The sequence below is a fragment of the Chryseobacterium sp. LJ668 genome, assembly GCF_019613955.1.
Classification (GTDB): Bacteria; Bacteroidota; Bacteroidia; order Flavobacteriales; family Weeksellaceae; genus Chryseobacterium.
In genome coordinates, this window is record NZ_CP080443.1 from 115,343 (window position 1) to 230,685 (window position 115,343).

At 35.1% G+C, this 115,343-nt stretch carries 112 protein-coding genes (2 of these 112 running past the window's edge); 40 read left to right on the forward strand and 72 right to left on the reverse strand.

From position 1 onward, the window contains the following. From K0U91_RS00560 to K0U91_RS00575, 4 genes are all read left to right on the forward strand, one after another. On the forward strand, positions 1–481 hold the 3' portion of the coding sequence (locus K0U91_RS00560; RefSeq protein WP_220179986.1) for a cytochrome-c peroxidase. Its footprint begins 686 nt before the window's first position; only the last 481 of its 1,167 coding nucleotides appear in the window; its start codon lies beyond the left edge, outside the window; its stop codon occupies positions 479–481. Positions 482–608: 127 nt separating this feature from the next. Further along, positions 609–3,092, forward strand: a complete 2,484-nt coding sequence (locus tag K0U91_RS00565; RefSeq protein ID WP_220179987.1) for a hypothetical protein — start codon at positions 609–611, stop codon at positions 3,090–3,092. Positions 3,093–3,206: 114 nt separating this feature from the next. Beyond that, positions 3,207–4,211: an aldo/keto reductase gene (locus tag K0U91_RS00570; RefSeq protein WP_219970945.1), complete on the forward strand. Its 1,005-nt coding sequence runs from the start codon at positions 3,207–3,209 to the stop codon at positions 4,209–4,211. A gap of 16 nt (positions 4,212–4,227) precedes the next feature. After that, positions 4,228–5,124 carry a helix-turn-helix domain-containing protein gene (locus K0U91_RS00575; RefSeq protein ID WP_220179988.1) on the forward strand — a complete coding sequence of 299 codons (897 nt, stop codon included), beginning with the start codon at positions 4,228–4,230 and terminating at the stop codon, positions 5,122–5,124. 90 nt (positions 5,125–5,214) lie between these two features. Here K0U91_RS00575 and K0U91_RS00580 read toward each other — a convergent pair whose 3' ends face one another. Beyond that, positions 5,215–8,106, reverse strand: a complete 2,892-nt coding sequence (locus K0U91_RS00580) for an AsmA-like C-terminal region-containing protein (RefSeq protein ID WP_220179989.1) — start codon at positions 8,104–8,106, stop codon at positions 5,215–5,217. 186 nt (positions 8,107–8,292) lie between these two features. Between K0U91_RS00580 and K0U91_RS00585 the strand changes: the two genes are divergently transcribed. Next, positions 8,293–8,622 carry an elongation factor Tu gene (locus K0U91_RS00585; RefSeq protein ID WP_220179990.1) on the forward strand — a complete coding sequence of 110 codons (330 nt, stop codon included), beginning with the start codon at positions 8,293–8,295 and terminating at the stop codon, positions 8,620–8,622. Positions 8,623–8,643: 21 nt separating this feature from the next. On the opposite strand, the gene K0U91_RS00590 is transcribed toward K0U91_RS00585, so the two are convergent. Further along, positions 8,644–9,927: a cryptochrome/photolyase family protein gene (locus K0U91_RS00590; RefSeq protein WP_220179991.1), complete on the reverse strand. Its 1,284-nt coding sequence runs from the start codon at positions 9,925–9,927 to the stop codon at positions 8,644–8,646. A gap of 164 nt (positions 9,928–10,091) precedes the next feature. Between K0U91_RS00590 and K0U91_RS00595 the strand changes: the two genes are divergently transcribed. The 3 genes from K0U91_RS00595 to K0U91_RS00605 all read left to right on the forward strand — a co-directional run bounded on the left by K0U91_RS00595 (position 10,092) and on the right by K0U91_RS00605 (position 12,638). Beyond that, a complete protein-coding gene (locus K0U91_RS00595) occupies positions 10,092–10,553 on the forward strand; it encodes a PA2169 family four-helix-bundle protein (protein ID WP_220179992.1) in 462 nt (153 codons plus the stop codon). A gap of 194 nt (positions 10,554–10,747) precedes the next feature. Beyond that, positions 10,748–11,803, forward strand: a complete 1,056-nt coding sequence (locus K0U91_RS00600) for a 3-oxoacyl-ACP synthase III family protein (protein WP_219970952.1) — start codon at positions 10,748–10,750, stop codon at positions 11,801–11,803. Between the two features lie 328 nt (positions 11,804–12,131). Next, positions 12,132–12,638, forward strand: a complete 507-nt coding sequence (locus tag K0U91_RS00605) for a hypothetical protein (RefSeq protein WP_220179993.1) — start codon at positions 12,132–12,134, stop codon at positions 12,636–12,638. An 84-nt stretch (positions 12,639–12,722) separates the two neighbouring features. Here the strand turns inward: K0U91_RS00605 and K0U91_RS00610 are convergent, their stop codons facing one another. Then, on the reverse strand, positions 12,723–13,439 hold the full coding sequence (locus K0U91_RS00610; RefSeq protein WP_220179994.1) for a DUF3667 domain-containing protein: 717 nt from the start codon (positions 13,437–13,439) through the stop codon (positions 12,723–12,725). Positions 13,440–13,887: 448 nt separating this feature from the next. Here K0U91_RS00610 and K0U91_RS00615 point away from each other — a divergent pair, with 448 nt between their 5' ends. The 3 genes from K0U91_RS00615 to K0U91_RS00625 all read left to right on the forward strand — a co-directional run bounded on the left by K0U91_RS00615 (position 13,888) and on the right by K0U91_RS00625 (position 17,643). Further along, positions 13,888–15,153 (forward strand): NAD(P)/FAD-dependent oxidoreductase, encoded by a 1,266-nt coding sequence (locus K0U91_RS00615; protein ID WP_220179995.1) that lies wholly within the window; start codon positions 13,888–13,890, stop codon positions 15,151–15,153. A 22-nt stretch (positions 15,154–15,175) separates the two neighbouring features. Continuing rightward, positions 15,176–15,802 carry an alpha-ketoglutarate-dependent dioxygenase AlkB family protein gene (locus tag K0U91_RS00620; RefSeq protein ID WP_220179996.1) on the forward strand — a complete coding sequence of 209 codons (627 nt, stop codon included), beginning with the start codon at positions 15,176–15,178 and terminating at the stop codon, positions 15,800–15,802. Between the two features lie 131 nt (positions 15,803–15,933). After that, positions 15,934–17,643 carry an FAD/NAD(P)-binding protein gene (locus tag K0U91_RS00625; protein WP_220179997.1) on the forward strand — a complete coding sequence of 570 codons (1,710 nt, stop codon included), beginning with the start codon at positions 15,934–15,936 and terminating at the stop codon, positions 17,641–17,643. A gap of 67 nt (positions 17,644–17,710) precedes the next feature. On the opposite strand, the gene K0U91_RS00630 is transcribed toward K0U91_RS00625, so the two are convergent. From K0U91_RS00630 to K0U91_RS00640, 3 genes are read right to left on the reverse strand one after another with little or no spacing between them, the layout of a single operon-like run. Beyond that, positions 17,711–18,916: a hypothetical protein gene (locus K0U91_RS00630; RefSeq protein WP_220179998.1), complete on the reverse strand. Its 1,206-nt coding sequence runs from the start codon at positions 18,914–18,916 to the stop codon at positions 17,711–17,713. Then, positions 18,906–20,009, reverse strand: a complete 1,104-nt coding sequence (glf, locus tag K0U91_RS00635; protein WP_220179999.1) for a UDP-galactopyranose mutase — start codon at positions 20,007–20,009, stop codon at positions 18,906–18,908. The genes K0U91_RS00630 and glf overlap by 11 nt, the downstream gene beginning before the upstream one ends. Continuing rightward, positions 20,002–21,030 (reverse strand): glycosyltransferase, encoded by a 1,029-nt coding sequence (locus K0U91_RS00640; protein WP_219970960.1) that lies wholly within the window; start codon positions 21,028–21,030, stop codon positions 20,002–20,004. The genes glf and K0U91_RS00640 overlap by 8 nt, the downstream gene beginning before the upstream one ends. Positions 21,031–21,691: 661 nt before the next feature. Between K0U91_RS00640 and K0U91_RS00645 the strand changes: the two genes are divergently transcribed. Together K0U91_RS00645 and K0U91_RS00650 are read left to right on the forward strand one after the other, a co-directional pair. Continuing rightward, positions 21,692–22,291 (forward strand): YciE/YciF ferroxidase family protein, encoded by a 600-nt coding sequence (locus K0U91_RS00645; RefSeq protein ID WP_219970961.1) that lies wholly within the window; start codon positions 21,692–21,694, stop codon positions 22,289–22,291. Between the two features lie 351 nt (positions 22,292–22,642). Beyond that, positions 22,643–25,357 (forward strand): sensor histidine kinase, encoded by a 2,715-nt coding sequence (locus K0U91_RS00650; RefSeq protein ID WP_220180000.1) that lies wholly within the window; start codon positions 22,643–22,645, stop codon positions 25,355–25,357. 66 nt (positions 25,358–25,423) lie between these two features. On the opposite strand, the gene K0U91_RS00655 is transcribed toward K0U91_RS00650, so the two are convergent. Further along, entirely contained in the window at positions 25,424–25,720 is a 297-nt protein-coding gene (locus K0U91_RS00655; protein ID WP_220180001.1) for a hypothetical protein, read from the reverse strand. Positions 25,721–26,396: 676 nt separating this feature from the next. Here K0U91_RS00655 and ccoG point away from each other — a divergent pair. After that, positions 26,397–27,851 (forward strand): cytochrome c oxidase accessory protein CcoG, encoded by a 1,455-nt coding sequence (ccoG, locus tag K0U91_RS00660; protein WP_220180002.1) that lies wholly within the window; start codon positions 26,397–26,399, stop codon positions 27,849–27,851. Positions 27,852–28,020: 169 nt separating this feature from the next. On the opposite strand, the gene K0U91_RS00665 is transcribed toward ccoG, so the two are convergent. The 10 genes from K0U91_RS00665 to K0U91_RS00710 form a co-directional block, all read right to left on the reverse strand. Continuing rightward, a complete protein-coding gene (locus K0U91_RS00665; RefSeq protein ID WP_220180003.1) occupies positions 28,021–28,215 on the reverse strand; it encodes a CcoQ/FixQ family Cbb3-type cytochrome c oxidase assembly chaperone in 195 nt (64 codons plus the stop codon). 10 nt (positions 28,216–28,225) lie between these two features. Further along, complete coding sequence (ccoN, locus tag K0U91_RS00670; RefSeq protein WP_220180004.1) at positions 28,226–30,487, reverse strand: cytochrome-c oxidase, cbb3-type subunit I; 2,262 nt, start codon at positions 30,485–30,487, stop codon at positions 28,226–28,228. A 430-nt stretch (positions 30,488–30,917) separates the two neighbouring features. Then, a complete protein-coding gene (locus tag K0U91_RS00675; RefSeq protein WP_220180005.1) occupies positions 30,918–31,418 on the reverse strand; it encodes a CinA family protein in 501 nt (166 codons plus the stop codon). A 394-nt stretch (positions 31,419–31,812) separates the two neighbouring features. Then, positions 31,813–32,154, reverse strand: a complete 342-nt coding sequence (locus tag K0U91_RS00680) for a CCC motif membrane protein (RefSeq protein ID WP_220180006.1) — start codon at positions 32,152–32,154, stop codon at positions 31,813–31,815. Between the two features lie 132 nt (positions 32,155–32,286). Continuing rightward, positions 32,287–32,484 carry a hypothetical protein gene (locus tag K0U91_RS00685; RefSeq protein WP_219970973.1) on the reverse strand — a complete coding sequence of 66 codons (198 nt, stop codon included), beginning with the start codon at positions 32,482–32,484 and terminating at the stop codon, positions 32,287–32,289. Between the two features lie 126 nt (positions 32,485–32,610). Continuing rightward, positions 32,611–33,576, reverse strand: coding sequence for a gluconolaconase (locus K0U91_RS00690; protein ID WP_220180007.1), 966 nt, complete (start codon positions 33,574–33,576; stop codon positions 32,611–32,613). A 5-nt stretch (positions 33,577–33,581) separates the two neighbouring features. Next, positions 33,582–34,760 carry a PQQ-dependent sugar dehydrogenase gene (locus K0U91_RS00695; RefSeq protein WP_220180008.1) on the reverse strand — a complete coding sequence of 393 codons (1,179 nt, stop codon included), beginning with the start codon at positions 34,758–34,760 and terminating at the stop codon, positions 33,582–33,584. Positions 34,761–34,819: 59 nt separating this feature from the next. Beyond that, positions 34,820–35,377, reverse strand: a complete 558-nt coding sequence (locus K0U91_RS00700) for a YciE/YciF ferroxidase family protein (protein ID WP_220180009.1) — start codon at positions 35,375–35,377, stop codon at positions 34,820–34,822. Positions 35,378–35,401: 24 nt separating this feature from the next. Next, positions 35,402–37,555 (reverse strand): catalase, encoded by a 2,154-nt coding sequence (locus K0U91_RS00705; RefSeq protein WP_220180010.1) that lies wholly within the window; start codon positions 37,553–37,555, stop codon positions 35,402–35,404. 600 nt (positions 37,556–38,155) lie between these two features. Beyond that, complete coding sequence (locus K0U91_RS00710; protein WP_219970978.1) at positions 38,156–38,752, reverse strand: Crp/Fnr family transcriptional regulator; 597 nt, start codon at positions 38,750–38,752, stop codon at positions 38,156–38,158. A 673-nt stretch (positions 38,753–39,425) separates the two neighbouring features. On the opposite strand from K0U91_RS00710, the gene K0U91_RS00715 reads away from it, so the two are divergent. The 5 genes from K0U91_RS00715 to K0U91_RS00735 all read left to right on the forward strand — a co-directional run bounded on the left by K0U91_RS00715 (position 39,426) and on the right by K0U91_RS00735 (position 42,991). After that, the gene (locus tag K0U91_RS00715; RefSeq protein WP_220180011.1) at positions 39,426–40,022 is read left to right on the forward strand and encodes a Crp/Fnr family transcriptional regulator; all 597 of its coding nucleotides are present in this window, start codon (positions 39,426–39,428) and stop codon (positions 40,020–40,022) included. A 184-nt stretch (positions 40,023–40,206) separates the two neighbouring features. Then, positions 40,207–40,803: a Crp/Fnr family transcriptional regulator gene (locus K0U91_RS00720; RefSeq protein ID WP_219970980.1), complete on the forward strand. Its 597-nt coding sequence runs from the start codon at positions 40,207–40,209 to the stop codon at positions 40,801–40,803. A 117-nt stretch (positions 40,804–40,920) separates the two neighbouring features. Next, positions 40,921–41,829 (forward strand): NAD(P)/FAD-dependent oxidoreductase, encoded by a 909-nt coding sequence (locus K0U91_RS00725; RefSeq protein WP_220180012.1) that lies wholly within the window; start codon positions 40,921–40,923, stop codon positions 41,827–41,829. Positions 41,830–41,942: 113 nt separating this feature from the next. Beyond that, positions 41,943–42,140 (forward strand): hypothetical protein, encoded by a 198-nt coding sequence (locus K0U91_RS00730; protein WP_219970983.1) that lies wholly within the window; start codon positions 41,943–41,945, stop codon positions 42,138–42,140. Between the two features lie 11 nt (positions 42,141–42,151). Then, on the forward strand, positions 42,152–42,991 hold the full coding sequence (locus tag K0U91_RS00735; RefSeq protein WP_219970985.1) for a cyanophycinase: 840 nt from the start codon (positions 42,152–42,154) through the stop codon (positions 42,989–42,991). A gap of 249 nt (positions 42,992–43,240) precedes the next feature. Here the strand turns inward: K0U91_RS00735 and K0U91_RS00740 are convergent, their stop codons facing one another. Together K0U91_RS00740 and K0U91_RS00745 are read right to left on the reverse strand one after the other, a co-directional pair. Beyond that, positions 43,241–44,071, reverse strand: a complete 831-nt coding sequence (locus tag K0U91_RS00740; RefSeq protein WP_220180013.1) for a phosphatase PAP2 family protein — start codon at positions 44,069–44,071, stop codon at positions 43,241–43,243. A 196-nt stretch (positions 44,072–44,267) separates the two neighbouring features. Beyond that, complete coding sequence (locus K0U91_RS00745) at positions 44,268–45,137, reverse strand: glycosyltransferase family 32 protein (protein ID WP_220180014.1); 870 nt, start codon at positions 45,135–45,137, stop codon at positions 44,268–44,270. Between the two features lie 97 nt (positions 45,138–45,234). Between K0U91_RS00745 and K0U91_RS00750 the strand changes: the two genes are divergently transcribed. Both K0U91_RS00750 and K0U91_RS00755 read left to right on the forward strand, forming a co-directional pair. Then, positions 45,235–46,566: an alpha-amylase family glycosyl hydrolase gene (locus tag K0U91_RS00750; RefSeq protein WP_220180015.1), complete on the forward strand. Its 1,332-nt coding sequence runs from the start codon at positions 45,235–45,237 to the stop codon at positions 46,564–46,566. Positions 46,567–46,697: 131 nt separating this feature from the next. Next, positions 46,698–47,567: an NmrA family NAD(P)-binding protein gene (locus K0U91_RS00755; protein ID WP_220180016.1), complete on the forward strand. Its 870-nt coding sequence runs from the start codon at positions 46,698–46,700 to the stop codon at positions 47,565–47,567. 546 nt (positions 47,568–48,113) lie between these two features. Here the strand turns inward: K0U91_RS00755 and K0U91_RS00760 are convergent. The 21 genes from K0U91_RS00760 to K0U91_RS00860 all read right to left on the reverse strand — a co-directional run bounded on the left by K0U91_RS00760 (position 48,114) and on the right by K0U91_RS00860 (position 67,753). After that, positions 48,114–48,602, reverse strand: coding sequence for a YcxB family protein (locus tag K0U91_RS00760; RefSeq protein WP_220180017.1), 489 nt, complete (start codon positions 48,600–48,602; stop codon positions 48,114–48,116). 512 nt (positions 48,603–49,114) lie between these two features. Then, complete coding sequence (locus K0U91_RS00765; RefSeq protein WP_220180018.1) at positions 49,115–50,485, reverse strand: SLC13 family permease; 1,371 nt, start codon at positions 50,483–50,485, stop codon at positions 49,115–49,117. A 7-nt stretch (positions 50,486–50,492) separates the two neighbouring features. Further along, the gene (locus K0U91_RS00770; protein ID WP_220180019.1) at positions 50,493–51,314 is read right to left on the reverse strand and encodes a DUF6544 family protein; all 822 of its coding nucleotides are present in this window, start codon (positions 51,312–51,314) and stop codon (positions 50,493–50,495) included. 1 nt (position 51,315) lies between these two features. Continuing rightward, on the reverse strand, positions 51,316–51,768 hold the full coding sequence (locus K0U91_RS00775; protein WP_220180020.1) for a hypothetical protein: 453 nt from the start codon (positions 51,766–51,768) through the stop codon (positions 51,316–51,318). A gap of 27 nt (positions 51,769–51,795) precedes the next feature. Next, complete coding sequence (locus K0U91_RS00780) at positions 51,796–52,911, reverse strand: Acg family FMN-binding oxidoreductase (RefSeq protein WP_220180021.1); 1,116 nt, start codon at positions 52,909–52,911, stop codon at positions 51,796–51,798. A 53-nt stretch (positions 52,912–52,964) separates the two neighbouring features. Continuing rightward, positions 52,965–55,469: a cation-translocating P-type ATPase gene (locus tag K0U91_RS00785; RefSeq protein ID WP_220180022.1), complete on the reverse strand. Its 2,505-nt coding sequence runs from the start codon at positions 55,467–55,469 to the stop codon at positions 52,965–52,967. A 36-nt stretch (positions 55,470–55,505) separates the two neighbouring features. Then, positions 55,506–56,345 carry a universal stress protein gene (locus tag K0U91_RS00790; RefSeq protein WP_220180023.1) on the reverse strand — a complete coding sequence of 280 codons (840 nt, stop codon included), beginning with the start codon at positions 56,343–56,345 and terminating at the stop codon, positions 55,506–55,508. Positions 56,346–56,476: 131 nt separating this feature from the next. Then, positions 56,477–57,214 (reverse strand): cupin domain-containing protein, encoded by a 738-nt coding sequence (locus K0U91_RS00795; protein WP_220180024.1) that lies wholly within the window; start codon positions 57,212–57,214, stop codon positions 56,477–56,479. Positions 57,215–57,250: 36 nt separating this feature from the next. Beyond that, positions 57,251–57,589 carry a cupin domain-containing protein gene (locus tag K0U91_RS00800; RefSeq protein WP_220180025.1) on the reverse strand — a complete coding sequence of 113 codons (339 nt, stop codon included), beginning with the start codon at positions 57,587–57,589 and terminating at the stop codon, positions 57,251–57,253. Between the two features lie 53 nt (positions 57,590–57,642). After that, complete coding sequence (locus K0U91_RS00805; protein ID WP_220180026.1) at positions 57,643–58,203, reverse strand: helix-turn-helix domain-containing protein; 561 nt, start codon at positions 58,201–58,203, stop codon at positions 57,643–57,645. A 138-nt stretch (positions 58,204–58,341) separates the two neighbouring features. Beyond that, positions 58,342–59,013, reverse strand: a complete 672-nt coding sequence (locus K0U91_RS00810; protein ID WP_220180027.1) for a DUF6629 family protein — start codon at positions 59,011–59,013, stop codon at positions 58,342–58,344. A 24-nt stretch (positions 59,014–59,037) separates the two neighbouring features. Beyond that, positions 59,038–59,250 (reverse strand): SHOCT domain-containing protein, encoded by a 213-nt coding sequence (locus K0U91_RS00815; protein ID WP_220180028.1) that lies wholly within the window; start codon positions 59,248–59,250, stop codon positions 59,038–59,040. Between the two features lie 4 nt (positions 59,251–59,254). Then, complete coding sequence (locus K0U91_RS00820) at positions 59,255–59,620, reverse strand: Dps family protein (protein WP_309491499.1); 366 nt, start codon at positions 59,618–59,620, stop codon at positions 59,255–59,257. Between the two features lie 211 nt (positions 59,621–59,831). Beyond that, positions 59,832–60,407 (reverse strand): hypothetical protein, encoded by a 576-nt coding sequence (locus K0U91_RS00825; protein WP_220180029.1) that lies wholly within the window; start codon positions 60,405–60,407, stop codon positions 59,832–59,834. Positions 60,408–60,486: 79 nt separating this feature from the next. Next, positions 60,487–60,975: a hypothetical protein gene (locus K0U91_RS00830; RefSeq protein ID WP_220180030.1), complete on the reverse strand. Its 489-nt coding sequence runs from the start codon at positions 60,973–60,975 to the stop codon at positions 60,487–60,489. A 325-nt stretch (positions 60,976–61,300) separates the two neighbouring features. Beyond that, entirely contained in the window at positions 61,301–61,963 is a 663-nt protein-coding gene (locus tag K0U91_RS00835; RefSeq protein ID WP_220180031.1) for a BON domain-containing protein, read from the reverse strand. Between the two features lie 681 nt (positions 61,964–62,644). Further along, entirely contained in the window at positions 62,645–63,643 is a 999-nt protein-coding gene (locus tag K0U91_RS00840; protein WP_220180032.1) for an MlaD family protein, read from the reverse strand. A 4-nt stretch (positions 63,644–63,647) separates the two neighbouring features. After that, entirely contained in the window at positions 63,648–64,397 is a 750-nt protein-coding gene (locus K0U91_RS00845) for an ABC transporter ATP-binding protein (protein ID WP_220180033.1), read from the reverse strand. A gap of 3 nt (positions 64,398–64,400) precedes the next feature. Then, positions 64,401–65,183, reverse strand: coding sequence for an MlaE family ABC transporter permease (locus K0U91_RS00850; RefSeq protein ID WP_220180034.1), 783 nt, complete (start codon positions 65,181–65,183; stop codon positions 64,401–64,403). A gap of 311 nt (positions 65,184–65,494) precedes the next feature. Then, positions 65,495–66,877, reverse strand: coding sequence for an NAD-dependent succinate-semialdehyde dehydrogenase (locus tag K0U91_RS00855; protein WP_220180035.1), 1,383 nt, complete (start codon positions 66,875–66,877; stop codon positions 65,495–65,497). Positions 66,878–67,090: 213 nt separating this feature from the next. After that, complete coding sequence (locus tag K0U91_RS00860; protein ID WP_220180036.1) at positions 67,091–67,753, reverse strand: BON domain-containing protein; 663 nt, start codon at positions 67,751–67,753, stop codon at positions 67,091–67,093. 240 nt (positions 67,754–67,993) lie between these two features. On the opposite strand from K0U91_RS00860, the gene K0U91_RS00865 reads away from it, so the two are divergent. The 5 genes from K0U91_RS00865 (at position 67,994) to K0U91_RS00880 (ending at position 72,552) form a co-directional block, all read left to right on the forward strand. Further along, positions 67,994–68,206: a hypothetical protein gene (locus K0U91_RS00865; protein WP_220180037.1), complete on the forward strand. Its 213-nt coding sequence runs from the start codon at positions 67,994–67,996 to the stop codon at positions 68,204–68,206. Between the two features lie 35 nt (positions 68,207–68,241). Beyond that, positions 68,242–68,946: a hypothetical protein gene (locus K0U91_RS00870; protein ID WP_220180038.1), complete on the forward strand. Its 705-nt coding sequence runs from the start codon at positions 68,242–68,244 to the stop codon at positions 68,944–68,946. A gap of 128 nt (positions 68,947–69,074) precedes the next feature. Continuing rightward, complete coding sequence (locus K0U91_RS16185) at positions 69,075–69,206, forward strand: hypothetical protein (protein ID WP_258561884.1); 132 nt, start codon at positions 69,075–69,077, stop codon at positions 69,204–69,206. Further along, positions 69,206–70,264 (forward strand): glycoside hydrolase family 130 protein, encoded by a 1,059-nt coding sequence (locus K0U91_RS00875; protein ID WP_220180039.1) that lies wholly within the window; start codon positions 69,206–69,208, stop codon positions 70,262–70,264. The genes K0U91_RS16185 and K0U91_RS00875 overlap by 1 nt, the downstream gene beginning before the upstream one ends. A gap of 11 nt (positions 70,265–70,275) precedes the next feature. Further along, entirely contained in the window at positions 70,276–72,552 is a 2,277-nt protein-coding gene (locus K0U91_RS00880; protein ID WP_220180040.1) for a glycosyltransferase, read from the forward strand. Positions 72,553–72,750: 198 nt separating this feature from the next. On the opposite strand, the gene K0U91_RS00885 is transcribed toward K0U91_RS00880, so the two are convergent. The 7 genes from K0U91_RS00885 to pckA all read right to left on the reverse strand — a co-directional run bounded on the left by K0U91_RS00885 (position 72,751) and on the right by pckA (position 78,996). Beyond that, the gene (locus K0U91_RS00885; RefSeq protein WP_220180041.1) at positions 72,751–73,476 is read right to left on the reverse strand and encodes a YoaK family protein; all 726 of its coding nucleotides are present in this window, start codon (positions 73,474–73,476) and stop codon (positions 72,751–72,753) included. A gap of 297 nt (positions 73,477–73,773) precedes the next feature. After that, the gene (locus K0U91_RS00890; RefSeq protein WP_220180042.1) at positions 73,774–75,012 is read right to left on the reverse strand and encodes an aminotransferase class I/II-fold pyridoxal phosphate-dependent enzyme; all 1,239 of its coding nucleotides are present in this window, start codon (positions 75,010–75,012) and stop codon (positions 73,774–73,776) included. A 76-nt stretch (positions 75,013–75,088) separates the two neighbouring features. Next, positions 75,089–75,685, reverse strand: a complete 597-nt coding sequence (locus K0U91_RS00895; protein ID WP_220180043.1) for a class I SAM-dependent methyltransferase — start codon at positions 75,683–75,685, stop codon at positions 75,089–75,091. Then, complete coding sequence (locus tag K0U91_RS00900; protein ID WP_220180044.1) at positions 75,682–76,053, reverse strand: glycine cleavage system protein H; 372 nt, start codon at positions 76,051–76,053, stop codon at positions 75,682–75,684. Before K0U91_RS00900 ends, K0U91_RS00895 begins: the two co-directional genes overlap by 4 nt. Before the next feature lie 120 nt (positions 76,054–76,173). Next, the gene (locus K0U91_RS00905; RefSeq protein ID WP_220180045.1) at positions 76,174–76,848 is read right to left on the reverse strand and encodes an aminomethyltransferase family protein; all 675 of its coding nucleotides are present in this window, start codon (positions 76,846–76,848) and stop codon (positions 76,174–76,176) included. A 69-nt stretch (positions 76,849–76,917) separates the two neighbouring features. Next, positions 76,918–77,337, reverse strand: a complete 420-nt coding sequence (gene gcvH / locus K0U91_RS00910; protein WP_258561886.1) for a glycine cleavage system protein GcvH — start codon at positions 77,335–77,337, stop codon at positions 76,918–76,920. Between the two features lie 51 nt (positions 77,338–77,388). After that, positions 77,389–78,996: a phosphoenolpyruvate carboxykinase (ATP) gene (gene pckA / locus K0U91_RS00915; RefSeq protein WP_220180046.1), complete on the reverse strand. Its 1,608-nt coding sequence runs from the start codon at positions 78,994–78,996 to the stop codon at positions 77,389–77,391. Between the two features lie 131 nt (positions 78,997–79,127). On the opposite strand from pckA, the gene K0U91_RS00920 reads away from it, so the two are divergent. After that, positions 79,128–79,814, forward strand: coding sequence for a Crp/Fnr family transcriptional regulator (locus tag K0U91_RS00920; RefSeq protein ID WP_220180047.1), 687 nt, complete (start codon positions 79,128–79,130; stop codon positions 79,812–79,814). Positions 79,815–79,844: 30 nt separating this feature from the next. Here K0U91_RS00920 and K0U91_RS00925 read toward each other — a convergent pair whose 3' ends face one another. The 5 genes from K0U91_RS00925 to K0U91_RS00945 form a co-directional block, all read right to left on the reverse strand. After that, the gene (locus K0U91_RS00925; protein WP_220180048.1) at positions 79,845–80,273 is read right to left on the reverse strand and encodes a DUF6691 family protein; all 429 of its coding nucleotides are present in this window, start codon (positions 80,271–80,273) and stop codon (positions 79,845–79,847) included. 12 nt (positions 80,274–80,285) lie between these two features. After that, positions 80,286–80,849 carry a YeeE/YedE family protein gene (locus tag K0U91_RS00930; protein WP_220180049.1) on the reverse strand — a complete coding sequence of 188 codons (564 nt, stop codon included), beginning with the start codon at positions 80,847–80,849 and terminating at the stop codon, positions 80,286–80,288. Positions 80,850–80,864: 15 nt separating this feature from the next. Continuing rightward, the gene (locus K0U91_RS00935; RefSeq protein WP_220180050.1) at positions 80,865–82,286 is read right to left on the reverse strand and encodes an MBL fold metallo-hydrolase; all 1,422 of its coding nucleotides are present in this window, start codon (positions 82,284–82,286) and stop codon (positions 80,865–80,867) included. A gap of 75 nt (positions 82,287–82,361) precedes the next feature. After that, on the reverse strand, positions 82,362–83,153 hold the full coding sequence (locus K0U91_RS00940; RefSeq protein ID WP_220180051.1) for a sulfite exporter TauE/SafE family protein: 792 nt from the start codon (positions 83,151–83,153) through the stop codon (positions 82,362–82,364). Positions 83,154–83,277: 124 nt separating this feature from the next. Further along, on the reverse strand, positions 83,278–83,910 hold the full coding sequence (locus K0U91_RS00945) for a Crp/Fnr family transcriptional regulator (RefSeq protein WP_220180052.1): 633 nt from the start codon (positions 83,908–83,910) through the stop codon (positions 83,278–83,280). Positions 83,911–84,407: 497 nt separating this feature from the next. Between K0U91_RS00945 and K0U91_RS00950 the strand changes: the two genes are divergently transcribed. The 6 genes from K0U91_RS00950 (at position 84,408) to K0U91_RS00975 (ending at position 88,921) form a co-directional block, all read left to right on the forward strand. Continuing rightward, entirely contained in the window at positions 84,408–84,818 is a 411-nt protein-coding gene (locus K0U91_RS00950; RefSeq protein WP_220180053.1) for a single-stranded DNA-binding protein, read from the forward strand. Positions 84,819–84,857: 39 nt separating this feature from the next. After that, a complete protein-coding gene (locus K0U91_RS00955; RefSeq protein ID WP_220180054.1) occupies positions 84,858–85,931 on the forward strand; it encodes a DUF932 domain-containing protein in 1,074 nt (357 codons plus the stop codon). Positions 85,932–85,998: 67 nt separating this feature from the next. Further along, on the forward strand, positions 85,999–86,442 hold the full coding sequence (locus K0U91_RS00960) for a JAB domain-containing protein (RefSeq protein WP_220180055.1): 444 nt from the start codon (positions 85,999–86,001) through the stop codon (positions 86,440–86,442). Between the two features lie 535 nt (positions 86,443–86,977). Continuing rightward, positions 86,978–87,262 (forward strand): hypothetical protein, encoded by a 285-nt coding sequence (locus tag K0U91_RS00965; protein ID WP_220180056.1) that lies wholly within the window; start codon positions 86,978–86,980, stop codon positions 87,260–87,262. A 73-nt stretch (positions 87,263–87,335) separates the two neighbouring features. Further along, positions 87,336–88,067: a GLPGLI family protein gene (locus K0U91_RS00970; protein ID WP_220180057.1), complete on the forward strand. Its 732-nt coding sequence runs from the start codon at positions 87,336–87,338 to the stop codon at positions 88,065–88,067. A 2-nt stretch (positions 88,068–88,069) separates the two neighbouring features. Further along, the gene (locus K0U91_RS00975) at positions 88,070–88,921 is read left to right on the forward strand and encodes a GLPGLI family protein (protein WP_220180058.1); all 852 of its coding nucleotides are present in this window, start codon (positions 88,070–88,072) and stop codon (positions 88,919–88,921) included. A gap of 145 nt (positions 88,922–89,066) precedes the next feature. On the opposite strand, the gene K0U91_RS00980 is transcribed toward K0U91_RS00975, so the two are convergent. The 14 genes from K0U91_RS00980 to K0U91_RS01045 form a co-directional block, all read right to left on the reverse strand. Continuing rightward, on the reverse strand, positions 89,067–89,513 hold the full coding sequence (locus K0U91_RS00980) for a DUF3872 domain-containing protein (RefSeq protein WP_220180059.1): 447 nt from the start codon (positions 89,511–89,513) through the stop codon (positions 89,067–89,069). A 10-nt stretch (positions 89,514–89,523) separates the two neighbouring features. Next, positions 89,524–90,078, reverse strand: a complete 555-nt coding sequence (locus K0U91_RS00985) for a conjugal transfer protein TraO (RefSeq protein ID WP_220180060.1) — start codon at positions 90,076–90,078, stop codon at positions 89,524–89,526. Position 90,079: 1 nt separating this feature from the next. Next, a complete protein-coding gene (gene traN / locus K0U91_RS00990) occupies positions 90,080–90,979 on the reverse strand; it encodes a conjugative transposon protein TraN (protein ID WP_220180061.1) in 900 nt (299 codons plus the stop codon). A 16-nt stretch (positions 90,980–90,995) separates the two neighbouring features. Further along, positions 90,996–92,318: a conjugative transposon protein TraM gene (gene traM, locus K0U91_RS00995; protein ID WP_220180062.1), complete on the reverse strand. Its 1,323-nt coding sequence runs from the start codon at positions 92,316–92,318 to the stop codon at positions 90,996–90,998. A 5-nt stretch (positions 92,319–92,323) separates the two neighbouring features. Then, complete coding sequence (locus K0U91_RS01000) at positions 92,324–92,593, reverse strand: hypothetical protein (protein WP_220180063.1); 270 nt, start codon at positions 92,591–92,593, stop codon at positions 92,324–92,326. A gap of 11 nt (positions 92,594–92,604) precedes the next feature. Then, a complete protein-coding gene (traK, locus tag K0U91_RS01005) occupies positions 92,605–93,228 on the reverse strand; it encodes a conjugative transposon protein TraK (RefSeq protein ID WP_220180064.1) in 624 nt (207 codons plus the stop codon). A gap of 15 nt (positions 93,229–93,243) precedes the next feature. Then, positions 93,244–94,236 (reverse strand): conjugative transposon protein TraJ, encoded by a 993-nt coding sequence (traJ, locus tag K0U91_RS01010; RefSeq protein ID WP_220180065.1) that lies wholly within the window; start codon positions 94,234–94,236, stop codon positions 93,244–93,246. A 1-nt stretch (position 94,237) separates the two neighbouring features. Further along, positions 94,238–94,870 carry a DUF4141 domain-containing protein gene (locus K0U91_RS01015; protein ID WP_220180066.1) on the reverse strand — a complete coding sequence of 211 codons (633 nt, stop codon included), beginning with the start codon at positions 94,868–94,870 and terminating at the stop codon, positions 94,238–94,240. Positions 94,871–94,893: 23 nt separating this feature from the next. Further along, complete coding sequence (locus K0U91_RS01020; RefSeq protein WP_220180067.1) at positions 94,894–97,401, reverse strand: TraG family conjugative transposon ATPase; 2,508 nt, start codon at positions 97,399–97,401, stop codon at positions 94,894–94,896. Then, on the reverse strand, positions 97,398–97,730 hold the full coding sequence (locus tag K0U91_RS01025) for a DUF4133 domain-containing protein (RefSeq protein WP_220180068.1): 333 nt from the start codon (positions 97,728–97,730) through the stop codon (positions 97,398–97,400). Before K0U91_RS01025 ends, K0U91_RS01020 begins: the two co-directional genes overlap by 4 nt. Positions 97,731–97,741: 11 nt before the next feature. Further along, a complete protein-coding gene (locus K0U91_RS01030; protein WP_220180069.1) occupies positions 97,742–98,047 on the reverse strand; it encodes a DUF4134 domain-containing protein in 306 nt (101 codons plus the stop codon). Positions 98,048–98,410: 363 nt separating this feature from the next. Then, a complete protein-coding gene (locus K0U91_RS01035; RefSeq protein ID WP_220180070.1) occupies positions 98,411–99,046 on the reverse strand; it encodes a conjugal transfer protein TraD in 636 nt (211 codons plus the stop codon). A gap of 3 nt (positions 99,047–99,049) precedes the next feature. Beyond that, positions 99,050–99,448: a DUF3408 domain-containing protein gene (locus K0U91_RS01040; protein WP_220180071.1), complete on the reverse strand. Its 399-nt coding sequence runs from the start codon at positions 99,446–99,448 to the stop codon at positions 99,050–99,052. Positions 99,449–99,459: 11 nt separating this feature from the next. Next, entirely contained in the window at positions 99,460–100,227 is a 768-nt protein-coding gene (locus tag K0U91_RS01045) for a ParA family protein (RefSeq protein WP_220180072.1), read from the reverse strand. A gap of 656 nt (positions 100,228–100,883) precedes the next feature. Between K0U91_RS01045 and mobA the strand changes: the two genes are divergently transcribed. Then, a complete protein-coding gene (gene mobA / locus K0U91_RS01050) occupies positions 100,884–101,315 on the forward strand; it encodes a conjugal transfer protein MobA (protein WP_220180073.1) in 432 nt (143 codons plus the stop codon). Positions 101,316–101,322: 7 nt separating this feature from the next. Then, positions 101,323–102,615, forward strand: a complete 1,293-nt coding sequence (mobB, locus tag K0U91_RS01055) for a conjugal transfer protein MobB (RefSeq protein WP_220180074.1) — start codon at positions 101,323–101,325, stop codon at positions 102,613–102,615. A 20-nt stretch (positions 102,616–102,635) separates the two neighbouring features. Here the strand turns inward: mobB and K0U91_RS01060 are convergent, their stop codons facing one another. Next, entirely contained in the window at positions 102,636–103,643 is a 1,008-nt protein-coding gene (locus K0U91_RS01060; RefSeq protein ID WP_220180075.1) for a PDDEXK nuclease domain-containing protein, read from the reverse strand. Positions 103,644–103,818: 175 nt separating this feature from the next. Here K0U91_RS01060 and mobC point away from each other — a divergent pair, with 175 nt between their 5' ends. Continuing rightward, positions 103,819–105,810, forward strand: coding sequence for a conjugal transfer protein MobC (mobC, locus tag K0U91_RS01065; RefSeq protein WP_220180076.1), 1,992 nt, complete (start codon positions 103,819–103,821; stop codon positions 105,808–105,810). A 114-nt stretch (positions 105,811–105,924) separates the two neighbouring features. Here the strand turns inward: mobC and K0U91_RS01070 are convergent, their stop codons facing one another. Next, positions 105,925–106,773: an RteC domain-containing protein gene (locus K0U91_RS01070; RefSeq protein WP_220180077.1), complete on the reverse strand. Its 849-nt coding sequence runs from the start codon at positions 106,771–106,773 to the stop codon at positions 105,925–105,927. Between the two features lie 42 nt (positions 106,774–106,815). Next, a complete protein-coding gene (locus K0U91_RS01075) occupies positions 106,816–108,531 on the reverse strand; it encodes a helix-turn-helix domain-containing protein (RefSeq protein WP_220180078.1) in 1,716 nt (571 codons plus the stop codon). A 275-nt stretch (positions 108,532–108,806) separates the two neighbouring features. On the opposite strand from K0U91_RS01075, the gene K0U91_RS01080 reads away from it, so the two are divergent. Genes K0U91_RS01080 through K0U91_RS01095 form a run of 4 tightly spaced genes read left to right on the forward strand, consistent with a single transcriptional unit; the run spans position 108,807 to position 111,054 of the window. After that, positions 108,807–109,034: a hypothetical protein gene (locus K0U91_RS01080; protein WP_220180079.1), complete on the forward strand. Its 228-nt coding sequence runs from the start codon at positions 108,807–108,809 to the stop codon at positions 109,032–109,034. Positions 109,035–109,044: 10 nt separating this feature from the next. Further along, positions 109,045–109,218 carry a hypothetical protein gene (locus K0U91_RS01085; RefSeq protein WP_220180080.1) on the forward strand — a complete coding sequence of 58 codons (174 nt, stop codon included), beginning with the start codon at positions 109,045–109,047 and terminating at the stop codon, positions 109,216–109,218. A 17-nt stretch (positions 109,219–109,235) separates the two neighbouring features. Beyond that, on the forward strand, positions 109,236–110,753 hold the full coding sequence (locus K0U91_RS01090) for a MauE/DoxX family redox-associated membrane protein (RefSeq protein WP_220180081.1): 1,518 nt from the start codon (positions 109,236–109,238) through the stop codon (positions 110,751–110,753). 25 nt (positions 110,754–110,778) lie between these two features. Then, positions 110,779–111,054, forward strand: coding sequence for a DUF6520 family protein (locus K0U91_RS01095; RefSeq protein ID WP_220180082.1), 276 nt, complete (start codon positions 110,779–110,781; stop codon positions 111,052–111,054). 16 nt (positions 111,055–111,070) lie between these two features. Here K0U91_RS01095 and K0U91_RS01100 read toward each other — a convergent pair whose 3' ends face one another. The 3 genes in view from K0U91_RS01100 to K0U91_RS01110 are tightly spaced (at most 52 nt apart) and all read right to left on the reverse strand, a layout consistent with a single transcriptional unit that may run on beyond the window. Next, a complete protein-coding gene (locus tag K0U91_RS01100; RefSeq protein WP_220180083.1) occupies positions 111,071–113,611 on the reverse strand; it encodes a S9 family peptidase in 2,541 nt (846 codons plus the stop codon). Continuing rightward, a complete protein-coding gene (locus K0U91_RS01105; protein ID WP_220180084.1) occupies positions 113,577–114,953 on the reverse strand; it encodes a RagB/SusD family nutrient uptake outer membrane protein in 1,377 nt (458 codons plus the stop codon). Before K0U91_RS01105 ends, K0U91_RS01100 begins: the two co-directional genes overlap by 35 nt. Before the next feature lie 52 nt (positions 114,954–115,005). Beyond that, on the reverse strand, positions 115,006–115,343 hold the 3' portion of the coding sequence (locus tag K0U91_RS01110) for a SusC/RagA family TonB-linked outer membrane protein (RefSeq protein WP_220180085.1). 2,656 nt of this gene lie beyond the right edge of the window; only the last 338 of its 2,994 coding nucleotides appear in the window; the start codon falls outside the window, past its right edge; its stop codon occupies positions 115,006–115,008.

Below are 115,343 nucleotides of genomic sequence, written 5' to 3' on the forward strand. Positions count from 1 at the left end.
CGGCCAAAAAAATATTTTAACGGATGATGAGGTTATGGGCCTACATCTTTTTCGCACAAAGGCACAATGTATGAACTGCCATAGCTCAGGATATTTCTCCAATCATCTTTTTGAAAATGATGGTACCTCTTCATTAGAATCGCCGAAAGAAGATCTCGGGAGATATTTATTCACAAAAAAACCTGAAGATGCAGGAAAATTCAAAGTTCCGTCACTCAGAGAAGTCAGCAAAACTGCGCCGTGGATGCATGATGGTTCTTTTAAATCTATAAAAGAGATACTTGAATTTTACAATAAGGGAAATCCTGAAACTTCTAAAAACAAAACTACTGTACACCAGGGAATTGTCTTGAAATCGGAAAAATCTGATATGCTTAAACTGTTGGACCTTACAGATGAAGAATTAGCACAACTTGAAGCCTTCCTCGGAACATTAAGCTCGCAAACAATGCCAGCTTCCGTTCCAACACTTCCTGACTAATATTTTTTTAAAAAAACACTTATAATTCGATATAATTATGTTTAAATTCACAAAAACCAATTATAATTATTATTTTTTTTAATTTGGAATACGTTTTGTTTTGATAATCAGTCTGAACCAACTATTGATGAAAAAAAACAAACTTTCCCAATTTAGCAAGCGAAAAAAATGGTTTTTGGGAATTATTACAGGAATTTTACTGCTTATTTTAGCATTCCCTTTTGCACTCAATTTTTATCTTCAGAAAAAGCTTCCTGATTTAATCAATAAAAAAACTCCATATAAACTTGAATTAAAGAGCTTTGATTTAAGTCTTATTTCAGGGGATTTTTCGGCAACTGATCTCAAGATTTCAACCAAAAATCCTAATGATAAAAAAATTACACAGCTTACGGGAAATATCCGGAGAATAGAACTACATGATTTTAGTGTCTTAAAAGCACTACTTAATAAATCGTATCGTGCAGAGCAGTTTTTGCTGTCTGATGCTACTATAAAAATTCGTCTCGCACCAAAATCCAATAAGGAAAAGAGATCTATTAAAAAAACAGATATTCATATCAATAATATTGCATTGAATAATGTATTCACCGACATTACAAATGCTGATGGAAAGCCTGTTTTTAAAGGCAAAAACGTCAATGTAAGACTTAAAGATATACATCAGAATAGTAATGATGCAAAAATTCCTCTTGCATTTAAAGAATTTAGAATTGATGCAAAAGACGTTCATATTGGTGTTAATGAATATTACCAAATCAACGCCGATCAGATATTTGCTGCTAATAAAACTCTAGATATCAGGAAATTTCACCTTCAGCCCATTCTGAAACCGGCAATGTATAACGCAAAAAATATTTTTGATTTTGCAACGCAAAGACTTTTAGCTAAAGATTTTAATATCAGTCAGGATTCTCTGATTGTTTCTGATATCATTTTTACACATCCTGATCTTAAAGTGACTTCAACGGGCAAAAATACTGTTGAAAAAGAAAAAAACCCTAAAGAGATTGAGATGAAAATCGGGATGAAAAATATTGTTTTTCAAAAAGGTAAAATTGAGGTCATGCAGGCAAATAAAGAAAAAACAGCGTCTGTAGATAACTTCAATTTTAAGTTAAGCGATATTGTATTTGACAAAAATACGGTGAAAGAAAAAATTCCTTTCCGTTTTACCAATCATGATATTGAGGCTGATAATATTTATTTTAAAGCCAGCAACCTGCAGGCATTGAAAATCAAGAAAATTTCTTCCCGAAATTCAAATATCATTATTGAAAAATTCCAGATGATTGCGCTTGGAAATAGCTCTCACAAAGATCTTTTTAATGTGAACACAGATGAAATTAAAATCATTAATAACAAAACTAAATATATCGGTCAAAAACTGAATATTCAACTTGCCGGACTGGAAATAAAAACGCCAGATATTAAAATTATTTCGGCCACACAAAAGTCAAAACAAAAGAAAAGTACGTCGGAACTTCCTCAATTTGCTGCAAAAGTGGGTTTTATAAAAATTTCAAATGGCAAGATTTCTCAGACAACGCTCGGAAAAGAAAAATTAGCCGTAGGAAAATTCGATGTTCTACTTAACCAAATTGCGTCTGATAATCATCAAATGAATAAAGATCTGCCGATCAGTATCGGGAATCATCTGTTTACAGCAAAAAAAATATTTCTGGATGCCGGAAAATATTATACCCTGAAGGTCAGTGACTTGAAAAATACAGGAAAAACAACAGAAATTAAAGATCTTCAATATCTTCCTAAATATTCTAGAGCGGCTTTTAGCAAAGTGATTGCGAAAGAAACTGATTTGTATTCGATTACAATTAAGAAAATAGGAATTACTGACCAGAATTCCAGATTTTTAAAAGATCCTTCGATTGACATCAGCAACGTTAACATTGATGGTCTCAGATGCAACATTTATCATGATTTGGCACCGCCTGATGACAATGATGTGAGATATTTGTTCAGTAAAAAGCTTCGGAATGTAAAAATGCCTCTGTTTGTAAAAACCATTTCAATTAAAAATTCAAATCTTGTCTACGAAGAAAATGCGGAAAACAGCAATATTCCCGGTAAACTGACTTTTGACCGTTTCGGCGTGGAGGTGAATAACGTAAACAACGGAAAAATAAAAGGACGACCTACCATAATCACCGCAGATGCCAGGTTTGCATTTTACGGAAGCGCAGACACTCAGGTCAGTTGGAAATTTGATGTAATGAATCCTGACGATAAATACACCATTAAAGGCACAATACAGAAACTTTCTGCTGAAAATGTAAATCTTTTCGTACGGCCTTACTTAAATGTGACGCTAGACGGCAATATCGATTATCTAAAATTTGATTATTATGGAAGCAATGCCGGAATCGCAGGCAATTTCTATTTTAAATACAATGAAATGTATGTGAATTTTCTTAATAAAAAAGGAAATGAAAGAAAACTGCTGACCAAAGTTGCCAACTGGTTTGTAAAGAATGAATCTACAGGCGAGCCCGATCACGTGGTCATCGAGAAAAAAAGAGATCCAGACAAAAGCTTTTTTAATTTGCTTTGGCAGGGAATTATGGAAGGACTTAAAAAATATCTAATCTAATAAAAGGGATAGGTACGGTCTGCTTAAAATTACCGGTTTACATACAAAATTCCCCGATTTGCCAACATTTACCTGCTCAGATCTGCTGACCTTTGTCTATATAAAATCAACAATATGAATTTAGAAAAAGTACAATTAGGAAGTCATGGTCTTATCATCCCCAATATCGGTTTAGGATGTATGGGAATGACAGGTTTTGAGGATGCAAATATGTATGGTGAAGCAGACGAAAATGAAGCGATTGCCACCATTCATCGTTCATTGGAATTAGGTGGTAATTTTTTGGATACTGCAGATCTTTATGGCCCTTTTAAAAACGAGCAGCTTATTGCAAAAGCTATCGGCAAAAATCGTGACCAATACATTATTGCAACAAAATTTGGCTGGGAAATCGATGACAGCAATAAAGTTACCTGGGCAATCAACGGAACAAAAGAGTATGTAAAGAAATCTGTAGAAAGATCATTAAAAAATCTTAACACAGATTACATTGATCTTTATTATATGCACCGTCTGGATAAAAGTACCCCTATCGAAGAAACTGTAGGCGCAATGAGTGACTTGGTAAAAGAAGGAAAGATTGGCTACATCGGCTTATCTGAAGTTTCTTCTGACACGGTAAAAAGAGCTCACGCAATACATCCGGTCACAGCGGTACAAAGCGAATTTTCTTTGTTTGAGCGATCGGCTGAAGAAAGAGGAATTTTGAAAACGCTGAAGGATCTGGGAATTGGTTTTGTTGCGTATTCTCCATTAGGACGTGGTTTTTTATCAGGACAGATCCGCTCGATTGATGACTTGCCGGAAAATGATTTCAGAAGAGCAATACCACGCTTTCAAGAGAAATATTTTCACAAAAACATCGAGCTGGTAGAAGCGATAGAAAATTTAGCCGAAGAAAAGGAAGTTACTTCATCACAATTGGCTTTGGCATGGATCATCAATAAAGGAATTATCCCTATCCCGGGAACAAAGCGCAGAAAATATCTGGAACAGAATATAGAATCTGCAAAAATACAATTAAGCGAATCTGATCTTCTTAAACTCGAAAGTATTGTACCTTTGGGAACAGATACCGGTGCTCCGTATGATGAATTCAGCATGGGACTTTTAGATTAAATCACATTAGACAACTATGAATACGATACCGTCAATTTCCGCATTTCACCGACTTCTATCGTTACCGGAACCAAAACATCCTCTCGTAAGTGTTATAGATTTATCTGAAAGCGTTTTTCTTGAAGATGAAGTCTGGAAAGGTTTTACCAACAGATTTTTTTGTGTTGCATTGAAAAGAGATGCCGTGGGAAAAATACGTTACGGACAGCAGCACTACGATTATGATAAAGGTGTTTTAAGTTTTACCGCGCCCAATCAGGTTCAGTACTTAGATTTACAGAATATGGAATGTGGATCGGGGTTTCTCCTGATCTTTCATGAAGATTTTTTGCTTAAACACCCTTTGGCGGCAAGCATTTCAGATTTTGGCTTTTTCTCTTATGCCGTGAATGAGGCGTTGCATTTATCTGCTGAAGAGGAAGAAGATTTAATCAGAATCATGAAGAAAATAGATATAGAATGTGAGCATATCGATCGTCATACGCAGGAAATTATATTATCGCAGATCGATTTGTTGCTCAATTATTCCAAAAGGTTCTACGAGAGACAGTTTATTACCAGAAAAAACAGCAATCATCAGCTTTTAGCGAAATTTGAAAGCTTTTTGAATGACTATTTTAAAAATGATGAATCTCTAAAAGAAGGATTATTAACCGTACAAAATGCAGCTAAAGCCATGAATCTTTCTCCAAGCTATCTCAGCGATCTTTTGAGAGTGCATACAGGGCAGAATACACAGCAGCATATTCACGAAAAGCTGATCAGCAAAGCAAAAGAGAAATTATCTACAACTGGTTTGTCGGTGAGTGAAATTGCTTATACTTTAGGTTTCGAACATGCGCAATCGTTTAGTACACTTTTCAAGACCAAAACTCAACAGACACCATTGGAATATAGAAAATCATTTAATTAAATTAAAAAAAATTGAAGAAAATTATCTTCTGTAATCATTGACAATTTATTTTTTATAAAAAGACTGTCTCTTTATAAGACAGTCTTTGTTTTATTTCTTTTTAAGATCTGTGGTTATTTTATTTTCAGCAGTTTTAGCTTTTGCCTCCTGAGCTGCTTTTTCTTTTCGTTGCTGACGTTTGGTTTTCTTCTCTGCACGTCTTTCTTCACGAATAACTTTATTTGTTTTTTTATTGTAAAGTGCATCAATAATCCCCTGTCCGGTTTTGCTGAAAATTTTAATTTTCGGTTTTTCATGAGTTCCTGTTACAACCACCGGGAAACCAATAATTCCTCCCGGAAGGATCCCTATTCTTATTCTTAAATCGAGCAAGCCGTTGAAACTCGTTGTTCCGCTGATAGTAGGCCTTAAAATAGAAACTTTAAAGGTGAATTTATCTACATGAATCAGATTATTCTTGATATGCGTTTCAATATTAACCCCTTTCATATCGGGGTTGTCAAATGCTTTTGCACCAATATTATCTCCTACTGCTGAGAGCATTTTCAGGTTTTTTACTTCAACATCACGAAGGTTAACTACTCCTCCACCTTCTAACGACGGATAAATAGGCGACATATTTTTATCAAAATCACCTTTTAATTTATAATCGATTGATACAATTCCTTTAACGTCTTTAGCCGCGGTTGCCATTTCTCGTACCATATCAATTTCTTTATAAGCTCGCTGTACATCAAAATCTAAAACATTCAATGCAACATCGTAATTGGCAGTCAGCGGAGATTCATCCTGATAACGCGCATCGATCTTCATACGGCTTCCTATAATATCAAATGATGTATTTTTAAGATAAACCTGACCTTTCGTTACAGATGCCAATCCTTTTAAATTATTTAAACCAAGCCCTTTAAATTCTACTTTTCTGGCATTTGCTTCCAAAGAAACATCCAGGTTTTTCGGAACAATTACAACACCACTACTCTTAGGGTTTTCCACTTTTGCATATTCCACTTCGGCAGATTTATCAGTATTGTCACCATTTTTCAGCGCCATAAATTCGTCAATAAGAATATACCTTGAATTCAGCACAAATTTTCCGTGAAGGGTACCTTTTCTTTCGATAAAATAATTGATGGTATTTAAAAGATATCCGTTAAGAGCAAAATCTGATTTTCCATAAGTGGCAAAAAATTTCCGGAACCACATTTTTTCGTTTTCAAACTCAAAATTTCCTTCTTTTATGTAAAATGACTTCGGAAGATATTCTGTTGTGGCTTTTATATTTTTTAGAATTAAATTCCCTCTGTTATCCAGTTTGCTGTATTGCCCGGTTGTAGCATAGCTTTGGCGACCGTTCAGTGAAAGATCAGCCATAATCAGTCCGCTGATGTCTAGACCTTTTTTCGCAAAAACTTTATAAATTCTACCAACATTGAGAACACCTTTTGCCCGGACTTTATATAATAGATCTTCAAAGTTCTGCAGATCTGCATTGATAAATACAGGATTTCCTTCAAAATCAAATTTAAACGGATCGAGTTTTACCGCAAGACTTTTGAAAGTGCCATCTGTGTTAGTAATATGAGCTGCAATATTGATATTTTGAATGGCATTTGGATAATATTTAGTTTTTAACCAGCCATTTTTTAAATTCAGTTGACCATTGGTTTTTGGGAAAAGTTTTTTATCCATACTGAAGATCCCGTTTGCCTTAATATCAGTATTCATCAACCCTCTGATGTCGATATCTTTCAGTCCTAAAGCCTGATCTAAAGTCTGAAGATTGACAGCACCCTTAATATTTGCTTTTACCTGCATTTCTTTGAGTCCTTTGGTTTGTACAACTGCACGGAAATTATTATTAGGACCCAAATCAAAATTTAACTTTTTTAAATCAATACCTAAAAGGTCGGTATTTAAAGATGGCAGGTCTACATTCAAATCCATATTCAGATTGTTCATCGGAACAGGAGCATTTCCGCTAGAAACAAATCCGTTTTCTATAAAAAGTCTCGCTTTGAGTCTCGGTTTTAAATTTTTAGCTTCGCTGAATCTTCCTTTCAGACTGAAAAACAAATCGCTGTTTCCTTCAATTTTGGTATCATTGGCCCAATCTAGATACTGTGGTGGCAAAACCGAAATCATATCTTTGATAGTCGTTTTTTCTGATGCTGCATTGATGTCTAAATTATATCCGTCTTTTAAAATACTTAAAAATCCCGTGAATTTTAACGGAAGCTTATTGATTCTCAATTCATTTTTCCGTAAAACAAAAGTCAATGCATTGGTGTTGATTCTGGTGATAAGATCTGCATGAAGTGTTTTTTGCTGCGCATACCAGATTCTGTCTAGACTGAAATCTAATTTATCAATATCTAGATCGGTTTCAAGATCAAAAACATCCTGGCTTAATCCGCCCTTACCTGTATAATTAAGACCTTTTGCATTCACAAGAATTCTTGCGGCGTGGTCATTATATTTGATATTAAAATTTCTGAATTTGATCAGATCCAGCTTGATGGATGCTCCTGCTTCTGTGGTATCTTTTGATTTTTTTGAGGGTTTTGATACGTAAACATTATAGTTTGCTTCGCCTTTTGTATTGACGAAAACATTCGCATAAGCATCTGTAACGTAAATTTCATCAATTTTTACTTCGCCGTCGAAGATCAGATTTTTAAGATTGATCCCCGCAGCAACTTCTTTTGCGGCAAGTAAGGTATCATTTTGAAAAGGCTTCGAACCTTTTAACAGGACTTCATCTATAGATACGGTAAGTGAAGGAAAATGCCGGAAAAACGTGAGATGTGTTTTCTTATAATCGAGCTCCCCCGCAAGATGCTTATTGGCAAATATCTTTACCTGCTGAGAAATTGTTCCTGGAAATAGAATAGGAATAATGAACATAAGAAAAAGAATGGATACGAGTGTGATTCCAATCCATTTTAATATTTTCAAAATTATTTTTGTAAATCTTTTCATAGGATAATAATTTTGATCTTAACTATATGCCGAATACATATAAGAATGATTAAATATTTCGCATCTAAAATCAAGCCATTGATAAGATATATATTGTGAGAAGATTAAACTGAACCGGTTCATAATTAGAAAAATGATTATATTTAAATTTTTATATTTCACTACTCTAAAAGCACCTTCACTACAATGAAAATCAAACCGCAGTTTACAGCACTCCTCACCTATCTACCGGCAAAAGACGGAGTAAAAATAACACCGGTATCTTCAGGATACAGACCTCAAATAAAATTTCCTTTTGATCTCGAAATGTATACCGGAATGCAGAATTTTATCGGCACAGATCTGGTATTTCCGGGAGATACGGTAACTGCTGAAATTGCTTTATTGAAAAGTGATTATGTCACCGGAAAAATATATGAAGGCCTCGATTTTGATTTTTTTGAAGGTGAAAATCTAATCGGGCATGGTGTAGTTACAAAGATTATTGACCCTGCTTTGACTGATTCTGAAGTATAAAGATTAAATTAATATTTAAATTTAGGATAAAGCTTTTTTATACGTTTTCAAAGCCCTTTCTCTGGCAAAAGTATGCTCCACAATGGGTTGTTCATTGTAATCTCTGGTAAGCCATTGATGAATATATTCTAAATCTTTGTCAAACTTTTTTGTCTGTGCTTCTGGGTTGAAAATTCTGAAATAAGGCGCCGCATCGCAGCCACAACCTGCTGCCCACTGCCAGTTTCCGTTGTTGGAAGATAATTCGTAATCTAAAAGTTTTTCAGCGAAATAAGCTTCTCCCCACCTCCAGTCGATCAACAGATGTTTGGTCAGAAAGCTTGCGGTGACCATCCGAACCCTGTTGTGCATAAATCCCGTTTCATTAAGTTGCCGCATTCCTGCGTCTACAATTGGATAGCCGGTTTTACCTTCACACCAGGTTTTAAATTCTTTCTCGTCGTTTCTCCATTCGATATTTTCGTATTTCAGTTTAAAACATTTGGTAACCACTTCAGGAAAGTGAAACAGGATCTGCATAAAGAATTCTCTCCAAATCAGTTCATTCAGCCAAATAGTGTTATGTTTTAGAGCAAATTCTACACATTTTCTCACTGAAATTGTTCCGAAACGAAGTGCGATCCCAATATGGGTAGTATGATCCAAAGCCGGAAAGTCTCTGAACTGATCATAAGTATTGATAATTTTGTTTTCTAAAACGGGTTTTTTAAAATCAAAATCTGTCTTCTTAAATCCAATTTCTTTCAGGCTTAAAATATTCTCCTGTTTCAGGTGAAGAAAATTTTTATAATCACCATCTAATTTTTCAATTTTAAGTGCTTTACAGTTCTCTTTCCATTTTTTTGAATAAGGTGTAAAAACTGTGTATGGGGTATTGTCCGCTTTTAAAACATCATTTTTTTCAAAAATAACCTGATCTTTATAATCTGAAAATTCAATATTTTTATTTTTTAAAAGAGCTGAGACTGCAAAATCTCTTTTTATAGCCTGCGGCTCGTAATCTCTGTTGCAGAAAACTGTCGAAACATTAAAATCTTTGATCAATTGTTCAAAAATTTCAATTGGTTTCCCATAAAAGGTTTTCAATGCACTATTATAGTTTTTAAGTTCAGCGTTAATATCTGCTAATGCCTGATGAATATAGTCAACTCTTTTGTCAGATGTACTGCTAAGCTGATCGAGAATTTCCTTATCAAAAATAAATACCGGCAAAACTTGTAAGCCAGATTTTAAAGCGTGAAACAATGCAGTATTATCGTCAAGCCTAAGATCTCTACGAAACCAAAATATATTTATCATACTCATCAGCTATTGAAAATTTTAACAAACTTAAAAATTTATTTGATAGCAGCGTACAAATATTCAATCATTGGAGCTGTTATGTTATGTTATGTTATGTTATGTTATATGAGAATGAATTTTACAAGGCATACTTATTGTTAAATGTAAAGAACACCAAAATATTTATTATGAATAATGAAAAAATTGCCGTTGTTTTAAATGACCTTCTGCACATTACCAATGACAGAATAGCCGGATTTGAACGAGTGGAAGGTAAAGTATGGGAAAGTTACTCTGACATGAAAGGAGAATATGAACATATGATTTCCGAATCTAAAATCATGAAAAACGAGTTGATTAATATGATTTCGGAGAAAGGTGGCAAACCTGATGATTCTGCATCTGCGGCCGGTGCAATTCACAGAGCCTGGATAGATCTGAAAAATTCTCTACCTGTAGGAAACAAGGAGCAGTCTACATTAGAGAATGTAATCTATGGTGAGAAAATAGCGGTCTCAGCCTACCAAGATGTGCTGAATAGTGGAGAACTTTGCAGTGAAAGCTCAAAAATGGTTACCGAACATTTAAGGAAAATAACAGAATCTTATACAAAATTTAAAAACATTGAAAATTATAAAAACAATTCTTAATGAGTAGTGGAACAATATTTTGAAAAATATTATAATTACATGATAATCAAAATATTGTAAAAATACTATGTTGAGAATTTAAAATAATTTTATAATAATCTTGTGAAATTAGTAATAAGACAGGGAATTATCATAATTTTGAAAATTACTCCTTAAACAAAGACTATCAGTGGGTATGTATTAAAGATATTATGATGAATATAGTAATTAAAGGTTCCGGCAGTTATACTCCAGAAAATGTGATGAGAAATTCCGATTTTACAAATCATGTTTTTCTTAATGAAGATGGTATGGCAATAAAATTTCCTGAATCAATTATTGGAAAATTTAAGGATATTACCGGAATTGAAGAGCGAAGATATGCAGATAATGAGCACGTAACCTCTGACCTTGCATTCCTTGCAGCCGAAAAAGCCATCGAAGATGCAGATATTGACCGCGAAACGATTGATTATATTATTGTTGCCCATAATTATGGGGACATCGAAAAAGGAAAGATCCAGTCTGATACAGTTCCCAGCATTGCTACCCGTGTAAAAAACAAATTACGAATAAAAAACCCAAGATGTGTAGCTTACGATCTTTTATTTGGCTGTCCTGGCTGGAATGAAGCGATGATACATGCAAGCTCATTTGTAAAAGCAGGAATTGCCAAACGTTGTCTCATTATCGGTGCTGAAACGTTATCGAGAGTTACCGATCCTTACGACCGTGATTCTATGATCTATGCCGACGGAGCCGGTGCAGTAATTATAGAAGCAACGGATGAGAATAAAGGGATGCTTTCGCACGAAAGTGCTACTTATTCTTATGATGAAGCTAATTTTTTATTCTTCGGGACTTCTTATAAGCAGGATGACGAATCTGAAATCCGTTATATCAAGATGAAAGGGAGAAAGATCTATGAGTTTGCGCTTACAAAAGTTCCCTTAGCCATGCAATCTTGCCTGGAAAAAGCGGGAATCGACATCAAAGATTTAAAGAAAATATTAATTCATCAGGCTAATGAAAAAATGGATGAAGCAATCATTGAGCGCTTCTACAGTTTGTATGACATGACTGCACCTGCAGATATTATGCCTATGTCTATCCATAAATTCGGGAACAGCAGTGTCGCAACAATCCCAACCTTATATGATCTTATCATGAAAGGTGAGATGGATGAGCATTCTTTCTCAAAAGGCGATATCATTCTTTTCGCATCGGTAGGTGCAGGAATGAATATCAATGCGTTCACATACAGAGTATAATCTCAAAATTAAAACTTATCATTAAATACAATATTCATTACCTTTTGGTAGTGAATATTTTTTTTCGTCTTAAATAATCTAATTGTACCTCTAATATATAGTGCCCATAATCATAAGAATACAAATACCAAATTTAAAATTTCCAATAACGTTTTATACCATTGTGTAAAATAAAAATGATTTTTTGAAACCTGAAGCAACATAATCGATTTATTGCTATATTTATATCACTTTGTAGTTAAAATTTGTTTGAAAAATAAAATTATTATTCTAAAATAAAAGAAATCCCGGAAACCATTTTACATAGACCAATCCAAAAAATTTTGACATGAAAAAAATACAATTATTGACAGCCCTTATTTTCCTGTTTACAGTTTCAAATTTCTACAGTCAGAAAATCACTGACGGAGCAACCGTAGATCTCAACGGTCTAGCGGTGACATTTAATATTTTAAATAAAGAATCGATTAATGTAGGCGGTAAGAGTTTTGATCGTTACAAAGTATCAGCAAGTGCAACTAATAACAGTGGCAAAAGCATTAATATCAGATTGTCAAATGCACCACAAATTGTTACCAATATTGGAATTGTAGAAATCAACTGTATTAATGCAACTGGAGCAAAACTTACTTCAAAAAAAATAGATCTGAAACCTAAAGCACACAACCTCAATGTAACGTACTGGGCCTACAACAAAGAAGGAAAATATGAAAGTTCTGTAATTCCTGTGATCGCAGGATATTATCTCGATCCCGGAGATACAGTCAGTGATAATGCAATTTTCGTTGTACCACAAGGCGAAACGCCAGATGTTTCTGTCAGAAAGCTTCAGTAAATTTTAAAATCTTTAGTTATTATACATAATTATGTATTTACTGATATACTATCTTTTGATCTGAATTAAACTAAAATTTCATTGTCAATCATAGCCAAATGCAAAAATGATCAAGCTCACTGATACAATGGCAAAAACCAGATACAGAAGGTAGCTGAGAACACTTTTTAAGAGTACTTTTTTAGATGGCATTTGATTAAAGAACTGTTTATTTGTCCAGAAAATCAAAATAAAATCAATAATGAGGAGAAGATTTGAGATGGTGTTAAAACCCGATTTATCTTTCAGAAAATAAAGAATAGGCAGGAAAAGAATGTGAACCAAAAGTCTTTGCGAAGTTTTGAATGCTTCAAAAATAATAAATTCATAAAAATTATATCCCGTTTTTTTAAACACCATGAAAGTAGTCAGTGCATAGATAGGAATGGTTGAAACAACAAACCAGTAATAATGCTCAAAAACCTTTTCGAGCAGTAAGCCTGAAGAATCGTCGAGGGCTGTGCGATGATTTAAATCTAAAAGATGATAAATTAATGCATAAATAGTTGCCATGATGATGACCATCGAAATCGGTCTGAAATGATTGATTCGCTTTCCTTCAATATAATCTTCGATAATGTAACCTGGTTTCTCAAAAAGTTTTTTAAGAGAATAGCTGATTCCTTTATCATAATGCAAAAGACCATGCTGAATATCCTCCCAAAGAAATTCATAATTGATTCTCTTCGTTTTGGCAGATTGTCCGCACTGATTGCAATACTTCCCCTCAAAAAGATTACCACAGTTTTTACATTTGATCATAATTTACTTTATTTATTGAGTATCCTCCTAATAACTAAAATAGTGTTTTTTTAGTTATTATCAATAAAATTACAATTAATTTAAATTAAATATATCTTGATAGAACCCCCTAGAATCGGCATTTTTTGATTTTTTACGTACAAATTTATAAATCCGTACAACACTATCTTGTAAGTTTGATAATGTCCACATATCTTTGGTTTAGAAATAAGAAAGCATATTAGTTTTAATAATCAGAATATATTAAACAAATAATAGACTTATCAATACACCACCAAATCATTTATATTAGAAAGGCAAAACAATTACTGTTTTGTCTTTTCTTTTGTTATAAAAAGATCTCGAAGATCAAACTTCGCATCTATAATTTCTTTGAAATATAATATATTTTAACAGCTTATTTGGTCTTATTGTTGAAGAGTTTATATCACCAAATAACATTCTGATTATGAAAAAGCATATTATAATCGTTGGCGGGGGATTTGCCGGTGTACATATTATTAAATCTTTAAAAAACGATTCTAGATTTCGAATAACGCTGGTTGATAAAAACAACTATCATTTTTTTCCGCCTTTGATCTATCAGGTCGCTACATCGTTTATTCAGGCATCAAACATCAGTTATCCTTTCAGAAAAATGATTGCCAACTCAAAAAATGTGCATTTTCATATGGGAAGCCTGCTAAAAGTGGATCATGAAAATAAGATCTTAGAAACTGATACAGGAAAGCTAAATTATGACCATCTTGTTTTAGCGCTAGGTACTGAATCAAACTTTTTCGGCATGGAAAACGTAAAAAGATGCGGTCTTCCCATGAAAACAATAGAAGAAGCTCTTTATCTGAGAAATCATATGCTTCTTAATCTGGAGGAAGCTGCACGTAATAAGGATATTAAAACAGCACAACGTTTACAGAATGTAGTCATCGCAGGTGGAGGACCCACAGGAGTTGAGCTCGCAGGAATGCTCGCCGAAATGGGTAAATATATTGCTGAAAAAGAATATCCTGAAATAAAACTAAGCCTCTCAAATATCTACCTGATTGATGCGCTACCAACTCTGCTCTCACCCATGAGCAGAATGGCTCAGGAAACAGCCTATAATAAACTAAAGAAATTAGGTGTAAAAATTCATCTCAACATTTCTGTAAAAGATTATGTTGACAATAAAGTTATTTTATCTGACGGAAGTTCTATTGAAACCGAAACTCTGATCTGGACTTCGGGCGTCATCGGTCGGGAAGTTCCCGGCCTGCCGGAAGAAAGTATTGGCAAAGGCAGAAGAATTTTGGTGAATGCTTATAATCAAGTAATTGGCGTTAATAATATTTATGCAATTGGTGATATCTGCCTTCAGCATACTGACGAAAATTTCCCTAAAGGCCATCCGCAGCTTGCTCAGGTAGCGATACAGCAAGGCAAAAATTTAGCTAATAATTTCAAAAGAATGGAAGCTTCCGAAAAATTAAATTCTTTTAAATATAATGATAAGGGAAGCATGGCGATCATATCTAAATTCAATGCTGTGGTTGATCTGCCAAAATTTTCATTCAACGGATTCTTAGCGTGGCTTACATGGCTTTTTATTCATGTTCTGCCTTTGGTGAGCTTCAGAAGTAAGCTTCGTCTTGCATTAGACTGGTTCAGATTATTTATTACCAATAATCCTTCTATCCGTCTTGTTTTATACCCAACAAGAAATAACAACAAATAACTAAATTGGTAATGTATCGATTATGGAACAGCTCAGTTTATTTGATGCAGATGATCACTATCAGTTTCCTACTGACCTGCTGGATTACAGACAAAACTTTTTATCTGATGATGAAGCATATGATCTGATGAATACATTGCTTAAAGACACTCCCTGGGTACAGACTTCACAAAAGATGTATGATAAAATTTTAACAACACCTCGTTTAATAGCGTGGTTTTCTGATCTCTCAAAATTTTCACAAGACGATAAAAGACTGGTGGATTTCAATGAATGGACACCAGAACTCCTACAACTGAAAGAAAAAATAGAAGCGGTGTGTGGTGAAAGTTTCAATGCCGTTCTCCTTAATCTTTACCGAAACGAAAACGATTCTGTAGCATGGCATAAGGATAAACAAGATAAGTTTAAGAAGAAACCGGTCATTGCATCAGTCAGCTTGGGGCAGACAAGAGATTTTGATTTCAGAAAGGTTGGCGAATCCAAAAAAAGTTACAGCTTACCTTTGCACAACGGTTCACTTCTTATTATGAAAGCAGATTTGCATACAGCCTGGGAACATAGGATTGCAAAAACCAGGATTGCCATGCAGCCAAGGATCAATCTTACATTCCGAACAATTTCAATAAATAATTTATTAAATCATTGATGATTATAAAGAAAAAAATGTATTATTTTCAGATGTGATTATAGTCATAAGAATGTAATTATTTTATAAGTATAATAAAATATTTAAGGAACAACTTTTGAAGTAAGCTCAGGATAAATTTCATTATAACCATGTCAAACATTAATTCTAAAGTTATTGCACTTATCGGCGGAGGTCCGGCTGCTTTATTCTTATTAAAACATATCATTACAAAAAAAATAAAACCCGACACTATCTTGATTTTTGAAAAAAATGAAAGACTCGGAACAGGAATGCCCTATGGCCAACACGGGTCGGGAAAAGAGCATGTTGCCAATGTATCTGCCAACGAGTTACCGGAACTTCTGACTGATATTGAAGAATACATCAAGAGAAATGAAGTTACAGATTTCCCTGATTATAGTAAAGATGGCAAAATTAACAGGGATCAGGTCATTCCGAGATTACTTCTGGGAGATTATCTTGAAAACCAATTTGAAGCCTATATTAAAGCTGCTAAAAGCATGGGAATCAAAATTACTGCTTTTACAGATACAAAAGTGATAGACATTATAGGTAATGCTGAATCCGGACAATATTCAATAATTACGGAAGACGCTAATTATAAGGCGGATACTGTCATTCTATGCACAGGGCATTATTGGTCAAAGTCTTACGAAGACCGTCACAAAGGCTGGTACGATTCTCCTTATCCTCCCTCAAAATTTAATGCAGCAACCAACCATCCGGTTGCAGTAAAAGGTGCATCGTTAACTGCTGTAGATATCATAAAAACCTTATCCCGAATAAACGGTACTTTTAATACCGATGAAAATGGTCATGTAAATTATACACTGCATTCACAGTCAGAAAATTTTAGTATTGATCTTTATTCGCTGAGTGGTTTTTTACCGGCTTTAAGATTTCATTCTGAAGACGAAGCATATTCTTCAGATTGGAAGATGACCCTTAAAGAAATTTATGACTACAAAAAAAATCATGGCGGCTTTGTAGATCTGGATTATGTATTCAACAAAAATTTTAAACTGATCCTTCAGAAAAAAGATCCTGAATTTTACGATACAATTAAAGATATGAATATCGAAGAGTTTGTAGATAAAATGATGAAGCTCAGAAAAGAATTAGACAGTTTTGAATTGTTTAAGGCAGAATATGCAGAAGCGGAAAAATCAATCAAAAGACACCAGTCAATCTCCTGGAAAGAAGCACTGACCTCTTTCAGCTATGCAATGAATTATCCTGCGAAACATTTTTCTGCTGAAGATATGCTTAGGCTGAATAAAGTTCTGATGCCTCTCATTTCGATTATTATTGCCGCGCTACCACAGTCATCCTATCGGGAAATAATCGCATTATACGATGCCGGAGTGATAAATCTAAACAATGTAGACGCTGCAAGTACAGTAACACCTTACGATGTTGAAGGTGCATTATATCAATATAAAGATAAAGATGGAAATCCTGTTGAACGCTATTATAAAATGTACGTTGACGCCACTGGTCAACGGCCTCTTAATTTTAATGATCTGCCATTTGATGGATTAAAACAAAACGGTGATTTAAGCACCGGATATCTTAATTTTAAAAATAACGAAGAAGCAATAAAATTATTAAAAGAAGGTAATGCAATGGTAAAAGCCGGTTGGAATGAGAATTATTACATGCAGGTAAAAGGTTTAAGCATCAATGATTATTTTCAGGCGTTGGACGCTTACGGAAAGGTAAAAGAAAATCTTTATATTATGGCAGTAGCATTTATTGGAGGCTTGAATCCTGATTATTCAGGATTAGATTTTTGTGATACTGCCGGTGAAACTATCGTTCAGTCTTTTTTAAATTGATAATTTCATACTTAATTATAATCTCATCATTTGTGCTTGCCTTCTCGTTTGCAAAGTCTTTTAATCATTAAACTAACGGATAAACAGTTTGCATAATTACAGGTTGTTTATCAAATCTTAACGAGCTTTGAAAACTATTGATGATTTCCAGACTCTCAAGATGAGGAAGTCTTTCGAGAGAAATTTCATCATCAATATCCCAAAGTCCGCTGTGATGCCAATAATCTAAATGATCCCAATCCGGACGGTCTATAACGGGGTAAAAGCAGCAGCCTAAAAGCGGAATTCCTGTTTTTAAAATAGAAATGCATTCATTTGCGATCGATTGAATCCATTTTCCTCGGTCTTCACCAGGATGGCTTGTTTCAGAAATGACAATGGGTCTTCCATATCTGGTGAAGACCGTCTCAATAAGCGAATGCAACGTGCGGGATAAAGGATGCGGCGGATCATCGGCCCATGGTAAAAATTCGTGGGTTTCGTTGATCCATTGATTGTTAAAGTAATAATTAACTCCGATGATGTCTAAATATTCCGGTGTACCTCTGAGCTCCGGACAGATAACTCCTGAGAGCATATCATGAACCTGAAACTGTTCAAAATGTTTTTTCTCGGCAGTCAGCAAAGATAAACTGTCACTTTCGTTATTAGTGACAATACTGACCAAGGGCTCTGTAACCATTATCCTTACTGTAGGATCAACTTCTTTCATGAGTTCTATACCTTCAATGTATGCTTTCATCAAAGCATATTTCACTTCCCAACCCTGCCCGATGCAATACGGTGATGTGCCCCTGACGTCGCCACCAAGCCATGAAATAAAACTTACTTCATTGATTGGGGTTACAATTAAAATCCCATTCGGAACCAATTTTCTGTACATCAAAACAAATTCTCGACAGAGATGAGCAAATCTCCTGGCAAACATCGGATGAAGCGGTGTGAGATCATCCGGAAAACCAAAATGACAAATGTCCCAGATTACCTGGATATTTTTCGTTCTGGATATTTTGATCATCTGTTGCACTTCCGACCAGTCATACTGATAAGCTTTGGCTTCAATCCTGCTCCATCGAATTCCTTCGCGTACGGTTTTGATTCCGATTAAATTTAATCTATCATAGTCCTCTGCAAGATAACGGTCATGGCCAGATGCATGCAACAGATCTACACGGTTTCCGAATGCATTCTGATGATCAGCACATTCAAAACCACCCATTAGAAAACTCTTGAAAGGATTCTGATTAGACTGTAGAAAATCATTACTGAACATGTACTTCCTGATTTTTAATTTTTCGGTACAGTGCGAGCGACTGTGCCACTACCTGATCCATATTATAGTATTTATAAGTGGCGAGTCGACCTGTGAAAAAAACATCCGGATGCTCTTCTGCCAGTTTTTTATACTGATTGTAAATTTCCTGGTTTTGTTTTCTCGGGATTGGGTAATAAGGATCTCCTTCAGCAGTCGGGTATTCATAAACGATCGTGCTTTTCGGGTTTTTTTGTCCTGTTAAATATTTAAATTCAGTAATCCTGGTGTACAGATTTGAGGTCGGATAATTCACTGTTCCAGTGTTTTGATAAACTTCCTGATTTAATGTTTCAAATTTAAAATTAATAGATCGGTACGGCAGCTTACCATAGCAGTAATCAAAATAAGAGTCAATCGGACCTGTGTAAATCAATCTTCTGAACGGTATTACATCAATAATATCCTTATAATCTGTCTGCAGCATGATACTGATATTTTTATGAGACAGCATTTTTTTAAACATTTCGGTGTATCCATGTTTGGGCATTGCCTGATAAGTATCTGTAAAATAACGGTCATCCTTATTCGTTCGTGTCGGAACACGTGCAGTCACTGAAGCATCAAGCTCAGAAGGATCAAGATCCCACTGTTTTTTAGTATACCCTTTAAAAAATTTCTCATACAACTCTTTTCCCACTACGTTTAATACGACATCTTCTGAAGTACGAATCGGACTTCTTTTTTCCGCTTTTGACGCCAGGAAATCTGTAACCTCATCAGATGTAAGATTTTTACCGTACAGTTCATTAATTGTGGTAAGGTTAATGGGAATAGGAACCAATAAACCGTCTACACTTCCTAAAACCCGATGCTCATAAGGTCTCCACTCGGTAAATTTTCCTAAATATTTAAAAACGTCTTCAGAATTGGTGTGAAATATGTGAGGTCCGTATTTATGAATGAGAATTCCTTCATCATTATAATAATCATAAGCATTTCCGGCAATATGATCACGTTTGTCCACAATTAATATTTTTTTCCCTTCTGACGCAAGACGTTCTGCTAATACTGCACCGGCAAAGCCGCAGCCCACAATTAAAAAATCATACATGATTGATTTGTTTTTTTTTGTTGTTAATTTTTACATTATTGATTAAAGCATTCATTTTATTAAAGGTATTATCCCAGGAATCATCTGCCAGAAAATGATCAACTGTTCGAAGCCAATGGTCCTTCTCGGTATCGGCAAAGATTTTTTCAGCAGCTGAAATAAATGATTCTGCATCATCAATGATTTGCACAAGACCTGCATTGCCATACGGATGAACAACATCTTTAATCGCAGTTGATATCACAGGTTTTCCTGCGGCAAGGTATTCCGGGGTTTTTGTAGGGCTTATAAATTCAGTAGATTCATTGAGCGCAAATAAAATAAGCGCAATATCCCAATGAGCAATATAATTAGGCAATTCTGAATAGCTTTTTGGACCTAAATAGTGAATATTTGGTGCCTTCGGTAATTCTTCGTGACTGATCTTTACTACTGGACCGATGATTATAAATTGCCAGTCTGGCTGCCGCGCAGAAACAGTACGGAGAAGCTCAATATCAAATCTCTCATCAACAACACCAAAGAAACCTAATCTAGGAAAGCCTATGGATGACTGGTCAAATGGGTCTGAATGTACACTTCTTGCTTTTCCGAAATGTAATTTATCAATGCTGCTTGGCATTGCATGGATATTGTGGTGACGGCTTTTCTTGGCTTGATACAAAGAGTTTCCGCCTGTGAAAACAACATCAGCTTTTCGGAAAAGTTCTTGCTCCAGCTGGAGAATTTGAGGTGGGGCAAATTTGAATGCAGACAACTCATCCATAGAATCATAAATTAAAATTTCAGGATTAAGGTGATCGGTAAACTGAAGAGCCATCGGAGTATAATACCAGCTGATATAATCTTCAATGTCATATTCCACCATCAGCTGTCTGATAAGATTACGGATTCTTTCATTGGTCGTATCATCATGATTGGTTACCAGAAGTTCGATGATATATACTCCGTCCTGAATATTGACAATATACATGTCGGAATCTCCGATCTTTGGCTCTTCAAAATAAAAGACTTGGTACATTTTTGAAAACCTTGTTAAAAGGTGTTGTGGCCTTTGGTAGACAAAGTTCCACGATAAATGGCTGAAACATAGTAAGTTCTGCATAATATTGTATTGTAATTTGGTTTTGATATTGACAATTTAATGATTCAAATCAGCTTTCTTTATGACTATAAACATACAGATCTATATACAACTGAGTATCAGGTACAAGGCATTTGTAAAATTTATAATGATCGTCGGTATTTATTATTTTATTAAAATAATCGATCATAACAGGATGTATTTATATACAACGCACTTTGTATATCTAATTTAGAATGTTAAACATTAACCAATCTCTAAATTATCATAGAAAAATCCAGGCATACCTGAATATTTTATAAAACTGAAAAGATATCAGCAAGTGAGGATATTTTATATTCAAAAAAATTCTGCTTATCCAAGTATTTATGTGTATTGAATAAATTGTGCCAAAAATCGATTATTAATCAATTTTTACTAATTTTTTTAAATTTAGCCAAAACAGTCCATTTGCTTTAAAAAGAACCATAAATATAATTTATAGTACATAAACTTCCTTTCCATTTTGAATTATCTAAAAAATAAATAATTTTTTATTAAAAGTGTAAAATTGGTATGCTTTTAGCAACTAAACTAAATACCAAAAAACTTAAATATTATGGCAAAATCGACAAGTACAAAAACGACTGTTACTGATAAAACAGAAAACAACACAAGTACTAAATCAAAACCAAGTGCTTCTACAGGGAAAATTAAAGCTAAAAGTGATGCTGCAGAAAACTTAAGAGATTTTCTAATCGATGGATTAAAAGATCTGTACTGGGCTGAAACCCATCTTTCTAAAGCATTGGTTAAAATGGAGAAAAATGCTACCTCTCCTAAACTTAAAGAAGCAATCAATAACCACAAAACAGAGACTGATGAGCAGGTATCTCGTCTTGAGCAAGTATTTGAGGCATTGGGAGAAAAAGCAAAAGCAGTAAAATGTGATGCGATGGATGGGCTGATAAAAGAAGGTGAAGGTATCATGGAGGAAACGGAAGCAGGAGCAGTAAGAGATGCAGGAATCATTGCAGCTGCACAGAAAGTTGAACATTATGAGATTGCATCTTACGGTACTTTGGTATCATACTGCAAGTTACTTCAGGAAGAGGAAGCAATGAACATCCTTCAGTCTACTTTAGATGAGGAAAAAAATTGTGATACATTATTAACTGAACTTGCCATTTCTGAAATTAATCTGGAAGCGGCAAAATAGTAGTATATTCTTTACAAACTGATAGCAGTCTTTTTATGGCTGCTTTTTTTATGACTTCTTTTAATGAAGACACTTTGATATGATTAATAATTAAATGTAGTAATCAATACTCTTACAGTGTGATCGATTTTTGAAAATAAGCAATAGTTTTTTAATTTTTAGTGTTAGATATTTTCATAGTTTTTAGTTTTTAGTTTTTATTAATAACGCGAAAATTCATCAACAGACATTCCTTTTAAAGTGAATTAAATTATTTTTTAAAATTTAAAATCCGGAAATCTAGTTTTATTGATGAAATTCGGTATTTGCATTAATATCTATTTACATTACCTTAGCACTTTTAGAACTAAAATGAAATTATCTGATACTCCTCTGCTAAAAAATATAATCGAGTCGGCACCAATCGGCAGTTGTATATTAGATGTCAATGATTTTGCTGTTGAATTATGCAATGACAGGTTTTCAGAGTTTTCCGGGATGTCTAAAGAAACTCTCGCTGGAAAATCCATTTTTGACATTTTCGCAGATCAATATACATTTGATAGAAAAATAATTTCAAATGTTATCAAAAACAAAGAGACCATTTATGCGGATGAGGTAAGCATGATATTTACTGATTATAGTAAAGATAAGGACATCAATGTGACATTCATCTATGCTCCTGTTCTGGATGATAATGGTCAGATTTCAAAAATTGCTATTTGGGCAATGGAAAATGCCGCAGAAAGCAAAGAACAGAAAATCGCAGAAGAAAAGACAGCTTCAGAATGTGAACGGGAACGCACAAATGCGATTTTAAATCAAATTCCTGCAGGCATAGCTGTTTTATCAGGAAAGAAATTGATATTCGAGCTGGTAAATCCCGTCTATCAGTCATTGGTACCTGAAAGAGCACTTTTAGGAAGACCTTTTGTTGAAGCATTACCAGAATTGCAGGATTCGGAGATCAACCGTGCATTAAATAAGGTATATCAGGAAGGAGTTTCCCTGAATTTTAGCGATCAGCTTGTTCCTCTTTCAGTTCTGGAGCATGGGGCATTAGAGGAACGCTATTTTACATTCACATTCGTTCCCAGATTTAATTCTGAAGGAGTGGTAGATGGAGTATTTATCATCACTTTTGAAGTCACACATATTGTAGATAATCAAATAAATCTCGATCAGGCAAACAATAATTTAAATCAGATTATCAATATGCTGCCTGCATCTGTTGTCGTAATACGCCATGACGAGCTCATCGTTGAAATGATCAATGATGCCAACCTCGCCTACTGGAAAAAAACGCGGGATGAGGTAATTGGTAGACCTTTCCTCGAAATTTTGCCGGATCTTGCCGATCAGCCATTTGCATCACAGCTCAGAAGCGTAATGCATACCGGAGAAATTATTGATATAAAAGAAAGCCCGGTACTTTTTGTAGAGCCAGACGGAATGATCCGTGAAACCTTTGTTGATTATACGTACCAGCCTTTAACCGGTTTAGACGGAAAACGCGATGGTGTGCTTGTAATGTCATTCGAAATCACAGACAGAATAAGGGCAAAAAAGCAGCTCGAAAAGTACGCCGATCAGCTGTCAATGGCTAATCATCAGTTATCTGAACTTAATAATAAATTGTCAAAAAGTGAGTCAAGATTTAAATACGTTTTCCATGAGGCTCCCGTTGCTATAGGCCTTCTTCAGGGCAGAGACTTGGTCATAGAATCAGCGAACAATAAAATTTTGGAATTATGGGGCAAAACCGACAGCATCATAGGAATTACATTAGAAGAAGCGCTTCCTGAAATTAAAGACCAGCCATTTCTAGGCTTACTGGATAACGTTTTTTCTACTGGAAAACCATTTTATGCAAATGAAATAAAGGCTATGCTGATGCATGAGCAGGAATTAAAAGAGATTTTCTTTAATGTCGTATATCAGCCAATCGCAAATACAAACGGAAATATTGCTGATATATTGGTAGTGGCAGTAGATGTTACCGAGCAGGTAAATGCACGGAAATTAGTAGAGAAAAGTGAGGCTTACTTTAAAATGCTTGCAGATCTTATCCCTGCTAAGATATCGAACGCCTTACCCAACGGAGAAGTCACTTTTTTTAATAAAAGATGGCTTGAATATTCGGGTATGAGCTTTGAAAATCTTCGTGATTTCGGGTATCAGCAAATGATACATCCGGATGAGCTTGAGCACTTTCAATCAGGTTTAGCGGAAGCAGCAGCAACCGGTGTTGCGCATGTTTCTGAAATGCGTTTTAAAAATAAAGAGGGTAAATTCATTTGGCACCTGAATATAGCCTCTCCTATTCTGGATGACAATGGAGCCATCACCATGTGGATAGGATCTACTACAGACATTCAATGGCTGAAAGAAGAAGAACAGCGTAAAAATGATTTTATAGGAATGGTCTCACACGAGCTAAAAACACCGCTTACATCAGTAAATACATATTTGCAGCTGCTTCTCAAAAAGGCAGAAAACACAGAAGACCGTTTCCAAAAACAGGCATATGTGCAGTCTCTTAAACAGATCAGACACATGACTGAGATGATCAATGGTTTTCTGGATGTTTCGAGACTTGAATCTGCAAAACTGCATATCGAAAAGGCTGACTTCGAAATATCAGCCCTATTTACAGAAGTAAGTATTGACTATCAGCTACAATACTCTACGCATGAGATTATTGTAGATCCTGCGCCGACGACGACAGTAAATGCAGACCGGGCAAAAATAGCACAGGTACTGAATAATATGGTAAGCAATGCCGTAAAATACTCAGAAGTAGGCTCCAGAATAGATATTTCTTTTGAAAGGGCCGGCAAAAACATCAGATTCATTGTGAAAGATAGAGGAATGGGAATACAGCCGGAAAATCTTAAAAAGCTTTTCGAGCGCTATTACCGGGTAAAGCAAGACAACAAAATTGCGGGCTTCGGAATTGGGCTCTACCTCAGTGCAGAAATAATTAAAGCACATGGAGGTGAAATTTGGGCAGAAAGTAGTCTGGGAAAAGGATCTACCTTTTATTTCGAATTACCTGCTCATCAAGATAATCGGAAAATAAAATAGTGAATGGATAAAATCAATTTACTAAGTACAATAACAGTATTATTATAAAAAGGTTAAATCAAACTATTACTTCAGAATTTTAGGCGTAAATTTTTCCTGAGAAAACTGATCTATTCTGTAAACTGAAAAAATTCCGTCTGAGCAATATTCTGTGCAGTTGATCTCTTGCTGCTGATCAGACCGATTATTGTAATCATGGAGAAACTTTTCCATTTCTTTATAATTTGCGGGAACAACTATATACTTTGCATCCTTGTGGTTAAATTCTGCGGCGTATTGCTGAAGTTTTAAGGTTCTGGCTAATGCTTCCTGGTAATTCATCTTATCTAAATCTAAAATCTTTTTTTGAGTATTTACGCTCAAGAGTTTGTGTTATTATTTTGCGATTTTGGATTTGGTAGAATGAATAATTCAACAACTCATAATCAAACTTCATTAATACTAAAGAATTACACGATAGTAATCTAATACTTTTATAAAGCTTTTAGTTGAAATCCTATTAGTTTGAAAATGAGATGCTTTATCTGCAAACTTAATACATTTTAACATATAATTTATATTAAATTTAAGTATTATTATATGAATTAAAATATTCTTTTAATTGATATTATTCATTAATTTCATACATAAAACAACGGATTATTATAAAATATTTCCTAATTCGCTTGTTTGTAAGTTACTTTTTTCATCAGTAATAAAGACCCTCATTTATCATTTATTCTCAAATCTACTTTATAATTATCCCTAACAAATAATTTTTACCAAAATAATACACCTATTGTTAGCTAATTTATTTTGGTGGTAAAGCTGTCTTTATGATCATAGTCATAGTATTAATATAAATTATTGAATGCTAAATTTTTTATTGAATGATGGTATAAAATTGGTGCTTTTCATATTGTCATTTTAAATGAACAGGGGTAGCGACAAATCAATTTTGGGGCAAACAGTATGAATGGTATTGTGGAGATGTTATTCTTAATTTTTAGTTGATTTACTTTGTAGTTTTCATCCCATTCACAATAATATAAGAACAGATATGGAAGATTATAATAAACAGGAAGTGAAAGGCGGTCAAGGGCAAGTCGTCGAGCCAGAAACTTACAGAGATTCTATCGGCACGATGGAACAATCCGGTAAAAGAAAATGGGTATTTCCCAAAAAACCTAAAGGCAGATATACCAATTACAGGAATATTGTTGCTTACGCTTTGCTAACTTTTTATTTTACGCTTCCATTTATTACCATAAACGGTAATCCTGCATTACAGCTTAATATTATCAGTCGTCAGGTTTTTATCGCAGGTCAGCCTTTTTATCCGCAGGATTTTTTCATCCTGACAATCGGAGCAATTGTTTCTTTGATCTGTATCATCATTTTTACAATCGCTTTCGGAAGAATATTCTGCGGATGGATCTGTCCTCAGACAATTTTTTTGGAAAATGTCTTCCGTAAAATTGAATATGCCATCGAAGGCGACCGAAATAAGCAGATGAAACTTGACCGCCAGGAATGGAACTCAGAAAAAATATGGAAAAGAGGTCTTAAGTGGTCGATCTACATTATACTTTCTCTGATTTTTACCCATTTTATGTTTATGTATGTTGTAGGATATAAAGAAGTCTTCAGGATTTTGCTGGAAGGGCCTTTTGAACATCCCACCAATTTTATTGTGATGATTCTTCTAACCGCGGCGTTCTATTTTGTTTTCGCCTGGTTCAGAGAACAGGTTTGTACTTTGGTTTGCCCGTATGGGAGACTTCAGGGGGTGCTTATCGATAAAGAAACAATCAATGTATTTTACGATTTTAATCGTGGAGAAAACAGAGCGAAATGGAGAAAAGGTGAAGATCGAAGCGCAGCAGGAAAAGGTGACTGCATTGACTGCTATCAATGTGTGGTAGTCTGCCCTACCGGTATAGACATCAGAGACGGCCAGCAACTTGAATGCGTCAACTGTACTGCCTGTATCGATGCCTGTGATGAAGTAATGGATAAGGTAGGATTGCCAAAAGGTTTGATACGTTATGCATCAGAAAAGGAAATTGAAACGGGTATACCATCGAAATTTAACTCTAGGATGAAAGGCTTTACCATTCTGTTGGTCGGGTTACAGTTATTACTTGGCTACCTGGTTTACAGTCGCGCAGATATGGAAGCAAAATTTATAAAGCCTGCGGGAAGTACTTTTTTCTTAAGAGAGGGAAAAATCATTAATACGTATAATTATACTTTCTTAAACAAAACAAATGATAAAAAAATTGTAAACATCAGAATATTAGAACCTCAAAATGGTGAAATTACATATAGTACCTCCAGCAAAATTACGGTTGCAAGGGATAAAATTGTGAAAGGAACCATTAATATAAGTTTTCCTGAAAAACAAATCAAATTATCTAAACAAAATATAAAAATCGGGGTTTATGATCACGAAGGAAATCTTCTCGATACCTATGACACGTACTTTGAAGGTCCTTTTAAAATTCAGTTTTAAGAATTTTTAAATCGTTTACGGATTGCTATAATCAATAGTGTTCAGATAATATGTTTAGGGCATTCAACTTCTCATGCGTTGATTACCGAAACATTTACCGGAGCCCTCTTCATCTGCTTTACCATTTTGAAAATTCTTCTTTTTTCTCTTTTAAAGTGCCGCTTTCATGTTACTTCTGATGCGCAGAATCTGTCGTATTATCGTCTTCCAATGGTGCGCGCACTTCGTCTCTGGTATACTTTCTGGTGAAAATATAGATGACTACAGCTAATAATATCAGCATGATAGAAATCAAAGACAGCACCTCGTACAGCCCGGTGGTCTCTTTTTCTACAAACATTGGGGTCAGAACATTTATTTTCATAGCATTGTATTTAATTATTTGAAGCCGTTTTTATTTCATTCGTTCTGATATCCGTTCCCAATCTTTGTAAGTAGGAAATAAGTGCAATAATTTCTTTTCCCTCAAGTTCTCCCGGTGGTCGGGAGGTGTAAGCTGCTTTCAGATCCGGAGCTTCAATAAAAATATCGCGCACAATTGCCGTCGCCTGATTATCTGCCCACTGATCTGCTGAGTCTATCTGAGCTTTTGTGTAAGGAACATTATATACTTTTTTTAGCAGCCTGATTTTATCTACCATAGCAGAACGGTTTAAATTATTTGAAATCAACCACGGATATCTAGGCATGATAGAGCCTGCAGAAGTAGACCTCGGGTTATACATGTGTTTGTAGTGCCATGAATTGGGGTTTCTCCCGCCTTCCCGATGTAGATCTGGCCCAGTTCTTTTTGAACCCCATAAGAAAGGACGATCATAGATATACTCACCTGCTTTCGAATACTGTCCGTTTTTACCGTTGAATCTGATGACCTCATCTCTGAAAGGTCTTACCATTTGTGTATGACATGCATTGCACCCTTCTCTGATGTAGAGATCTCTTCCTTCAAGTTCTAGCGGCGAGTAAGGTTTTACTGCAGAAATGGTAGGTACCGATCTGTCCATCGACAATGTTGGAATGATCTCGATCAAACTTCCTACTGAAAGAGCAAAAAATGACAGAATCCCCAATAAAACAGGCATACGCTCAAGCCAAAGATGAGCTCCCTCTCCTTCCTTGCGTTTATTGCTGATGTCTGCCAAAGCAAAAGCTTCTGCAGGTACGTTTTTCTGAAAAGACCCTTTTCTTACCGTTGCTATTAAATTGATCGCCATTAAAACACCACCTGAAAAATAAAACAGGCCACCAACAAACCTCAGCTGAAAATAGGGAATAATTGCCGTTACCGTATCGAGCCAATTTTTCCAAAGCAAGGTTCCATCCGGATTAAATTGTTTCCACATAAGCCCTTGGGTAAATCCTGAAATATACATCGGAACGACGTAGAAAATAATCCCTAGTGTACCCAGCCAAAAGTGCCAATTTGCAAGCTTCACAGACCAAATCTGCGTACGCCATAAAATGGGAATCAGATAATAAATGACCCCAAATGCCATAAAACCGTTCCAGCCCAAAGCACCAACATGCACATGGCCGATCACCCAGTCTGTAAAATGCCCTATTTTATTGATGTTTTTAGTTGCAAGCAATGGTCCTTCAAAAGTTGCCATACCATAACAAGTTACAGCGACAACAAAGAATTTTAGAATAGGATTTACTCGTACTTTATCCCAAGCTCCTCTTAACGTCAAAAGCCCGTTCAGCATCCCGCCCCAAGAAGGTGCGATTAGCATAATGGAGAAACCTGTCCCTACTGCCTGCGCCCAAGCCGGAATTGATGTGTACTGCAAATGATGTGGCCCCGCCCAGATATATACAAATATTAATGACCAAAAATGAATGATAGAGAGTTTATATGAAAACACAGGACGATCTGCAGCCTTTGGTAAAAAATAATACATCAATCCCAAAACAGGTGTTGTGAGAATAAAGGCAACAGCATTATGCCCATACCACCATTGTACGACAGCATCTTTTACTCCTGCATAGGCAGAGTATGACTTCCATGTTGTGAAACTGAGCGGTACTTCAAGATTATTAAAGATATGCAGCATTACAACCGCAATCCATGTTCCTATATAAAACCAGATCGCCACATATAAATGTCTGACTCTTCTTTTCGCAATGGTTAAAAACATGTTCAGACCAAAAACTATCCATGAGAATGCGATCAATATATCAATGGGCCATTCATGCTCTGCATACTCTTTTGAAGTATTGATCCCCATAAAAAAAGTAATGTATGTTGTCACAATCATGATCTGCCACGTCCAGAAATGGATCCATGAAAGGGTATCGCTGTACATTCGGGTTTTTAGTAGCCTTTGAAGCGAGTAATAAACACCTACATATACAACATTACAGACGAAAGCAAAAATGACACTTGTAGTATGAAGCATTCTGATCCGCCCGAATCCGAATGCGCCCTGAGTATCCATCAGACCTTGTATATTATTTGATGAAATTGATTTGATTGTAGCATCATCCGTTCCAAACAAAAATTCGGGAAGCTCAGGATAAAAAAGGAGCAAAGCGGCCGTTAATCCAAAGATGAATCCGACGAGAGAAAATACTACCGTAGAATATAAAAACGCTCTAACAATAGCGTTATCGTAACTAAATTTTTGAGGCTCCATAAAAATTTTTAATTTTTGGGAATTTTACAATAATAAGTTTAGATCTGTTTTAAAGTTTTAAAGCTGTACTGATTTTCAATATTGACATAAATGTCTGCACTTTTCAAAATCTGGTATGGGTCCGAAATCCTTCAATTTTTAGAAAATTAGACCAAGGATTGCCGACAAAAAATCTCCTATTACCGCACTGGCGACAGCGAGTATTATAGTAAGCATAGGATGCATATGAATAATCTTTTAATATCATTTCGCAATAGTTCTTACAAGTAGCTGTGCTAAAACTTCCGTAATCATTTAACAGTCTGAATTAATTTTTATATTATTTACACATAAAAAATATCCGACAGGCTCAAACAATTTTGTTATTTCGTATCTTATTCCGCTTATTGCACCAGTAATCAGTTCATATGATTTTTGATTTCGTATCGCTTTATTTTAAGATGATTATTTGATTGAGTTCACATTTAAAGCAGCCCAGAATAAATTCTGCATAATATTGTTGAGCTGTTGAGGGAGGTGTTTTATGATGCAGTTCTAATTTTTTGGATAGAACTACTTCATTTCTATAGGCGAATGAGAAATATGCAAAAATTTTCTGATCAGATTCTTCAACGGGAGTGGCATACCCCGTTATTGATATTCCCCAATCTGTACCGAATAATTCGGCAACATGAAGAGCCATTTCGTTGGCAATCTGTTGTGAAACGCAATTACAACTTCTTGCTTCCTGCTCATTGACCTTCAGAAGTTTTACTTTTTCCTCAAGGGTGTACACGGTCATTCCTCCTTTAAAAAAATCGGATGCATCCTTCATCTGCGAAAATGAAAACTGCAGGTAACCTGCAGTAACACTTTCTGCCATAGCAACTGATTCATTGGCATTTTTTAGTGCTCCGCCGATATAATTCAGCAAAGATTGTTTAAACTCCATTAGAATATTTTTTGATATTAAAAAAATTGCTGCCTTTTCTGTGTAATTATGGAATCATTGATTCCAAAAAAATGATTGCCGCAAATCATAGATGGGATTTCTGTGTGAATTAAATCGAAGTGATCGTCGATTTTGCTTTGAACTAAGGGATCGCGGATTATATAACACGGCGAATGAAAAACTTCTGTTTTCATAATTTATATATTTTATGATTTGGTGTCAATTTAAAATTGTGAGATTATGCATCATTACATTTGATTATTATGATCAATGCTAATAAGCAGTCTCTTGATTTCGAAGTTAAAAAAATGATTCAGATCATACGATACAGTATGCTAATGCTTTTTCATGCTTTGAGAAACTGTACATATGATCTAAAATCATTAAATATATTTTAACTATTATTTTTTTTATACGTTTTCTCAATCTTTTTCAGCAGCAGTGAAGGATTTGACAACCCTGCCTCACCTACCATTGAATATGCAAAAAGTAAATACAAAAGATAGAGTGAGCTCATGCTCATACCGATAATACTGAGCGTTCTTCCTGTTTTTAAACTGTCGAAATTGTTATACTTTTCTTTGTCTTTTTCGTAAATTCTTTTATCTCTTCTGTATAAGAAAAGAGCAATAATCCCTGTAAGAATTCCGGGAACTCCGTAACAACAGCATAACGCTATTGAAGAAATTCCCAGTACAAGTACTGCAGTTGCATATGGTAATTTGGAATCTCTCATTATAGTAAATTTATTGTAGGCCGAACTTTTAATAGGATTTGCAACCTGTATTGCCGATTAATTTCAGATTATATCTCTTTAAATTTCTTTTTCTGATGTTTATGAAAGTAATTTAATTATTCCAGAAACTGACTACATCTTCTTTAAAACAAGACTGTCAACATTCATTCCTAAAGTTTTATTTGTTTCCTTTTCCGGATCTTCGCTTTCTTCTACCAAATCGCATCTGCATGACGATAAACTCGTTACAAGTCCTGCTAAAATAAAAGTAAATATAAATTTCTTTATATTCGATGTATTTGAATTAGTATTAATATTCTGAATTTTCATAAAGTGGTGGTGTAATTAATCGATTCTTATTGGTTATTCTAAAAAGTTAATTTCAACAGCTAAAGGATTGCAATTGATTTTTTCATAATTTAATAGATTGGTACTGCATTATTTTAAAGTAGTATATTATCGTGGTAATGGCATCAGTCGTGCATGCTGAATGGAAAATTTGTTCGAAGGAACTGATGTACTATCAGTTAATTCAGAAAATTTAGCATTCATAATCCATATTTTATCTTTTGCCATGGCAGCAGTAGACGGATAGGTAAAACGGTCTGCCACCAAAGTAGATGCCGATAATTTTGCAGAAGACCAATTGTCTTCTGATGTCAGCTCGTATATTTTATCGCTTCCCCCATTTTGTACCACTACAAGTTTTCTGTTTTCTGTGAGCAATAGTCCGTCGCCATTCATAAAAAACTGTTCTGTTGCAACTTTGGTGATATTTTTAGAATTGTTCAGGTCTATTTTATACAAAGACCCGGTTCCACTGCTTACTGTAAGCAGATATCCGGACGGATGAAAAACAATTCCGTTGAGACCTACTCCTTCTGTTTTGAACATTGAACTATCAGCAAAGACAGATGCCTCACCTGTGGGTGTTACCTTATATATAACATTTGAAAAACTGTCGGTTATATAAGCATTCTGCTGACTGTCAAATGTGAGATCATTGGCAAAATGTTTTCCCGGAACCAATTTTGACAGATCAATATCATCAGTTTTTTTTCCTGTCGCGATATCAATTCCTACCAGTCTTGCCATTTTTTTGCGCGTTTCGGACGATGTAAATTTGCTGTAATTCGCATCACTCACACATACGAACAAACGTTTTCCGTCTGGATGCACTTTTACTCCATAAGTTGATTTAAATGTAGGATCATTGATCAATAAACTGTAGACTCCTGCAGGAGTAACTTTCCCAACGCTGCCCAATCTGGCCGATGAAACAAAGTAGACATCAGCATTACTGTCATACGCAATGCCTTCAGGATAAGCTTCGGGTGCGTTAAATTCTATTCTTGTAGTGGGCTGGTCCGGGATTACTGATGCGCAGCCGGCCATAAAAACACATAATATTATCTTTTTCATACTTTTTATTTTTGCTTGATACTATAAAGAACACCATTAGCATCATCAGAGATGTAGACTGTACCTGAAGCTGTAATTGCTATTCCTGCCGGTCTTCCAAATCTGGTTTTACCATTAAGGAAACCTGTCAGGAAATCTTCTGCTGAAACAGGTTTACCATTAGAAAACCTTATTTTCTGTACTTTAAATCCTACAGATTTGCTTCTATTCCATGATCCGTGCCAGTTAACAAGTGCATCTCCGCTGTATGTTGTGCCTGTAGGGAAAAACTGAAAACCAATAGGTGCCATATGTGCCTGATATTCCATTGAGGAAGATTCTGTTGTTTTTACCCATTCTTCTTTGCTGTTTCCGGCAGGGTCTTCCCGGGTTTCGTCGACTTCTTTTTTAGCATAGGCAAAAGGAAAACCATAGCTTTTACCTTCTTTGATGTTATTTAATTCTTCTGGTGGCCAGTCATCCCCTTTCGCATCTCCACCATTATCCATTCCCCAGAATTCATTGGTCTGCGGATGCCAGTCGAAACCGATAGTATTTCTAAGCCCGGATGCGAAAATCGTTCGCTTCCAGGTTACGGGGTCAACCTGCACCATACTTGCAGCTTCACGATCAGACTCTTTGCAATCATTGCAAAGCGTTCCGATTGAGATGTAGAGTTTTCCGTCTGGTCCGAAATCCATTGTTCTGTTAGGATGCTGTCCTGCGCTAGGCATATCATTGAACAGCATTTCTTTGTCACGAAGCGTACCGTCTGAATTGATCCTGTATCTGCGCAACTCAGTATTATTGCACAGGTAAAGCCAGCCATCTTTCAAAGTAATTCCGTGGACACCTTTAAATTCTGCAACAACGGTTTTTACATCCTCAAATTTAGCGTCCCTGTTGCTGTCTTTGAGCAGCAGAACGTCACCGGTATCACGTCTGGTGATGTAGAGATTTCCTTCAGATGTATGGTACAGCATTCTGGGCTTACCTAAGCCCGATGCGGCTATTGAAACCGCCCATCCATCAGGAACTTTTAAGAGATTAACCATTTCGGGAAGAAAATCGAGATGTTCCGGGTAATTGGTTGAATGGGTAATTTTCGTCACATCACCGGGAGGAATTCCTCTCTGCGCAGAGGTGTTTGAAAAAACAAAAGCAGCCACCAGAGGTATGATTTTAAAAATATTATTATCGCTCATCTTTAATAGTTTAAAAACATCAAGCTGCAAAGAGTGCAGCCTGATGAAAAGTTATTAGATTATTGATCTGCTTCTGCAGCTTCGAAGTTGATAGAATTGTATGCAGAATCTGTAAGCAATGCATCTGCTTCTTTTTCTTCTGCAAGTGTAGCCTCCAACAATGAGACAATCTCTTCTTCGCCAAGCGTTCTTGCAAAAGCGGCCAATGTTCCGTAAGATGCGATCTCATAATGCTCGATTTTCTGAGAAGCAGAAATTATTCCGGCATCACGTACAGGGCCAGCTTCGGTTTCTTCCATAATGCTCTCGCCTTCTTTGATGAGACCTTCCATGGCATCACATTTCTTACCACGGTTTGACTCTCCAAGGATTTCGAAAATTTTATCCAATCTCTCTACCTGGCCTTCCGTTACGGCAGCATGCTCTTCAATCGCAGCAATCAATTTTGGCTCAGTCGCATTTTTAGCCATTTTTGGCAGTGCTTTTACCAATGCTCTTTCTGCATAGATTATGTCTTTTAGCTCATCGACAAATAATTCTCTGAGCCCATCGGCAGCTGAAGATTTTGCGGTAACTTTGCCCGCTTTTTTTTCGTTCTGATTGTTTGTCTTTTTCATAATATTAATGTTAAATGGTTTCTCTTAATTCGTTTGTATCAGTCCGTTTCTTTCCTTTTCAAATTGCCAAACTCTGTGATTGGCTATTGCATCAACAAATAAATCGTCAGCATCAGAATCATCTGCAGTTATTACTCCCGGATCATCATGCAGCATCAATGCGACATCTGTAAGATTTTTAACTGCTTCGGTTTCCGCTCCAAAATAAATTGCTTTACAATGACGAAATGCTTCGTTAATGAAATCAATCGTCATGTTTTTATTTCCGGGTCTAATGAAACCTTCTGCAGATTCTGCGCCGCCACATATATATAATGCATCGAAGCAAACACTTGAAGTTGTAGACAAGGCATGATCTGGAATATATGCCTGACCGTCTGATGATTTTACAGGTGCTACAGAATCGCCAATATATTGTACCACTGCTCCCTGTCCTTCCAATTTTTCGATCAGACGATCGGTAGAAGCTGCATCAAAACCATCTGTCATCATAAAACCTATTACACGACTCTCTATGGAATCTTTAACCGTATTTGCCATGCTTAGAGCATCTGAAAAACTTATAGCCGGTTCAATCTCAGCACTCTGAAGACTTGCCGGATCTGCGTCTGCGGGAATGCTTTGATTAGGCTGTTCAAGAATCTTCACTTCAACTCCCAAACGTGAAGCAACCTCATTAGCCAACTTTTTATCAACAAAGGCAAGCTGACCAACCATTCTTTCTCGGATTGCAGGAATAGTAACTTTTGACAGTTCAAAAACCAGGGCATTCTGCAAATGCGTTTTCTCAAATGCTGACTGACTGTTGTAAAATAATTTTGCCTGCGAGTAATGATCTACAAAGCTTTCGCTTCTTGCTCTTACTTTATGGCCTTCTACGCGTTCTTCCTGTGAAGCAAAACCTCCGTCTTTCATCATAGCCTGAAAAGGACAGCCACCGCCAATAGAATTTGGTTCATAACTCACTTTCCCTTTTGCAATTTGCTGACGCATATGGCCGTCACGCTGATTATTGTGGATAGTGGTAATTGATCTGTTTATAGGAATTTCATGGAAATTCGGAGATCCTAATCTGGTAAGTTGGGTATCTGTGTAAGAAAATAATCTTCCCTGAAGAAGCGGATCATTTGAAAAATCTATACCGGGAACAATATGACCGGGGTGAAATGCTACCTGTTCGGTTTCAGCAAAGAAATTATCAGGATTTCTGTTTAGCGTCAATGTACCGACCAACTGGACAGGTACAAGCTCTTCGGGAATAATTTTTGTGGGATCTAGAAGGTCAAAATCAAAGTCATGTTCGTTGGCTTCAGGAACGATCTGTACCCCAAAATCCCACTCGGGAAAGGCTCCGTTTTCGATGGCTTCCCAAAGATCACGGCGGTGGAAATCCGGATCATTCCCAGAGATCTTCTGAGCTTCCGGCCATGCTACAGAATGCACACCCAATTTCGGTTTAAAATGAAATTTAACAAAGTGAACGTCTCCCTGCTCATTAATAAATTTAAACGAGTGCACTCCAAATCCTTCCATCATACGGTAGCTTCTAGGAATTGCACGGTCGCTCATCAGCCACATAATCATATGAGTACTTTCGGGCATTAAGGAAATAAAATCCCAGAAAGTATTGTGGGCTGAAGATGCCTGAGGAATTTCATTATCAGGCTCAGGTTTTACAGCATGTACCAGATCCGGAAATTTTATGGCATCCTGGATAAAAAATACAGGAATATTATTGGCTACTAGATCGTAAATACCTTCTTCTGTATAAAATTTCACTGCGAAACCTCTTACGTCACGAGCAAGATCCGTACTTCCTCTACTCCCTGCAACTGTAGAAAATCTAACGAATACAGGAGTTTCCTCATCGACATTATTTAAAAATTTTGCTTTGGTGTATTGTGCCAGACTTTTGTTGAGTCTGAAAACACCGTGAGCACCGGAACCTCTTGCATGAACTACTCTTTCAGGAATTCTTTCATGATCAAAGTGGGTGATTTTCTCTCTTAAAATAAAATCTTCAAGAAGAGAAGGGCCCCTTTCTCCGGCCTTCAGTGAGTCCTGATTGTTGTTGATCTTTAATCCCTGATTAGTCGTCAGCATTTCATTGCTGTTATCCGTCGTATGATTTTGAAGTTGATCACGCTTCGAATTTGATCCTAAACTCTCATTTTCCATAATTAATATTGTTGTTGTTTTGTTTTGATATGATTTATTTGGAGAAGACGTGTTTATTTCTTCTAGTAATTGCTTTTACGGTTATCTTAAAGATTATCTGTTCAATAATTTGTTTTATGGGCAGAATCATTCTGAATATTGGTGCCACTTAGCAAATAATACGTGCGGGAATTAGGCGGAAAAGCGCCCACATGTTTTTAAAAAATTTGAATATGACGTGATCGAATAGTTTTTCTGCATGTGAAACAGAAAGATCATTACTTTTTTTTAATGTAATAACTGCTCATTTAATAGTTCGTTTATTTGGTGTATCTCAAAAATAATAAGAATTAGATTTTAAAACGTATGACCATAGTCATATAGGATGAAATAGAATTGATCACCTGCTTATTATATTAAAATATTCTCATTGCAGATGTACAACCCACCGTAAAATGAATTTGAGAAGTACAAGTAGAAGGATAAAGAATGTTTGAGCATTTTCTTATCAGAACGATTTAGAATAAAGTCTGACTGTGCCAACATTTGTAAATATATAATCTACGTTTTTTAATTAAATAATATACTGTCTATTATTGTATATAAATGCCAATATAATAATTAATAAAAAATTTTTCCATTCACAATTTTTACAATATTCTCCCGTTCCATTCTTTTGATTACCCGTATGACAGTTTCAACTCTCAAACCTGTTAACGAAGCGATTTCAAGACGAGTGTAAGGAATTTGATATAAGTATTGTTCTGTAACGTTATGATACTCCTTCAGACAATCCATAACACAGATTACTTTGTTAAAAGGATTTGTAGAAGACAAACTATTGAGCATCACGTAGCGGTAATGCATTCTCTCCGAAGTATATTGATACAGCTTAAATAATATGTTTTGATTATTCTTTATAAGCTCTAAAAATCTTGCGATCTGTACCCTGATGATTTCTGCATCAGTCATTGCCACGGCATTTACAGGATATGGTCTGTTAGAAAATATAAAAGTCTCACCCAAGCAATGTCCTGTAGTGGGAAAGCTGTGAATAAACTCTTTCCCTTCCTGATGATAATTGTTGATCTTTACATTACCATACTTTATCTGATAATAAAACTTGGGCGTTTCCGACTCTCTAAAGATAATATCATTTTTGTCAAAACTCATTAATTCTCCCCCATAACGAAAGAGTAAATCTTCATCGACTAGCATGCTCTAAAAATTATGGATATTTAAAATTACGTACAACTCAACAGAAATATTTTTGTAAATAATTATATCACTAAATAGTGTATATTTTACTGTTTTTCAAATTTAACAGTATATGACATTTCGTATGTATGATTCAAATCATACCTACTGCATATTGCGATCAACCCACAGATAATCAGAAGTATTTTTAAAATCATCAAAGCTATTATTGTCTTTTTTAAATTAATGATAAATATTCATTTCTTTAATTACAAAACGAGAATGGTAAAACTGCGTATAAATCTCCTGTAAAACGAAAAAACTTCATTTTTACATTGCATAGAAAGTGATAACTATATTACTGAATAATTAAAAAATCTGTCATAATATGATCCAAAACATATCACTTTTCCAATACTTGCACGATATTTGCTAACTATAAATAATATCAATTTAATCTCGTCTCCTGTCTCAACTAAGGAGCAATTGTATTCTAAACGAAGTTGTCTCGTATATATTAGTAAAAGAGGCAAAACACATTATCTTCATGGCCGCCTTATTATTTTAAAGATTGTTGCCTTAAAACGTATTGGCAACATACAGTAAATTATGATCTTCATAAAACACTGATGATCTTGAAGCAGGTTATATACACGGCTATTTCTATCCTTACACCAACCATAAAAATAAAAATATGTTTTTAAAAGAAGAACTTCTGTACTCCATTGGAGCGTCAGAAGAAAATTATAAACCTGGAGATTATTTATTCCATGAAGGGGGAAACCCGCAATTCTATTTTCAGATAGTAAGTGGCGAGGTAAAGCTGAACAGTTACCACAGCGACGGCAAAGAATTTATTCAAAGTATCCTTAACTCGCCCTATGCGGTGGGAGAATATATGCTGTATATCGAAAAACCGTATCCTACCAATGCAGTTGCGCTGACGAATTGTACTATCATTAAAATCTGCAGAAATAAATTACTAAAATTCTTTGATTGCAATCCCGGTCTCTATATTAACCTTTGCAGATCGTTATCAAAAAACCTATACAGCAAATCTGTTATGATGCAAAAATTATCTTGTTATACCGCAGTGGAAAGGCTGAATGAAGTATTGCAGATGATGAAGCAGGACCAGCTGAATAAATCACCATACACGTATGAGATTCCAATGACACGACAGCAATTGGCATCATTAACCGGCTTGTGTGTCGAAACTACGATCAGGGCAATTAAAAGGATGGAACGCGAAAAGATACTTCGTATTAAAAACCGTAAAATTCTGATCTGACAATTCGGCACACGGTATGCTATCCCTTATGTCTATAATTAATCACGGAACAATTCAATATTATTGAATTTATGCCGCAAACATTATGTTTTTTTACAATTTTATCCTTTATTCTGATTAAAAATGGTCTAAAGCCTACTATGAAAGCTAATGCCGAGTTTGCAATATACAAAACTATATAACTATGCTTATTAACAGTAATTTACTCAATAAATACGGTGCTGAAACCGTAACCGTACAACCCTCTGAAACGATCTTCAATGAAGGTGATGTTCCCAGATGCTACTATCAAATAGTAAGTGGGAGAATTAAACTAAATCACTATGACGAAGACGGAAAGGAAATTATCCAAAGTGTGCTCATTCCCGGGCAGAGTGTTTGTGAACTGATGCTTTTTGTTGAAGAAAAATATCCCGTCAATGCAGAAACATTACTTCCATGCGAAATTCAAAAAATATCAAAAAAAGGATTTTTTCAATTGCTTGATGAAAATCCTGATGTTTCTATGGACGTTAATCGATTTTTGTCTGAAAGACTGTATCAAAAATTTATCATGATGCAGCATAATTTATCTCTCAGGCCTGATGTGAGGCTCATAGGAGTTTTTAATTATTTTAAAAGCTACAGCGATCAAAAGGAAAAATACTCATACGAAATTGATCTTACCAGGAAACAGCTGGCTTCAATTACAGGTCTGAGAATTGAAACTGTTATCAGAACCATAAAAAAAATGGATAGTGAAGGAATACTGCAGCTGAAAAACAGTAAAATATTTTATTAGCTTTCATAAAATTTTAGGGATTATAGTAGCAGCTTTTGAGTAAATATATTTAAAATTATTCTCTTAAAACCAGCAGTTTACTTCTAACAGAAATTATAAAAGAATATTTTATCTTCAATGAATAATAATCAAATTTTCGATGTTGTTATAATCGGAGGAAGTTATTCCGGGCTTTCTGCTGCCTTAAGTCTCGTCAGATTCCGTAGAGAAATCCTCATTATTGATCATCATCAACCTTGTAACAGATTCTCTCCCGTTTCACACAATTTTTTAACCCGTGACCGCGAATCGCAATCTACTTTATCAAATATCGCTAAAAATCAGGTGCTCAGCTATACCGGCGTGAGATTTATCAATGCACAAGCTGTTTCCGGTAAGAAAGAGGGAGATCTTTTTATTATAACGACAGAGACCGGGGAGCGATTGAAAGCAAAAAAAGTGATTTTTGCGACGGGTGTTAAAGATGAAATTCCCAATATAAAAGGTTTTAAAGAATGTTGGGGTATATCAATTGTTCACTGCCCATACTGTCACGGTTATGAGATGAGAGATCAGAAAACGGCCATTTTAGCAAATGGCAATGCGGCTTATCATCTGACAGCTTTAGTCCGTAATCTTACATCGAATCTCATAATACTGACAGAAGCCAAAGCGGATTTTACGGAAGATCAGTTGTTAAGATTAAGCAGCCATGATATAAAAATTATTGAAGTTCCGGTAGCGGAAATTATGCACTGTAATGGTTTGATCAGCAATATTATGCTGAAAGATGGTGTTCAGATTGATATCCAGGCTTTATATACGATACTTCCCTTTCGGCAGCAGTCAGATATCCCAAAACAACTTGGCTGCGGCCTTACCGACCATGGTCTGATCAAGATAGATGATGAGCAGCGCACCACAATTCCAGGAATATATGCGTGTGGTGATAACGCAGCGCTGATGCGGTCTGTTTCTAAAGCCGTTTATAGCGGAAATCTTGCCGGAGCCATCGTCAATGCAGAACTTACTGAGGAATTATTTTAGAATAATTTAAGAAGAATATTTACCGAATTTTCGCGAAAATATTATTCTCTGTGATTGACATCATAAGATTTTAATTTTTTACTTCTTATGTTTGACCTAACCAAATCAAACTTATGAAAAATACAGCACTATTACTAGGAGCCCTATTCTTTGCGGTTTCATGTACAAAATCTGAAACACAATATACTGATCAGGGAAATAAAAAGCAGACTGTAAATGACAGAAAATCTGACACCATTCAGACTTTAAACGAAATATCAGATACTCTGCAGATGGAGAATGACAGTATTGATGTGAAAACAGATAACTAATACCTGAAGCTATGAATCCAAAAGGAAAAATATTAATTATTGGCGGGCATGAAGATCGGGATGACAACAAAGTTGAAATGCAGGACAGCAACCGCAAATTTTTAAAAAATGAAATTCTAAAACTTTTAGCACAATCAAAAAACGACCGTATTGAAATCGTTACAGCAGCCAGTGCTGAACCTGAAAGTATGCGTGACACCTATCGGAAAACATTTGCGGAAATCGGGTATACCAATTTTGGTTTTCTGCATACTTTTGAAGAAACACCGGAAGATCATTATCTTCAAAGAATTTCAAAAGCAAAGACTGTGTTTTTTACAGGGGGTGACCAGAATAGAATCTGCAAACATCTAAATCATTCAGCCATTCGCAATCTCTTGCATGAAAAGTATACGAATGAAGAAAATTTTATCATTGCAGGTACTAGTGCGGGAGCAATGTGCTTACCTGAAGTGATTATTTTTGAGGCAGAAAATGGCGAAGCTATAATTAAAGATGACATCGAACTTGGAACCGGATTAGGTTTACTGGATAATCTGATCGTCGATACGCATTTTATCCACAGAGGGAGATTCGGAAGACTGGCACATGCTGTTTTACTAAATCAAGAACTCTATGGTGCCGGACTTGGAGAAGATACTGCATTACTCATAGAAGAGGGAAACAAGGCAATATGCAAAGGTTCAGGTATGGTACTGATGATCAGTGGTAGTGAAATTGATCAGACAAACATTAGCACGGTAAAGAAAAGCTCTCCGGTTTACGCAGAAAATTTCAAAGTTAACATCTTAACAGAAGATTGTATTGTTGATTTAAATACTGGTCAAATGACTGTATCTGCGCAATCATAATGGCCGTAGTTAAAGAAGAAAATGTGGTGAAGTTTTATTTTAAATGTTCTGGTAGCTATAAAGTTTTCTTAAACAAGATTTTTTTCGCTATTATCAGACCAATAAAACAACGCTTTAGTTATTTTTAGTGTTGTAAAAAATCTCTTCTTTAAATTATTTGTTATCCAAAGTTTAACTCTCGTAAACTACTGCGACTGAAAAATTTATTTCTATGTCTGTTGGATTAATTAATTGCAAATGTTTTTTATATTAACTTTTCTTAGATTGACGAATATTTTGTTTTAAATTTAAGACAAATAAAGATGAAATATTAGTATCTTTTTGGTAATAATACCCGATAATAAATGATACTATTGCAGGTAAGAAAAGCACTAACCCTTCCCTATCAATATAATGATTTAGCAATAAAGCAGCCGTAATAATGATCCACCCCGATAAAAAATAATAATTTGCCAACCGAAGATTTCGGTATCTAAGATCGTTTTTGCGGTAAGGGATGATTATAAAGCAAACATGCGCAAGAATGGCCCCGGTTAAAACATCAATTAAATGATGCTGATACGTCGTTAATGTCGAAATTCCTAAAAAAATAAGCCATATCATTACCAAATTCCGCCATCTTGAAAGATCTTTAAACACTGACCAGAATATAAAGGCAAAAACAATATGCAATGATGGTGATTGGTTGAATGGAGAATCAAATGCTTTTAAAAAAGAAAAAGGCAGCTTTAAAATACTATTGGACACTTCAGGTTTTGTAAAGGAAAATTGTAAAGGAACTGTAATGAAGAATAATCCTGCTACAATAATTGCAAAAAGTATTCTCCATGTTAAGATCTTTAATTGGTACTTATTTTTACAAGAAAAAAATACTGCGCAGAAAAAAATCCCACTCGCCATGTACGGAATAATCGACAATGGTACGAATGGAATAGAACTTTCAATGTCAAAAGTGAAAGATGGTACATGCTCTAAAGAAGATGCATACCAGGTACAAAAATTGTAGACAGCCACGAATACAATGGTGCAAAGGGTCAATGTAAATGCCTGTTGCCGGATTTTCAATTTCATTTCAGTCATTGACTTTTTTTAACAAAATTATCAAATAGAATATTCGTTGTTTTATAAGACTTTGAAGGGAAGATGATCGTTTTGTTCTTACCATATCAAAAATATTCCCCTCAGTATTGCTAAGATTTTAATGAAAACCTTTAATTGAATGATCCTTTGGAATGAGCATTTTTAATATAGGTAAAGCCAAAATGTAATTGGTGTATCAGACTTTCAGATAGGCTTTGATCTTATCTTTGGGAATCAAATCTAGAATATCATTTACATTAATAATTTTATGTTTATTGATGATGCTTTCCACCGCTTTTGTAGCATCAGAATAATTGATCAGCTGCTCGAGGAGCCCATAGACATTCACCATATTTTTGTGCGTATTTTCTTCATCACCGCCAAACCAAGAGCCGTTGAAATGGTGGCTGACATAATTCTTCGGTAAGTGTTGAGAAAAATATACTGAAGGATAAAGCGTGACATCGTGCTTCAGTTTCTGAATGGTGTCGCTGTAGCGGTCTGCCCCATATTCATTTTCCAGCATTTCAGAAAAAATATCGGTGTTGATACGCTCTACAAAACCATCTTGCTGATCGTAATATGATACAAAATCTTTTGACAGCTGGTGTTTTGGCTCAGCCATCCAAAAGGCAGAGTAAGGGACACCTTTCACTTCAAAACCGCAAACAGCTTTCTCATTCAGGAACTCATCCAGTGGCAGATTCAGCTCCATATCAGTATCCATATAAATGCCGCCTTGCTCGTACATCACTTTGGACCGAACATAATCTGAAACAAAAGCCCATTTCTTCTGAGCATATGCTTCTTTTACATAGTTGTTGTCTTTCAATGGTGAGTTTTCTTCGTTCCATTCCACAATTTCATAGTCTGGGTGAATCTTTTTCCAGGTATTGATGCAGTGATTTGCCAATTCGGTTTTTGGCTGTCTGCCAAACCAACAGTAATGTATTTTTTTAGGGATCATGTTTTGATATTTTGAATTAAATAACAAGAAATTCTGCTCGTGCTTTTTTTTCTTGCAAACATCAAACCTAAAATTAGTATTGGATAATTTTTTTTTCAATAAATCAAAAAAATCAAAAATTGATCTGTCATTACTCCAAATGATAGTGGTAAGGCATGATATTCGTTCTGGTTTTCTATTAGAATCTTTACTACTTATGGATCAATCAACTGACAACCGATATTTGCCCAAGCAATATGTAAAAATCACTACGCCGGATTGGGTTAAGAATGCCACACTTTATGAGCTCAATATCCGCCAATTTTCGGAGGAAGGTTCCTTCAGAGCTGTAGAAAGACATCTGCCGCGACTCAAGAAAATGGGCATCGATATCATTTGGCTGATGCCGGTTCAGCCTATCGGGGAATTGCACAGAAAAGGAAGTCTGGGGAGTTACTATTCTGTAAAAGATTATTTAAAAATCAATCCCGAGTTCGGTACAGAAGAAGATTTCAGAAGTTTGGTCAAAGCCATCCACGATCAGGGAATGTATGTAATTCTGGATTGGGTTGCCAACCATACAAGCTGGGACAATGAGTTGGTAACGCTGCATCCCGACTGGTATATGAAATCCAGAAAAGGTACTTTCCAGTCTACACGATGGCGAGATTATGATGACATTATAGAACTGGATTACAGACATCCTGATCTTCGGAAATATATGACTGATACTATGAAGTTCTGGATCAATGAATATCAGATTGACGGGTATCGTTGCGACATTGCGAGTTTTGTACCGCTCGATTTCTGGGAAAACGTGAGAGAAGAACTTGACCGTATAAAAAGCGTCTTTATGCTGGCAGAAGCTGAAGACAAAGAGCTTCACCGCAAAGCTTTTGATTCTACCTACAACTGGACACTCTGGAATATACTCCACCAGATTGCAATAAATAACGTGAGTGTAAAAACTCTGACAGAGGCTTATATAGCAGAACACGTCTCCATTTTTCCAAAAGCCGGCATCCGGATGAATTTCATTGATAATCACGACAAGAATTCATGGGAAGGAAACCAATATAGTAATTTTGGAGAGGCACTAAAAGCTGTAACGGTTTTTACCTTTTTGATGGACGGAATTCCGCTTGTTTACAGCGGACAGGAAGCGGGACTAGACCGTTCATTAGCATTTTTTGATAAAGATCCGATTGAATGGAAATCCCACGAGAACGAAGAACTCTACACAACACTTTTTGAATTAAAACATAAAAACCAGGCGCTCTGGAATGGTAATTTTGGCGGCGAAATGATAAGAATAATGAATGACAGAATGGATCAGGTGATCTCATTTGTAAGGGAAAAGAATGGTGATAAAGTACTGGCGTTTATTAATCTTAGTAAAGAATCTTTCATTGTTCAGTTTGATACGTCGTTTGATACTGGAATTTACACCAATCTCTTTACAGTTGAGAAAAAAATAGTTTCAGGAACTTTGATCATGACGATGGAACCTTGGGAATATATAGTTTTGCACAATTCCAAAGAAATTTGAATGAATATCGATATATAAAATTCAGTAGGTTTAATTTTTGTATCTGAATTTACTTAAACAACGAAATATATTCAAATATATAAAGAATATCATTTTAACAAATTGATGCGTTAACTTCTAAAATTGAAATAATGAATATAATTACGGGAGGAACGGGAAAAGTAGGTTCTGCAGTAGCACAATCTTTATTAAAAAGGGGTGAAAAGGTGAAGATCATTTCAAGATCTTCAAAAGATGAGCTAAAATGGAAGAAAAAAGGTGCAGACTGGGCTACTACCAATATACAGGACACTAAATTTATCCATGAAGTATTTAAATCAGGAGAAAAAGTATTTGTTCTAAATCCACCGGCTAATCCGCAGTTAGACACAGATATTGAAGAGTCAAAAACTGTTGCATTATTGCTAGAATCACTGAAAGATTCTGGTATTAAAAAAATTGTTGCTGAGTCAACAATGGGAGCAAGAGAGGGAAAAAATATTGGAGATCTCGGTATTTTATATAATCTGGAGAAGGGAATTGAAAATTTAGGAATTCCGTACAGCATTATCAGACCTGCATATTATATGAGCAACTGGACAACTGATTTGGGAAATGTAAAAAAGACTTCTGAACTGATATCATTTTTTCCGGCTGATCTCAGAATGCCAATGATAGCCTATCAAGATATTGGTGAGTTAGCTGCATATCTGATGATTAAAAAAAATACTGCCAAAATAACATCGATTGAAGGTCCTGAATTATATTCGCCCCAAAACGTTGCCGACACATTGAGCGAGGCTTTAAAACAAGATATTAAATTAAAAGTTATTGAAGAAAAAGACTGGTTTAATACTTATATTTCAATAGGTTTCTCCAAAGAAGCTGCTGAATCCTATACTAATATGACAAGTATAAGTCTGCGTGAATTCCAAAAAAACATTTTACAAAAGGTAAATCTACAAAAAGGAAAAACTACTCTAAAAGAGTTTATTGAACAACAAATAAAGTCTCTTGATTAATCGTTTTGTGAGATTAAGTTATAAAATGTGAGCTTTTTTCAAAAATTTATAGCTAAAAAACCAAAATTAGGTCAAGATATTTTCTTTAAGATATAACTGACTCATTTTTTAATAAAAAGCACAAAAGTGGAAATTTTGTACGGTGCTCAATGGAGTAGTATGATTTTCCGTAAAGCATTTTAAAGCTTCAAAATTTACGGAGAATATTTCTTTCATTGAAGTTTCAGAATATCATACCAAAAATCAAATTGTTTTTTCCGTATGAAATTCAAGAATATCTGAAACTATTCAATTTACTTTTTGGGTATTCCTACCTAACTTATTTTTTGATCTTTCGATCGGTGCTTCCGAAATATCTAAAACTGAAATATTTGTATATCCTTTTTCTAAAAGTGTATTCACAAAATTCCCATCTCCACCTCCCACATCGATAATATTAGCTGTTTTACGTTTTTAGATAATCTAGTGCCAATTTTAGGATACTCCTGTGTTCAATTAACTTCATTTACCTGTTTGGGGTAAAAACTCTTTCCCAATGAAACTTATTTACTCATGAGTAGTTTTTACCGATCCTAAAATCTCTTGAATTTGCCTTATTTGCTCTGGTGACAGCTCTTTTTTAGGAATCAAAATCGCAGATAAATTGTTTTGATAAATTAGAAACCAATTTTTCTTTTCAACTACCTTATAGATTTTTGACCAGAGAATTTCCATATAGAAAGATTCGCCTCTGATTTTTATCTTGTCATGCGTTAAATCCATATCCAACGTTTCCCTTAAATGATTGCTAGAGTAATAATTTCTTACAATTGTAGTAAATATAACGGTTGGCTGGATCACAATAATTAAAAGCAAAGTGATATACTGATAAATTACAGGTTCTGGAATATTTAAAAGATGTGAATAGTAAAACGCAATCCAAAGCACGAGTAATAAAGCAAAACAGACAAGAAATATCATTATTGGCTTTGAATATGCTAAGCTAAATAATATTTTTAAATATTGTCGGATGGTTACTTTTACTTTTAACTTCATTTTATGACTTTGATTTAAATATCTGCAAATTTTTGAAATAATTCAAGCATTTTGAGTAGATCTATGTCATCATTAAATGAACTTGTTGAATCGTTTTGATCTTTTTCTCAACGGGTTCTGATGAATTTCAGAATATTGGGACAGTTTGTAATATTTTACATATTTTATTTTCCGATACAAAACTTGAAAACTTCCTGCTTAAAGCAAAAAGATAAGTTTGGGGGACAAATAAGGTACAAGGGGTCTCAAACCCATAATAACTGGGTCAAACTTAATAAATATATTTTGGAAGAGCAAAAAAAAAGTTTGAAAATTCCATCATAAGTAATATATTCGATAAATTATTAACTATCTAAATGATCTTTTACTTTTCGGAAATCAATCTGTCGTTTAATGGTAATCAATTGATTAAAGAATCATTTAATTTTTACTTCTTCATGTATTGAACACATTTTTTACTTCCCAATGAGTATATATTTAAAATGTTAGCACAGATTTCGTCGAAATCGTTCTCAATAAAATATCAAATAGAAAAATACCGCTAAAATTACTGAGAAAAGAAGATTCAGTAGCAACCCGACTTTCATCATATCTTTCTGAGGTACTGATCCGGTAGCAAAAGCCATTGCATTTGGAGGAGTTCCAGCGGGTAACATAAACCCATAAGATGCTGCAATAGTCGCGGGAAATACCAATAACATAGGATTGATGTTCAGCTGATTTGAAAGGGTGAATAGTAGTGGCAAAATTAAAGCAGCACTTGCTGTATTGCTCATAAACTCCGTCATTATGATACTGAATATAATGATGATCCAAAGAAATAGAAACAATGGCACTATTTTCATTAATTGTACGATCTCATTCACAAGTAACAATCCCAAACCACTCTTATCAATCAGCATACCTAAAGTAAGTCCACCTCCGAATAGAAGCAAAACCTCCCACTGTACAGAATGTATGATTTCTTTCCAATTCAATATGTTTGTAACGTAGATAAGGAAAATCGCAACAACTGCCACCAGTGAATTGAAACCTTCCTGTATGTTTAGTAATGGAGCTAAAACACTATCCAGCATCCATAATGTCACCGTAAAAATAAATATAGAACCTATCATCTTAAACGGAATTTCTTTATTTCTTACAATCGCCATTTGCCCTATACTGAGCTTCTTATCCGGTTTGAAGTAAAACGTCAAAATAATAACCATTAAAGGAAAAGTGATTAGGAAAACAGGCAGGGAATATCTTATCCATTCCGAAAACGATAGACTGAGGACAGCTGCTCCAATAGCATTTGGTGGTGAAGCTATCATCGTGATAACGCCTCCAATATTAGCAGAATATGCAATCCCTAAAATTAGAAACTTCGATTCAGCTGTGATCACTTTAATTTTTAGTAATCCGAGCAGTCCCAAACCTAATGGAATCATCATCGCTGTTGCTGCTGTATTACTTACCCAGCAAGCACTTAGGGAAGTTGCCAACATTAGGAAAATTGCTGCTTTGTAAAAATTTCCTTTAGAAAGCTGAATCAGTTTTTGTGCTAAAATTTTGTCCAATCCATATCTACTTAATGTGCCGGCAATTACAAAGCCACCCATAAATAAAAAGATGATCGGATGCGCAAATTCTTTAAAAGAATCTTGAGTAGAAACTAATTGTAAAAATACAGCAACCACGGGAATCATCAATCCGGTAAGCGAGAGCGGAATAGCTTCTGTCATCCACAATACGGCAACCATAACCAACAATGCCAATGCTTTCTGAGCCTGCTGATTTTGAAAAATTGGAAAATTCAAAATGACACAGAAAAGCACTACAGAAATACATAGAGGTAGAATCTTTACCGTCTTTAAATTTTTTTCAACCGATATTTTTTCCATAAGATTTCTAATTTTCGGAATCGTATTTATTGTATTCTATCTTTTGAACTTCAAATTTCGCATAACTGAAATCTCCTGCAGATAATCTCCATACGACTTCCGCAGAAAAAGGAATTTGCATCCCATCAACCTCCTTATAATTTGACATTTTGCAGAACCAGGTTTCTCGTTTTTCGTTCGTCATAAAACGTTCTGTTTGCATCGTCGTAATTTCTCCGATCGCATTAAAGGTGACCATAAATTCAAATGAAGTTTCTTTATAGTGGAATGATATTTTTGCTGAATTTTCATCTATCGCTATCCATTTTACCTTTTCTGAAGGCAGCAGGTTTGTAGGAAACCAAACACTCTCTGCCATCCAACGTTGCAACTCACCCTCATTCAACGTCCTTCCCTTACTATTCACTACTATTAAGATATTCAATAATAATACTTTTAAGCTCCCTTGATCGGCAAGGTAACTATCGATAGCAGTGAACATCGTTGTTTCACCTTTCCAGATAAATTGTGGTTTGTCAACAGAAAAATATTGTTCGCCCGTAATGTTAATATATCCCTTTTTTAGATCACTCTTAAATTGTCCATTATGCTCCAACCGTATTACACTTATATAAGGTTGTCCATCTTTTAAAACTAATTTAAAATAACGCAGTACGGGTTCGGGTAGACCTTTTAATAGGTTGCTGTGATAAATTTGATCAGAAACATTTTTCGTATTCACATATAAGACTGCAACTTGTTTTTGGAATTTCAATCGCATTATTACTTTTCCAAGTAACAAGACAAGTAATAAGGTTCCAATAATTATCAATAAAATTATTATGGTCATCTTAAAGCAATTTGTATTTGTTTCTGATTGATGGTAATAGTGCAACAATGAGCATAGGAATGGAATAAAGCATATAAAACATCTGAAGCCATCCCACTCCCTGAATAAAATAAGTCTCCACCTGAATCCAGACGATCAGTGCAAAAGCGCAATAAATACTGTAGCTCCACGACCAATGCATGTCTTTAAATACATTAAAATATTCTGCGAAAGGCATCACTGGTTTTTTGATTAAAGCCCAAACTACGAAAATCGGGAAAATGCCTAAAACAAGAAGTAAAATTATTCCAGGAATAAGAAAATTATAGAATGGGGAGTTTTTAAGGATAGATAAAGGTAATTGTCCCAATAATCTTCCTGATGGCGAAATGATTAACATATTGCCACCACCAATTGCACCTACTCCCAAAAATAGGAGCAATGAAATATGTATTGAATGGGCTGTATTTTTCATAACGTATCTACTTATCTTATTGGTAAATCAATTATTAACAAACAAGTTAATGTGACGGCGAAGCGTAACCGGCTCGGGATAATTTTCAACATATCCAACTCTCAATAAGAATTGGATGTTCTCTTTGATGCCAATACCGTTATCAACTGCCGTTTTAGTTTTTTCTTCTTCTAAAATTTGTGTCATCGGATGAATGGCAATATTTCTGTCACGAACCTTTAACCAGATTCGTTGCAGTCTTCGCCCCGCATCTAATAGTGATAAAACAGAATTATCCCGGCTTGTGATCACCAACCAACCCGCAGATTGTGAAACCTGTTCTATAACCTGCGCAATGCTCTTTTCTCGAAAATCTTTCTTCATTACACTTTGTGTATCATAAAAATTACGAACAATCCAGCCTGAAATCCCCATAATTTCCATACTTGCAGGAGTAAGACCATCCTGGTATTTTTCCACATCTTCATTAGAGAATCGAATCCAGTTGGCCAATTCAGTTTGGGCAGCATCACGATAGGATTGTAATCTATTAGCTTCGATGGTTTGCTCATTCAAATACAAATGCTCTTTTGATGTATTGGGATAGTATCTTATAAAATCTGTCTCATCCTCCGATACATAATCCAAATCCTCCCTACTAATCGTTTTATCTAAATAATGAGATCGCAAAGTCCTTCGATGTCTAATTTTTTCAATCTCAAACTTTTGAATATTTAATGCCTTAGATAATTTGACATTTATAATTTCTTCATCCTGATTAGTTGTCGCTAGTAAATTGAATTCGCAACTATACCCCAGATTATTGGCTGCATATTCCAAATTTTGGAGAAATGCCCCGATTGATAAAATTGTTTCCCTCTGCATAGGATCAACCCCATCAAGCCATCTCATCTTGTCATTACAAATAGTCCAATGGAAAGGTTCGTGATATTTGACAAACCATGGTTGTGTGTTATGTCCACTAGGTGCAAGTGATGCCAGGATTAAAATTTCCATTTCATCACTTTGCATTGGGATTTTAGTTTTTTCAATTTCATCCAAATCGGCTCTTTCAAAATTAAATGTATCACTCGTCAAATAATAGGTAATCCCAGCAATAACAATGGTTCCGGATGTGTATTTTATAAATTTTCTTCTATCCATGATGTTATGAGTGATAAATACGTTTTACTCTGATTATTATCGTGGTGATCATTTTATAATTTTTTCAATTTTCGCTTCCATACTTTAACTAACTCATACCATAAGACGGAAACACTTCCTGCTCCACCTGCAATTAAAACTTGCTGAAAATTCAAATGTTCGAGCGAGAAAAAATCTGTTATTGGCGTGAAGTATAAAATCAAAACCATTAAAAAGATTGTAATTCCTGCTATAATGGGAAACAAATTGTTTTTATATTTTAATGTAGCAATGATAGAATAATAAAACGAACGGTTTTCGAAGGTTAAACATAGATTTGAAGTCACTAAAGTAAGGAACACCATTGTTCTTGTGATTGGTTCATTAAATCCTTGGTAAACTGAAAACTGATAGATGAACAATATCCCAAAAGTGATTACCAAACCTTGGACAACACTTGTCGAAAGCTCGTTCCAGCTGAAAAAAGTAGTTTTAAAAGATCTTGGTTTGAGAGTCATTGCATTCTTCTCGATTGGTTCATTTTCATAAACTATAGAACAGGTCGGACCCATAATAAGCTCTAAAAATATGATATGAATCGGGGAGAAAATATTAGGATATATCCACCCCAATGCCAGTGGAATAAATACAGTCAGAATGATCGGAATATGAATAGAAATGATAAACTGAATGGCTTTCTTGATATTTGTATAAATTTTTCTGCCCATTGCTACAGCATCCACCATTTTAGATAAATCATCTTTCAATAAAATCAGTGAAGCAGCCTGTTTAGCGATTTCAGTTCCCTTTTCACCCATCGCTATTCCGATATGGGCTGCTTTCAAAGCCGGACCATCGTTTACGCCATCACCTACCATCGCTACAATTTGGCGGTTAGATTTTAAGGCATTAATGATTTTAAGTTTGGCTTCCGGAAACATCCGTGTAAAAATGGTATTTGTCATTACAGTGGTTTGTAGTACCTCATCATCTAATTTCATTAATTCGTCGCCAGTAATACTTTTCTCATATCCCTTGAATCCAATTTGTTTTGCGATAGCTTCAGTTGTGGCAGAATTATCCCCCGTGATGATTTTTACGGCAATCCCCGCCTCATAAAAATCTTCTATTACCTTTTGAATATTCTTTTTAGGTGGATCATAAAATGCAATAATTCCTTTAAATTGAAATAAAAAGTTTTGCTGTTTTTCCGGATATGAATTACCACTAAATTCTGAAACACCTACACCCAACACCCGAAATCCTTGTTTTGCCAAAAGTTTTATAGCTTCATCAATCTGCTCCGTCTCAAATGGGTTAAGATAAGATACCGCCATCAATGCTTCGGGAGCACCTTTGGCGGCAATAATTCTATTACCTAACGAGTTTTCAAAAATATGGGTCATCATCGGTGGTTTACCACCTAAAGGATATTCGTGGACAAGCTGGTAATCCGGACGTTCATCTTCTGTTACTGACTCTTTGTAGGCTTGATGCAAAGCTATCTCCATCGGATCAAAAGGACTGGGTTCGCTTGCCCACATAGCGTCCACAATGAGCTGCTTTTCATCATCGGACAGGAGGTCTTGGAGCTGAAATATTTTGTTAGATGAGAGTAGGAATAGTTTTGCGACACTCATTTTATTTTCAGTCAGTGTTCCGGTTTTATCTGTGCAGATCACCGTAGCGCTTCCCAGTGTTTCAACTGTTTTCATCTGTTTTACCAAAATTCCCAATTTCATTAACCGCCAAGCCCCTAATGCCATAAATGTGGTAAATGCCACGGGAATTTCTTCAGGCAAAATACTCATCGCTAAGGTAAGCGACTGTAACAAGCTTTGTAGTATGTCCTGTGTATTCCAATAATTAATTGCCCAAACGATTACAAAAACTGCGGCTCCGGTGATTGCCATTTTTTTTACAAAATTCGCAATCTGTCTTTCCAATGGGGTTTTTTCTTCGGAAATGCCCTCCAGACTGCTTCCGATTTTCCCTAATTTGGTCTCGTTGCCAATCGCGGTAATGATAGCTACCGCCAAACCGCTTGCAACGGTTGTCCCACTATAAATGAGATGGTCTTCTTTGGATTTATCTTTAAAAAGAGAAAGAGACTCACCTGTCAATATGGATTCATTAACAGAAAAATCATTAGATTGAATAATAGTTCCATCTGCCGTGATGAGTGTGCCTTCCTCTACCATCACATAATCGCCAACCACTACATCTTCACTTTTAATTTCTACAATTTTACTATTGCGGATCACTTTGCAATTCGGCTGGGAAAGATGTTTCAATTTCTCCAGAGCATTTTTGCTTCTGGAATCCTGATACAAAGAAATGGACATTTGGAAGATGATCGCAACCGTCAGGAAAATACCATCACCTGCATTGCCACTTATAAAATAAATAGAGGCTGCTACCAGCAGTAAAATAAGCATTGGATCTTTTGCAATGCGTATTAAAGTATCAGTAAACGTGTTTTCTTGTTTATAATTGAGTTGATTTTTGCCATACTTTTCCCTTGCCTGAATTACTTCACTGTCAGCTAAACCCTGTATGTTGAAATTATCTGTTGACATTGGAAAGTTCGATTTAGGTGAGATTTTAAAATTTCTCTATGATTTATTAAAAACCAACAATGGCACTTTTGTCTGAAATGCATACTGCGCAGAGTTGCTGGAATAAAATATTCTTTCAAACCAATTTTTTGTTCGCCCCGTAAACATTATTAAAACAGATGGAGAAAATTGCATATTCTCAACAGCCAACTCGATGGCATCTACAAGATGAACACCTGGATCTTTATTAATAATATGTATATGGATGGGGTAATCTGTTAATTTTTCTATTTTGACTTCTATCTCTTCACGATGTTTATTTTCCTCTGATTTTGATGTGAAGTGTAATAATTCTATCGAAGCATTCAAAGCTTTAGCAAAAACTACAACTTCCAATATTTCATTGGTATAATCATCAAGATCTGATGCGTAAAGGATACTTTTGATATCACTAATCTTATAATCATAAGGAACAACAATTACGGGTGTCGCAGAATGGTTAATAAGGTTTGCTGCAATTGTTCCTATAATTTTTTCTAACTTACCAGCACCTCTTGTGCTGATGCAGATATAGTCAAAAGAATGTTCTTTAGCATATTCGATAATACAGGCATTTGGCAAAACAGAGATTTCTACAACATATTCAATTGGTACAGTCTGTATTTTTGAGCTCTTATATACGTCTTCAACAAAGTGCAGAAGTTTGGTACGGATCATATCTTTTTGTTCGTCTTCGTAATCATCCATTCTCACAGCATCCCAAGCGGATGGTGTTAGTGGATGGTGGACATTAAGAAAAGTAAGATGGTAATTATTTTGATTGGCTAATTGCATAGCGAAGATCAATCCTGCTTTTGAATGTTCTGAAAAATCTGTAGTAACAAGAATTTTTTTCATTATTTTTAATTAAGATTTATTGATTATTAGTTGTAGAAATAATTAAAGTTTGGATATTTTGGACCAACTAAATGATCTTAAGAATATAGATCTGGAATCACTATATCTGATGTTGTGCATTCTATTATTTCTTAACCGACTTTTTTAGTCATTGAAATTGTTAGTAAAAAAAAACTATCTTTTAATGCTTTTACACTGTGGGTAATGTTTTCATGCAACGCAATCATTTGGCCTTTTTCAAGTATAGTATTTTGAAGTTCTGTATAAAACTCTATCTGCCCTTCTAAAACCTGAACACTAATAATGCCAGCTGCTGTGTGCGGTTTTAATTCGGCATTTTGATGTAATCCAATGATTAAAATTCGCATCGTGTCAGATTTGAAGACCGTCATCGAATTTCGATCACTTTCCGCCCATGTCTTCTCATCTTTAATTTGTTTGAGGAGATCATTTACATTTATCTCAACCATTGAAGCATCTAAAATACGTTCACCCTCTGGACGTTTTGAGGTACTGTCATTCATTTTATTTTCGATCAGATCATTGCTTGGATTTGCGGATAATTTTTCTATAATTTTTGAAATTCCATCATCTGCCGAAATTCCATAACCATTTACTAAAATTCCTTTAACATTAAATTTCGTAGATGAAATTACATAGAGTATTGACTGGTAATCCGGATCGGAATTTCCCTCAAACCTGTAAACTTTATCTATCTTAAAATCTATAGGAGAAAGCATTAAATTTTCGTTGTGACAAATTTCACAATCGTCTTTATTGTTAAAATCGTGCGTGTAGCCTAATTTTGCTAATTCATTGATCGTTTGGGACAAGGTCCCAAAACTCTCATCTAAATCATTATTATTCATATGATATAAATTTTGGCAATTGCTGAATTCGAAGATTTATTCGTAACCGCTTTTTATGATAGTTAATATCATTTTAAACCGTTCATTAGCTTTCACTACATTGGGTTTATGAGCAGGAATAATGATAGATTCCCCAGTCTCCAACATGAAGGATTTTCCATCAATAAGAATCTCGGCTTTTCCTTCTATAATTTGTGCAAAAGTATCAAAGGGTGATGTTTTTTCAGTTAAACCCTCACCGCTGTCGAAAGACATGACGCTGATGTTTCCTGTTGATTTCTTCAAAATAGTTTTACTGACTACAGAGTTCGGTATATACTCTATAATCTCCACACTAATGAAGGTTTTTGATTTTTCGATTTCGTTTTGTTCCATAATGGAAATACTGATTTATTATTGATTTAAATTATATAGATAGTTATGTGGAATCAAAAATCTTCAAGATTTTGTTTCCTTTTTTTGCCAAGCTTTTTGAAATATGATGGCGTAAGACCTGTTATCTTTTTAAACTGATTAGATAAGTGTGCAACACTACTGTAATTAAGCTGATAAGAAATTTCAGAAAGATTTAATTCATCATATAGTAATAATTCCTTTATACGTTCAACTTTATGTAAGATGATGAAATGTTGAATCGTTATCCCTTTCACCTCAGAAAACATATTGGCTAAATAAGTATAATCATAACCTAATTTCTGACTTAGAAAATCCGAAAAGTTTTGCTGGGGTATTTCGTCAGCATAATGTATCATTTCTATAACGACTGTTTTAATCTTTTCAATCAAAATACTTTTCTTATCTTCAAGCAGTACTAAACCTGATTTTTTTAAAATTTCAGATAGTTTAAGTCTTTTTTTTTCACTTGTTTTTTCGCATGTTTCTACTAAGCCCAATTCTAAAGATGAGTATCTGATTTTTAGTTCTTCTAAAGCATCCCTGACTACCATTTTGCAACGAAGGCTGACCATATATTTGATGTATAACTTCATATATTGTTATTGGTGTTTGCATTATGTAACGATTATTTAAGATATTTTTTGGTCAATAAATAAGGATACGCCTTATGGGAAATTTAGAAAATAGAAAGATGTGACCAGGTCAATTATATCAAAGGTAGTCGTTTTAAACTAGGATGCACCAATATAAATTTTTCTTTTTTCAGAAACTCTAATATCTCTGATAATTAAATAGATAGACAAACTGATAATCGCTGAGAAAAAACACCAAACAGACAAAACGTAATGCTCGTAAAAAATTGCAGAAACAACATAAGAAATAACAATGGCAACGCCGAAGATCCAGATTTTTTTTATTGAAGAAAAGAAAGCCGGAGCTACTGTTGCAACAGCGTACAAAATAGTGCCGTACCCTCTGAAAATCGAAGGATAATCTTGAATATATTTTATATGTCGACCTTCTATTTTTGCTTCTACATTAAATGATAATAAGCAACACGATAAATATACACTTACCATTATTCCTGCAGCCAAAAAAAATTTTAGAATCTTCTTCTTTTTGTCATTTTTCTCATGTATTAGGATGGATAACGGGACCCAAAAAGGCCAGAGTATTTGCGCAAAAAACAAAAATAGATAGGTAAATACTTCTTGCATATTCCGATAGTCGGGATTAGAAATCGTTATCCACAAAATACCTTCTGCTATTTGCTGTACCCCAAATAATAATGGAATACTCGCAAACAACTGGGTCGAAGGATGTTCCGTTTTTTTGAGACAAGCAATACCGATGATGGTTAAAACGACTCCTGATGTAAAACTTGCACTCGCTGAAAAACACATATTTAGTATATCTTAAAATTATATTTAGCCTCCTAAAATGCTTTTCATTTCCTGATACTCATCTTTGCTGATTTCTCCGGAAGCAAATCGTTTATCTAAAAGATCAAGTGGTGTGTCTTTTGCGTTTTTCTGCCCAGGAATATTATAAGGTATGGCAAAAATCCAAAATAGGAATACTACCCATAATATCCACCATAAAAAATGCATTCCCCAAAATTGATAGTTCTCGTGATACATCGTATTAATTGTTTAAATGTGAACGTAAGAACCAAGCCATCTTTTCGTGTGTTTGTATCAAGCCTGTCACGAAATCCGCACTACCTAAATCATGAAACTCTTCTCCAAAACTTTTGACATGCTCACATATATTGATGATGATGCTCTGATGATCTTGCAATAGCTCCTTAATAAAACCTTGGCTGTCATTTTTTTCTGATTTGACCTCAGTAAGATGAGTGAGGCTGAGGTAAGATTTTAGTGTTGCTGGTGCATAATGTCCCAAAGAACGGATTCTTTCTGCTACACTGTCTATAATTGCATCTAATTGTATGAACTGAGATTCAAAAAATTTATGCTTGTCATAAAAATCAGGGCCTTCAATATTCAATGCGCATTTTTGGTTTTGACATATAAAACGTTTTCATCTGCCAATAATTTCACTAACTCATCCACGACTGATTGACGATGAGCATCCGCTATTCCTATTTGTATTTTCATTTTAAATATTTTTATTATTATAATTTTATTATTATTTTTTCATTCATCAACTCGTATGATTATGAAACAATTTCATCACATTACGAGGTTAAAGATTGGTCCTATTGAATGATCTTATCCTTTAAAAGTGCTCCATCGGCAGAATAAAACAAGAAATGTTTTGAAGAACCCTTTTGAACCGTTACTTTATAGACTTTAAGCTGATCTAAAGAATAGTCTCTGAATATTTCTTCTTTCTCTTTGGCAATTTTCCAGTTCTTGTAAACTCCCTTTTTGATAGCATCTAAAATGGGTTGAGGAAGTTGTGAATCAATCTTCTTATGGATCGCAATCTTTTTTCCATCTCTTGAATACATTCCCTCCTGATGTTCTCCACCTTCCCAAAATTCTGCGACAAAATAGTCTGAAGCTGATGATGAGTTTAATGATGGGTTATAATCGTACCAAACATTTCTAAAATCTTCCGTCGGATAACCTCTCCATTGCTCGTTTTGAACTGCTGGGTGGTCTTTAACAAAATTTTCAATCACATCTTTAGGAACATCATTCCTCAATATTTTTTCAGGTTTAATATATGAGGCATTATTTACTCTACTGTCAACCTTCTGACCAAAAACGGTGGTTGTAAATGCAACTGACATGATTGCCATTGCTAATATTTTAATTTTATTTTTCATTATTTCTTTACTTTTGTTGAAGATTGATTATTTCAACGGTTTATATTTATTTTAAAACAGTTTTATTGATTGAAAGCCCTTATCTATTATTATAGGATTGGAATAGTTGATCCACCGACTTATCCAATCTCTCCATATCATTTCTGAAATTTCTTCTAAAGATTTCATTCTCCTTTACAGCCTGATCATCAAATTTTTCCAAATCCTGTTCGAAAGCATCGCTTTTTTCTTTTAGTTTGACCCTTAATTTTAAGATTTCGCTTTTTGCTTGATTATAATTGGCATTCATTTTTTGCCTCTCATTCGCGTTCATTTTTAAACGAACAGAATCAAGTATCCTGATATCTTCACTGCGTTCTGCAATGGTACTGTCGGATTCCATTATGAAATACTGCCATTCTGCGGTTGCTTTTGCTTTGACTGCACTATTTTTATCACGTGTTGCATCGTTCAATTGTTGTTGTGCATCGTTTAGTTGTTCTTCTGCATGTATAACTTCTTTGTTGGATGTTTTATCACAACTCATCATTGATGCTGTTACTGCGATTAATAAGATTATATTTTTCATATTTTAATTTTACGTTATAGATGAAGAATTGCAGATGATATATTTCTTACTTCGCTTTTGAACATTGTAAACGATGTAAAATGATCTGGAGCAGAACTATTTTAGATAGTTGCGTGCAATATTGTAGTATACTCATAATAATGGTGTTGCCATTCTATTGGCTTTATTTGGTTCGTAAATCAATTGATAAGAATTTCATCGCATTTACTCCTGTAACAGGTATTTATAATCATTCTATTATTTGATTTTTCTGGTTTTCTTTTTAAATCCAACTTAGAAGCGCATCTGCTTCGTACGATAAGTTGCAGATAAAGTTTACTGTCTTTTAGTAGGCATATTCATACTCTACGTCTAGCTCATTTTTAACTTTCCATATTCCTGGAGTCTTCCAAGCAATACGGCCTGCCTCATCTTTGTGCGGCCATGAATCTACTTTACCTGTTAAAGTTGCAGTAGTTCCGGACACTGAAACTTCAATGTTGCTGTCATCAATAACACTTCTTTTCAGCGCATTTTCAATATCCTTTCTTTCAATCATATCATTAAATTTTGATTTGATCATGATGTTATTGGTAATGGCTTTAATACCTGGTAAATAGCTAACTGCATTTTTAGCTGCTTCTTTTTGGTAGTTCCAATGAACATCACCATCTAATGTTACCCTGCCATTTTCAACTTTTACATCAACTTTATCATCTGGAACTGCATAATTTGTTTTTAGTGCAATAAGAACTTCATTGGCAATTTCAACATCACTTTTCATGTAGGAATTGGGAATATGAACCTCAATATTTTCAACAATAGCCTTTACACCCTTTATCTTTTTAGCAGCTTCTTCTGCCTCCATTTTTTTCGCATAACTGTCAACGATTCCGGTCAAAGAAACGACTCCGTCTTTTACAATTACTCCGATTTCGGCCGAATGTAATAAAGGCTCCCACTTGATCGCATCCTGAACATCTTTTTGTAATTCTCCGTTTGTTTTCATTTGTAATACATTTTGTAAAAACTGAATTGTTTTAACACTGTAAAATTACATCCATTTGCAAATCAAATAATTACAGATTGATTCCAAAGGATTGCAAGTATCACACATTGGAATAATTCACTTCATTGTTAAAAATGTGTGATGTGTGTAAATATGAATTTTTAATTGATAACGTTAATGAATTATTACTGTTTAAATATTTTTAAGTAGTAAACCTATTGCGCAAAAAAGTCCAATTAGGGACGTGAATAAAAATGCTTAAAAAAAAGTTTTAAATAAAACTTGGAAGGAAATTTACGGTCTAAGCAACAAGAGAAAATTTAGATTGAAAGGTCAGACTTATAATTTAAAAAAAAAGAAAAATATTGATATGGTAGCAAAAATGAAATGCAAACTAAATTAGAAATGGGAATTAAGCAATGAGAGATTTATAAGAATAGTATTGCCTAATCATTTTAAAAACGATTAGGCAATATATCATTATTTTTTAAGCGATAAAACATAAAGTCTAAAACATGTAAAACTGATTTATTACAGATTCTATTCTTGAAATTACTAGAATTGATACTTTAAACAAAAAAAAATTCATTATATGCATATAAGCTCATTGAGATTTGAAGGGTCGGTAAAACATACGTACTTGGAACATCTCAGATTCAGTTGATGAAATAACATAAACCATTAAGGTTTCACCTCACTTTTCTTGAGTTCCTTATCCTTTTTTCGTTGAATTTTTTTAAAGTAACCACGGAATAAAAAATTGTGTTTTAATGCTTCCATATTTTCATTGAGCTTTTCCGAAGCTTCCTTTACATTGATCATTGTGGAGTCAATATTTTGGACAAGCTTTTCATCTTTTGTAATATAATTTAATGAGCCTTTTCCAGATTTGATTTCATTGATATAATCATCTACATTCTGAGATATCTTATTGATGTCTTCACTGGATTTTTCTAAATTAGAAAAAACATTTTGAATTTGTAAACGAGATTTGGGATCACTCAGAAGTACAGCCACCGCACTCTCATCATAATCAATTTTAGAAATCACAGAATTTACTTTTGCCATTGCTCGAGAAACATCATCGACAGTTCTTTTCATTCCTGATATAGAAGATCGCATGTCATTTTCCATAAGAGAGTCACTTAATATTGCACCCAAGAAACCTTCGCCTTCAACAATCTTATGCGTAATTTTAGCTAAATCAGCAGTAATCAAAACAGCGCTTTCGTTGGTTTTACTAAAGGTTTCAAGAATTTCATCGATCGTAATTTTTGTTTTGATTTGAATGTGATCACCGGTAACCACCACTTCATTCATTTTGTTATCTCCCGGGATAATGTTAACAACCATACTTCCTACCAAACCATCAGAAGCAATATTTGCCACAGCATTTTTTTTAATAAATCTGGAAGCCTCCTGCTCGACGGACATCTCTACAGTTATTTTACCTTCTGCCGTCATTTGTATATTTTTTACGGTTCCTACATCCACACCAGAATACCGGACATTATTACCAACTTGCAAACCGCTTACATCTGTAAAAATTGCAAACAGCTGAATATTTTTGCTAAAGAGATTCTGACGTTTTCCAACTGAATAAAGCGCTGTAATAAGAAGTATAGTTCCAACGATTATAAAAATTCCCACGTATATTTTTTTTGAAGTAGAGTTTTCCATAGTATTAATTTTTAAAGAAGGCTTTAATCTGTGGATCATCAGAATTTGAGAGCTCTTGAAAAGTTCCTTCCGCATAATTTACACCGTCTACCAGCAAAATCATACGGCTTGATATTACCCTGGCACAATCAACATCATGGGTAATTATTATTGATGAAGTTTTATACTTTAGCTGTATATTTCGAAGTAATTCTATAATTTCTTTCGCTGTGATAGGATCCAAACCTGTTGTAGGTTCATCGTAGATCATAATTTTAGGTTTCAGAATTAAAGCTCTCGCTAATGCAATTCTTCTTTGCATTCCTCCAGAAAGTTCGGATGGCATTAAGTCAATAGTTTGTTCTAGACCTACATCTTTCAAAGCTTCTGTCACTAAAGTCTCTGTTTCTGTAAAATGATCACTTTGATCTTTACGTCGCCTGAGTGGAAACTCTAAGTTTTCACGAACAGTCATAGAGTCATATAAAGCACTTCCCTGAAACAGAAAACCAATTTCATTTCTTAATATATCCAGTTCTTTATGCTCCATGCTTGTAATATCTTCTCCCTTTATTGTAATTGTGCCAGTATCTGGTTTTATTAAACCAACAAGACATTTCACCATAACTGATTTTCCAGAGCCTGATTTTCCCATAATCACCAAGCTTTCCCCTTCTACAAGTTTTAGATTAAACCCATTCAAAACATGATTCTCACCAAAAATTTTTGTTATATTTTTCAGTTCTAAAACTGTCTGTAAGTTATTTTCCATCATTATTTATATATCAAAAATTATATCGGTTACAAATACGGCGATAAAATCTATCACAAATATTAGCATTGAAGTGTATACTACAGCAGCATTAGATGCCTCACCCACTCCCACAGTTCCTTTCGCACAATTATATCCTTTATAACAACCAACCAATCCGATTGCAAAGCCGAAAAAAAATGATTTTATAGCCGCAGGAATAATATCACCAAACTCAATGGCATTAAATACCTTATTGAAGTAAAGAATATAGGAAACATCTGATTTCAAATTTTCAACCATCGCTGATCCAACAAGCGATATACTGTCACCTACAATAATTAAGAGCGGAAGCATCAGTGTACTCGCAACGATTCGGGTAACGACTAAATATTTAAATGGATTTGTACCTGAAACTTCCATCGCATCAATTTGTTCTGTAACCCGCATAGATCCTAATTCTGCCCCTATTCCTGAGCCTATTCTTCCTGCAGAAATCAGAGCGATAATCACAGGACCAATTTCTCTTATGATTGAAATGCTAATCATTGAAGGAATCCACGACTCAGCACCAAATTGCTCGAGCGTTGGTCGAGATTGTAAGGTGAAAACCAAACCTAGAATAAATCCGGTAACCATCACCAAAAGCAGCGATCTATTTCCAATGTTGTAACATTGCCGAATAAGTTCTTTAAACTCATAGGGTGGAACGAAATGTTCTCGAAAAAAACGCTTGGCAAATAAAGTGATATCTCCTACTTCTGAGAAAAAGGATTTTATCGATGACCTTGAAAGCATTGATACAGACATAAAATATTGTTTAAGAAAAGCAAATCGATCTATTTATAAATGGGAATATTATTCAGTTTGGGGAAAATAAACAACCTTACCATTGTTTGCTCATTTCTAATCTCGTTAAGGTACACTCAAAAGATCATCTTGACTTTTTGCACTGATAATCCTGAACTGATTCTTCCAACCATTGTGTAAGAGAAACATCTTAAAAAAACTCAGATCATTTTTAAATTTTGTAGTGAGCGTACAATTCTCATAATTTAAAAATTGTATCGTGAGTAACATCAATTTGTTTAAATTCTTCATCTCTCGATTTGAATTTATATTTAAAATGGATCGCTTAATTCACTTGTTCTGATCAGTTTTTTATTGACAAACTCTTCTAAGCCCAATGCGGCCATTTCTCTTCCGTAACCGGAATTTTTTGTACCTCCAAAGGGAAGATCAGCCTGAGTCCATGTTGGATGATTGATAAAAACCATACCTGTATCAATTTGATCAGCAATTCTTTTTCCTCGGTCAATATCCTGTGTAAAAATTGAACCTCCCAATCCGTATGGTGAATCATTCGCCAATTGGATGGCCTCTTTTTCATTTTTTACCGTAAAGAAAAGTGCCACAGGTCCAAAAAACTCCTCATAAAAAACAGGATTCTCAGATGTAATATCTGTCAAAATCGTCGGCTCCATGTAGGCACCATCTCTCTGAACTCTCTTACCACCTAAAATAATCTTAGCGCCACCATCGACAGCTCTTCTCACTTGTGTTTCAATATTTGAAGCTGCTTCTTCACTGCAAAGGGGACCTAAATCTGTAGTGTTTTTTATTGGGTCACCAACTTGTAAACCTGACATTTTTTCAGTGAATTTTTTCAGAAATTCTTCAGCAATGCTTTCTACCGCTATAAATCGTTTCGAGGCTACACAGCATTGTCCGTTATTATTAATCCTTCCCACAACTGCCCATTCTACCGCTTTATCAATATCGGCATCTTCTAGAATAATAAATGCATCACTTCCTCCTAATTCTAAGACCGACTTCTTGATATGTTTACCGGCCTCAGTTGCTACACTTATTCCTGCGGCTTCACTTCCAGTGAGTGAGACGCCTTTAATTCTTGGATCAGCAATCAATTTTGAAGCGTTTTTTCCAGATAAAAATAGATTGGTATACAATCCGATTGGAGCACCAGCTTCTTTAAATATATCTTCAATCGCTAATGCGCATTGTGGAACGTTTGAAGCGTGTTTCATAAGTATCGTATTACCAATCATCAAATTAGGAGCTGCAAAACGGGCAACTTGGTAAAATGGGAAATTCCAAGGTTCAATTCCCAACAAAACACCAATTGGACTGCTTCTGATGAATGCTTCTCCATGATCTGGATGCAATACTGTATCAGCAAGAAGAACTTCAGCGTTTTTAGCATAATAATCAAATATTTCTGCACTTAATTTTATTTCACCCTCTGCGTGAGTAAGCAGTTTACCCATTTCTAAAGTAATTAGTTTGGAAAGCTCCAACTTCTTTTCTCTCAAAAGACCGGCAACTTCGTATAAAAGTTTTGCCCTTTCTTTATAATCTATCTTTTTCCATACATCAAATGTACTTGTAGCATTTGCTACTGCTTTTTCCAGAGACTCAGAGGTAATTTCTTCAAAGCTCTGTATAAGTTCATTTGTAGTGGGATTGATGGTTTGAAATGCCATAATTTTAATTTTTAAAATATTAATATCTTAGTTCGTTGGTTTTATTGAATTGGATATCTTCGATAGTGATTGAATAAACATTCAGCTTCCAATGGTTCGAATGTAATTTGCAATTAAGTGTTTGCAATCATTTAAGCGAATCCTTGAGAAATAAAAACTTAAAAGCACTTTCTATTCGTGCTTTCAAGTAATAACACCACTAAATATATTTTGCTAGTAAGCTGTTTCGTATTCTACAGCCAGTTGATTTATAACCTCCCAAATTCCGGGCGTTTTCCAGGCAATACGTGCTGCTTCGTCTTTTGCGTACCAAGAATGAACGGTTCCGGTTAAACTTACAATTGTTCCGGAAACAGATACAACGATATCTTCACTATTGATAACGCTTCTTTCTAATGCATCTTCAACATCTTTCTGCTCAATTTTGTCATGAAATAATGATTTAACAGCAATATCATTGATGATAGCTTTCACGCCAGGAAGAAGATGAACAGAATTTTCAGCCGCTTCCTTTTCATAATTCCATTGAACCTCGCCCTCTAAAGTCACTCTTCCATCCTCAACCATCACATTTATTTTATCATCAGGAATTGAATAATTTGCTTTAAAGGCTGCTAAAATCTCATTCGCGACTTCTGCGTCACTTTTTGTGTATGAATTATGATAAATCACTTCAATATTTTCAACAATAGCTTTCACTCCATTAATCCCTTTCGCTGCGGATTCCGCTTCAACTTTTTTCGCATAACTGTCAACGACTCCAGTCAAAGAAACCACTCCGTCTTTCGCTGTAACTCCAATTTCTGCTGAATTTAATAATGGTTCCCATTTAATAGCATCCTGCACATCTTTCTGTAGTTCTGCGTTTGTTTTCATTTGTCATGAATTTGGTAGAAACTGAATTGTTTCAATAGTGTAAAATTACATCCATTTGTAAATCATATAATTACAGATAGATTGAAAAGGCTTGCAGTTATCACACATTGGGATAATTCACTTCTTTGTTAAAAAATGTGTGATGATTGTAAATATCAGATTTTAATCAACAACAGCGATGCTATACTAAATATTCATCTTTGCAAAGTAATTATTATGTTACACCAAATACTCTAAATTATGGAAACGAATCTTAAAAATGAAAATTTTACAATAAGCGGTGACTGGACTTCACAGTCCAAAAAATTGAAAGAAAAATATTCCTTATTAAAGGATTCAGACTTACAATTCGACAGCGGACAAGACAATGCTTTGATTGCAAGAATTGAAAATAAACTCAGTAAGAATCGTGCAGAAGTGATTGAAATGATTACCCGAAACGTTATTTCCTAATCGAACATAAATTAAAAATAATCAGCAAAAACAATATGGAAAATATTTTAAATCGTTATAAACAAAAGCTTGATTTTGATGAAAATAAACAAAGTTTTAGTGAAATACACAACAATCAAGTAACTGCGTTCTATTACATGGCGGATACTACCGTCAATTTGGATAAAGATCTCACAAAAGTTATAGATTCAATTGAAGTATTGCAAAAACTTCACAAAAAATCAGAATTGATCATCAAGATGAATATTGATACTGATGAGGATACACAATATATATCCATTCTAAAGGAAATTAATACGTCGACAAGTTATCTCAAACAGCAGTTTCTGTATTTGAAAGAAAACATCATCAAAAAAGACCAATTCAATAATTTTTTATTTTGGAAATATAATCTGTATATCATGAATAAAATTAAACTCAATCACAAAAAACTGGAGCAGATGGGATTGAGCACACTTCAGAACCAAGAAAAATTATACTGGAGAACATCAATCTGTAATACGCAAGATGAAGTTTTTTCTCTGATTGTTTCACTAATGAGTATATGTAAACTTGAGATCAACTTCGTAGAAGAATATTTTCCAAATAAATGGAACGAAAGTAGTCTAGAGATCAGCACTTTAAAACCATTACATAGAAAATATATAAACAGTGAAAACAGTAATCGCTATAAACACAAAAATGTCTGGATGTCAGTAATGGATTTTTTTGCCGGTGACACCACTATATCCCATTTGTAAGGAGAATTTCAAACACACCAGAACATAAAATTCTTATAATGTGTGATATATACAAAAACTACAAGGAGACTTGCAACGTTTTTCGTTTACAATAGACCAACTTTACTTTAAACCAAAATCAATACAAAATGTCAAAAGAAAAAGATAGTAAAAAATCTACGGATAAAACGGTTGCTTTAAAAACAACAAAAGAAAAACGTGTTGATAAACTCGCAAAACGTAAAGAAAAAGAAGATCAAAATAAACTAACGGATCAATAATGATCACTGTAAAAAAAGAGGGAATTCTTCTTAAAAAAACAGAGTTAGACTTTGAATGTGATGGCGTACTGAATCCCGCTGTAATCAAAGATAATGAGAAAACACATCTTTTTTATAGAGCGGTAGCCAAGGGAAACATTTCAACAATTGGGTATTGCTCACTTTTAAATCCTTTGGAGGTTCAAGAAAGATATGAATATCCTATATTACGGCCTGAATTTGGATATGAGAAACATGGTATTGAAGATCCTAGAATCGTTAAAATTGAGGATATTTTCTACCTTACCTACACCGCCTATGATGGCATTAATGCTTTGGGAGCCTTAGCGATTTCTAGGGATCTCACAAACTGGAAGAAATTGGGCATTATTGTTCCTGAAATTACTTTTGAAGAATTTAAATATTTTTCAGAAATCGACAAATCCCACGATGAAAAATATATTCGCTTCAACAAATTTCAGATAAGTCATCAGGAAAACACAGAAGAAGTTTACTTATGGTGCAAGAATCTCGTTTTTTTCCCAAGAAAAATTAATAATAAATTCTATTTTCTTATTCGTATTAAACCTGATGTACAATTAGTTGCCGGCATAGAAAAAATTGAAGATTTAACATCTCAGTTCTGGAACAACTACTTTCTTAACTTCAAAGAACATATCGTGTTGTCTCCTAAGCATGAGCATGAGATTAGTTACATTGGATGCGGATGTCCGCCTATTGAAACAGAGAGAGGATGGCTTATCATTTACCATGGTGTACATGATTCTGTTGAAGGGTATGTGTATTCCGCATGTGCAGCATTGCTGGATTTAGATAATCCCGGAAAAGAAATTTCAAGGCTTCCCTATCCTCTTTTCAAACCACAAGAAAAATGGGAATTGAAAGGTGAAGTTAACAATGTCTGTTTTCCTACAGGAGCCGTGGTTGAAGATGATACACTGTTTATCTATTATGGTGCTGCAGATCAACGTATAGCAGTTGTTTCGGTGAATATATCAGAATTACTGGATGAATTGATTACCTATAAATACCTAGATGTAGAAGTTAATAACCTTTAAAAAATTTTAGAATGGAAAACATGAATACAGACAATGTAGTTAGAAGGATAAAAAAAACAATGCCTAAGATTATTAATTCCATAGTTCATCCTGAACCCTATCTACCCGAGATTGTTTTTATCACCTCATTCCCTCCAAAGGTTTGTGGTATTGCTACGTATTCTCAAGATCTTATCAAAAGTTTGAAAAAGAAATTTGGAGATTCGTTCAATACCATGATATGTCCTATCGAAACTGAAGACGAGCAGTACGATTATATTGAAAAAACTCCTTATCGTCTCAACACTTCAGATTATAACTCATATGTACAATTAGCAAATCAAATTAATCAAAATAACAGGATCGAGTTAGTGATACTTCAGCACGAATTTGGGTTTTTCTCTACCATAAAAAATGGGTTATCACAATTCTTAAAACTATTGGAAAAAGATATTATCATTACATTTCACACTGTTCTTCCAAGTCCTGATTTGCAATTGAAAAAACACGTACAGGAAATTGCACATTGCTGCCAATCTATCATTGTAATGACGGAAATTTCTGCTATAATTTTGTCGAAAGAATATGGAATTCCGTTAGAAAAAATAAATATTATTGCTCACGGAACACATCTTCTTCCTCTTACAGATAAAACTGAATTAAAAGATAAATATGATCTGAATGGAAAAAAAGTACTGTCAACATTCGGATTATTAGGTTCTGGGAAAAATATTGAAACGACCTTACAAGCATTACCGGAAATCATAGCTGATCATCCTGATGTTTTATTTTTAGTAATCGGAAAAACACATCCGGGAATCGTAAAAAATGATGGCGAAGAATACCGTCAATTTCTTGAAAAAACAGTGCAGGATCTACGTCTTGAAAATCATGTAAGATTTGTTAATGCATATTTACCTTTAGATGAGTTACTAGAATATCTGCAACTAACTGATATTTATCTTTTTACTTCAAAAGATCGAAATCAGGCTGTGAGCGGTACATTTTCTTATGCAATCAGCTGCGGATGTCCTATCATTTCTACGCCAATTCCACACGCTGTAGAAGTTTTGAAAAAAGAAACAGGAATTATCATCGATTTTGAATCGCCAAAACAATTGGCAAATGAGGTCAATAAAGTTCTGAAAAACGAACAAATACAAGAGCTACTAAGAACTAATGCACTTGAAAAAATGGCCCCTACCGCATGGGAAAACTCATCCATATCTCACGCCCAACTTTTTGAAAAATCGGGTGCAAAAAAAATTCAATTGCAGTATGCTATACCTGAAATCAATTTAATTCATATAAAAAATATGACAACCGATTTTGGAATGATTCAGTTTTCTAAAATCAATAAACCTGACATTGATTCCGGATATACTTTGGATGACAATGCTCGTGCTTTAATTGCCATTTGTGAACATTTTGAACAAACTCGGGATCAAGAAGATATAGAATTGATTGAGATTTATCTTGATTTTATAGAATTTTGCCAACAGCCTGATGGTAGTTTCCTGAATTATGTGAACGAGGAAAAAGAATTTACGCAACAGAACTATGAGACCAACTTAGAGGATTCCAATGGAAGAGCAATTTGGGCTTTAGGATATTTGATTTCAAAAAGAGATATTCTTAACGATCATCTTTTAGGAAAAGCAGAAAAAATAATTCAGAAAAATCTTCCTTTAGTACAAGATATATATTCAACCAGAGCAATGGCATTCATTATAAAAGGTTTGTACTATCAAAATTCTGACAAGAATATAACTTTACTTGATTTGTTAGCTGGTCGTTTGGAAAGAATGTATCTTCATGAGGCTAAAGAAAACTGGCATTGGTTTGAAAGTTATCTCACCTACGGAAACAGTGTTTTACCAGAAGCGATGTTATGCGCATGGATGTCTACCGGGAAAAATAGTTATAAAAAAATAGCGATAGAATCCTTTCAATTTCTTTTGTCAAAGATATTCGTAAATAATTCTATTAAAGTAATTTCTAACAAAGGATGGCTTCAGAAACATGAAATGAAATTACATTCAAATGGCGGTGAACAGCCTATTGATGTTGCTTACACCATTTTAACATTATCAAAATTTCAAGAATGTTTCGGAGATGAATCTCATTCCGAAATGATGCAGGATGCTTTCAACTGGTTTTTGGGAAAAAATCATTTGAATCGAATTATTTATAATCCTGCAACGGGCGGATGTTATGATGGATTGGAAGAAAAAAGTGTTAATTTGAATCAAGGGGCAGAGTCTACAGTCAGTTATTTAATGGCAAGACTTTGTTTAGCTAAAGCTTAACAAGATTTTTATCATCTTTAGATAATTGGCAATACGGTCATTTTCATACTTCAATAGAACATTACAACTTCGAACATTAAACACTAATTATACAGCATCAATATCAATGAATTAGTGTTTAATTTTATGGTTAACAAACAAGAAAATTCAGTAATTTTTAAACGATTAAAGTGGCTAAATGAGATATAACTAAGCGGTCTATCTCAACTTTCTTTTAAAAAAATAGTATCGATATAAAATCTTATCATACCAAATCGTAAAAAGTAGGGCTCCCGATGCAAATAGAAGTACTTTTATATAAAAGATTTGATAGAGCCATCCTCCTATCACACATCCACAAAAAAAGCAAAGTATGATCGAAAGCTTCAGAAAAATATTTTTTTTAAGTTGCTGATATTTTAGTTCTTCTTTAATGAAAAATATTTGAGAAAACTCTATCCCTAAATCCGTAAATAACCCTGTAAGATGTGTTGTCCTTACAACAGACTGCGAAACTCTGGTTACTAAAGAGTTTTGGATTCCCATTGCAAAAAGGAGTATGAATGCAACCATGTTTGGTGTCAGCTGAAGGTTTACTTGCTTGAAACCAGAAAGACCTATCAAAGAAATAAGCAAAATTTCGATTAATAGGGGAATCAGGTGCGGACGAATCTTTTTACGTTTTGATAAAAATTCAATAATAAAACTAGACGTAAAAGATCCTAAGAGAAAACAGAGAATGAAAAGTAAATAAACAAAAGCTGTTCGATATCTATTCAATAGTATTTCCTCAGAAAAAAAAGCAAAATGCCCAGTGACATTTGTCGTAAGAACATTTACTGACAACACTCCGGTAATATTAACAATACCTGCAACAAAAGAAAGAGCTGAGGCTAGTTTAAGATTGTGAAAATAAGTTCTGCTTTTACCTCTGTGATGAAACATCCTGTTAGGTTTAATCAATAAATTTATAGAACGCAATCAAATGAAGGTTCAAATTCCTCATTAAATTCATTCACTTACAATAGTATCGAAAATTATCCGTTTTCCTTTACTATTTGTGATAAGATTGAAATGAAAATTAAAACCAGTAAAAAACCTAATCTTAATGTAAATTGTTGGACATGGTTTTATAAAAAGACAATGATAACTAAGAGGTAATCCAATCCTAACTGAAATGTTTGCTAAAAAGCTTAAAATGCATCTGAAAAGACTAAACACATAAAGCTGACAATTTAAAAACTATATGGTTATTACTTCCTTTCTATAATAGCCCATGCTCAAGTTAGATCTTATCTTATTAAATACAAGGAGAGTTCTCTTTACATCCTCTAAAGTGTGAATAGCTGTGGGAATCAATCGTAACATAATTATTCCTTTCGGAACCACAGGATACATTACCAGAGAGCAGAATATTGCATGATTTTCACGTAAATCACTGACCAAGGCAGCAGCTTCATCTATAGATCCGTCAAGATATACAGGAGTTACCGGAGAATTGGTAGTACCTATGTCAAATCCTGCATCTTTCAATCCACTCTGAAGATTATTTGCAATAACCCATAGCTTTTCTCTAATTTCAGGTTTGGTGCGCATTAATTCTAAACGTTTTAAAGCACCAAATACCATTGGCATTGGCAATGATTTAGCAAATATCTGAGAACGCATGTTATATTTCAGGAATAGAATAGCTTCTTTCGTACTGGCGATAAAAGCACCAATACCAGCAAATGCTTTAGCAAATGTCCCAAAATAAAAGTCAATACCATCCTGAACATTTTGCTCTTCTCCAGTTCCTGCGCCACTTTTACCAAGACATCCAATACCATGAGCATCATCTACCAAAAGAGAAAAATTAAACTTGCCTTTTAAGGCGACAATTTCTTTTAGTTTTCCCTGGTCGCCTCGCATACCGAAAACGCCTTCGGTGATGACCAATATTGCTCCTTTTGTTTCTTTTATTATTTCCTTTGCACGCTCTAACTGTTTTTCACAATCTTTAATATCATTATGCTTGAAAACAAATCGTTTTCCGAGGTGAAGGCGTATTCCATCGATTATACAAGCATGCGATTCTGCATCATAAATGATCACATCTCTTCGATCTACCAGACAGTCGATTAAAGATACCATTCCCTGATAACCATAATTTAATAAAAATGCATCTTCTTTTTGAACATAATCTGCAATCTTCTCCTCAAACTCTTCATGCAAGGTAGTATTTCCGGTCATCATACGAGCTCCCATTGGATAAGCAAGACCATACAAACGAACTCCTTCATTATCGGCTTCTCTGACTTCGGGATGGTTGGCCAATCCTAGATAATTATTAAGACTCCATACTAATTTTTTCTTTCTATTAAAAAACATATTATTGCTGATCTGACCTTCAAGCCTGGGATACGCATAATATCCATGGGCATAATGAGCATGATCACCCAGTGGACCGAGACGTGTTTTTATTTTATCAATTATATTCATTTTTTTATGTTGTTTTCGATATTTTTTTATTCTGGATTTATATAGAAGAATTAATGAGGTTCGTTATAAATTACTTTTAAATCACCTTTTTCCAAAAATTCAGTAGTCCATCGTACGCGGTATTTTCTAAATCAAAACTTTTGGGAATCTCATCCCATTTACTCCAATATGTTACCAAACGTGTCCCTACGGGCGTTTCATCAAGCTGATTTCTGACATACTCTGAGTACTCATCATATAATTCTCTGTTTTTTTGTACTTCATCATCAATGGAGCATGTATGATCAATATTTTCGTAAAATGAATTAAAAAAATAAAATGCATCATAATCGGAAAAGGATATTTCCTTAATATTGGAATGAATAAAATTCACATTGTCAATATTATATTTGTCTGCAATTTTTTTTGAGATTTTTATTAGAGATTGTCTCTGCTCAACACCACAAAACCTTCCTGATGTCGAAGCAGCTCCTACCAAACAAAATTTACCGGCACCAGCACCTATGTCCAACACCTTACTATTTGAAGTTTCTGCTAAATAATGAGCTGCCATCTTTGCAACGGCAACTGGTGTCCAATGACGTTCTGCCAGTTCTTTTATACGAGGAGGATACAGCGAATTAAATTCGCTGTCTTTGACATCAATATTTAATTGTATATGTTTAAAAATCATAGTATTAATTTTAAATATTCTTCATGGGTTAATAATTCTTGTGTATAAATTTTAGCTGAAATACTCACTAACCAAAAATTATATGGATCTAGATTGACCTGTGATGGATGAGTATTTAAAAAAGTATTTAATGTTGTGATTTCGAATTCACAAGGCGCAACTAAAGAGAATGTTGCATTAGTTCCGTAAATCACTCCCCATGAAGCTGATTCCAACAATCTTTTTTCGTCGACATTCAATTCGATCAAGTCAATTTCTCCTATTTCTTTTTGAGCAAAATCAGTGATACCAATACAAAAATCACACAGCCCAATTTTCCTTAACCACAAATGGTTTTTAGTATAGTAGAGATTCTTAGGAATAATCATATTTCATTTGATAAAGTTTAGTTTACTTTGGTTGATAACACCACATAGTGTATTTCTGATCTTATGCGAATTTTATTATAAATCTCAATTCTGCTGATCATAAAAAAGCATCAACAGTATTTATTTCCATAAAGAAAAAAATCCCATTTCCAAACGAAGTGTATCTCTTGCCGCTAAACCGACAGGAACAATATGGTCGTCTTTTCCTGCTTTTAAAATGGCATCCCAAACATGTTCAGCATATTTATTTTCTACAAATATTTCAAACCCTCTTGCTCCTAGATAACCAGATGATGAGATCATCACTTTGGAAATACATGCTAATTCACCAATTTTGAATTTTGTGCAGTCAATGCCTTCCAAATAGATATCTGTCAGTTTCTGAAGAGTGTGCAAAGCTTTTGGACCTTGTACAATCATTAAAGTCATTGTATCCGTAACATTTGTTACTTCTGCATTTGGAATAGTATGTAAAAGAATCCAATCCATAACTTTCCGGATTTTTGAAGCATTAACCACCAAAAGATATCCCTTTTCACCAATACTATAAACCATCAAATCATCTATAATACCTTTGCTTTTGGACATGCAACTATAGTGTAATGTTCCGGCAGTAAGTTGTGGGGACTTATTCAAAGAAATCATTTGAACCAAGTCAAAAGCATCTTTTCCATGAATCAAAATCTTACCCATGTGTGATGCATCCAAAATACCAACACCTTTTTTTGTTGCCTCATCTTCCTGCTGTATTTCTGTATATTGAAGAGGCATTTGATAACCGGCAAATTCTATCATTTTTCCACCGAGGATGTGATGTATTGTATTAAGTGCCGTTTTCTTTATTTTTACCATCAGCAGACCGTCTTATAAACTTATTAAAACTGAATAGGAGTTTGATCGCAGCAACCACTCTACATCGAAAAGATTATTCATTTTTATTTTGGCAATCCAACCCTCACCGTACGGATCGGAATTTAATAATTGAGGATTGAAAGCTAATTTTGGATTCATCTCAATAATTTCACCGGCAATAGGCATAATAAGATCCGAGATTTTATTCACGGCCTCAATAGTTCCAAATATTTGTTCTTGTTTTATATTCTTTCCTAAAGTTTTAACTTTTACATAGATAATTCCTCCAAGTTCTTTCTGGGCAAAATCCGTGATTCCGACATATGCGGTATTACCTACAATTCTGATCCACTCATGATCTTCTGTATATAAGAGGTCTTTCGGAATTATCGTATCAACACTGTTTTTTTTCATAAAAAATAACACACTCATTATTGTTCTTTTGATATTTAACCATATCATTTTTTTGTTTATTCAGTTTTTTCAACCAATCTTCGTAACATTTGTGTCAATCACAGGACCTCCCTGCATTATTTGTTCGTTGGCAAATGACTCAAAGGATGTAAAGTTCAATCTAAATTGGGCTGCAAGATTAAGGGCTGTTTCATCATATGCAGATTTATCATCCCATGTATTTTTGGGATTTAATATTTCAGAAGGTACCCCGTCACATTCTATGGGTATCTTCAATCCAAATACAGCATCACGCACAAAATCTATATCTTCTAATTTTTTTTCTAATACTGCCGCAATCATAGCTCTGGTGTAGGAAAGTTTAATACGTTCTCCTGTTCCGTAAGATCCTCCAGACCATCCTGTATTAATCAACCAGACTTTTACTTTATTTTCTATCAATTTTTTTCCTAACAATTCAGCATAGGTTGTTGGATGCAATGGTAAAAAGGGTTTTCCAAAACATGCAGAAAAAGTGGTCTGGGGTTCTGTAATTCCTGCTTCGGTTCCTGCTACCTTTGCAGTATATCCAGAAATAAAATGATACATCGCTTGACCAACAGTCAATTTTGAAATGGGAGGAAGTACACCAAAAGCATCACAGGTCAAAAAGAAAATATTTTCCGGTACTCCACCAACAGATGGATGTACTGCATTGTCAATAAAATCAATAGGATAAGCTGCTCTTGTATTTTCAGTTACAGAAATATTATCGTAATCAACGATATCTGTTCCGTCAACAAAACGCACATTTTCAAGCAAAGTTCCAAAACGGATAGCAGAAAAAATTTGGGGTTCTCTCTCTTCGCTCAGATTAACACATTTCGCATAACAGCCGCCTTCAAAATTAAAGACATTCTGATCGTCCCATCCATGTTCATCATCGCCAATTAGTTTTCTGGACGGATCTGCGGAAAGTGTAGTTTTACCTGTTCCTGAAAGTCCAAAAAATACAGATGTATCTCCTTGTACACCAATATTAGCCGAACAATGCATCGAGAGCACATTCTTTTCATAAGGAAGTATGTAATTTAAAACCGTAAAAATTCCTTTTTTGATTTCTCCGGTGTAGGCACTTCCTCCAATAAGAATGATCTTTTTTGAAAAATTAATGACTGTGAAATTATGCTGGCGTGTTTTGTCTACTTCCGGAACAGCTCTAAATTCAGGAGCTACTAATATAAGCCATTCGTGGTGAAAGGTTTCTAGTTCTTTGTCAGTCGGTCTTAAAAATAGATTATTAACAAATAAACTCTGCCATGGTTTTTCGGTAACAACCCTGATGTTTAATTGATACTCAGATTTTGCGCAGGCATAGGCATCTTTCACATAAATATCTCTGGCAGAAAGATGGGCAGCAACACTGCTGTATAATCTGTCGAAATCTTCGGGAAGAAACGGATGGTTAACCTCCCCCCACCAAATGGAATCTGTGGTATTCTCATCCTTCACAATATATTTATCCTTAGGTGAGCGTCCCGTAAATTCACCGGTATCACAAGCCAATGCTCCTGAACGGGTGATGACACCCTGGCTTTTCTTTAGCGTCTGGGCTATTAGTTGAGACACTGATAAATTCCAGTAGACTTCCTTTGTATTGTTAATCCCCAGATCTTTTAACTGCTCTAAATATTCCATATCAAAATCAATTTATTATTACTGTAAAATTAGGCTGTTTAATACCAGAATAGAATGACCCACGTGGCAATGAAATTTGATTTAAATCAAATTTTCGCTTAATTAAAAATAGGTTAGATTTGTACTAGATTATGATCTCGAAATTCATTTTTAACAACCAATATCTATTTGAAGAGCTTCCGGAGGGTGATAAAGACATGTTTACTCAAGTAATGCATCAAAAAAATTACCGAAAAGACGAAGCAATATTTACTGATGGTACAATGCCCAATGGCGTTTTCTATTTGAAATCAGGTAAAGTAAAAAAATATAAGGTTGATAATGACGGTAGAGAACAGATCATTTATATCTACAATGCAGGAGAGTTTTTCGGATATTCGGCCATCTTAAGTGAAGAGTCTTATGGCGATACTACACAAACTCTTGAAAACTCTGTGATTTCTTTTATTTCAAAGGATGATTTCCTTTCTTTACTTACTAAATCCGCCGTATTTTCTAGGTTACTTTTAAAATGCCTGAGTCACGAGTTTAGTGTTATGGCAAATTTAATGACCGTTCTCTCTCAAAGAACTGTTCGGGAACGAGTAGCCTTAAGTCTGCTTATTTTGCATGATAAGTACAAAATAAACAGCTCAGATGATGCTACTGTGTTTATTACATTGTCCCGTTCCGATTTAGCCAATATGGCTGGTACCGCAAGTGAAACGTTGGCACGTATACTTCATGGTTTTAAACAGGAAAAACTAATTATGATGGAAGGACGTAAAATACAATTATTAGATTTTAAATTGTTAACTCAAATAGCAAATCTCATGTAAATGACAGTAGTATTTAAGATACTAAAAAAATTAATGCGGTAATTTTTCCCTTACATATCCATACACCCAAGTTCCAAAAATTGCACTCACCAAAGTGATGATTACTGCAAATGCACCTGTCCCGATTTGTGCAAAAAGAGGTCCCGGACATGCTCCTGTGATTGCCCAGCCAAAGCCAAAAATCAAACCACCATAAATTTGCCCTTTATTGAATTTTTTAGGAGCTATTGAAATGGTTTCTCCATCAATGGTTTTTATCCTGAATTTTTTAATGAGTAAAACAGAAATCATTCCGATGACAACTGCGCTTCCGATAACGCCATACATATGAAAGGACTGCAGCCTGAACATCTCCTGAATTCTGAACCAACTGATAATTTCAGCTTTTACAAAAACAATTCCGAATAAAACACCCACGATGAGGAATTTTAAATTATCATACCATTTTTCTTTTTTCATTATTAAATAAATTTAGAGTGAAAGAATTATCGGCAAAATAACATTTGCCATGAAAAAACCACCGATCATAAAGCAGATCGTTGCTATTAAGGATGGCCATTGAAGATTTGAAAGTCCCATGATGGCGTGTCCGCTTGTGCAACCTCCGGCATATCGTGTTCCGAAACCGACTAGAAATCCACCAGCGACCATCAGGATAAAGCCCTTAATTGTCAACAAACTTTCAAAATTCATCAGCTGTGTAGGAACAAGATTGCTGTAATCTGTGATTCCATAGGTTGCCAATTCTGCTTTAAGTTTTGGATTAACAACAATGTCTCCCGGATTCACAAGAAAATAAGCGGCAATCATCCCTCCAAAGAAAATACCCATCACAAAAAATAAATTCCAGGATTCTTTTTTCCAATCATATTTGAAAAAACTAACATTTGCGGGAATACACGCTGCACAAATGTGCCGTAATGATGAACTGATTCCGAAAGATTTATTTCCTAAAATCAGAAGTGTAGGAACCGTGAGTCCAATCAAAGGGCCAGCAACATACCATGGCCAAGGTTCTTTTATGATTTCTAACATGAATTTTATTTTTTATTATTTAATTGAGTTTAAAACTTTTGTTTGACAAACAAAATCGCTTATGGGAACATCAGTCTGTGCGATTGCATTAAAGCCGCCTTCAATTTCAGTGAAATTTCTGAAACCTCTAGCCTGAAGAATACTTGCAGCCATCATACTTCGGTAACCGCCTGCGCAGTGAAGATAAAAATGTTCGCTCGGTTCAATATGATTCATCCAATTATTGATGTACGCTAAAGGTTTACTGTAAGCATTATCTACATGTTCTGCTAAGTATTCACTGTCTTTTCTAACATCAATGACTGTCACATTTTTATCCCTGATTTCATCTTCAAATTGTTTGGCAGAAATACGATGAACCCTATCTATCTCCTTGCCTGTCTTTTTCCAGGAAGTGAAACCACCTTTCAGAAAACCTAAAATATGATCAAACCCTACTCTGCTTAATCGTGTAACCGTTTCTTCTTCATTATTTTCATCGGTAACCAGTAAAATCGGTTGTTTGACATCAGCAATCAAAGCACCTACCCAAGGTGCAAAATCTCCGTCTAATCCAATGTTAATCGATTGAGGAATATAACCTTTTGCAAAATCGTCATTATTTCTGACATCAAGAATCAAAGCACCGAAAAATTCCACAGTTTCCTCAAATTCTTCGGGAGAAAGCGCATGAAGACCTTTAGATAAAACTTCATCAAAACTGTCATACCCTTTTTTATTCATCGCAACATTCATCCCGAAATAGGCTGGTGGCGGAAGAAGACCTTCTGTAACCGCTTTTATAAAGCTTGTTTTGTCATTTTGATTCAGAGCATAATTGGTCTTCTTTTGATTTTCCAACGTATCAACTGTTTCTTTCTGCATATTTTTTCCGCAGGCAGAACCAGCTCCGTGGGCGGGATAAACAATAATTTCATCATCCAAAGGCAGAATTTTTTGATATAAACTATCGTAAAGAAGTCCGGCAAGTTCTTCCTGAGTCATATGTGCAGCTTTCTGGGCCAAATCTGGACGACCAACATCACCTAAAAACAACGTATCTCCACTGAAAAGAGCTTTTTCATTTCCTTTTTCGTCGATTAATAAAAAGGAAGAGCTTTCCATCGTATGTCCGGGCGTATGTAAAATTTTAATTTTTACTGCTCCAATTTCAAAAATCTGACTGTCTTCCGCTATAATCGCATCAAACTCAGGTTTTGCTGTTGGTCCGTACACAATCAGCGCACCTGTTTTTTTACTTAAATCAACGTGACCACTTACAAAATCTGCGTGAAAATGGGTCTCAAAAATGTATTTTAATTTCACTTTATCTTTTTGTAGTCTCTCGATGTACGGCTGAGTTTCTCTTAATGGATCAATGATTGCAGCTTCGCCATCAGATACGATGTAGTATGCTCCTTGAGCCAAACATCCCGTATAAATTTGTTCTATTTTCATTTTTTAATATTTTATTTATTACAAAGGTCCTTTTATAATTTTTATTCTACAGCCACTTTAGTTACACAACGTCTTTTAGAGAAAAAGTTCTTTAATAAGGATATAAATACCCATGATCAGAACAAACCATCCGAAGGCAGGCTTTAATTTTTTACCATCAATTTTCTTAGATATTTGTGAACCGATGATGATTCCCAGTATGGCGACTGCAGAAATGGTTGCCAATAAATGCCATTCAATTCTGACGCTATTCATTGATGAAAAAAATCCAACAAGAGAATTTAACGAGATGATCACGAGAGAAGTTCCTATCGCCACTTTCATCGGTTTCCTCAATAGATTGACCAATGCCGGAATAATCATAAATCCACCTCCGGCTCCGACCAGACCTGTTAAAATTCCTACAACAGAACCTTCTCCAGCTACTAAAAGTGTATTGGTTTTAGCTGAATAATTTGTTGTTTTCATTACCGTGCTTTTATGAATCATTTTATAAGAAGCAACAATCATTAATCCAGCAAAAATCACCAGAATAAAAATATCTTTGGTAAACGTTAAACTTCCAATTTTAAAAACTTTATCAGGAAGTAAAAGAAGAAGAAAATTGCGGGTAAGGAAAATGGAAACAATTGATGGTATACCAAAAATAAAAGCAGTTCTAAGATGAACCAGCCCTTTTTTAAAATAAGAAAACGAGCCAACCATACTGGTTACTCCGACAATAAACAGAGAATATTCTGTTGCTAAAAAAACATCAATACCAAAGAAGTAAACTAAAACTGGAACAGTGAGAATGCTCCCACCACCACCTATTAATCCCAATGAAATGCCTATAAAAACAGATGCTATGTATCCAAAAATTTCCATTTTTTCAATTTTATAATACAAAAATCGAAATACTGGTCTATTTGCACAGCTACTTTTGTTACACAACAAAAATTAATGAGTCATAATTTTTAGCAAGTTGTTAGAATGAAGTTTGATGAAATTTTTAGATAGAATCTGAAAGCGTGATTTTATTTCTTCCCAACTTTAGTTTGCCTGAATCTTCCAATTGTTTCAGAAGTCTTGAGACTACTACTCTAGCTGTCCCAAGCTCATTGGCAAGTTGCTCGTGTGTCGTGATAATTGTTTTGGATTGAGACATTTCAGATTTTATATTGAGTAAATTCAATAACCTTTCGTCCACTTTTTTGAATGCAATAGCATTGATGATATCGAGTAATTCTTCGAAACGTTTATGATAGAGCCTGAAAATGTAATCCAGCCATTCGGGATATTCTTTGATAAAAAGAAAAACTTTCTCCATTGGCAAAAATAGAATTTCAGTGTCTTCTTCTACTTCAGCTTTTACAATGCTTTTTTCATTGTGCATTCCACCAAGGAAGGACATGATACAGCTTTCACCAGCTTTGATGTAGTATAATAAAATTTCTCTACCATCTTCCTCGGTACGGATTACCTTTATTAAGCCTTTCATCACAATCGGTATCGAGCGTATGGACGCATTTTCATCCAGAATGATATCTCCTTCGTGGTAGATTTTCCTAACTCCGTTTTGATTAAGTTGATCGATTAAATCCGAAGAAGAACTGAACTCAGAAGATAAAGCAGTATTATTCATTTCTAATAATGTTTTACCAATATACGACTAATTAGGAACACATCATTACAATCTTCCTCTAACATCAGGTACTAAAGGACTTTACAGTTCTTCACAGCAATAGTACAGAAATAATCATTATGTATCATTAACTCCAAAAGCCAACTAATCAACTGCTGAGGCTATTATAAATCTATTTATTCATTACTCACACATCATGTTTTAGATATCAATTAAACATTTATCAAAATCAACCGATAAAAAGGCAGCTAATGTATAGCGGCCAGCCTGTTCTTTTGCCAGCCAAAAGACTACGGCATAAACGGTTTCCTCCCTTAAGGTACCCTCCAATTATTCCGTTTCCTTTTGGCTTTTCCCTTTGCCCGCTAAGATTATCTGCTTTCTTTTTTCCGGTTTTTCTTTTGAAAAATATTCAGCGAAGCCCTAGGGGCTTTCATAGAAAGGACGGTGAAGAGATGGTGAACAAATCAAAATAAACAATCTTACAAACGACGATTATGAACATTATCGGAAGACTGACAAAGGATGCGGAAGTACGCAACTTGTCCAATCAAAAGCAGGTAGTTAATTTCTCAATTGCTACAAATGACAACTATCGCAACAAAAAAGGCGAACGAATCGAACAGACTACCTTCTTTGACTGCGCCTATTGGATCTCTCCGAAAGTTGCTGACTTTTTAACGAAGGGCACTTTGGTAGAATTAAGCGGAAGAGCTTACCCATCAGCATGGATAGGAAAAGATGGTGAACCTCATGCAGGCTTGAATTTCCATACTTCGCAAATTAAGGTACACAGCAGTAGCAAAATAATTCAACCGAATACTGCCGAATCAACGAAGTCAGATAAAAAAGGAACATCAAAATCTCAGTCAAATAACAGCGATAAGGATGATGACCTACCCTTTTAATAGTACCAAATTATTTTTAAATATCTAAACAATTTTATCATGGCACACCAATTAAACTTCAATAGCAGGACGGGAAAATATTCATTTTTCAGCGTGAAGGAAAAAGCATGGCACAATTTGGGGCAAATCGTAGAAGATTACCCGAAAAGCGAAGAAGCAATACAATTTGCAGGTCTTGATTACGAAGTGGCAAAATCACCACTTTTTACCAAAGGCTCTGGAATTATAGAAAATGACGATAGTATCGAAATGATGAATTCCGAATTGGAAGTTCCCAATTATTTCGCCAACATCAGAACAGATAATAACACTGTTTTGGGAGTAGTTGGAAGAGACTACCAAATCGTACAAAACCGTGAAGCCTTTTCGTTTTTTGACTCTATTGTTGGTGGTGGAAACGGAATTTTATACGAGACCGCAGGAGCTTTGGGAAATGGGGAACGTATTTTTATCACGGCTAAACTACCCGATTACATCAGAGTTGGAAACGGTGACGATATAACAGAAAAATATATTTTCCTTACAACCTCCCACGAAGGAAGCGGAAGTATTACCGCCGCTTTTACTCCAATCCGTATTGTTTGTCAAAACACTTTAAATGCATCATTGAGAAATATGAGTAATGTAATAAGAATCCGACATACAGCAGGAGCAAAACAGCGTTTGGATGATGCCCATAAAATAATGGGATTAGCAAATAACTTGAGCAAGGAATTGGAAACCATTTTTAATCATTGGGCAAAAATAAAAGTCAAAGATGATCAAATTAAAAAACTCATTCAATTGGCTTTATGTCCTAATAAAGAAACGTTAGATCATTTGCTTAAAGGAAATTCTGACGAACTGTCAACCATGTTTAAGAATTCAGTTAACGATGCTTTTATGTATGCGATGATCAGTGATACCCAACAAATGGAAACCACAAAAGGAACTTTGTTTGGAGTTTATAATGCTGTCATAGGTTATTATCAAAATGTAAAGAACTATAAAAATGATGAAGCCAAATTACAGTCTATTGTATTGGGTGGTACTGCACAATTAAAATCTCAAAAGGCTTTTGATCTTTGCGAAAGGTTTGCCCATCAAGGTGCTGAACCAATTTTTATGAACTGATTTTTTGAATTCTATTTAAATTTTTAGTACGGGAAATTTAAGTCTCTGCCGTACAAGAGCAACCATTATGAAATTCAATATTGTTAACGAAATAAAATTAAGCTATTCAAGAAAGGGAAATTCTGAGAAATTTATTTCTACTTCAAGTGATGCAGTAGATGTTTTCAGACAGCATTTTGACAAAAACGAAATGGACTACAGAGAATCATTTTTCGCCTTGTATGTAAATCAGGCTCACAGAGTTTTAGGAATACGGAAAATTTCTGAATCAGGAATTTGTTCTACCATCGTTGATGTCCGGATTATTATGCAGGCTGCACTTTTATGTAATGCAACCGGTATTATATTGGCTCATAATCATCCGTCAGGAAATTTAAAACCTTCTGAAGATGATCTGAAAGTCACGCAGAAAATTAAAGAAGCTTCAAAATTTTTAGACATTCAGTTGCTGGATCATTGTATATTGACATCAACGCATTATATATCATTTGCAGACGATGGACATTTGTAATAATTATAAAACAAATGTAAACGGTAATTTAAAAGTTGCCGTTTTATTTTGTGGCGAAAAGACAATTCCTTCCGAAGGTCGGAACCGTCTTTTCGCTAATGTACAGAAATAACCCATTGATTGCCCAGCGACGTACAGCACTGTCAATAAGTTATAGCAATTTTATAGAAAGTTCTTACTTGTTTTGATTTCAAATCAAAAACATTGAAAATTTGGAGCAACTCTCAGTTGTTACGAAGACAGCATTACGTTATTATAACCGTTAAAAAATTATTGATATGCGAGTGTTAGTACATAATTCGGTGTGTTGATTAACTATTACAAAATATCAAATCTACTTTTTTTTAAGTGAAAAAAATGATATCACGAAAAATTTTCACAATTTAAACAATGTAATCGATTACTTAAAATTCGTTTACCCTTCAAATCCTTTATCAGTAAGCATTATTAAAAAAAATAGAATATTTCACACATATTATCTCTTTGTATTGAAATATTTATTATTTTTGACTCACATTAATCAAAAATTATTTTTATGAAAAAATTACTATTCGCGGCAGTTTTGTTTGCTGGTACAACTTTAGGATTTGCTAAAGAAAATGTAGAAAAAAATTCAGAACTTACAGTATCAGTACAAAATGTAGATAAAGCTGATCAATCAGCTTTAGGAAATTGGGGATGTACGGCTACAGCTTATCTTTATAATGAAGAGACAGAAGAGTATGAAGAATATCGTTCATTTTCTATCTGTTGCTATGACACACCCGAAGCAGCATGTAATGCCGCTTCAAATGAATTAAACGATCAAATAAATCCTTAATTTTAAAAAAATTACAAATGGGCTTTTCTTATGTAAGAAAAGCCCATTATTTTTGTTTAAGTAAAATCTAACAATGAAGAACACATACATATATTCTCTACTTTTAGTTTTAGTTTTTTCAATTACTACATTTGGACAAGAAAAAACATGGTTAATCGAATACCGTGCTATATCTAATTCCGGTGCAGTTGGAACAGGAAATATTTTAATATTTAATAAAAACAATTCTTTATATGGAAAATTAAAAAGCAATAATAAAGACAATGATCGTAAAGATGAGAGAATAGATAATAACCTATACATTCGTACAAACAAAAAATCTTTAGTATATAAAGACTTAGAGAAAAATTTGATGATATCTAATGAAAAAATATTCTTAGATAATTATGAAGTACAAGATGTAAACAATATTTTTAATTGGAAGCTTACTGAAGAGAAAAAAGAAATTTTAGGACGTATATGTAAAAAAGCAATTGTGGACTTTAGAGGTAGAACTTATGCTGCATATTATGATGAAAGTTTAAAATATCCTTTTGGTCCTTGGAAATTTTCGGGTCTTCCTGGTGTTATTTTAGAAATAAAATCTGAAGATAATTTTATAAAATATGAAGCATCATATATAAAAACGTCTGAAGACACAATTGATAATCCATTTAAAAACAGTAGTGACTTAATTCCTTTTCAAAAATATAAAGAAATGTATATAGAAAAATATAAAGAAAATACTGCGGAAAGGAAAGTAGGAGACCGTACTGTAAAAAGTGAAATGTCTAAAGGAGGAAAAGAAATATATATAGATTTTTAATTATGAATAAGTTACTTTTTTTGTTTTTTTCTGTTTTTTTTATTGCGCTAAGTGGTCAAAATATAAGATTCTTTTATGATTATAAATTTGTAGCAGACTCAACTAAAATAGACTCTACTTTTACTGAATTAATGCATTTAGATGTAAGTGATATTGGTTCAAAATTTTATAGTAGGGATGTATATATTACAGATTCTATTGTTCAAGATAGAATAAAAAATAGACCAACGGTAAATCGTGTAATGATTAATAATTCAAATTTTAAAGGAAGAGTAAGAAATATTGTTGAAAAATATTATCCAAATTTCAATATAAACTATTTTACCAATATAGGTTTAGAACGTTATAGAGTAGATGAAAATATAGATTTGAAATGGGAAATTTTACCTGATATAATGAAAATAGGTCAATTTACGGCTCAAAAGGCACAAACGGAAGTTTTTGGAAGAAAATGGATCGCTTGGTTTAGTAAAGATTACCCTATCCAAGATGGCCCTTATAAATTTCATGGATTGCCCGGATTAATAATAAAGATTGAAGATATAACACACTCGCACATTTTTGAATTAAAAGGTGTGAAAAAACTTAATAATAAGGAAAAATGGTCTAGCGAAAACGAAAGGAAAAACGCTAAAAAAAATATCATTGTTAATGAGAAAAAATTTAAAAAAGCATTTATAGAAGATCGAAATGATCCAATGAAAACATGGAACAATAGTGCCGGAGGAATGGTTTCTTATACTGTTACTAATGCATCAGGAAAACCCGTTGATATGAGAGATGTTGTAAAAAACAGAGAAATGATGATTAAAAAAGACAATAACATATTAGAATTAGATTTAATTAAAAAATAGTTTTTAAACTTACCATTATTCACAATAAAAAAAAAGAATACCTATTTTTTTGAATAAAAAACAGGCTGAATTATTTTAAAAAAAAGATTATTTATACATACTTTATTTTAGGCAAAAATCCCATAATTAAATGGGATTTTGTTTTTTAGTCCTTATTACCAAATTGAAACTCAATTTCTCTTTCATTTCCAAAACTATCAATAATCCAGATTTTAAAGCTCTGTGACATTGTAGATGTTGAGGTATAATACAGACGAAACTCTTTATTCTTTAATTCATAAGAATCATTTTGGGAGTAAGGAATATCGTTGTAGTATTTCAGTATTCCGGTTCCATCAAACTGAAAATACCTGAGATAATATTGGGTTTCAGTAAAATTTCCGGATGGCAGAATTTTAACCCTGATCTCCACTGTTTCATCGTTCGCAATATCTTTATGAACAGGCATGACTGAAACTTCAAATGGAAAATTCTGCTGGATTTGTAATTCCTCGTTGGTGCATGATGAAAGTATTGTTTCTGTGAAAATCAGGATTGGGATCACATACAGAATTCGTAAAAAGCATTTCGCTTTGTTGATATAATTTTTCATAATGATTGATTTATAAATTGATTCTTACTCCAATTCCGACTGAAGGTGTGAACTGATTCCGGGAAGTATTCCAAAGTATTTTTGTTCTGCCCGAAGCAATTATTGTGAAACGATCTGAAAGATAAATTTCTGCAGAAATTCTTCCAGCTGCTCCATATACGAATGATGATTTATGAATAATTACTGAGCCATCGTTTAAGATGCTCTCACCTCGATTGATTATTTCATACCCTGCGACAGCAGATAGGGTCGTATTGACCATAAGGCTTTTTTTGCGGTTGCCAATCAGATTTAGACTGTAACCAGCTTCTGCACTGATAGTTTCTACAGGTATTTCAAAAGTTCGGTATGGGATTACTTCTCTGGAATATTCTAATGCATACAACAGGTAATTTCCTTTTTTAGCATGCACAATTAGTCCAGCATTTATAAAGTAATTATATGAATTTTCTGAAAGTAATAAACCGGAAGTAATCTCTACACCTTTCTGTTTGGGAAGCATTCTCTGTGCACTAATCGTATGGCTTGCGATGAGCAATACCATGATCATGATAAACTTTCTCATTCTATTTCAGTTTTAAATGAATGTCCTTAACGAGCTTTGCATTGATCAAATCAGCATTTTCTACCTGAATTTTATGATGCCTTCCACCGTCTTTTTCAAAAACTTCAATTTCCAAGATCTGATCTTCCAGTAAAGTGAACTGATCTAATAGATAGACAACCTTTTCGTCGGATTGATGATTGATCGTTTTCGTTATCAGGTATTCCCGAATGGGAGTCAGCACTTTATCCTGAACAACCGTTTTCTTTAGATTTTTCTTATCTACAATTTTAAAACTTACAAAATCGATATTGTATAGAAGATTATTTATATTTCTGAATTTGAGCACGAAATAAAATTTTCCTTCGTGTAAATACAAAGATTGTAACAGCACATGAACTCCAAAACTTTTTGACCCTAGATGTTTGATGGTACTCTTGGGATTTTCATGCAAGGTTTTCATCATTAATTCTGTTAATGAAGCGGATTCTCCCTTAAGGTCTTCTAATAAAACCTCGGTCGAATATTTTTTTTCATTTTGCCTCTGCAATTTTAAAAGGTCATAGTTCAAAGTGTTAGGATAGGAACTGTAAAACACATCAAAGTTGTAGAATTTCCCGTCTTGAGTAATCACGGAAAAATTGGTTTCTTCTTCAAAATCTCTGACTCCGGCTTTAATTCGGAGTACATTTCCGACATCTTCTGCTTTGTTGGCAATGAGGTTTTCACTTCCCAAATCAACATACCGTATGGGCGATGGAAATAACAAATGGGAAGTTTTGTTATAGGTAACTTCCATTTTATAAGGTTCTAATTTAGCTTCGCTGAGCGAAGCAAATTCCGGCATTTCCTGAGCGTTGAGTGGACTCATTGAAACGGATATGAGGATGAATATCACCCATTGTTTTAATATATTATTCATTATTTTAGTTTGTTGTTTAGTTATTTTTTGAAACCAGAAAAACCTGATGACCGGCTTTAATAGTGACTTTTGGAAGTCTGACCTTCTTTTGGAAATATCCAGATATACCCTGAACAACACCTTTTGTTAGATCTGCAGCAATTTGTTGTCCTGCTGATTGGGTCATCATAATATTCGTTCCTGAAGTCTGTCCCATATTTCCCAAAATTTCCGTTACTGCATTTTGTTCTGGTGAATAGGGAATATTGAGTCCTAGTTGTCCGTCATTGTCATGAATATTAATTTCAACTTGCTGGATATTGCCTTTATATTCAATCGTGGAAATCTTTAGCTGCAGTCTTCCGCCTTGAAATTTACCGGATGCTTTTACCAGTGTTCCTGCAGGAATGAACATTTTTCCAAGCATCATCGGTTGTGAAAGTCTCAGTGAAACCATGCTTTCACTGGAAATGGTTTTTGTCTCATGGATGACTGCCTGGATGCTGTTCTGGTTTTGAAAACTGGTAGTTTCATGCTCATTTTGCAACCCATTAAATCTGTTTTTTTCCAATCCTGTTAAAAGAGTACTGTCACTAACCTCTCGATAAATACTTGAAACCAGATTCTTTCTGACGGACTGGGCAGCAGTCACCTGAACTTTTTTCTGTTCGGCGTCCTTTTCAGGAAGTTGCTTTTCTTCAGATTTTTCCTGATTGGCAGATGTAGGAAGATATTTTGCAGCCATCTGATATGATTTTTCCATCAGTTCAAGTTGATCATTGATCGTTGTGCCGGTCGGTGATGAAACGTTTTGCGATGATTCATTTTTTAATCTGGAGATTTCTCTTTTCAGCTGACTGACTTCCTGATCATCTCGACTGTAAAAAGAACCCAATGTCTGTTGTGCATTGCGATAACTGTTGACTGCGTTATGGTCACCTTGTAAAATGTTACTGTTTGGATTTGTTGGAGATTGAGCATGTACACTTTCCATGTTACCATCTTTTGAAGTTGCCGGATCAGTCCAGTAATCTGACAAAGTAGTGAGCGCATTTCTTTTCTCGTCATTTTTATTTTCCAACAATTGCTGTTCATACGCTTTCTGTTTGTCTGACTGTAATTGATCATCGGCAGCCTGTGGAATTACAGAATTAAAACCAACATCCTCAATAGTTGTTTTTTCTTTAGGTTTAAAAATCAGGTATAGGCATCCGACAAAAACGATAGTCATCAGAAAATAGATGAGTGGTTTCTTCAGTTCTTCCAGCTGTAATTTTCTGTTCTCCTGAACATCATTACTTGATGATGAGTCGGAAGATCCTTCAGTAATTCTTACCTGTGTTGTATTTGAATCTTTCATTCTAATCATTTTTGAATGTTGTTAATCGGTGTCGTTTTCAAGGATTGATTCATCGGTTGAATCCCTGTCGGAATGTTACTGATGTGTCCACCGATTGGAATGTTTTTACCGTTTGCACCGTTCACCCAAATCTGTACAAATACACACAAGGTCAGCAAAGTGTATCCTGCTAGAAACACTTTTGTGAACAGCCGTTGTCGCTTTTCCGGCAAAGCTTTCCACTTTTGTTCTGTATGCAGAATGTATTGAGCAATTGTTTTTCTAAACTTTTTCATAGGTTTTGGTTTTAACGGTCAACGGTTTCAACATCTTTATTCTCAACGACGTTGAATTTTTCAATGGTAAATCCCTGAGGATTGCTGTCTGATCTCACAGAGTTCACCAGTGAACAGTTGGTAATCAGACTTCGTATCGTGAGATTGCTTGATCGAATAATAAACTGTCGTGCAAAGGTTTGTACTGCATAAGGATAGTTGTTAAAATTGGCGACAACACTATCAACCTCGATCCTTTGCTGGATATTTCCACTGATTATCCGATTGTAATATCCTTTCTCTGAAAGATCTTTGTAGTAATCAAAGGCAGACTGATCAGCCAGATTGAATGCTCTTTTGACATTGCTTTCAATCGCATTTTTATCGGGAGCAATCGTAAAGAACAGTTCATGAAAACGCCTCACATGTTCTCTTGCCTCTACAGGACGGTTGATGGACATATCCTGAGAAAGCGCAACCATCAGAGATTTTCCATTATCCAGAACATAGATCTTCTGTCGTTGTTCTTCTGCAAATTGGTAAGATTTAAAAATCACCAATCCCACTACTCCAAAGCATAATATGGCAAAAACAAAGGTGAATAACCGGATCTGTTTGAAACTGTTTTCTATATTTCTTAAGGTTTTAAATTCCATTGTTGTTAGGTTTAATTATTTTAATAATCTTCCTGAAATATTGCCTGTTGCTGAACCGGCAGCGGCGCCAGCAATGTTTCCGGATTTCTGTGCGGTTTGGTTAACGTTTCTTGTGAAGTTTCCAGCTCCACCTGCCTGGATCACCCAGCCTGTCACTGTGGGAACGGTAAAATATCCAATGATCCCAATAATCATATAAATGATGTAAACGGTGCTTGAAGTATCCGGAATGAAGTTTGGATCAGACAGCATCTCGATATCTTTTTCAATAATAAGCGACTGAATCTTGGCAAGTATAGAACTGAAAATATCCGCAACCGGAAGCCATAAATACACACTGATGTATCTGGTGAGCCATTGGGTGAGCGTACTCTGAAATCCATCCCAAACAGAAATCGCAAAAGCAATAGGTCCGAGGATTGATAAAACAATCAAGAAGAAAGTCCGTATCGTGTCGATGACCAGTGCAGCAGATTGAAATAAGATTTCGAGGAATTCCCGAAAACCATCTCTAATGTCTTTTTTAATAGAAAACATTTCTCGTTCAATATACATTCCGGACATGGTGACCAGATCTGAAGGTGACCAGCCTAATTCTTCCAGTTTTTTATCAAATTCTTCATCGGAGATCAGATACGCCATCTCAGGATTTCTGAGCATGGCTTCTCTTTCTAACAGGTCTTTTTTCTGCTGCAATTCATTGAGATCTAGAACCTGATCCTCCAACATGGAATGGCTTCCCTGAACGATGGGACTCAAAACGCCGTTAATACTTCCAAGCACAAGTGTTGAAAAGAACATGATGCAAATTCCGATCGCAAAAGGTCTTAACATCGGAAACAGATCGATGGGTTCTGCGCGACTCAATGCCTGCCATACTTTGATGGCAACATAAAACAAGGCTCCTAATCCTGCAACCCCTTTGGCAACAGCAGCCATGTCTGCACATAACGGCATCATTTCATCGTAAACGGAGCGAAGTAATTCGTGTAAGTTATTGGGTTCCATATTACCAGTATTTTTGGTTGGCAGTTCCGTACAAATTCAATACTCTTTGGGTATTGTTCTGTTTTTTTGCTCTTAGGTAGCTAACAGAAATATTCTTATTGGTGTAGTAGCGAACCAGATTATGATAGTCTTTTACTTCTTTGTAGACCCGGTCAATGATGTCCATTCTTTCTTTGTCGTTCAGGGAAAGGCTGCTCGTATTGACGATCTGCTTTAAATCTTTCAATAGCTCTGTGCTCTCGTTTAATAGTTGGGAATATCCATTGGCAATGGCGGTCAGTTCCTGAGCATTGAAGTTGGGATCATTCAGCATCTTCCCGAAATTATTGACATACATTTCCGAAACGTCGCCGACCATCAGTACGGTCTGCTGAACTTTTCTTGCATCTTTAACCAGATTATTGACGGCTTTGAGCTTGTCATAATATTCCTTTCCCTGTTCGTAGACTTTTTTTACTTCATTGAAGTTTTTGACGACATTGGAGACGGTATTGGAAGTTTGTACAATTTCATTGGCTGAATTTAAAATTCCTGAAGCGAGATTGGCCGGATCGGTCACTACGAATTGTGCTTTTGCGAATGTTGTTGTAGCAAGAACCGCTACCATCACAGTTTTAATGATTAGATTTTTCATTGTTGTAAATTGTATTTGATTGATTAATTTTCTTTGTTCAATTTGATTCTCTTTAATGAGATCCTCTTGATAGCGTGTTCGACATTGCCATCAAGTTCTGAAGCCAGATTCATGACTTCCAATTTTTCAGTTTCCTCGGTGGTGTATGCGAGATATTCTTCAGTAGATACTTCGGTAGCATAGACTGCGGAATGAGTTCCACCCAATCCGATCCAGACTTCTTTGTAGAGTCTTTTTGGATCATTGTTCATGTTGATGGAAAGTACCTGAGCTTTTTCCTTGTCAGTCAAACCAAGCATTGCCTGAATATCATCGAACTTATTCATGTATTTCCTTTGATCCAATAAGATCTTGCAGTCTGAATTGTTGATGATGCTTTCCTTGACAATCGGTGATTGAATGATGTCATCGACTTCCTGCGTTACGACAATAGCTTCACCAAAGAATTTTCTTACGGTCTTGAATAAATATTTGATGTATTCTGCCATGCCTTCTTTAGCAATCGCTTTCCATGCTTCTTCTATCAGAATGAGTTTTCTGATTCCTTTCAGTCTTCTCATCTTGTTGATAAAAACTTCCATAATGATGATGGTTACGATGGGAAACAGTATCTTATGATCTTTGATGGCATCGATCTCGAATACAATAAATCGTTTGGACAATAGATCCAACTGTTTGTCTGAATTGAGCAGATAATCGTACTCGCCACCTTTATAATACGGCTCGAGAACATTCAGGAAGTTGGCAATGTCGAAATCTTTTTCACGAACTTTCTTTTGTTCTAAAACTGCCTGATAATCGTCTTTAACATAATGGTAAAAACCATTAAATGATGGATGTTGATCTGTTTTTTTGATTTGCTCAATATAACCGCTGACAGCATTGGATAACGCCACTTCTTCTGATCGTGTAGGCGGTTCGTCATCTCTTTTCCACAGGGTAAGGATCAAGGTTTTGATGCTCTCTCTTTTTTCAATATCAAAGATGCCATCGTCTGTGTAGAACGGATTGAATGCAATCGGGTTATCTTCGGTGTAGGTAAAATACACTCCGTCCTCCCCTTTTGTTTTGCCTTTAATCAATTCGCATAAACCCTGGTAGGAATTTCCAGTATCAACTAAAAGAACATGAGCTCCCTGCTCATAATACTGTCTGACCATATGATTGGTAAAAAATGATTTACCGCTTCCTGAAGGTCCGAGAATAAACTTGTTACGGTTTGTAATGATTCCCTGCTTCATCGGAAGATCGGAGATGTCCAAGTGAATGGGTTTTCCGGTCAATCGATCTGCCATCTTAATTCCAAAAGGAGACGGTGAATTCTGATAATTGGTTTCTTCGGTGAAAAAGCACAAAGCAGGTTCGATGAACGTGTAGAAGCTTTCTTCACTGGGAAAATCACCTGCATTTCCGGGAATTCCTGCCCAATATAAAGTGGCTACATCTGTGGTATTATGACGGGGTTTACATTCCATCAAAGCCAAAGCACTTCCTGTATCATTCTTGATCTGTTTTAATTCAGCAGGATTGTCTGACCACGACATCACATTGAAATGGGCACGGATGGATTGCAGTCCAAATGAATGGGCTTCATTGAGGTATTTTTCAATCCATTCTTTGTTGATCTGATTCGCCCGGCTGTATCTGGCCAGTGAGTGCATATTTCTGGCTGACTTTTCAAACTTACTTAAGTTGTCATCACTGTTGTCGATGAACAGATATTGATTGTAGATGTGATTGCAATTGAGTAAGAGTCCTACCGGAGAAGCAAATGACAGCAGACAATCGCTCCGATCTGTACTGAGTTTTTCGTAACGACTATGTGATGAAACCGTTCCGGGAAGATCATCGGTATCTGACAGTGTGTGCATACTGATTCGGTTATTGCCGATTCTCATTTCTTCAGCTCCCAGATTGATGTCCTGAAGGGAAGGATTGATGTCTCTGGATAAAGTCAGGTATTGTTCTAAAATTCCTGACTGATCTTTTGTTCCGGTGATTTCCTCTTCAGTCATTCTTTCCAGTCGCACATAACCGCTGTCATTCATGATTCTTTCCAACTGATCAACCGCTTCCATAAATCTGCTGATGATTTCTTTATCTCTGATCTCTTTTGGGATGAGTTTTCCTTTGCATAAGGATGAGAAATTGCTCTGCATTCTCATTCTTTCTTTGCTTGTTTTGGTAACAAAGAGATAGCAGTAATGATTCAGAAAAGGTCTTTCGTTGAAATGTCTTTCAAACGATTTAGACAGAAAACTCTGATCCTCTTTCGACAGATGGGGATTGTAGTTTTCTTTGATAAACCAATCCTGCTTATGAACGATGCTGTAATCCGGTAAAGTTTTGATCGCCTTAAACCATGCGGAATGGATGGCTTCATATTCTGCTGAAGCGACGGTAAACAATTCTGGCAATTTGACTTTAAAACAAACCGTCACATCTGCGTCTTTTGAAATAATACAGTTTTCTTCTAAAGCCAATAATGGGAACTTACTTTCAAGGGTAGCTGCTTTTGATGTATTTCTCATGCTGTAGCTTTTTTAGAATTGATGTCGATGTATCTGAAAATGGACTTTCGGCTGATGATATATTGCGGATGCTTTTTCTTCGCACCTAATTTCATCAGTCCATGCTCCCCATATTTTCTGTTTAGTGAGAAGGTCTGCCAAATCAATGTACTGCTGGTCAGTCCTCCAATGGCTAAACACATGTAGGTATTGACTCCGGCCATATAGAGGATCATGACCAAGACCAGGAGCCCGAGCAAACCTCCTGCGAAGATGAAGAGGTACTGCGCTTTCAGTCCTTTGAACTCAACCGTTCTCCCGATTCCTTTGTTGATATGATAAGTATTCATAACACTGCTTTTTAAAGGAAGAATGAACGGAGAATGGTCGCTGCAACGATCAGAAAAATACAGGCTCCGAACCAACTGGCTGCAGTCTTGCTGGTATCCGGATCACCACTACTGAATTTGTTGTAAACCTTAACGCCTCCAATGAGTCCTACGACTGCTCCGATGGCGTAGATGAGTTGCGTGGCAGGCTCGAAATAAGAGGTCACCATTTGGGTGGCTTCGTTGATTCCCGCAGTGCCGTTGCCTTGTGCGAAGGTCTGAATGAAACTTCCTGTTAGCAAACATAATGTCAGAAGTCTGATTTTTAGTTTTTGCATAATTGATACATTTTGTGTTACTGAAAACTGCGCTCTGCAGCTTTCGGAAACAAATGTATCAGAGGCATGATAGCATGATCTCTAATTGGAAGCAGCTGATAGACATTGGCTGTATGTTGCTTTTCTGAGATATAACATTTATTACAATCTCTAAAAAATCACTGACATTCGTATGGATTCAAAGCATAAAAAACCCAGCAAAAAGCTGGGTAGAAACTAATAACCATGAAAACTCAATTAACTTAATAATGACACTTAATGAAGTAATAACTAAACCGAAAAAATATAATGAATTCTTAAATCAAGTTATTAACTGTTAAAGTAACATCATGGTTATTTTTTGATCAAGCTAGAGCTGAATTTCTATACAAACTTCTCTATGTCAAAATCATCTAAACCATATTTTTGGTTATCTGAATTGATGATAACAGTATTCGAAGATGAAAGACTAGAGTCTAGTAGTTCAGCTATTTTTACTGCCCCTTGTTCAATAGAATTTTGTAAAATCTCTAATAAAACAGTCCCCTGTATTTTTAGCAGATCATTAATAACCATTTCTTTTTCAAATGGTTGCAACACTTCCTTATGTAGAATACGTCCTGTAGTACAGAGGTCGTCAAAGGTCGCACCCAGGGCAAGCGCATCATCCTCCACAATAACACCATACTTTTTCCACTCCTCTTCCTCCTCTTCTAAATCAGGTTGCGTGCTGAAAATCTCGTCAAGTTTTTCAGATGGAGTTTGAATATCAAACTCTTTATTTTCATCAATTTCAATATCTGTATCCTTCGGTATCACAGATATATTCTGAAAATTTTCAGCACTACGGTTTTGCACAAAAAGATTCGTACCTTGTTTAGGCAGACCTATTATTTCAGGTACATTAGGATTGCTTTTACTCGTTGAAATTTTTTCATCTGATTTTTTTCTGATCACTATTTTATCCTGCAAAAGCAGAGCAATGACAGTCAAAAGACATAGTACTATTAATATTTCCATAATTCATAATATGGGTTTAAAATGTTCGTTAAAATATGTAGTAATATCACTGCCAAATTCACTGAAATGATGTTCCAAAATATTGTCAATGTATGAGTATAATGTTGTTTTGTCTTCTAAATTCAACTGGACAATCCGAAGCAGTCTTTCGTGATATTCCGGTCGTATGTAAACGACCCTACCGTTGCGGCCGGAAGGGAACCGGTTGATTAAAAAAGTCTCTTCATAACCTAATTTCTTTGAAGAATTGTTTCGTGATTTTTCTTTGGCTTTTCCTTCTTTAAGCATATGTTGCGGTTGAATTTTATTAGATGGTAGTTCCTCACCGCTTATAATATCCATCAGATAATCCTCGTCCACATCTCGTTCCTCAAACTCTTTATTTTTTTTATCTTGATCCATAATTAATTGTTTTACAATTGAGTAATACGTAGAAATTCTTCAATAAACAGATCCATTTTGGTAGCTTTTAATAGCTGAAAATCAGCAGCCAGCAGACTGGATTTGAAAATATAACTTCCGGTATCATCTGCCTCCTTTCTGAAACGCTTGCTGTCCATAATTTTAGTCTCCATTATTTTTAGTTGCAGCTCTTCAATAACATTTTGATAGGCATTATACAATCCCGTTTTTTCCCTACCATCTACCTGATTCCAAAATAGATGTAAAGATTGAAGCGTGTTTTCATCTTGAGTAATTGGCAATTGAAGAAACGCTTTGGCAAATCCTAATGCGCTTTCTACAACCAAACGGTCAGCTGTAATTGGTGAGAAAATAAAATCCATTGATTTCAATGTAGTCAGTACTCCCCTTGTATTGGCAGTTCCCGGTAGATCAAAAAATATAACATCCGGTACTACTGACGAATCATCAACGTATTCGGATGCTTTCTCTAAAGCATTTTCAGACTTGCATTTAATAATTGGATATGCCTTTTTATTAATTGTTTGAAATTGCTTCATTGCTGTTTTTTTATGGTATTCGTTCTGCATAATGGTTTTCTTGTCCCGCTCCCTCATGTTGGTTAAACTGTGCTGTGGATAATCACAGTCCATAATGACAACATTATATCCTAATCGGTAATGAAGCACACTTGCCAGTAAACATGTTATAGTTGATTTCCCAACGCCTCCTTTTTGGGTGGAAAAACTTATTTTTAATGTTTTTTTTGTAGTTTCCATTATTAGAAATTTTATTATTACTTTATTTATTTTACATTTCTAAAAGTTTAAATTTTCAGTATTTCCAAAATTGTTTCTCTGCTTTCCAGCAATATTTCAGCATATGCATTTTTAAGTAACTTTACCTAATCAGTTAATTATCTGAGAAACTACCTAACTGTACGTCAAACCATATGTTTTACTGCTTTTATACTTTTAAAACTTTATTCTTTTACGCTTACGTATTTGTAGTTAAGGTCTTTCAGGATCTTTGGTCTATTCCTTTATTCATTGTTTTAAGTAAAACGGTATAGCAAATAAAGCGATTCATATATCTGCTAATCTCATCATGTCCTATAATGGCTCGGATAGACTTTGTATGTCGTTCAAAAAATTACAATTCTAAAACCTGTAAACTTTTTCTTTGCGAATTAATATTTGTAGACAGTTCGATATGGACTCTTGGCAATAGTAAATACTTAGGTGAATGAATAAAACTGGTTTTAACCATGATATCTAATTTACTTAAATAGTAAATCTAAGTGTTCATCAGAACACGGCAAGTTGTGTTTTGAGTGCCTCATAACTGTTTTCAGTGCCTCAAAACAACTTGCCCTGCCGGGAGCTGGAAAACATTCTCCGAAGTCGAAGTTTTATAAATAAATATTTGAATCATTATGAACGATCAAAATTATAAGTACAGAAATAAAGGTGGTAGAAAACCAAAGATAAATCCAAGCACCCATCGTCACGTTTTTAGGCTGACGGATGAGGAAAATGATCGGCTGATGATGCTTTTTGAAGAGTCAGGACTTTCTAATAAAGCAAAATTCATAGTCTCTATGCTGTTTTCTAAAGAAATTAAAACGGTGAAAATTGATAAGGGAGCGGTAGATTTTTACATGAGATTGACCTCTTTTTATTCTCAGTTTCGTGCAGTTGGAGTCAATTATAATCAGGTAGTAAAGTTATTACATACCCAGTTTTCTGATCGGAAAGCCGCTGCTTTTTTATACAAATTGGAAAAGCAAACTGTTGAGTTAGCAGTTTTGTGTAAAAAAATCATTGAGATTACGGAAGAATTTAATAGAAATAATCTAAAAAAGTAAGAATAAAATGGTTGCAAAAATTGGGAGAAGCAGTAATCTATATGGAGCTTTAGCCTACAATAATAAGAAAGTTGAGCGTGAGAAAGGAAAAATTTTGATGACCAATAATATGATTGAAACGACTGATGGCAGGTATACAGTATCGCAATTAGCACATTCATTTGATTCTTATTTGGCTGCAAATCGAAATACAGAAAAGTACAGTTTGCATATCTCATTAAATCCTGATCCGAAAGATAAGGTCAGCGATGAGAATTTTATTGACCTCGCCCAGGATTATATGCAAAAACTTGGATATGGTGATCAGCCGTATGTTGTCTTTAAACATTTGGATATTGACCGTACACACATACATATTGTTTCAGTAGTTATTGATGAGATGGGAAAAAAGATTTCAGATCGGTTTGAGAAAAGAAAATCAATGGAGATATGCAGAGAGTTGGAAAAGAAATACGAATTAGTACCTGCTGCGATGAAGAGAGATCAAAAATACGAGTTGCTTTTTCGTCCTGTTGATTACAAAGCTGGTGATGTTAAAAAGCAGATAGCTTCTGTAATCCGTCATCTTCCGAAATACTACCAGTTTAGGAGTTTGGCAGAATACAATGCTTTGATTTCTCTTTTTAATATTACATCGGAAAAAGTAGATGGTGAGCTACAAGGTAAATTACAAAGTGGCCTACTTTATTTTCCACTGAATGAAGAAGGTAAAATAGTAGGAAATCATTTTAAGGCATCTTTGTTTGGTAAAGATGCCGGCCTTTCTGCTTTAGAAGAACATTTTCTAAAATGTCGTGAATCTCTAAAAGATGACATCTTAAAATCTCATCTAAAAGAAGTTATTGCGAACATTATGCAATCTACTTTCAATGAAAATGATTTTAAAAGCAATTTAATCAGACAGGGAATTAATACGGTCATCCGAAGAAACAGTAGCGGTATCATGTACGGAATTACTTTTATTGACCATCGTTCAAAAACCGTTTGGAATGGCTCAAGTCTGGGGAAAGAATTTTCTTCCAATTCTTTAAGTGAAAGATGGAAAAATGAAAATCTACCAGAAAATAAAAAATTAAGCAAAGAAAAAAATGAAACCCTGACTACAAAAAAGTCGTCAGCTTCACTGTCAGAAAAACCACATCTTCTTTTCGATTTTTTAGAAACCCATCAGAAAGGCATACCATCTGAAGACGGCTTCATTGAATCAGTTGGGGGATTATTTTCATTTAATAGTGAAGGTGATCATGAAGAACAGGAATTTGCGCATCGAATGAGAAAAAGACGGAACAGAAAACGCTGATTTATTATATAAAATTTTTTCTAGTTTTCCTTTTCTAATATAGCCTGCACTTTCTTTTGAAGCTCTTTTTTGTCAGGTAGATATAATTGATATTTTGAAACAAATATTTTGTTGGAAATTCCTCCGGTAGCATATTCGACCAATACTTCATCTTTCTCCGCGGAAAGGATGATTCCTATGGGTTCATTATCATCTTCCATATTTTCTTCAGCTTTAAAATAGTTCAGATAGAGATTCATTTGCCCTATATCATTATGCTCGACCTGTTTTATTTTTAGGTCGATTAAAACAAAACACTTTAATATACGGTGGTAGAAAACCAAATCAATATAAAAATGTCTGTGTCGAAGTGATATTTTATATTGTCTTCCAACAAAAGCAAAACCTTTTCCCAATTCAAGAAGAAACAATTGAAGGTTGTCAATGATTTTTTGTTCTAATGCCTTTTCTGTTACCTGATGGCTCTGGGGAAGTTTAAGAAAATCTAACACATAGGGATCCTTAATCACTTCTGAAGAATCGGTGATGACATGACCTTGTTCAGATAATTGCAAAACGCCTTTTTTATCTTTGCTTAATGCCAATCGTTCAAATAACGCCGAATTAATTTGTCGGTCAAGTTCTCTATACCCCCAGTTTTCTAATACGCTCTGCTTTTCGTAAAACTTTCTTGCGTTATCATCTGACACACCTAATAGAGTGACAATATGAGTCCAGCTCAATTTGGCAGGCACTGCCTGCCATTTTTGATAGGCTAAATAAAATCTACGCATATCAAGGATGTTCCGCCTGCCAAATCCTTTTCCAAAACGATGTTTCAGATCCTTGGCAAGGCTCGCTAACAAGCCACTTCCATACTCTGCACGTTCTTGACCAAGCTGCTCAAATTCTACGATGTGCCTGCCAATTTCCCAATTTGCTTTGACAAGCTCACTATTGATAGCTTTTACGGCATTTTGCCTTGCGGTTTCAATAGTAGAACCAATATTGTCCAGAAGTTCATTGTAGGTAGCCTGTGTTGGTATCATTGTTCTTTTATAAGCAAACAAATTTAATCAATATTCCTAAAAGCAGTATATAAAATCGATACCAACTATTCTTCTGAGATATTGACAAATACCGCCAAATCATGACAGTAACTTCACCATTAAGGACAACAATTTTGTAGGATTTTATATTCGCTCCAAATAATTACATATACTTATGGGAGAAGATGATGCAAAAGGTTTGGCTAAAATAATGGGATTTATGAGAGCCATCAGTATTCTCTTAGTATTGATGCATCTCTACTGGTTTTGTCATAGTTTTTTTTTGGATCGTGGCTGGACTTTGAATCTGCTGAATAAGATACTGTACAATTTTGATCAAAAGGCAGGTTTGTTTTCGAATCTTTTATATTCCAAAATATTTGCTTTAGTATTATTGGGATTGAGTTGCTTAGGAACTAGAGGAGTGAAGAATGAAAAGATCAAATGGTCTAAAATCTATCTTGCTGCAGGGATTGGATTTTTCCTGTTTTTTCTAAATTTTCCTTTATTAAAGATCGTATCTAAGATTGGTTATTTTCTATATATCCTTTGCACAGGGTTAGGGTATGTTTCTCTAATGGTTTCCGGAGTTTGGATGACCCGATTACTACGAAATAATCTTATGGATGATGTTTTCAACAATGAGAATGAAAGCTTTATGCAGGAAACTAAACTGATGCAGAATGAATATTCTGTCAATCTTCCCACCAAGTTTTATTATAAGGGAAAATGGAACGATGGCTATATCAATGTTGTTAATCCCTTCAGAGCAACTATTGTTTTAGGAACCCCAGGCTCAGGTAAATCTTATGCGATTGTCAATAATTATATCAAGCAGCATATTGAAAAAGGCTTTTCAATGTACATCTACGATTTTAAGTTTGATGACCTTTCAACAATTGCGTACAATCATCTGCTGAAGTATACCGACAAATACGAAGTAAAGCCTCAATTCTATGTCATTAATTTTGATGATCCTAGAAAAAGCCATCGCTGCAATCCACTAAATCCGGATTTTATGACCGACATATCAGATGCGTATGAAGCAGCGTATACCATCATGCTGAATTTGAACAGAAGCTGGATACAAAAGCAGGGTGATTTTTTTGTGGAATCGCCTATTATTTTACTGGCAGCAATTATTTGGTTTTTAAAAATCTATGAGGATGGAAAATATTGTACTTTTCCACACGCCATTGAACTGCTGAACAAAAAGTATTCTGATGTTTTTACGATATTAACTTCCTATCCTGACCTTGAAAACTACCTCTCCCCTTTCATGGATGCATGGCAAGGCGGAGCGCAAGATCAATTGCAAGGACAAATCGCTTCCGCTAAAATTCCTCTATCAAGAATGATTTCTCCACAGTTATATTGGGTAATGACCGGGGATGATTTTTCGTTGGATATCAACAATCCTAAAGAACCAAAAATACTGTGTGTTGGAAATAATCCGGATAGACAGAATATCTATTCAGCTGCATTGGGTCTTTATAACTCAAGAATTGTAAAGCTGATTAATAAGAAAGGACAACTGAAAAGTTCCGTAATCATTGATGAGTTGCCCACCATATATTTCAGAGGACTGGATAATTTGATTGCAACAGCGAGAAGCAATAAAGTGGCAGTTTGTCTGGGATTTCAGGATTTTTCACAGCTGACCAGAGATTATGGAGTTAAGGAAAGTAAGGTGATTCAAAATACGGTTGGTAATATTTTTAGCGGTCAGGTAGTGGGAGAAACAGCTAAAAGTCTGTCGGAACGTTTTGGAAAAGTTTTGCAGAAAAGACAAAGCATATCGATCAACAGAAATGATACTTCAACGTCGATCTCAACACAACTGGATACCTTGATTCCTTCGTCGAAAATATCTACTTTAACGCAGGGAGTTTTTGTTGGAGCAGTTTCTGATAATTTTGACGAAAGGATTGATCAGAAAATGTTTCATGCTGAAATTGTAGTCGATAATGAATTGGTGGCGGAAGAAACTAAAAATTATCAGAAAATACCTGAAGTTTTAAGTTTTGTAGATAAGGATGGAAATGATCAAATGAAACAAGTGATTGATGAAAATTATAGAAGAATTAAAACAGATATTTCGACCATTATCAATAATGAGTTGGAAAGAATAAAAAATGATCCGGATTTACAGCATTTGATTCAGTAAAAATTACTCGAAGAGCGGATCTAGTGAATTTTCAGGGCAGGGTAAAGCCTCAAATCTATGTTAAATCAAAACAATTTTTGAGGCTTTATTTTATTACACTACGTCTCAAACGCGCTACTCCCCTTCAGTATTACGAAAATGTTGATTGAGATTATCATTGACCATCTGGAGAAATTTCGTGGATCCTGTTTTCCGATTTCTAATTTCAAAAATGGTTTTATGGTAATTACCCAAGTTGATATCCAATGATTTTTCCACAAACTTGATTACCTCGCTCAGCTCTATATTTCCACCGTTAAAACAGTTTAATTTATAAAGACCATACACTACTTCTACAAGTGCTACTTTAGATTCGGACCACACGAGTGGGGAATTTAAAGAATTGACTGTATCTTTATTTTGAATCTTTTCAATTTGCAATTTTAGAAATTCATCCAGTTTTTGATTGGCTTTGATCTGAGAAATATGATGATCATGTGAAGTTGTAAAATTTTCATCATAATCATAGAGTCCTGACGGAAGATTCATTTTTAAATCATATCTTTTTCTGACAAAATATTTATGATCTAAATAGGTGGCTTCACGTCGGTGGTAGCTGTAAAATTCTGCATGATCCTGATAGTATATGGTAAGCTTATCAATTTCTTTCGCAAAGTAGCTACGTTGTGCCTTTTCTCCGGCAGCAGGTTGATAGGTAAGAATTTGAATAATTTGTGAATGAAAAATAAATTGTGAAATGAATAAAGGTTTGATTTCTTTAAAAAAATGTATTTCGTCTGCAGCCGATTCAAATTCATGCGGAATGATCAGAGCTTTTAAATTAATGATTGATTCGTCAATCTTCCATAAACTTAATTCTGAAATCCTGACCAAATCACTGTGTTCAAATTCAATCAGCTCCAGATCATCCGTTAGACGCGCATACAAATGTTGTGCTTTTCTAAAAATTGTTTTGTTAACCATGTCCTTTTTTTTAGAAAATTACAAACTTCCTGTGGTATTCTGCTAAAGCTCCCGTTCATTATCTTTGAGTTTCATCTTTATAAAGTCAGCAATTCCTATCCCATTGATTGATTTAAAATGGGCTGTAAAATTATTTCGCGAAGCAATTCCGCACATTTCAGACAACGCTTGGATGGTAAACTTAGGATAATTTTTATCTGAATTCAGTTGATGGGTGATATAATTAATTCTTAATTGCATAAGATAGACAGAAAAATTGACGCCTTTATGTTCATGAATAAATGCTGACAAATAAGTGGGATTGGTTTTGAAACGTGTCGCAAGTTTGACAACTGTTATTCCAGCTTCAAGAAATTGATTTTTATCTTCAAAAAATTGAATCTTCATTTTGAGCATTTCGACTAAATCATCTGGCAACTCACCTTTAGTCTTTACGGAAGATTGCTCCTTTACGGGTAATGCTTCTTCCGGTTTCTTTATCCCATTGAGTCGATCGATGAGCTCGGCATATCTTTTTTTTAAATTTTGCTCTCGTTGCTGGTATCTCCAAATCAGGAAAAGCACAAGGATTACAGAAAATATGATGACAAGCACTATGGTCATCTGTTGTGTATTGATCGATTTTTCCAATTTATATTTTTCTTTAACCAGTCCCGCTATTTCAACGTCTTCGTAGATCTTTGCAGCCAAGTAGGCAAAGTCTTTCCTTATCCCTTGGTTTACCTCCAAGAGTTGATTGGTATAATACAACTGCTCTTTTTCATTCTTACTTTTTTTATAGTAGTCAATCAGACACATATACGCTTCTGTTGCTTCAGGCAAAATGAATTGATGTTTCTTGTAGATAGAATCCACTTTCTTTAATTCCAAGATTCCTTTTTTCTCATCATCATTCTTTAGGTAAATATTTCCAAGGTAATAGTGGATCACCGATGCCCATGTAAAATCATTTTTCTGATTGAGAACAGGTAACGCCTTTTTTAAACAATAGAGTGCATCATTGTATTGATTGTTCTTATAATAGATAATTCCAGCACATTTGAGAAAATAGGCACGCTCAAGAGTGAATTCTGATTTATTTCTTGTTGCTGCCAAACCTACTGTCAATAAACTATCAGCATTAGCATCTTGATTAAGATTCCGTTGGCATATAATCATCTGGTGCAAACTGTTCAGGTAGCCTCTGCAATAATTATAACGCAAATTCGCATTCACCTCATCTTTTAATTTATTTTCATTGAACTCGATGGATTGATTAAAAAGCTGCAGTGCCTTGTTGTAATAACCAAGATAGCTTTTTACAACTCCCAGATGATAAATGATTTTATTTTGAAGATATTCATCATCAGTTTTTATCGCATACTGGTGAGCTTTAACATATTCATTCGAAGCTAACTGAAATTTTCTCAAATTGAAATAGTAAATAATACCTTTTCCCAAATAAGCATCACTGATCAATTCATCTTTTTTAGACTTGAATGCAGCAGCTATTGTACTATCAGCATAAGAAAGCTTAGCATCTGTATCCTTAGAGAAATATACAGCGTCTTTGTATCCTAAACAGAGTTTTTCTAGGTTATTCTCTTTTTTCGCTTTCTCAATAAATGAACTGACATAAGGCAGGGCATTATGGTCTTCTTTTTCTAGATTTTCATATTTATTTCTTATATCAGCGTAGGACGGACTGACAGTTTTTTGTGACAGCAGCATCGTTCCGACAGTTAAAAGAAAAAAAGCAAGTACTGTTCTTCTTGACATCAAGTAAATGTGATTGGTATTTTTCAAAAATAGATAAAAATATGTGAATTATCTTGAGTTTATAATGGAGATAATAGACTTTAAATGCCAAATGAAGAAATACGGTGGCGTGGTGCTTGTTTTTGGAATTTTTTATCTGCACCAATATTGAAATAAGGGCATCCTAATTTTAATATCTGCTCCGCAAACCCTTTTATCAGGCACTTCTACCGTATACCTTTGGCTTAAGAATTCTAAATAATCCGGCCGGGACTAACCACAAAAATTTTATTAAAATGAAAAAGTTAATCCCAATAGTAAGTTTAATAAGTGCATGTTTTGTACTTCATAATTGCACCAATGAAGATCATGAATATTCTATTCAAGAAGAGGTACATCATAAAGTTTCTGATGATTCTCCATTGAGTAATACAAGTAGGAGCGATTCTACTAAATCTGAAGATAATGAATTGTATCCTGATCCTCCCGTTAAAGACACCCATGACTGGATAACAAAACCTTAATCAAAATAGTATGAAAACCAATCCCCATATCTCTGTAAAACGAACTTCGGGTCAATCATGTCCGACCAGCGGAACGTGGCAGTGTATGGGGAGTTTTGTAACAACAGTCACTATTGCAAAAGGTTCGAAACTTCCTGATTACTGCGGAATCCAAGTTCAATGGATACTAATCAGTATAAATTAACGATAAAAAACATTCCCATGAAAAAGTTAATCAGCCACATTCCTTTCTCAGTAAGTTATTTTTTTGTCTTGCTTTTCTGTTATGCAGCCATCAGCAAAATGCTGGATTTTGAAAACTTTCAGGTACAGATTGGGCAGTCTCCTATGTTGAGCGCTTACGCTGGATTTGTTTCCTACGCGGTCATTGTTGTTGAAATGATTGTTGTGATTCTGCTGATTATAAAAAAAACTCAGCGTATCGCTTTGTATGCATCTACTGCGTTAATGACCGCTTTTACGACCTATATTATCATCATATTAACGTACAGTGATTTCGTTCCCTGTTCATGTGGGGGCATTCTTGAAGACTTGAACTGGACCGAACACCTGATCTTCAATATCGCATGCATTGTAATAGGAATTTTTGCCATCTACCCTACAAACGCATATACGAATTATTCAAAGAAAAGTGTTACGGTGTGTCTTTTTATCACCAATGCAATAAGCTGTTTAACAGTCATCATACTTTACATCAGTTCCGAAAATATCATTAAAGAGCACAATAATTTTACAAGAAGGTTCATGATGCATCCCATCATTGAGCATGGCAAAGTAAAATTAGATAATAAATTCTATTATTTTGCCGGAATTGATCATGATAGAGTTTACCTCGGGAACAGGAAATTCCCACAACAGATTTCAATCATTGATTCCGCAATGAATCGATTGGAAAAAAATACGGTTGAATTGGATGTTTCTAAACATTTGTACAGAAAAATAGAGATCAAAGTAGGCAACGGATATTATTACATCTATGACGGAACCGTACCCATTATCAAGAGAGGTCTATTAGGAAAATATCTTCCCTCAACTATAAGTGACAACGATGCTTACTTTTCCGAACTGGAAATTGTAAATCCTGATCATCTTGCTATAAGAACTCAAAGTAGTACCAATAAAGAACTGATTATGGGTTCAATACGACTTAATAGTCACTCTGATAAAGTCTCTCTCTATCCCAAATTTCTGGAAAAACAGACCGATGGTATATTTGACAGTGATGGAACATTAGCTGTAGACAGAGCTAACTCTCAGATACTCTATACCTATTCCTACAGAAATCAGTTTATTGTGGCAGATTCAGGATTTCAGATTCAGCGAAGACTTCGTACAATTGATACCGTTGCAACAGCAGCAATCAAATCCGTTTCGTTACCCGGAGGAATTTACAAGATGAAAAACAAACCTTTGAGAGTCAATGGAATATCCACAGTTTACCGGGGACTTCTCTTTAATCATTCCTATTTAAAAGGAAAATATGAATCGGATAAGAGGTGGAAGAAATCCAAAGTAATCGATGTCTATAAAACAAATTCAAATCGATATATCGGGAGCCTTTATCTAGAGAACGACGGTCGGGATTCTGTTTCTGACATTATTGTCACGGATCATTTTCTATACGCCATTAGAGGTAAAGAACTTCTTCAGTATCAGCTGACACAACCGATTTTAAAATACTTCGAAAAAGGCGAAGCCGAAAACCTTAACAAAGAGTAGGCACCAATACAAAATCTTTTTTATTATGAGAAAGTTCATTTTTCCTGTAGTCCTAGTATTAATGGGAACAGGTTCAGCGTTTGCTACCAAAGTGGTAAAAGAAAGCAAACAAGCCATTGAATCCGGATACCGTTTGGTGAACCACGGTGAAGGACAGTTTGAATGTATTAACACAGGGAAAGACTGTAGCACCGTTGCTGGAGGACCTGTGTGTACATGGAGTGTTGATAATACAGTGCAGTTGCGTGCAGCAGCTTCTGAGACCATGTGCGGAGAACTCTTGTACGAGATTCAGCCATAGTTAAAATGGAAGGACGCTAATAGCGTCCTTCTTTTTGTCTTTCATTCATCTCTTTACTAATCCACTCAACTTCTTTCTGACTTTTAAGGAAATAGTTCCACCATTCAATACTCCTTCTGTTAAGATCAAAAGTTTCCTTGGTCAAAATTCCTAAACTATGTTCCTGGTCTTTGTAGAACAGTGCAATAACAGGTTTTCTGTTTCTTAACAGCCCCATATAAAATACTTCAGTTTGATCCGGAGGAACATTGGTGTCTTTCGAACCGGTCCACAAAAGCATCGGAGCACTGACATTTTGCACAAAATTAATCGGATCATTACGAAAATACAGTTCCCGGTTGCCCACAAAAGGCACATCAACTTCAAACTGTCCTGTTTCAAACCTTGAATAATTAGCCATTTGAAAAGTTTTGCTGTAAGAAAAATAAAACTGTGAAAGATTGCTGACCGAAGCTCCTGAGATAAAAGCAGCGAACCGTGTTGAGTGTGTTGCAATAAAATTGGTTTCGTATCCACCCATCGAATGACCTGTCAATCCAACCTTTTCAAAATCGATACTTCTATAATCTGCAACCGCATCCAACGCTGAATGCACACAGTCAAGTGCCGCGATACCAGTACCTCTGGAATCAAAGACCACATCGGGCTGGTAAACGAAGAAATCCTGTTCGATTAAAAGTCTTTTGCTAAATCCATCCTGTCCGATTTCTCCCGCAATATACTTAGAAGAGCCCGACGACTGTTTCTGATATACCCGAACAATTAATGGATATTTCTTAGACGGATTATAATTAACAGGATAGGTTAAAAGCGCTTTTAAAGGGACACCTAAGCCGTTTTTAAAAGAGATGGTCTCTGCTCTCAGTTGTGATCCTTTTTTATCCTGCGCATTGCTTTGATAAAGCTGCACCTTCTGTTTTTGACCGGGATAAGACACAGATAATGCATCCGGGAAATTGAAATTTTCCTCAATGGTGAAAATTTTTCTGTTGCTCAAATCTGTCGCTGCCTCTTTAATCTTGCGGTCTGTTTCCGGAACAATTACTTTGTGGACACCATCTTTAAAATCAACAATTGAATTCAAGCCTTTATTCGCATTGAAAAGCCGCAATCGAATTGGTCGATCGACAACTATACTGCTAATCTGAAACTTTGTTTTCAGAAGAGAAAATCCAACCGTGCTTACTTTATCGGCAATCATAACCTCAGCATTCTTTGAAACTTGAAGAGATCTGAGGGAATTGCTTTCAAGATGATAGGTATAAAGATCTGTCTTACCACTAAAAAAAAGATTTTGATGATCATTTGCAAATACTGGAGAATGAAGACCAGGCTCTCTGATCAGGTTAAAGCTCTTTTTTTGTAGATCATAAACCTTCCATGCTTTATCTTTTCTGCTGTAAGAAACTGCATACCTCCCATTCTCCGATGCTGTTATTTCTGACGATTCAGGAAAAATCAATGTAGATTTTTTTTCAAGCAGGTCATACACATACAAATCATACAATGGACTTCCATGTACATAATCATATGCTTCCCTGTTGGAAAAAGCCCAGATGTAGCGACTGCTGTTCAAGGCTGCAAACACCTCAAATGAATGGGTTGGAAGTTTTTGTACATTGCCTGATACAGCAATCAAATGCCAAAACCTGTAAACTGTTTTGTTATTTTTTCTAAATCGGAGATCCTTATCATTACCATACCAAACATCAACCATAGGATTATCTGCAACCGAAGCAGTAGAATCCGCAGCAATCAGAAAGGATTCTCCGTCATTAATTTCTGTAACTTTTATGGTTCTTTCAGGGATAAGCTGAATTTCTTCAGGTGCATATACCCTGCCGGTCATGCAATGGATCATCTTCAATGATCTTTTATCACCTGATGCATTTCGCTCACGGATACTAAGATATTTGCCTGATGGCATTAATTCTATTTTTTCTACAACACCACGACCCCGATAAAGAACCACTGCTCTTTTGCCATTCCAGCAAATGATCTCGTACGAAGCCTCTGATGTTCGACGCGTGATCAGAAGTTTCTGCCGATCTCCCGTAATCATTTGAATACTGTCCATTTCAGCTAAAACTTTAGCCCTTTCATTATAAACCGTCAACAAATTCTGATGATCAACAATAAAATACTCTTTCGCATCTTTAATGATTCCGCCATTTTTAACAGATGAATAATTCATTTTGATACCGGTTTTCTGATCGGTAAATACTGCTTTTGAATTGCCAAAAGCAAATAGATAGTGACTCCCCAAAAAAGATTTAGTGATGTTAAATCCAACCAAAGTATCGATGGGCATTTTTATGGAAGATGAAAAGATCAGCAACGTATCCGGATTCCCCAAATATGATTTGTTAACTGTAGCAAAACTTCCATCATCATTAATCATTAAGCTGTTGAGGGATGAAAAGCGGGATACCCATTCTTTCATTCCCTCGTCAGTCAGTTTTTGTGCAGACGGAAACATGACTCCACAAAATAGCAATATGATAATACGCTGAAACATCATGTTAATATCCTGGGTTTTGTGGTTTAAGATTTCCATTGAGCAGTAATTCTTTTTGCGGTATTGGCCAGAATCTATGATACTCTTTCCAATTAGGTTTGGTTGTGGTCAACTCACCGAGCTGATTATTTCTTTTGAGATCAAAAAATCGATGCCCCATCTCCGTGAAGAATTCACGACGGCTCTCCCGAAGTATTTCTTCCAGCAATACAATTTGAGCAATAGATGGACTGAGCGCAGCAATCCCTGCACGCTGCCTGGTCTTATTGACAAATGGGAGCGCTTCTGAAATTTTATTTTGCTGAGCGAGTGCTTCCGAAAGCAGTAAATACACCTCTTCAAGCCTGAAAACGACAGAATATTCCGTAGTATTAGCAGAACGCAGTTTATACTTTTCCGCACGGTACCAGGTATTTCCTGCTACAGTCACCGCTGCCATCCAGTTTTGTTTACGAAGATCCCCTGAAGGAAAAGCACTGATCAGCGATGGCGTCAATGAATAAGAAGTTGGCGCAGCATTCACAAAATAGTACAGGGACGCTTCTTTTGTGGCATCTCCTGAATTTTTAGGTTTCAACTGCCATAGGATATGAGTTCCCGATTTTTGAAAGACCTTGGTAATATCATTCTGAAACTGGTACAAGGGGCTTTGAAGAATAACCTTTAAAATCGCTTCCGCCTGAACAAAATTCTTCTGCTCCATATACACTTTGGCAAGAAGAAGCTGTGCTGTTTTTTTATTGATAAAGATTCTCTCTGCATTTCTGTACTGATCGTTCAGTAAAGGGACCGCCTCTGAAAGATCACTTTCAATTCTTTCCAAAACTTCCTGTGATGGCGTCTTGGTGATGGTCTGATTGATCAAATAGTTAGTCGTTACAGGATAAGGGATATCCCCATAGATCTGCTGGAGATACAACAGGAGAAGAGATCGGATGGCTAATGTTTCGCCTACAATTCGTGCTTTATCTGCGGTCGAAATACCGCTTGAATACTCCATTCCTTCAAGAATACTGTTGGCGTAAAATATTTTCTGATAAGCAACCGTCCAGAATGTATTGACAGGAGTACTGGAATCAATTAGCGTGTTGGTGAATATTTCGGGAAAGCCATTGTTGATGGCTGTCTGGTGGTAGGTCAAATCATCGGTATAGATTCCCAAAAGTACCCCTGACTGATTGCCTGATACTGGGGAACTGTCCCAAAGACCAGCATAAAGTCCTGATAGTGCTGCATTGGCGGTCTGTACATCGTTGAATATATTTTCAGTGTTGATTTGATTCTGCGGAAGATCTGTTTCAATCATTTTTTCGCAGGCGATTCCCGCCATAAGGATGCTCAGCATACCTCCATATTTTATTAAGTGAATGAGTGATTTCATTTTCTTTGTTTTGATTGTTGAATTTGTAAGTATTGTAATTTCCTTTACACCGTTACAGCGAAAGCGTTGCTCCAAAGGAATAGGTTCTGAGCGGAGGCAGAAAACCAACCGATGAAAATTCAGGGTCTATTCCAAAGTATTTCGTCCAGGTGTAAAGGTTTTGTCCCTGGAAGTACAATTTAACTTCTCTGAATATTTTACCTTCTAAGGGAACACGATACGCCAGCTGTACATTTTTCAGTCTTATAAATGAGGCATCTGACACCGTCGCATCACTGACCTGAAAAAGCTGATGAGAAGCTGTGGGCGAAACGTGATAAGGCATATACATTCCGTTAGGATTTTCCGCAGACCATACATTGAGCGCTTCTACTGGAAGATTATTCATCT

What these genes read in the sequence shown, in the direction of transcription:
- K0U91_RS00765 (WP_220180018.1), bottom strand. Translation starts at nt 50,485, where the DNA reads ATGGAAAAAATATCGGTTGAAAAAAATTTAAAGACGGTAAAGATTCTA.
- K0U91_RS00895 (WP_220180043.1), bottom strand. Translation starts at nt 75,685, where the DNA reads ATGATTTTTAAACATATACAATTAAATATTGATGTCAAAGACAGCGAA.
- K0U91_RS00665 (WP_220180003.1), bottom strand. Translation starts at nt 28,215, where the DNA reads ATGAAAATAAATGTTCTGACCCCAATGTTTGTAGAAAAAGAGACCACC.
- K0U91_RS01085 (WP_220180080.1), top strand. Translation starts at nt 109,045, where the DNA reads ATGAAAACCAATCCCCATATCTCTGTAAAACGAACTTCGGGTCAATCA.
- K0U91_RS00595 (WP_220179992.1), top strand. Translation starts at nt 10,092, where the DNA reads ATGAATAATGAAAAAATTGCCGTTGTTTTAAATGACCTTCTGCACATT.
- K0U91_RS00925 (WP_220180048.1), bottom strand. Translation starts at nt 80,273, where the DNA reads ATGAAAAAAGAAAAATGGTATGATAATTTAAAATTCCTCATCGTGGGT.
- K0U91_RS00605 (WP_220179993.1), top strand. Translation starts at nt 12,132, where the DNA reads ATGAAAAAAATACAATTATTGACAGCCCTTATTTTCCTGTTTACAGTT.
- K0U91_RS00805 (WP_220180026.1), bottom strand. Translation starts at nt 58,203, where the DNA reads ATGAAGTTATACATCAAATATATGGTCAGCCTTCGTTGCAAAATGGTA.
- K0U91_RS00575 (WP_220179988.1), top strand. Translation starts at nt 4,228, where the DNA reads ATGAATACGATACCGTCAATTTCCGCATTTCACCGACTTCTATCGTTA.
- ccoG (WP_220180002.1), top strand. Translation starts at nt 26,397, where the DNA reads ATGGAAGATTATAATAAACAGGAAGTGAAAGGCGGTCAAGGGCAAGTC.
- K0U91_RS01095 (WP_220180082.1), top strand. Translation starts at nt 110,779, where the DNA reads ATGAGAAAGTTCATTTTTCCTGTAGTCCTAGTATTAATGGGAACAGGT.
- K0U91_RS01045 (WP_220180072.1), bottom strand. Translation starts at nt 100,227, where the DNA reads ATGGAAACTACAAAAAAAACATTAAAAATAAGTTTTTCCACCCAAAAA.
- K0U91_RS00625 (WP_220179997.1), top strand. Translation starts at nt 15,934, where the DNA reads ATGTCAAACATTAATTCTAAAGTTATTGCACTTATCGGCGGAGGTCCG.
- K0U91_RS16185 (WP_258561884.1), top strand. Translation starts at nt 69,075, where the DNA reads ATGTCAAAAGAAAAAGATAGTAAAAAATCTACGGATAAAACGGTTGCT.
- K0U91_RS00900 (WP_220180044.1), bottom strand. Translation starts at nt 76,053, where the DNA reads ATGATTATTCCTAAGAATCTCTACTATACTAAAAACCATTTGTGGTTA.
- K0U91_RS00825 (WP_220180029.1), bottom strand. Translation starts at nt 60,407, where the DNA reads ATGAAAAATAAAATTAAAATATTAGCAATGGCAATCATGTCAGTTGCA.
- K0U91_RS00725 (WP_220180012.1), top strand. Translation starts at nt 40,921, where the DNA reads ATGAATAATAATCAAATTTTCGATGTTGTTATAATCGGAGGAAGTTAT.
- K0U91_RS00685 (WP_219970973.1), bottom strand. Translation starts at nt 32,484, where the DNA reads ATGAAAATTCAGAATATTAATACTAATTCAAATACATCGAATATAAAG.
- K0U91_RS00630 (WP_220179998.1), bottom strand. Translation starts at nt 18,916, where the DNA reads ATGTTCAGTAATGATTTTCTACAGTCTAATCAGAATCCTTTCAAGAGT.
- K0U91_RS00570 (WP_219970945.1), top strand. Translation starts at nt 3,207, where the DNA reads ATGAATTTAGAAAAAGTACAATTAGGAAGTCATGGTCTTATCATCCCC.
- K0U91_RS00930 (WP_220180049.1), bottom strand. Translation starts at nt 80,849, where the DNA reads ATGTTAGAAATCATAAAAGAACCTTGGCCATGGTATGTTGCTGGCCCT.
- K0U91_RS00935 (WP_220180050.1), bottom strand. Translation starts at nt 82,286, where the DNA reads ATGAAAATAGAACAAATTTATACGGGATGTTTGGCTCAAGGAGCATAC.
- K0U91_RS00585 (WP_220179990.1), top strand. Translation starts at nt 8,293, where the DNA reads ATGAAAATCAAACCGCAGTTTACAGCACTCCTCACCTATCTACCGGCA.
- K0U91_RS00785 (WP_220180022.1), bottom strand. Translation starts at nt 55,469, where the DNA reads ATGTCAACAGATAATTTCAACATACAGGGTTTAGCTGACAGTGAAGTA.
- K0U91_RS01060 (WP_220180075.1), bottom strand. Translation starts at nt 103,643, where the DNA reads ATGATACCAACACAGGCTACCTACAATGAACTTCTGGACAATATTGGT.
- K0U91_RS00880 (WP_220180040.1), top strand. Translation starts at nt 70,276, where the DNA reads ATGGAAAACATGAATACAGACAATGTAGTTAGAAGGATAAAAAAAACA.
- K0U91_RS00945 (WP_220180052.1), bottom strand. Translation starts at nt 83,910, where the DNA reads ATGAATAATACTGCTTTATCTTCTGAGTTCAGTTCTTCTTCGGATTTA.
- K0U91_RS00855 (WP_220180035.1), bottom strand. Translation starts at nt 66,877, where the DNA reads ATGGCATTTCAAACCATCAATCCCACTACAAATGAACTTATACAGAGC.
- traJ (WP_220180065.1), bottom strand. Translation starts at nt 94,236, where the DNA reads ATGGAACCCAATAACTTACACGAATTACTTCGCTCCGTTTACGATGAA.
- K0U91_RS00965 (WP_220180056.1), top strand. Translation starts at nt 86,978, where the DNA reads ATGAAAAAATTACTATTCGCGGCAGTTTTGTTTGCTGGTACAACTTTA.
- K0U91_RS00835 (WP_220180031.1), bottom strand. Translation starts at nt 61,963, where the DNA reads ATGAAAACAAACGGAGAATTACAAAAAGATGTTCAGGATGCGATCAAG.
- K0U91_RS01020 (WP_220180067.1), bottom strand. Translation starts at nt 97,401, where the DNA reads ATGAGAAATACATCAAAAGCAGCTACCCTTGAAAGTAAGTTCCCATTA.
- K0U91_RS00790 (WP_220180023.1), bottom strand. Translation starts at nt 56,345, where the DNA reads ATGAAAAAAATTCTTGTTACTACAGATTTTTCAGAACATTCAAAAGCA.
- K0U91_RS00620 (WP_220179996.1), top strand. Translation starts at nt 15,176, where the DNA reads ATGGAACAGCTCAGTTTATTTGATGCAGATGATCACTATCAGTTTCCT.
- K0U91_RS00700 (WP_220180009.1), bottom strand. Translation starts at nt 35,377, where the DNA reads ATGAAAAAGACAAACAATCAGAACGAAAAAAAAGCGGGCAAAGTTACC.
- K0U91_RS00850 (WP_220180034.1), bottom strand. Translation starts at nt 65,183, where the DNA reads ATGTCTGTATCAATGCTTTCAAGGTCATCGATAAAATCCTTTTTCTCA.
- K0U91_RS01035 (WP_220180070.1), bottom strand. Translation starts at nt 99,046, where the DNA reads ATGGAAATATTAATAGTACTATGTCTTTTGACTGTCATTGCTCTGCTT.
- K0U91_RS00885 (WP_220180041.1), bottom strand. Translation starts at nt 73,476, where the DNA reads ATGTTTCATCACAGAGGTAAAAGCAGAACTTATTTTCACAATCTTAAA.
- K0U91_RS00845 (WP_220180033.1), bottom strand. Translation starts at nt 64,397, where the DNA reads ATGATGGAAAATAACTTACAGACAGTTTTAGAACTGAAAAATATAACA.
- K0U91_RS00815 (WP_220180028.1), bottom strand. Translation starts at nt 59,250, where the DNA reads ATGTATCACGAGAACTATCAATTTTGGGGAATGCATTTTTTATGGTGG.
- K0U91_RS00645 (WP_219970961.1), top strand. Translation starts at nt 21,692, where the DNA reads ATGGCAAAATCGACAAGTACAAAAACGACTGTTACTGATAAAACAGAA.
- K0U91_RS01070 (WP_220180077.1), bottom strand. Translation starts at nt 106,773, where the DNA reads ATGGTTAACAAAACAATTTTTAGAAAAGCACAACATTTGTATGCGCGT.
- K0U91_RS00980 (WP_220180059.1), bottom strand. Translation starts at nt 89,513, where the DNA reads ATGAAAAATTATATCAACAAAGCGAAATGCTTTTTACGAATTCTGTAT.
- K0U91_RS00755 (WP_220180016.1), top strand. Translation starts at nt 46,698, where the DNA reads ATGAATATAATTACGGGAGGAACGGGAAAAGTAGGTTCTGCAGTAGCA.
- K0U91_RS00610 (WP_220179994.1), bottom strand. Translation starts at nt 13,439, where the DNA reads ATGATCAAATGTAAAAACTGTGGTAATCTTTTTGAGGGGAAGTATTGC.
- K0U91_RS01080 (WP_220180079.1), top strand. Translation starts at nt 108,807, where the DNA reads ATGAAAAAGTTAATCCCAATAGTAAGTTTAATAAGTGCATGTTTTGTA.
- K0U91_RS00565 (WP_220179987.1), top strand. Translation starts at nt 609, where the DNA reads ATGAAAAAAAACAAACTTTCCCAATTTAGCAAGCGAAAAAAATGGTTT.
- K0U91_RS01040 (WP_220180071.1), bottom strand. Translation starts at nt 99,448, where the DNA reads ATGGATCAAGATAAAAAAAATAAAGAGTTTGAGGAACGAGATGTGGAC.
- K0U91_RS00710 (WP_219970978.1), bottom strand. Translation starts at nt 38,752, where the DNA reads ATGCTAGTCGATGAAGATTTACTCTTTCGTTATGGGGGAGAATTAATG.
- K0U91_RS00985 (WP_220180060.1), bottom strand. Translation starts at nt 90,078, where the DNA reads ATGAGAAAGTTTATCATGATCATGGTATTGCTCATCGCAAGCCATACG.
- K0U91_RS00890 (WP_220180042.1), bottom strand. Translation starts at nt 75,012, where the DNA reads ATGAATATAATTGATAAAATAAAAACACGTCTCGGTCCACTGGGTGAT.
- K0U91_RS00760 (WP_220180017.1), bottom strand. Translation starts at nt 48,602, where the DNA reads ATGAAGTTAAAAGTAAAAGTAACCATCCGACAATATTTAAAAATATTA.
- K0U91_RS00650 (WP_220180000.1), top strand. Translation starts at nt 22,643, where the DNA reads ATGAAATTATCTGATACTCCTCTGCTAAAAAATATAATCGAGTCGGCA.
- K0U91_RS01025 (WP_220180068.1), bottom strand. Translation starts at nt 97,730, where the DNA reads ATGAATACTTATCATATCAACAAAGGAATCGGGAGAACGGTTGAGTTC.
- K0U91_RS00600 (WP_219970952.1), top strand. Translation starts at nt 10,748, where the DNA reads ATGAATATAGTAATTAAAGGTTCCGGCAGTTATACTCCAGAAAATGTG.
- K0U91_RS00840 (WP_220180032.1), bottom strand. Translation starts at nt 63,643, where the DNA reads ATGGAAAACTCTACTTCAAAAAAAATATACGTGGGAATTTTTATAATC.
- K0U91_RS00830 (WP_220180030.1), bottom strand. Translation starts at nt 60,975, where the DNA reads ATGAAAAATATAATCTTATTAATCGCAGTAACAGCATCAATGATGAGT.
- glf (WP_220179999.1), bottom strand. Translation starts at nt 20,009, where the DNA reads ATGTATGATTTTTTAATTGTGGGCTGCGGCTTTGCCGGTGCAGTATTA.
- K0U91_RS00695 (WP_220180008.1), bottom strand. Translation starts at nt 34,760, where the DNA reads ATGAGCGATAATAATATTTTTAAAATCATACCTCTGGTGGCTGCTTTT.
- K0U91_RS00810 (WP_220180027.1), bottom strand. Translation starts at nt 59,013, where the DNA reads ATGTGTTTTTCAGCGAGTGCAAGTTTTACATCAGGAGTCGTTTTAACC.
- K0U91_RS00775 (WP_220180020.1), bottom strand. Translation starts at nt 51,768, where the DNA reads ATGAAAAATACAGCCCATTCAATACATATTTCATTGCTCCTATTTTTG.
- K0U91_RS00865 (WP_220180037.1), top strand. Translation starts at nt 67,994, where the DNA reads ATGGAAACGAATCTTAAAAATGAAAATTTTACAATAAGCGGTGACTGG.
- K0U91_RS00770 (WP_220180019.1), bottom strand. Translation starts at nt 51,314, where the DNA reads ATGACCATAATAATTTTATTGATAATTATTGGAACCTTATTACTTGTC.
- K0U91_RS00720 (WP_219970980.1), top strand. Translation starts at nt 40,207, where the DNA reads ATGCTTATTAACAGTAATTTACTCAATAAATACGGTGCTGAAACCGTA.
- mobC (WP_220180076.1), top strand. Translation starts at nt 103,819, where the DNA reads ATGGGAGAAGATGATGCAAAAGGTTTGGCTAAAATAATGGGATTTATG.
- K0U91_RS00580 (WP_220179989.1), bottom strand. Translation starts at nt 8,106, where the DNA reads ATGAAAAGATTTACAAAAATAATTTTGAAAATATTAAAATGGATTGGA.
- ccoN (WP_220180004.1), bottom strand. Translation starts at nt 30,487, where the DNA reads ATGGAGCCTCAAAAATTTAGTTACGATAACGCTATTGTTAGAGCGTTT.
- K0U91_RS00615 (WP_220179995.1), top strand. Translation starts at nt 13,888, where the DNA reads ATGAAAAAGCATATTATAATCGTTGGCGGGGGATTTGCCGGTGTACAT.
- K0U91_RS00740 (WP_220180013.1), bottom strand. Translation starts at nt 44,071, where the DNA reads ATGACTGAAATGAAATTGAAAATCCGGCAACAGGCATTTACATTGACC.
- K0U91_RS00950 (WP_220180053.1), top strand. Translation starts at nt 84,408, where the DNA reads ATGAACATTATCGGAAGACTGACAAAGGATGCGGAAGTACGCAACTTG.
- K0U91_RS01000 (WP_220180063.1), bottom strand. Translation starts at nt 92,593, where the DNA reads ATGAAAAAGTTTAGAAAAACAATTGCTCAATACATTCTGCATACAGAA.
- K0U91_RS00905 (WP_220180045.1), bottom strand. Translation starts at nt 76,848, where the DNA reads ATGATAGAATTTGCCGGTTATCAAATGCCTCTTCAATATACAGAAATA.
- K0U91_RS00675 (WP_220180005.1), bottom strand. Translation starts at nt 31,418, where the DNA reads ATGGAGTTTAAACAATCTTTGCTGAATTATATCGGCGGAGCACTAAAA.
- traN (WP_220180061.1), bottom strand. Translation starts at nt 90,979, where the DNA reads ATGAATAATATATTAAAACAATGGGTGATATTCATCCTCATATCCGTT.
- traM (WP_220180062.1), bottom strand. Translation starts at nt 92,318, where the DNA reads ATGAAAGATTCAAATACAACACAGGTAAGAATTACTGAAGGATCTTCC.
- K0U91_RS01105 (WP_220180084.1), bottom strand. Translation starts at nt 114,953, where the DNA reads ATGAAATCACTCATTCACTTAATAAAATATGGAGGTATGCTGAGCATC.
- K0U91_RS00590 (WP_220179991.1), bottom strand. Translation starts at nt 9,927, where the DNA reads ATGAGTATGATAAATATATTTTGGTTTCGTAGAGATCTTAGGCTTGAC.
- K0U91_RS00970 (WP_220180057.1), top strand. Translation starts at nt 87,336, where the DNA reads ATGAAGAACACATACATATATTCTCTACTTTTAGTTTTAGTTTTTTCA.
- K0U91_RS00690 (WP_220180007.1), bottom strand. Translation starts at nt 33,576, where the DNA reads ATGAAAAAGATAATATTATGTGTTTTTATGGCCGGCTGCGCATCAGTA.
- K0U91_RS00795 (WP_220180024.1), bottom strand. Translation starts at nt 57,214, where the DNA reads ATGAATAATAATGATTTAGATGAGAGTTTTGGGACCTTGTCCCAAACG.
- K0U91_RS00955 (WP_220180054.1), top strand. Translation starts at nt 84,858, where the DNA reads ATGGCACACCAATTAAACTTCAATAGCAGGACGGGAAAATATTCATTT.
- K0U91_RS00975 (WP_220180058.1), top strand. Translation starts at nt 88,070, where the DNA reads ATGAATAAGTTACTTTTTTTGTTTTTTTCTGTTTTTTTTATTGCGCTA.
- K0U91_RS00730 (WP_219970983.1), top strand. Translation starts at nt 41,943, where the DNA reads ATGAAAAATACAGCACTATTACTAGGAGCCCTATTCTTTGCGGTTTCA.
- K0U91_RS00960 (WP_220180055.1), top strand. Translation starts at nt 85,999, where the DNA reads ATGAAATTCAATATTGTTAACGAAATAAAATTAAGCTATTCAAGAAAG.
- K0U91_RS00640 (WP_219970960.1), bottom strand. Translation starts at nt 21,030, where the DNA reads ATGTACCAAGTCTTTTATTTTGAAGAGCCAAAGATCGGAGATTCCGAC.
- K0U91_RS00705 (WP_220180010.1), bottom strand. Translation starts at nt 37,555, where the DNA reads ATGGAAAATGAGAGTTTAGGATCAAATTCGAAGCGTGATCAACTTCAA.
- K0U91_RS01090 (WP_220180081.1), top strand. Translation starts at nt 109,236, where the DNA reads ATGAAAAAGTTAATCAGCCACATTCCTTTCTCAGTAAGTTATTTTTTT.
- K0U91_RS00940 (WP_220180051.1), bottom strand. Translation starts at nt 83,153, where the DNA reads ATGGAAATTTTTGGATACATAGCATCTGTTTTTATAGGCATTTCATTG.
- K0U91_RS00780 (WP_220180021.1), bottom strand. Translation starts at nt 52,911, where the DNA reads ATGGATAGAAGAAAATTTATAAAATACACATCCGGAACCATTGTTATT.
- mobB (WP_220180074.1), top strand. Translation starts at nt 101,323, where the DNA reads ATGGTTGCAAAAATTGGGAGAAGCAGTAATCTATATGGAGCTTTAGCC.
- gcvH (WP_258561886.1), bottom strand. Translation starts at nt 77,337, where the DNA reads ATGAGTGTGTTATTTTTTATGAAAAAAAACAGTGTTGATACGATAATT.
- pckA (WP_220180046.1), bottom strand. Translation starts at nt 78,996, where the DNA reads ATGGAATATTTAGAGCAGTTAAAAGATCTGGGGATTAACAATACAAAG.
- K0U91_RS00870 (WP_220180038.1), top strand. Translation starts at nt 68,242, where the DNA reads ATGGAAAATATTTTAAATCGTTATAAACAAAAGCTTGATTTTGATGAA.
- K0U91_RS01030 (WP_220180069.1), bottom strand. Translation starts at nt 98,047, where the DNA reads ATGCAAAAACTAAAAATCAGACTTCTGACATTATGTTTGCTAACAGGA.
- mobA (WP_220180073.1), top strand. Translation starts at nt 100,884, where the DNA reads ATGAACGATCAAAATTATAAGTACAGAAATAAAGGTGGTAGAAAACCA.
- K0U91_RS00800 (WP_220180025.1), bottom strand. Translation starts at nt 57,589, where the DNA reads ATGGAACAAAACGAAATCGAAAAATCAAAAACCTTCATTAGTGTGGAG.
- K0U91_RS01075 (WP_220180078.1), bottom strand. Translation starts at nt 108,531, where the DNA reads ATGTCAAGAAGAACAGTACTTGCTTTTTTTCTTTTAACTGTCGGAACG.
- K0U91_RS00860 (WP_220180036.1), bottom strand. Translation starts at nt 67,753, where the DNA reads ATGAAAACAAACGCAGAACTACAGAAAGATGTGCAGGATGCTATTAAA.
- K0U91_RS01100 (WP_220180083.1), bottom strand. Translation starts at nt 113,611, where the DNA reads ATGGAAATCTTAAACCACAAAACCCAGGATATTAACATGATGTTTCAG.
- K0U91_RS00920 (WP_220180047.1), top strand. Translation starts at nt 79,128, where the DNA reads ATGATCTCGAAATTCATTTTTAACAACCAATATCTATTTGAAGAGCTT.
- K0U91_RS00680 (WP_220180006.1), bottom strand. Translation starts at nt 32,154, where the DNA reads ATGAGAGATTCCAAATTACCATATGCAACTGCAGTACTTGTACTGGGA.
- traK (WP_220180064.1), bottom strand. Translation starts at nt 93,228, where the DNA reads ATGGAATTTAAAACCTTAAGAAATATAGAAAACAGTTTCAAACAGATC.
- K0U91_RS00715 (WP_220180011.1), top strand. Translation starts at nt 39,426, where the DNA reads ATGTTTTTAAAAGAAGAACTTCTGTACTCCATTGGAGCGTCAGAAGAA.
- K0U91_RS00735 (WP_219970985.1), top strand. Translation starts at nt 42,152, where the DNA reads ATGAATCCAAAAGGAAAAATATTAATTATTGGCGGGCATGAAGATCGG.
- K0U91_RS01015 (WP_220180066.1), bottom strand. Translation starts at nt 94,870, where the DNA reads ATGAAAAATCTAATCATTAAAACTGTGATGGTAGCGGTTCTTGCTACA.
- K0U91_RS00875 (WP_220180039.1), top strand. Translation starts at nt 69,206, where the DNA reads ATGATCACTGTAAAAAAAGAGGGAATTCTTCTTAAAAAAACAGAGTTA.
- K0U91_RS00750 (WP_220180015.1), top strand. Translation starts at nt 45,235, where the DNA reads ATGGATCAATCAACTGACAACCGATATTTGCCCAAGCAATATGTAAAA.